The organism is Streptomyces sp. SM11 (assembly GCF_002910905.1).
Lineage (GTDB): Bacteria > Actinomycetota > Actinomycetes > Streptomycetales > Streptomycetaceae > Streptomyces.
This window is the reverse complement of the sequence record NZ_NEUE01000098.1, coordinates 1-86563: the sequence shown is the minus strand read 5'-3', so window position 1 is coordinate 86563 and position 86563 is coordinate 1. Positions and strand designations below refer to the sequence as shown.

At 71.2% G+C, this 86563-nt stretch carries 77 protein-coding genes and 2 pseudogenes; 23 read left to right on the top strand and 56 right to left on the bottom strand.

Translation table 11 applies throughout. The features are described 5' to 3' along the window. Window positions 1-30: 30 nt before the first annotated feature. Both dapC and fdxA read right to left on the bottom strand, forming a co-directional pair. Window positions 31-1125: a succinyldiaminopimelate transaminase gene (dapC, locus tag B9S58_RS06565; RefSeq protein ID WP_103531175.1), complete on the bottom strand. Its 1095-nt coding sequence runs from the start codon at window positions 1123-1125 to the stop codon at window positions 31-33. A 140-nt stretch (window positions 1126-1265) separates the two neighbouring features. Continuing rightward, the gene (gene fdxA / locus B9S58_RS06560) at window positions 1266-1586 is read right to left on the bottom strand and encodes a ferredoxin (RefSeq protein WP_018956287.1); all 321 of its coding nucleotides are present in this window, start codon (window positions 1584-1586) and stop codon (window positions 1266-1268) included. A 117-nt stretch (window positions 1587-1703) separates the two neighbouring features. On the opposite strand from fdxA, the gene B9S58_RS06555 reads away from it, so the two are divergent. The 3 genes from B9S58_RS06555 (at window position 1704) to B9S58_RS06545 (ending at window position 4558) form a co-directional block, all read left to right on the top strand. Beyond that, window positions 1704-2699: a GNAT family N-acetyltransferase gene (locus tag B9S58_RS06555; RefSeq protein WP_103531174.1), complete on the top strand. Its 996-nt coding sequence runs from the start codon at window positions 1704-1706 to the stop codon at window positions 2697-2699. A 103-nt stretch (window positions 2700-2802) separates the two neighbouring features. Further along, window positions 2803-3684 carry a transglutaminase-like domain-containing protein gene (locus B9S58_RS06550; protein WP_103531173.1) on the top strand — a complete coding sequence of 294 codons (882 nt, stop codon included), beginning with the start codon at window positions 2803-2805 and terminating at the stop codon, window positions 3682-3684. Window positions 3685-3952: 268 nt separating this feature from the next. Continuing rightward, window positions 3953-4558 (top strand): response regulator transcription factor, encoded by a 606-nt coding sequence (locus B9S58_RS06545; protein WP_103531172.1) that lies wholly within the window; start codon window positions 3953-3955, stop codon window positions 4556-4558. Here the strand turns inward: B9S58_RS06545 and B9S58_RS06540 are convergent. The 5 genes from B9S58_RS06540 to B9S58_RS06520 all read right to left on the bottom strand — a co-directional run bounded on the left by B9S58_RS06540 (window position 4527) and on the right by B9S58_RS06520 (window position 12314). After that, entirely contained in the window at window positions 4527-6419 is a 1893-nt protein-coding gene (locus B9S58_RS06540) for an ABC transporter ATP-binding protein (RefSeq protein ID WP_258044204.1), read from the bottom strand. The two genes, B9S58_RS06545 and B9S58_RS06540, sit on opposite strands and share 32 nt — an antisense overlap. After that, the gene (locus B9S58_RS06535) at window positions 6416-8230 is read right to left on the bottom strand and encodes an ABC transporter ATP-binding protein (protein WP_103531183.1); all 1815 of its coding nucleotides are present in this window, start codon (window positions 8228-8230) and stop codon (window positions 6416-6418) included. The genes B9S58_RS06540 and B9S58_RS06535 overlap by 4 nt, the downstream gene beginning before the upstream one ends. A gap of 86 nt (window positions 8231-8316) precedes the next feature. Beyond that, the gene (locus B9S58_RS06530) at window positions 8317-8448 is read right to left on the bottom strand and encodes a SapB/AmfS family lanthipeptide (RefSeq protein ID WP_018956281.1); all 132 of its coding nucleotides are present in this window, start codon (window positions 8446-8448) and stop codon (window positions 8317-8319) included. 46 nt (window positions 8449-8494) lie between these two features. Further along, complete coding sequence (lanKC, locus tag B9S58_RS06525; protein ID WP_103531171.1) at window positions 8495-11137, bottom strand: class III lanthionine synthetase LanKC; 2643 nt, start codon at window positions 11135-11137, stop codon at window positions 8495-8497. 199 nt (window positions 11138-11336) lie between these two features. After that, window positions 11337-12314 carry a helix-turn-helix transcriptional regulator gene (locus B9S58_RS06520; protein WP_103531170.1) on the bottom strand — a complete coding sequence of 326 codons (978 nt, stop codon included), beginning with the start codon at window positions 12312-12314 and terminating at the stop codon, window positions 11337-11339. A 164-nt stretch (window positions 12315-12478) separates the two neighbouring features. Here B9S58_RS06520 and B9S58_RS06515 point away from each other — a divergent pair, with 164 nt between their 5' ends. Both B9S58_RS06515 and B9S58_RS06510 read left to right on the top strand, forming a co-directional pair. Further along, window positions 12479-13729: an MFS transporter gene (locus tag B9S58_RS06515; protein WP_103531169.1), complete on the top strand. Its 1251-nt coding sequence runs from the start codon at window positions 12479-12481 to the stop codon at window positions 13727-13729. Beyond that, on the top strand, window positions 13726-14313 hold the full coding sequence (locus tag B9S58_RS06510; RefSeq protein ID WP_103531168.1) for a sugar O-acetyltransferase: 588 nt from the start codon (window positions 13726-13728) through the stop codon (window positions 14311-14313). Before B9S58_RS06515 ends, B9S58_RS06510 begins: the two co-directional genes overlap by 4 nt. A gap of 75 nt (window positions 14314-14388) precedes the next feature. On the opposite strand, the gene B9S58_RS06505 is transcribed toward B9S58_RS06510, so the two are convergent. The 4 genes from B9S58_RS06505 to B9S58_RS06490 all read right to left on the bottom strand — a co-directional run bounded on the left by B9S58_RS06505 (window position 14389) and on the right by B9S58_RS06490 (window position 18489). Continuing rightward, window positions 14389-14892: a DUF4265 domain-containing protein gene (locus B9S58_RS06505; protein WP_103531167.1), complete on the bottom strand. Its 504-nt coding sequence runs from the start codon at window positions 14890-14892 to the stop codon at window positions 14389-14391. 260 nt (window positions 14893-15152) lie between these two features. After that, the gene (locus tag B9S58_RS06500) at window positions 15153-15974 is read right to left on the bottom strand and encodes an alpha/beta fold hydrolase (RefSeq protein WP_103531166.1); all 822 of its coding nucleotides are present in this window, start codon (window positions 15972-15974) and stop codon (window positions 15153-15155) included. Further along, the gene (locus B9S58_RS06495; RefSeq protein ID WP_103531165.1) at window positions 15971-17131 is read right to left on the bottom strand and encodes an NAD(P)/FAD-dependent oxidoreductase; all 1161 of its coding nucleotides are present in this window, start codon (window positions 17129-17131) and stop codon (window positions 15971-15973) included. The genes B9S58_RS06500 and B9S58_RS06495 overlap by 4 nt, the downstream gene beginning before the upstream one ends. Before the next feature lie 23 nt (window positions 17132-17154). Further along, complete coding sequence (locus B9S58_RS06490; protein WP_103531164.1) at window positions 17155-18489, bottom strand: carboxylesterase family protein; 1335 nt, start codon at window positions 18487-18489, stop codon at window positions 17155-17157. Window positions 18490-18586: 97 nt separating this feature from the next. On the opposite strand from B9S58_RS06490, the gene B9S58_RS06485 reads away from it, so the two are divergent. Then, complete coding sequence (locus tag B9S58_RS06485) at window positions 18587-19186, top strand: TetR-like C-terminal domain-containing protein (protein WP_103531163.1); 600 nt, start codon at window positions 18587-18589, stop codon at window positions 19184-19186. 157 nt (window positions 19187-19343) lie between these two features. Here B9S58_RS06485 and B9S58_RS06480 read toward each other — a convergent pair whose 3' ends face one another. The 4 genes from B9S58_RS06480 to B9S58_RS06460 all read right to left on the bottom strand — a co-directional run bounded on the left by B9S58_RS06480 (window position 19344) and on the right by B9S58_RS06460 (window position 23429). After that, on the bottom strand, window positions 19344-21566 hold the full coding sequence (locus B9S58_RS06480; RefSeq protein WP_181009206.1) for a hypothetical protein: 2223 nt from the start codon (window positions 21564-21566) through the stop codon (window positions 19344-19346). Window positions 21567-21740: 174 nt separating this feature from the next. Beyond that, complete coding sequence (locus tag B9S58_RS06470) at window positions 21741-22241, bottom strand: DUF6113 family protein (RefSeq protein ID WP_103531161.1); 501 nt, start codon at window positions 22239-22241, stop codon at window positions 21741-21743. Continuing rightward, window positions 22238-23140: an N-acetyl-1-D-myo-inositol-2-amino-2-deoxy-alpha-D-glucopyranoside deacetylase gene (gene mshB, locus B9S58_RS06465; protein WP_103531160.1), complete on the bottom strand. Its 903-nt coding sequence runs from the start codon at window positions 23138-23140 to the stop codon at window positions 22238-22240. Before mshB ends, B9S58_RS06470 begins: the two co-directional genes overlap by 4 nt. Window positions 23141-23234: 94 nt before the next feature. Beyond that, window positions 23235-23429, bottom strand: a complete 195-nt coding sequence (locus B9S58_RS06460; protein ID WP_010063247.1) for a hypothetical protein — start codon at window positions 23427-23429, stop codon at window positions 23235-23237. 176 nt (window positions 23430-23605) lie between these two features. Here B9S58_RS06460 and B9S58_RS06455 point away from each other — a divergent pair, with 176 nt between their 5' ends. Next, window positions 23606-25732 carry a S9 family peptidase gene (locus B9S58_RS06455; RefSeq protein ID WP_103531159.1) on the top strand — a complete coding sequence of 709 codons (2127 nt, stop codon included), beginning with the start codon at window positions 23606-23608 and terminating at the stop codon, window positions 25730-25732. A 55-nt stretch (window positions 25733-25787) separates the two neighbouring features. Here B9S58_RS06455 and B9S58_RS06450 read toward each other — a convergent pair whose 3' ends face one another. The 14 genes from B9S58_RS06450 to B9S58_RS06385 all read right to left on the bottom strand — a co-directional run bounded on the left by B9S58_RS06450 (window position 25788) and on the right by B9S58_RS06385 (window position 44513). Further along, on the bottom strand, window positions 25788-26846 hold the full coding sequence (locus B9S58_RS06450) for a hypothetical protein (RefSeq protein WP_258044203.1): 1059 nt from the start codon (window positions 26844-26846) through the stop codon (window positions 25788-25790). Between the two features lie 204 nt (window positions 26847-27050). Then, a complete protein-coding gene (locus B9S58_RS06445; RefSeq protein ID WP_103531157.1) occupies window positions 27051-28256 on the bottom strand; it encodes an ABC transporter ATP-binding protein in 1206 nt (401 codons plus the stop codon). Further along, window positions 28246-29223, bottom strand: a complete 978-nt coding sequence (locus tag B9S58_RS06440) for an ABC transporter ATP-binding protein (protein ID WP_103531156.1) — start codon at window positions 29221-29223, stop codon at window positions 28246-28248. Before B9S58_RS06440 ends, B9S58_RS06445 begins: the two co-directional genes overlap by 11 nt. Window positions 29224-29236: 13 nt before the next feature. Beyond that, window positions 29237-30214: an ABC transporter permease gene (locus B9S58_RS06435; RefSeq protein WP_103531155.1), complete on the bottom strand. Its 978-nt coding sequence runs from the start codon at window positions 30212-30214 to the stop codon at window positions 29237-29239. Continuing rightward, window positions 30207-31130, bottom strand: a complete 924-nt coding sequence (locus tag B9S58_RS06430) for an ABC transporter permease (RefSeq protein ID WP_103531154.1) — start codon at window positions 31128-31130, stop codon at window positions 30207-30209. The genes B9S58_RS06435 and B9S58_RS06430 overlap by 8 nt, the downstream gene beginning before the upstream one ends. Window positions 31131-31286: 156 nt before the next feature. After that, the gene (locus tag B9S58_RS06425) at window positions 31287-32918 is read right to left on the bottom strand and encodes an ABC transporter substrate-binding protein (RefSeq protein WP_103531153.1); all 1632 of its coding nucleotides are present in this window, start codon (window positions 32916-32918) and stop codon (window positions 31287-31289) included. Between the two features lie 183 nt (window positions 32919-33101). Then, a complete protein-coding gene (locus B9S58_RS06420) occupies window positions 33102-34235 on the bottom strand; it encodes an ABC transporter ATP-binding protein (protein ID WP_103531152.1) in 1134 nt (377 codons plus the stop codon). Beyond that, complete coding sequence (locus tag B9S58_RS06415) at window positions 34228-35286, bottom strand: ABC transporter ATP-binding protein (protein ID WP_103531151.1); 1059 nt, start codon at window positions 35284-35286, stop codon at window positions 34228-34230. The genes B9S58_RS06420 and B9S58_RS06415 overlap by 8 nt, the downstream gene beginning before the upstream one ends. A gap of 11 nt (window positions 35287-35297) precedes the next feature. Further along, complete coding sequence (locus B9S58_RS06410; RefSeq protein WP_103531150.1) at window positions 35298-36242, bottom strand: ABC transporter permease; 945 nt, start codon at window positions 36240-36242, stop codon at window positions 35298-35300. Further along, window positions 36235-37161, bottom strand: coding sequence for an ABC transporter permease (locus B9S58_RS06405; protein ID WP_103531149.1), 927 nt, complete (start codon window positions 37159-37161; stop codon window positions 36235-36237). Before B9S58_RS06405 ends, B9S58_RS06410 begins: the two co-directional genes overlap by 8 nt. Window positions 37162-37252: 91 nt before the next feature. After that, window positions 37253-38881, bottom strand: a complete 1629-nt coding sequence (locus tag B9S58_RS06400; RefSeq protein ID WP_103531148.1) for an ABC transporter substrate-binding protein — start codon at window positions 38879-38881, stop codon at window positions 37253-37255. Window positions 38882-39386: 505 nt separating this feature from the next. Continuing rightward, complete coding sequence (locus B9S58_RS06395; RefSeq protein WP_103531147.1) at window positions 39387-39581, bottom strand: hypothetical protein; 195 nt, start codon at window positions 39579-39581, stop codon at window positions 39387-39389. 200 nt (window positions 39582-39781) lie between these two features. After that, complete coding sequence (typA, locus tag B9S58_RS06390; protein WP_103531146.1) at window positions 39782-41653, bottom strand: translational GTPase TypA; 1872 nt, start codon at window positions 41651-41653, stop codon at window positions 39782-39784. Between the two features lie 400 nt (window positions 41654-42053). Continuing rightward, window positions 42054-44513: an ABC transporter family substrate-binding protein gene (locus B9S58_RS06385; RefSeq protein WP_103531145.1), complete on the bottom strand. Its 2460-nt coding sequence runs from the start codon at window positions 44511-44513 to the stop codon at window positions 42054-42056. A 360-nt stretch (window positions 44514-44873) separates the two neighbouring features. Here B9S58_RS06385 and B9S58_RS06380 point away from each other — a divergent pair, with 360 nt between their 5' ends. After that, window positions 44874-45944 carry a LacI family DNA-binding transcriptional regulator gene (locus B9S58_RS06380; protein ID WP_103531144.1) on the top strand — a complete coding sequence of 357 codons (1071 nt, stop codon included), beginning with the start codon at window positions 44874-44876 and terminating at the stop codon, window positions 45942-45944. Window positions 45945-46083: 139 nt separating this feature from the next. Here B9S58_RS06380 and B9S58_RS06375 read toward each other — a convergent pair whose 3' ends face one another. Then, window positions 46084-47094 carry an acetylxylan esterase gene (locus tag B9S58_RS06375; RefSeq protein ID WP_103531181.1) on the bottom strand — a complete coding sequence of 337 codons (1011 nt, stop codon included), beginning with the start codon at window positions 47092-47094 and terminating at the stop codon, window positions 46084-46086. Between the two features lie 255 nt (window positions 47095-47349). On the opposite strand from B9S58_RS06375, the gene B9S58_RS06370 reads away from it, so the two are divergent. The 5 genes from B9S58_RS06370 (at window position 47350) to B9S58_RS06350 (ending at window position 53440) form a co-directional block, all read left to right on the top strand. Continuing rightward, window positions 47350-48594: a sugar ABC transporter substrate-binding protein gene (locus tag B9S58_RS06370; RefSeq protein ID WP_103531143.1), complete on the top strand. Its 1245-nt coding sequence runs from the start codon at window positions 47350-47352 to the stop codon at window positions 48592-48594. Between the two features lie 2 nt (window positions 48595-48596). After that, window positions 48597-49568: a carbohydrate ABC transporter permease gene (locus tag B9S58_RS06365; protein WP_103531142.1), complete on the top strand. Its 972-nt coding sequence runs from the start codon at window positions 48597-48599 to the stop codon at window positions 49566-49568. Next, window positions 49565-50446, top strand: coding sequence for a carbohydrate ABC transporter permease (locus B9S58_RS06360; RefSeq protein ID WP_103531141.1), 882 nt, complete (start codon window positions 49565-49567; stop codon window positions 50444-50446). Before B9S58_RS06365 ends, B9S58_RS06360 begins: the two co-directional genes overlap by 4 nt. Window positions 50447-50543: 97 nt before the next feature. Next, window positions 50544-51764, top strand: coding sequence for a glycoside hydrolase family 1 protein (locus B9S58_RS06355; protein WP_103531140.1), 1221 nt, complete (start codon window positions 50544-50546; stop codon window positions 51762-51764). Window positions 51765-51979: 215 nt separating this feature from the next. Next, complete coding sequence (locus B9S58_RS06350) at window positions 51980-53440, top strand: glucoamylase family protein (RefSeq protein WP_103531139.1); 1461 nt, start codon at window positions 51980-51982, stop codon at window positions 53438-53440. A gap of 61 nt (window positions 53441-53501) precedes the next feature. On the opposite strand, the gene B9S58_RS38770 is transcribed toward B9S58_RS06350, so the two are convergent. The 6 genes from B9S58_RS38770 to B9S58_RS06325 all read right to left on the bottom strand — a co-directional run bounded on the left by B9S58_RS38770 (window position 53502) and on the right by B9S58_RS06325 (window position 55955). After that, window positions 53502-53864, bottom strand: a complete 363-nt coding sequence (locus B9S58_RS38770; RefSeq protein ID WP_258044202.1) for a low temperature requirement protein A — start codon at window positions 53862-53864, stop codon at window positions 53502-53504. Window positions 53865-53881: 17 nt separating this feature from the next. Then, window positions 53882-54040 (bottom strand): low temperature requirement protein A, encoded by a 159-nt coding sequence (locus tag B9S58_RS38765; protein ID WP_258044201.1) that lies wholly within the window; start codon window positions 54038-54040, stop codon window positions 53882-53884. Between the two features lie 278 nt (window positions 54041-54318). Continuing rightward, a complete protein-coding gene (locus B9S58_RS06340; RefSeq protein WP_103531138.1) occupies window positions 54319-54693 on the bottom strand; it encodes a hypothetical protein in 375 nt (124 codons plus the stop codon). Between the two features lie 23 nt (window positions 54694-54716). After that, complete coding sequence (locus B9S58_RS06335; protein ID WP_103531180.1) at window positions 54717-55223, bottom strand: hypothetical protein; 507 nt, start codon at window positions 55221-55223, stop codon at window positions 54717-54719. A gap of 2 nt (window positions 55224-55225) precedes the next feature. Further along, entirely contained in the window at window positions 55226-55621 is a 396-nt protein-coding gene (locus B9S58_RS06330; protein ID WP_258044205.1) for a hypothetical protein, read from the bottom strand. A 73-nt stretch (window positions 55622-55694) separates the two neighbouring features. Beyond that, window positions 55695-55955, bottom strand: coding sequence for a hypothetical protein (locus tag B9S58_RS06325; protein ID WP_103531136.1), 261 nt, complete (start codon window positions 55953-55955; stop codon window positions 55695-55697). A 93-nt stretch (window positions 55956-56048) separates the two neighbouring features. Between B9S58_RS06325 and B9S58_RS06320 the strand changes: the two genes are divergently transcribed. Genes B9S58_RS06320 through B9S58_RS06310 form a run of 3 tightly spaced genes read left to right on the top strand, consistent with a single transcriptional unit; the run spans window position 56049 to window position 57357 of the window. After that, window positions 56049-56888 carry a DUF5753 domain-containing protein gene (locus B9S58_RS06320; protein ID WP_103531135.1) on the top strand — a complete coding sequence of 280 codons (840 nt, stop codon included), beginning with the start codon at window positions 56049-56051 and terminating at the stop codon, window positions 56886-56888. Beyond that, window positions 56885-57091 carry a DUF397 domain-containing protein gene (locus tag B9S58_RS06315; RefSeq protein ID WP_103531134.1) on the top strand — a complete coding sequence of 69 codons (207 nt, stop codon included), beginning with the start codon at window positions 56885-56887 and terminating at the stop codon, window positions 57089-57091. Before B9S58_RS06320 ends, B9S58_RS06315 begins: the two co-directional genes overlap by 4 nt. 47 nt (window positions 57092-57138) lie before the next feature. Further along, window positions 57139-57357, top strand: a complete 219-nt coding sequence (locus B9S58_RS06310; protein WP_103531133.1) for a DUF397 domain-containing protein — start codon at window positions 57139-57141, stop codon at window positions 57355-57357. A gap of 372 nt (window positions 57358-57729) precedes the next feature. Here B9S58_RS06310 and B9S58_RS40145 read toward each other — a convergent pair. From B9S58_RS40145 to B9S58_RS06285, 4 genes and pseudogenes are all read right to left on the bottom strand, one after another. Continuing rightward, a pseudogene (locus B9S58_RS40145) lies at window positions 57730-57930 on the bottom strand (MerR family transcriptional regulator); the annotation flags it as partial. 164 nt (window positions 57931-58094) lie between these two features. Further along, window positions 58095-58625 (bottom strand): MepB family protein, encoded by a 531-nt coding sequence (locus B9S58_RS06300; protein ID WP_103531131.1) that lies wholly within the window; start codon window positions 58623-58625, stop codon window positions 58095-58097. 54 nt (window positions 58626-58679) lie between these two features. Continuing rightward, window positions 58680-59480 (bottom strand): alpha/beta fold hydrolase, encoded by an 801-nt coding sequence (locus B9S58_RS06295; RefSeq protein ID WP_103531130.1) that lies wholly within the window; start codon window positions 59478-59480, stop codon window positions 58680-58682. A gap of 421 nt (window positions 59481-59901) precedes the next feature. Beyond that, window positions 59902-60345 (bottom strand): PaaI family thioesterase, encoded by a 444-nt coding sequence (locus B9S58_RS06285; RefSeq protein WP_103531129.1) that lies wholly within the window; start codon window positions 60343-60345, stop codon window positions 59902-59904. 105 nt (window positions 60346-60450) lie between these two features. Between B9S58_RS06285 and B9S58_RS06280 the strand changes: the two genes are divergently transcribed. Then, on the top strand, window positions 60451-61473 hold the full coding sequence (locus B9S58_RS06280) for a hypothetical protein (RefSeq protein WP_103531128.1): 1023 nt from the start codon (window positions 60451-60453) through the stop codon (window positions 61471-61473). 126 nt (window positions 61474-61599) lie between these two features. Here the strand turns inward: B9S58_RS06280 and B9S58_RS06275 are convergent, their stop codons facing one another. From B9S58_RS06275 to B9S58_RS06260, 4 genes are all read right to left on the bottom strand, one after another. Then, window positions 61600-62226 carry an SMI1/KNR4 family protein gene (locus B9S58_RS06275; protein WP_181009205.1) on the bottom strand — a complete coding sequence of 209 codons (627 nt, stop codon included), beginning with the start codon at window positions 62224-62226 and terminating at the stop codon, window positions 61600-61602. Window positions 62227-62497: 271 nt separating this feature from the next. After that, window positions 62498-63034, bottom strand: a complete 537-nt coding sequence (locus tag B9S58_RS37820; protein ID WP_181009204.1) for an SMI1/KNR4 family protein — start codon at window positions 63032-63034, stop codon at window positions 62498-62500. A gap of 273 nt (window positions 63035-63307) precedes the next feature. After that, window positions 63308-64861: a DUF6056 family protein gene (locus B9S58_RS06265; protein WP_103531177.1), complete on the bottom strand. Its 1554-nt coding sequence runs from the start codon at window positions 64859-64861 to the stop codon at window positions 63308-63310. Between the two features lie 8 nt (window positions 64862-64869). Continuing rightward, a complete protein-coding gene (locus B9S58_RS06260) occupies window positions 64870-66411 on the bottom strand; it encodes a glycosyltransferase (RefSeq protein ID WP_103531127.1) in 1542 nt (513 codons plus the stop codon). Window positions 66412-66667: 256 nt separating this feature from the next. Between B9S58_RS06260 and B9S58_RS06255 the strand changes: the two genes are divergently transcribed. Continuing rightward, complete coding sequence (locus tag B9S58_RS06255) at window positions 66668-68815, top strand: TPM domain-containing protein (protein WP_181009207.1); 2148 nt, start codon at window positions 66668-66670, stop codon at window positions 68813-68815. Window positions 68816-68871: 56 nt separating this feature from the next. Next, window positions 68872-69585 (top strand): PspA/IM30 family protein, encoded by a 714-nt coding sequence (locus B9S58_RS06250; protein ID WP_103531126.1) that lies wholly within the window; start codon window positions 68872-68874, stop codon window positions 69583-69585. A 22-nt stretch (window positions 69586-69607) separates the two neighbouring features. Here the strand turns inward: B9S58_RS06250 and B9S58_RS06245 are convergent, their stop codons facing one another. From B9S58_RS06245 to B9S58_RS06225, 5 genes are all read right to left on the bottom strand, one after another. Continuing rightward, complete coding sequence (locus tag B9S58_RS06245) at window positions 69608-72175, bottom strand: SpoIIE family protein phosphatase (RefSeq protein ID WP_103531125.1); 2568 nt, start codon at window positions 72173-72175, stop codon at window positions 69608-69610. A 214-nt stretch (window positions 72176-72389) separates the two neighbouring features. Further along, window positions 72390-72914: an ATP-binding protein gene (locus B9S58_RS06240; protein WP_103531124.1), complete on the bottom strand. Its 525-nt coding sequence runs from the start codon at window positions 72912-72914 to the stop codon at window positions 72390-72392. A gap of 116 nt (window positions 72915-73030) precedes the next feature. Further along, window positions 73031-73435, bottom strand: a complete 405-nt coding sequence (locus B9S58_RS06235) for an NUDIX domain-containing protein (protein ID WP_103531123.1) — start codon at window positions 73433-73435, stop codon at window positions 73031-73033. A 330-nt stretch (window positions 73436-73765) separates the two neighbouring features. After that, window positions 73766-73966, bottom strand: coding sequence for a hypothetical protein (locus B9S58_RS06230; RefSeq protein ID WP_103531122.1), 201 nt, complete (start codon window positions 73964-73966; stop codon window positions 73766-73768). A 238-nt stretch (window positions 73967-74204) separates the two neighbouring features. Further along, window positions 74205-74957: a GntR family transcriptional regulator gene (locus B9S58_RS06225; protein WP_103531121.1), complete on the bottom strand. Its 753-nt coding sequence runs from the start codon at window positions 74955-74957 to the stop codon at window positions 74205-74207. 348 nt (window positions 74958-75305) lie between these two features. Here B9S58_RS06225 and B9S58_RS06220 point away from each other — a divergent pair, with 348 nt between their 5' ends. Further along, window positions 75306-76721: a glycoside hydrolase family 18 protein gene (locus tag B9S58_RS06220; RefSeq protein ID WP_103531120.1), complete on the top strand. Its 1416-nt coding sequence runs from the start codon at window positions 75306-75308 to the stop codon at window positions 76719-76721. 92 nt (window positions 76722-76813) lie between these two features. Here the strand turns inward: B9S58_RS06220 and B9S58_RS06215 are convergent, their stop codons facing one another. After that, complete coding sequence (locus tag B9S58_RS06215) at window positions 76814-78400, bottom strand: S8 family peptidase (RefSeq protein ID WP_103531119.1); 1587 nt, start codon at window positions 78398-78400, stop codon at window positions 76814-76816. 696 nt (window positions 78401-79096) lie between these two features. Here B9S58_RS06215 and B9S58_RS06210 point away from each other — a divergent pair. Together B9S58_RS06210 and B9S58_RS06205 are read left to right on the top strand one after the other, a co-directional pair. After that, window positions 79097-81811 (top strand): glycosyl hydrolase family 65 protein, encoded by a 2715-nt coding sequence (locus B9S58_RS06210; RefSeq protein ID WP_103531118.1) that lies wholly within the window; start codon window positions 79097-79099, stop codon window positions 81809-81811. Window positions 81812-81883: 72 nt separating this feature from the next. Then, complete coding sequence (locus tag B9S58_RS06205) at window positions 81884-82132, top strand: SCO4226 family nickel-binding protein (RefSeq protein WP_103531117.1); 249 nt, start codon at window positions 81884-81886, stop codon at window positions 82130-82132. A 153-nt stretch (window positions 82133-82285) separates the two neighbouring features. Here the strand turns inward: B9S58_RS06205 and B9S58_RS06200 are convergent, their stop codons facing one another. The 4 genes from B9S58_RS06200 to B9S58_RS06185 form a co-directional block, all read right to left on the bottom strand. Beyond that, window positions 82286-82867: a hypothetical protein gene (locus B9S58_RS06200; protein WP_103531116.1), complete on the bottom strand. Its 582-nt coding sequence runs from the start codon at window positions 82865-82867 to the stop codon at window positions 82286-82288. A 52-nt stretch (window positions 82868-82919) separates the two neighbouring features. Continuing rightward, a complete protein-coding gene (locus B9S58_RS06195) occupies window positions 82920-84035 on the bottom strand; it encodes an SPFH domain-containing protein (RefSeq protein ID WP_103531115.1) in 1116 nt (371 codons plus the stop codon). 29 nt (window positions 84036-84064) lie between these two features. Continuing rightward, on the bottom strand, window positions 84065-84502 hold the full coding sequence (locus B9S58_RS06190) for an NfeD family protein (protein ID WP_103531114.1): 438 nt from the start codon (window positions 84500-84502) through the stop codon (window positions 84065-84067). A 205-nt stretch (window positions 84503-84707) separates the two neighbouring features. Then, window positions 84708-85058, bottom strand: coding sequence for a 5-carboxymethyl-2-hydroxymuconate Delta-isomerase (locus B9S58_RS06185; protein ID WP_103531113.1), 351 nt, complete (start codon window positions 85056-85058; stop codon window positions 84708-84710). A gap of 124 nt (window positions 85059-85182) precedes the next feature. Here B9S58_RS06185 and B9S58_RS38760 point away from each other — a divergent pair. Next, window positions 85183-85356, top strand: a pseudogene (locus tag B9S58_RS38760) (alpha/beta hydrolase); the annotation flags it as partial. A 159-nt stretch (window positions 85357-85515) separates the two neighbouring features. On the opposite strand, the gene B9S58_RS06175 reads toward B9S58_RS38760, so the two are convergent. Then, complete coding sequence (locus B9S58_RS06175; RefSeq protein WP_181009203.1) at window positions 85516-85845, bottom strand: hypothetical protein; 330 nt, start codon at window positions 85843-85845, stop codon at window positions 85516-85518. Between the two features lie 61 nt (window positions 85846-85906). Next, window positions 85907-86563 (bottom strand): transposase family protein (locus B9S58_RS06170; RefSeq protein ID WP_181009202.1); only part of this gene is annotated, 657 nt, incomplete at its 5' end.

The window sequence follows — 86563 nt, the reverse complement described above, 5'->3', positions numbered from 1 at the left end:
CGCGGTCGCGTCGCCGCGGCGACGACCCGGTCAGGACAGGCGCTTGACCGCCGCCGCCACCCGCTCGTCGGTCGCGGTGAACGCCACCCGGACGAAGCTCGCGCCCGCCGGGCCGTAGAAGTCGCCGGGCGCCACCAGGATGCCCAGCTCCGCGAGGTACGCCACGGTCTCCCAGCACGGCTCGTCGCGTGTCGCCCACAGGTAGAGGCTCGCCTCGCTGTGCTCGATCCGGAAGCCGTGCGCCTCCAGGGCCGCACGCAGGGCGAGGCGCCGGTCCGCGTAGCGGGCGCGCTGCTCGGACACGTGCACGTCGTCGCCGAGGGCGGCGACGGCGGCGGCCTGGACGGGGGCGGGCATCATCATTCCGCCGTGCTTGCGGATCAGCAGCAGCTCGCCGAGGACGGTCGCGTCACCCGCGATGAAGGCGGCCCGGTAGCCGGCCAGGTTGGAGCGCTTGGAGAGCGAGTGGACGGCAACGATGCCGTCGTAGTGACCGCCGCAGACGTCCGGGTGGAGCACCGAGACCGGCTCGGCGTCCCAGCCAAGCTCCAGGTAGCACTCGTCACTGAAGACCAGAATCCCGTGCTCGCGCGCCCAGGCGACGATCCGGGTCAGCTCGTCCTTGGGCAGCACCCTCCCGGTCGGGTTGGACGGCGAGTTGAGCCAGAGCAGCTTCAGCCCCGCCGGGTCCAGCTCGGTCGGGTCGTCGTAGCCGACGGGCTCCGCGCCGCAGAGCCGGGCGCCGACCTCGTACGTCGGGTACGCGAGCCGGGGGTAGGCGACCTTGTCGCCCGCCCCGAGCCCGAGCTGCGTCGGCAGCCAGGCCACCAGCTCCTTGGAACCGACGACGGGCAGCACGTTGGCGTGGGTCACGCCGACCGCGCCGAGGCGGCGCTCCACCCAGCCCGTGAGCGCGTCCCGCAGGGCCTCGGTGCCCCACACCGTCGGATAGCCGGGGCTGTCCGCGGCGGCGACCAGCGCCCGCCGGATCACCTCCGGAACCGGGTCGACCGGGGTGCCGACGGACAGGTCGACGACGCCGTCCGGGTGGGCCCGGGCCGTCGTCTTGTAGGGCGTGAGCCTGTCCCAGGGGAAGACCGGCAGACGGGAGGAGAGTGCGGACACGGCGCTCTGCTTTCTCGGATGTTCTCGTACGGGCGGCGGCGGAACGGGCGCACGGAGAGACCCCGGCGGTACGGGGAAACACCTCGGTCCCGCACGGTGACAAGCCGTACGGGACCGGTGCTGCGCGTGGTGCCGCCGTACTACTGGTTCTGCGGCGGCAGTGCGGCGATGAACGCGTGGTCGCGCTCGATGAGACCGAGCTTGGAAGCACCGCCCGGCGAGCCGAGATCGTCGAAGAACTCGACGTTCGCCTTGTAGTAGTCCTTCCACTCCTCCGGAGTGTCGTCCTCGTAGAAGATGGCCTCGACCGGGCAGACCGGCTCACAGGCTCCGCAGTCGACGCATTCGTCCGGGTGGATGTACAAGGACCGCTGGCCCTCGTAGATGCAGTCGACGGGGCACTCTTCGATGCAGGCCTTGTCCTTCACGTCGACACAAGGCTGCGCGATGACGTAGGTCACGCTGTCGTTCCTCCTCGGTAGGGCGTTGGCTCTCGCGCGGGAGCGCGGCGTCGTCGATGCCCGCCCCTAGTATCTCCGTTCTCGGGCACGATCCGAACAGGAGGGGCGAACAGAGCTGTGGAATTCACCATCAGCGGACGGCTGGAAGTCCGCATCACACCCGCTGACGTGGGCAAACGCGTCTCCGTGCGGCGCCGGACGGACGGCGGGGGCGCGGGCGCGGAGTTCACCGACGCGCTCGGTGTGCTCACATCATGGAACAACGGTGTGCTCTCGATCACACGAAAGAGCGGGGAAACCGTCCACATCGTGGAATCGTCCCTGGTCGCGGGCAAGGTCGTGCCCGCCGCCCCGGCCCGCCGGCGGGGACCCGCCGCCTCCTTCGAGGAGCTGGCCGCCGTCACCGCGCGCGCCTGGCAGCCCGTGGAGAGCGAGACGCTGGGCGACTGGCGGCTGCGCGCCGCCGGGGGCTTCACCCGGCGCGCCAACTCCGCGCTGCCGCTCGGCGATCCGGGCCTGCCGCTCGACGAGGCCCTCGGGCGGGTCCGCGGCTGGTACGAGGAGCGGGGCCTGCCCGCGTACGTCCAGACGGCGACCGGGGCCGAGGGCACGCAGGAGATCCTGTGCGCGGAGCTGGAGCGGCACGGCTGGCGGCGCGAGGTCTCGGCGGAGGTGCGGATCGCCGCTCTGGCACCGGTCGGTGACCGGGACGCGGAGGTGTCGGCGGTCCGCCTGTCCCGTGCGCCGGACGCGGCCTGGCTCGCCCGCTACCAGCGCTTCTCCACCCCCGGCCCCCATGTGCTGCGGGTGCTGGGCAGCGGCCCTTCGGTCTGGTTCGCCACGGTGCCGGGGGACACCGACGCGCCGACCGCGATCGGGCGGTGTGTCGTGGACGGGCGGTGGGCCGGCTTCATGGCCGTCGAGGTCGCTCCGGAGCAGCGGAGGCGCGGGCTGGCCACCACCGTGATGACCGCACTGGCGCGCCGGGCCCTGGAGGAGGGCGCCTCGGCGGCCTGGCTCCAGGTCGAGGAGGACAATGAAGGGGCCCGGGGGTTGTACGACGGCATGGGCTTCGCGGCCCATCACCGCTACCACCACTACCGCTCGGCGTGAGGGACCACGCGGTGGGACACAGGGACGTGGGACACAGGGACGTGGGGCACGGGGACGTGGGACACAGGGACGTGAGGCACGGGGACAGGGACATGGGTCGCATATGAGCGCGCTGGATTCCGGGACGGCCGAGCGGCGACGGCAGTTCGCCGAGGAAGCCCGGTCCGAACGGCCGGACCTCGCCCTCCTCTGCCTGCTACTGGGTGCGGAGGCCGGACCGGTGGGCCCGGCCGAAGTCCGCCCGGTGGTCCCGGGGGAGGCCGACCCCGACCCGTACGGCATCGACGCCGCGCAGATCGAGCTGGACCGGCTGGCGGGGCTGCTGCCGCACGGCTCCCGCTCCTCCGCCGCCTGGGCGTCGGCGCTGGCCGAACTGCTGGGGGACCGCTGCGGGTTCGGCGGCTCTTCGGTCGACTACCAGCGACTGGACTCCTCGCTCCTCCAGCAGGTGCTGCGCCGCCGCCGGGGCCTGCCGATCCTGCTGTCGGTCGTCTGGATCGAGGTCGCCAGGAGGGCGGGCGCCCCGGTGTACGGCGTGGCGCTGCCCGGCCACTTCGTGGTCGGCTTCGGCGATCGGGAGCATCCGGTGCTGGCCGATCCGTTCGCCGGGGGCGCGCCGCTGACCGGCCAGGACGCGGAGCTGCTGGTCGCGGGGGTGACCGGGGCGGCGCTGAAACCGTCGATGATGACGCCCGCGCGCCCGCTAGAGGTCGTGCTGCGGATCCTGAACAACGTCCGGGCGTGGGCGGCGGCCCGGCCCGAGCGCACGGATGTGGCCCTGTGGGCGGTGGAGCTCTCACTGCTGCTGCCCTCGCATCCGGCCAGGCTCCGCTTCGAGCGCGCCCAGCTCCTCGTCCAGCGTGGTGAGTTCCAGCGCGGGGCGGTGGAGATGGAGGAATATGCGGAGATCCTCGACGAAATCGAGCCGACGACGGCCGAGAACATCCGGCGCAAGGCCCACGCCGCACGCGCCATGCTGAACTGAACCGGCCCTCCGGCGGGAGATCCGCGGAACCCGTCCTGCGCCTGCCCTCCGTACGCCCCTGCGGTGGTGGGGCGGATGGGGCCATGGGCGATGTGCGCTCCCGTTTTACATCCGAACGCCCCCATCCGCGCCCAACGGGCGCGTTATTCGGCCCGTTCGTCAGCGTACGCGAATGCCCATGCGCTCAACTGGAAACCCGTCACCGGATGCGTACAGCCCGTCGCGTTCCGCTTCGGGCGGGCCGGAAGAGAAAGCTGAGGGCAGATCGATGACAACCGTGCTGTTGGTCCACACCGTGCCGTTGTGGCGCGCATCGCTGGCCTCGCTCCTGAGCACGGGGCGGGGAATGGAGGTCCGCACCGCCGAACACGGTGCGATACGCGCCGCACTGAGCGGGCCGGGCCCCGACGTGATCCTCACCGACCTCGACTGTCCGGGCACGCTGGACGTCCTGGACGAGGTGAGGACGATGACCACACCGGACGGCGGGCCGTGTCCGCTCGCCGTGCTCACCCGGAGCGACCGGCCGCGCGGACTGCGGCGGGCGTACGAGGCGGGAGCGCTCGGCTACATCGACAAGTACCGCCCGGTGGACGACCTGTCCGAGGTGATGCACAAACTGGCGGACGGCGGACGGCATATCGACGAGTCGCTGGCCTTCAGCCTCTTGCAGGTGGCCGACATGCCGTTATCGCCGCGGGAATTGAGTGTGCTCTCGATGGCCGAAGGGGGTGACACCGTGGCCGGGATAGCCGCTCGACTCCACCTCACGCCGGGGACGGTACGCAACTACCTGGCCGCCGCCATACGGAAGTCCGGGGCGCGCAATCGGCTGGACGCGATCAGACGGGCGAAGGAGGCGGGGTGGATCTGATGCCGCGTTCCTTGCCGCGCTCCGCCTCCGATGCCTCCGCCCCCTCCGCCCCCTCCGGCCCCACCGGCCCCACCGGCTCTTCCGTTTCTTCCGGTTCCCAGAGGCCGGCCAGGTCCCGGTAGAGGGCACAGGAGCGCAGGAGTTCGTCGGGGGTGCCGCACTGGGTGCGCGGGCCGTCCATCACCAGGGTCCGCCCGGCGCGGCGGGCCGAGCCGAGCCGGTGGGCGACGACGACCAGCGCTCCCGGCAGGGCGGCGAACGCCAGCTCGGCGCGGGTCTCCGCGGCCGGGTCGAGCCGGCTGGTGGCCTCGTCGAGGATCAGCAGTGGCGGGGCGGCGAGGTAGGCCCGGCCCAGGGCGACGAGTTGTCGTTCGCCCTGGGAGAGCCGGTCCGGTTCGAGCGCCGCGTCCAGGGAGCCGAGCCGGGAGAGCAGGGCGTCCAGGCCGAGCGCTTCCACCATGGCGGCGATCTCCCGGTCGCGGGCGTCGGGGCGGAGGTAGCGGAGGTTGTCGCGCAGTGAGCCGCTGAACACGTAGGCGTGCTGAGGCAGCAGGACGCGTACGGAAGTGGCGTCGGCCGGGCGGACCGGACGCCCGCGCCACCGCACCGCTCCCCCGGTGGGCCGCTCGGTCCCGGCGAGGACGGCGGCCAGGGTCGACTTGCCGCTGCCGCTCGGGCCGACGACCGCGAGGTGCTCGCCCGCCCCGATCGTCAGGGAGAGCCGGTCCAGGACGGGGTGGGCGCCGGGCCCGTACGCGAAGGTGACCTCGTGGAGTTCGGCGACCGGGGTTCCGCGCGGTGGCGGGGCGGCGTCCCGGACGGACGGCGGCAGGTCCTCGACGGGCGGGGGCGGCGCGTCCGTGAACCGGTCCAGGACCACGACGAGCCGGCCCCCGGCGGTGCCCAGCATGGTCATCAGCGCCTGGACGGCGGGGGCGAGCGCCTGGGTGAGATAGGTCAGCGCGCCGACCAGCGCGCCCGGCGTGAGCCCGTTCCGCAGCAGCCAGGGCGCTGCCAGGAGCAGCAGGAGCGGTGGGAACCGGCCGCAGACGGCAAGCGCCAGCACCCGTACGGCCGACCAGCGGGCCAGCGAACGGGAGGCGGCGAGCTGCGCCCCGGCGAGGGTCCGGGACTCGGCCACCGTCCGCCCGGCGGCTCCGGCGGCGGCGATGTCGCGTACGGAGGCGGCGAGCCGGCCCGCGTGGGCGGCGTACGCCTCGTCGGCGGCGAGGTAGTCGCGCTGGCGGGCGGCCATCGGCGGCAGGGTGCCGATGAACAGGGCGGCCCCCAGGAGCAGCGGGGGCAGCACGATCAGGAGGAGGGCGGGCGAAAGGGCCAGCAGGCCGGTGACGGCCCCGGCTGCCGTGAACACGAACGAGCGCAGCGTCAGGACGAGTCCGGCCCAGCCGTCGCGGGCGATCTCACTCTGGTGGGTGACCTGTGACAGGGACCGGGTGCTGACGTCCCCGGAGCGGCCGAGCGCGCCGGACAGCGCACGGGACACGGCGCGCCGGACCAGCCCGTCGCGCAGCGGCTCCACCAGGTCCGCGAGCCGGCCGAACACGCCGCGTGCGGCGAGCACGGCGGGCAGCACGGCGACCGCGGCGAGGGCCAGCCAGAGGAGGCCGGTCAGCGGCCGTCCGGCGAGGAAGCCGTCGTCGAGCGCGCGGGCGACCCCGAACCCGCCGAGGAAGGTCTGCGCGAACTCCAGCAGGGACCAGCCGGCCAGCCGCAGGACCACACCGGTGCGGGCCCGCAGGAAGGGCAGGGCCTCGCGGCCGACCCGGCGCAGCGAGCCGTCGCGCCGGGGGCGGGCCTCGTACGGCGCGGCGGGCCGGGGGCGGGCCTCGTCTCCCTTCACCGGGCCTCCGCTCCTGGGACCTGCGTTCCCGCGCCCGGCGCTACGGGGGTACGGCTCGCGGGAACAGCGCCCTCGGCGGGTGCGTCCGTGCGGAAGACCGCCCGGTAGTCCGGGTCCGCCCACAGCTCGTCGTGACGGCCCGTCGCGCGGATCCGGCCGTCCTCCAGCCAGGCGACCCGGTCCGCCCGCGCGGCCGAGGACAGCCGGTGGGCGACGATGATCCGGGTGCAGCGGCCGGCCCGGGCGTCCAGCGCGCGCCGGACGTGGTGCTCGGTCACGGTGTCGAGGCTGGACAGCGCGTCGTCGAGGATCATCAGGCGGCCCGGGTGGGCGAACGCGCGGGCCAGTCCCAGGCGTTGGCGTTCGCCGCCGGAGAGCGGGGCGTCGGCGACCGGGGTCGCGTAGCCGTACGGGAGCAGCGCGAGGAACCCGTCGGCGCGGGCCGCACGGGCGGCGTCGCGTACGGCTTCGGGGGAGGCGGTCCAGGGTCCGTAGGCGATCGTGTCCTCGACGGTGGCGCCGGGGAGGGCGGGGCGGGCGAAGGCGTACGCCACCTCGCGGCGCAGCCGGGCCGGTTCCATGCCGTCCATCGGGACACCGTCCAGCAGCACACTGCCGGTGTCCGGGTCGAGCAGCCGCCCGGCGACCGCGGCGAGCACCGACTTGCCGGAGCCGGAGCGCCCGACGACGGCCAGGGAGGAGCCGCCGGGGACGGTCAGGTGGACGCCGGTCAGCAGCGGGCCGCTGTCCTGTTCGACGCCGACGTCCCGGAGTTCGAGGCGCCCGGGGGCGTCGGGCACCGGGCGAAGGCCGCGGTGCGGCAGCGGTGCGAGGGTGAGGAGGGGCTCCAGGCTCCGGGCGGCCGCGCGGCTGCGGGCGAGGGCGCCCAGGGCGCCGGTCAGGGCGCCGATGCCGACGGCGAGGCTCGCGTAGCGGGAGGCGGCGACCAGGTCGCCGACGCCGATCGCGCCCGCGTGGAGCCGGAGTCCGGCGACCGCGAGGACCAGCAGGAGGAGCAGCGGCAGCAGGAGGCCGCTGCGGCCGACGGCCCGCCCGTACACCGCCCAGGTGCGCCTGCCGTGTTCGGCGAGGGCGGACAGGGGTTCCAGGACGCGGCGGTGCTCGCGTGCGCCGGTGTGGGCGGCGCGGATGGTGTCGGCGCCCTCCAGGGCCTCGGTGAGCCGGTGGGCGATGAGCGACTGGGCGCGCTGGTAGTCGGCCCCGGCGTCGGCGGTCCGGCGGGTGAAGGTGCGCAGCAGCGCGACGAGGAGGGGTGCGCCGAGGAGGAGGGCGGCGGCCGTCCAGACGTCGATGAGGAGGAGTCCGGCGATCGCGCCGAGCGGGAGCAGGACGCCCGCGACGGCTCCGGCGGCGGTGACAGGCGCGGACGCTGCGTCGGCGGTGCGGGCGGTGAGCCGGGCGGCGAGGTCGCCGGTGGGCAGGGCGAGGGCGCGGCGGGGTTCGGCGGCCAGGATCCGGGCGGCGGTGCGGGTGCGCAGGGACGCGGTGAGCCGGGCGGTGGTGGTCGTGCCGGTCACGGCGGCCACCGCGTCGAACCCGGTCTCGGCGAGGGTCAGGGCGGCGCAGAGCAGCAGCCCGGACCAGGGCACGGGGCCGCCGGAGACGAGCCGGTCGACGGTGTGGCCCAGGGCGGCGGGCAGGGCGAGTGCGGCGAGCGCACCGCCGGTGGAGCAGAGGAGGAGCCCGAGGAGGGCTGCCGGGTGCTGCCGGGCGAGCCGCCGGATGCCGGACGCCGTGCCCGTGCCCGGGCCCGGACTCGGGCTGGGGCTGGGGCTGGGGCTGGGGCGCAGCCGCACGGGGTCGCCTTTCCTGTTCCTGCGGGCACGTGGCCGGCCGGCCCGCCGGTGAGGATCACCCGCGGGCCGGCCGGTGCGGGTCACGGGGTGCAGAGGACCACGCTGAGCGAGCTGTACTCACAGACCAGCAGCGAGACCTGGCTGCCCGTGGCGAGCTCGCCGAAGGAGTCCTCGGCCGGGGTCTCCATCGCCTGAAGGTCGAGAAGTGCCATGATGATGTCCTTTCGGGGACGGTTGTGGTGCTTGACGGTGGTGCGGTCACGACCCCTGGTGGGGCCGGTTCGTGGGGCCACTCGCGTGGCCGGGGTGCGCCGCCGGAGCGGCGGTCAGGAAGGGAAGTCCGGTGGGCCTGCCGGAGGCGGCGCCCAGGGCGAGGAGAGCGCCGGCGGTCCCGGTGGCCAGGTCCATCGACAGGCGCATCAACTGCTCGCCCGGGAAGGCGAGTCCGTCGCCGTACGGCACCGCGTGGCTGCCCAGCAGGTCGGTGTGGCGGGCGATGGCGCGCTGCCGGTCGGCCGCGTCGCAGAGCGGGGTGGCCGCGAGGTGCGTCAGGAGTCCGGCCGAGCCGCGGAGCAGTCCGGGCTGGACGTAGAAGGCGGAGAGCGCGGCCGGCAGGAGGGCGCGGCCCGCCGCTTCGAACGCCGGGTCCGGGCGGTGGGCCAGGTAGGCGTCGATGACGGCCGCGATGCCGGCGCTGCCCGAACCGAGGTACGGCATCAGCCGTCTGCCCTCGACGACGAGGAGTTCGCCGTCGTCCCCGGCCCGGCACCGCTCCAAGTCCCGGCGCAGGGCGGTGGCCGCCAGGCCGAGCAGGGCGGCGTCCCCGGTGGTCGCGTACCGGCGCACCAGCAGCAGGGCGATGCCGCTCGCGCCGTGCAGCAGTCCGGTGCGGGGCGACGGCGGCCCGTCGACGAGCGCGCGGACGGCGAGGGCGGTGCAGCGGGCCGCGGCGGCGGACAGCGCCGGGGCGTCGGCGGCTCCGGCGGTGCGGGCCAGGTCGTCGAGGGCGAGGCCGATGCCCGCGTACCCGTTGTGGAGGCCGGGCGACAGGCCCTCCAGGGGCTGGTCGAGGATGATCCGGAGGAGGTCGGCGGCCTCGGCGGTGCGGCCGATCCGGTGCAGGGTCCAGGCGATGCCGGTGAGTCCGTCGTAGAAGCCGAGGGGGCTGCCGGACGCCGGGTCCTTGGCGTGCCGCAGGAGCCAGTCCTCGGCCGGTTCGCACGGCGGGGCACCCGTCTCGTGGAGGGCGTAGAGCACTCCGGCCGCCCCGTACGCGAAGGACTGGCCGCCGGTGGCCGTGGCGAACTGGGCGATGTCCCCGGGGAAGCAGCGGTCCTCGCGCTCCGGCGTGCAGGAGGCGGTGATGGCCCGGACCATCGCGTCACGGCTGCGCGGCCAGTCGCCGGGGGCCGGGACGGAAGCGGGAGCGGAAGCGGAAGCGGGAACGGCCTGGAGGTCGGGCTCCCCCGTGTCGCGCAGGATCTCCGCGACCGCGGGCCGCAGTGTCTCCTCGGTGACCGGGAAGACGCGTGCGATGTCCCGCGCCAGGCCGACTGCCTTCGTGCGGTCGATGCCGAACAGCGTGGTGAGCGGCAGGTACAGGGCGAGCCGCAGACAGGCCAGCGCGTAGCGGTCGATGTCGGCGCCGCGCCGGTCGGGCGGGGCGACGAAGGCCGGGTTGGCGACGATCTGGCGGCGGCGCTCGGCGGCCGGGGAGGCTGCCTCGAAGTCGAGGAGGACGATCCGTGAGGCCTCCTCGTCGACCATGACGTTGCTCATGTGCAGGTCGCTGATGACGATGCCCCGGGCGTGCACCGCGTCGACCGCGCGCTCGACCTGCCCGTACAACTCCTCGGCCCAGGAGGCGTGTGCGGCGAGCAGGTCGGGTGACGGGTGCTGCCGGGCAAGTGGGAAGCGGCGTGCGAAGACGGTGTTGAGGGTGGTGCCGGGGATGTACTGGAGGACCAGGAAGTGGTGGTCGCCGACCTCGAACGCGTCCCGGACTGCCGGTACGCAGTCCAGCCCGGCCAGCTGCTCCAGCGCGGTCCTCTCGCGCTCCAGCCGGGCCACGGCGTCCGCCCCGTCGGCGGCCAGACCGGCGTACGGGCGGGCTTCCTTGAGGACGACCTGCTCGCCGGTACGGGTGTCGCGGGCGAGGTAGACCCCGCCGCCGTTGGAGAAGTGCAGCGCCTTCTCCACGGTGTACGGCAGGTCCGCGAGGCCCACGGCGGTGCGGGCTTCGAGATGCGGCATGAGGAAGCCGGGCGGGGTCACCCATGAGGGGACGCGGAAGGACGGGCCCCGGTCGTCGGGGACGAGCCGGCCCTGCGGATCGGCGACGGCGGGCACGGGCCGCCCGTCCGGGCCGGCGCAGAAGCGGGCGGCGAACGCCCCGTACCGGGTGTGCACGGGCCCGTTCCCGCACCGCAGATCGCTCAGGATGTACGGGCCGTGCTCGCCCTCCAGCAGCTGCGTCAGGGCGGTGCACACCTCGGGGAACGCCTCGTCGGACGGCGGGTAGACGGTGATGAACTTCCCGCTGCCCGCCCGGTCCGCGTACTTGGCGTTGCGCAGGGCCAGCAGCCCCGGATTCGGTACGCACTTGAAGGCCAGCCGGTGTTCCAGGCAGTGGGCGAGGACCCGGTCCAGCACGGAGGCCGCGTTGTCGAGGGCGGCGGAGACGTGGATCTTCCAGCCCTGGGGCGGCAGCCGCAGCCCGTCGGGGCTGTACGAGAGCCAGTCGCCGCGCCGGGAGCGCGTCCAGCCCCGGGGTGCGGCGCCACGGAGCGGCGCGTAGTACGAGCGTTCCTCGTCGGCGGCTCCGCCCGGTCCGGCGGAACGGTGGGGTGCGTCGTAGAAGCGGCGGTCCGCCTGGCAGTACGCGGCGTACTCCGGATTCACGCACGTTCCCCTCGCTCGGTTCTTTCGCGGCGAGAGAGAAACTGTCACAACGATGGGTGGTACCCATAGTCACTGTTGTCACGACTCGTACATGCGCACCAGTCATGCGGAGCGCACCGCGCGCCGATGCACTTCCGCCGGTCGCCCAGCTGCGGACGGGTGCGAGCAGGGGGCGTGCGCGGGGCGCTCCCGGCTCTCCTCAGCCCGCACCGTGCACCAGTACGTCCCCCGGCTCCGTACGGAAGTAGAGCACGGAGCGGCCCGCCCGGCGGCGGCGGACCAGCCCGGCGTCCAGCAGGATCCGCAGATGGCGGCCCACCGAGCCCAGCCCCTGGCCGGTCAGCGCGACCAGCTGCGTCGTGGAGAGCGGGGAGGCCAGCAGCACCAGGACGGCCGCCCGCGCCGGGCCGATCAGCGCACCCAGGGCCGCGGGCACGGGAACGTGTCCGGCCTCGGCGAGCGCGCCGGAACACGGGTACACCAGCCCGTACCGGTACGGAACGTCCCAGCAGACCCAGCACCGATGCGGGGTGACGGGGATGAACAGCAGTTGCGCGCGGCCCAGTTCGCGGGGCGGATTGTCGTAGGTGTTGATCTGGAGCCGGCTGTCGCCCAGCCAACGGACCCCCGGGCGCATACCGTTCAGCGCCTCGGCCCAGCCGCCCCGCCCCAGCTGCGCGGCGCGGGCGATCACATCGGCCTCCAGGATCCGCTGCCGCCTCGGCCAGTCGGGCAGCACGGTGTGCGTCCAGACCCACTCCACGGCGTCGGCGGCACGCTCGGCCAGGTCGTCCCGGTCCAGTGCGGCGGGCAGCGGACCGCGCAGCGCCTCGGCCAGTTCGGCGCGGGCCCGGTCGGGCGGGGTGGCCCGGATCCGCGCGACCTCCTCGGCGAAGGCGGGCGGGGCCTGGCCGGGCGGGGCGGGGACGGGTGCGGGGGTGAGGAAGTCGGCGGTCCAGCACGGCGCGAGGGCGGAGCGGATCACCAGCGCGGAGACCGGGTCGTCGGCCGCCCGCCGCCGGTACGTGGGCAGATGGGTCTCCAGCCAGGCACGCTCCCCCGGGTGCGCGGCGGTGGCCTGCTCCAGGACCATCAGGCTCGCGAGGGCCTCCGCGAGCGGCGAGACGACGAACCGGCTGTCCGCGAGCGTGTCGGCACTGACCTGCCACCAGCCCACGCGCCGCACCTCCCCGTCCCCTGTCCACCCTCCGGCCCGTCCGGTCAGGGAACCCCCGCCGACCCCGCCGGCCAGGAGAACCCCGGCCGGCCGTCCCGCCCCGGGCTTTCGCCTCCGCGCGAAACAGTAACGGTCCCGGCGGCGGCGTCCGGAGACTCCGCGTCATGCACACCTACCGCGAGCTGTTCCGGATCCCGGAGTTCACCCCCTTCTTCGCGGCCGTCTCCGTGCAGACGGCCGCCCAGACCGCGACCGGCCTGGCACTGGGCACCCTCGTGTACGCGCGGACGGGCTCGCCCCTGCTGTCGGCGCTGGCGATGTTCGGCCCGTCGCTGGCCCAGGTCGCCGGGGCGCTCACCCTGCTGTCGGCGGCGGATCGGCTGCCGCCGCGCGCCGCGCTGACCGCCCTGGCCCTGCTGTCCGCGGGAGCCGCCTGCGTCCAGGCCGCTCCCGGACTGCCGCTGTGGGCCGCGTTCGCCGTCCTGCTGGCGGTGGGCGTGGTCGCGTCACCCGGCGGGGGCGTACGGTACGGGCTGCTCAACGAGATCGTTCCGCGCGAGGGATTCCTGCTCGGCCGCTCCGTGCTCAACATGACGGGCGGCGCGATGCAGATCTGCGGGTTCGCGGTGGGCGGGCTGCTGGTGACGGTGTTCTCGGCGCGCGGCACCCTGCTGATCGGGGCGGCCCTGTACGCGGTCGCGGCGGCCATGACCCGGTTCGGGCTGACCGCCCGGCCGCCCCGGGCGTCCGGCCGCCCCTCGGTCCGGGAGACCTGGCGGACGAACGCGTTGCTCTGGTCGTCCACGCCGCGCCGGTACGTGTTCCTGGCGCTGTGGGTGCCCAACGGGCTCGTCGTGGGCTGCGAGTCCTTGTACGTCGCGTACGCGCCCGGGCACGCCGGGCTCCTCTTCGCCTGCGGGGCCCTGGGTATGCTGGCCGGGGAAACGCTGGTCGGACGGTTCGTCACGGCACGGTGGCGGGTCCGGCTGGGGGCGCCGCTCCGGCTGCTGCTGGCCGCGCCCTATCTCCTCTTCGCCCTGCGGCCGGGGCTGCCCCTCGCGCTGGTGGTGGTCGTCCTGGCGAGCGTGGGCTTCGCCGCGAGTCTGCTGCTCCAGGAACGGCTGATGGCCCTCACCCCGCGGGAGCTGAGCGGCCAGGCGCTCGGGCTGAGCTCCTCGGGCATGCTCGCGATGCAGGGGGTGGGGGCGGCCGTGGCGGGCGGCATCGCCCAGCTGACCTCCCCCGCGACGGGCATGGCGGCGGTCGCGGGGCTCTCGGTGGCGGTGACGCTGGCGCTGGCCCCGGGGCTCCGTGACCGGTCCGGGAGCGGTGCGGGCAGACTGCTGGGACAGGCCGCGGAAGCCGATGGACCACCGCGAGCGCCCCGTACACCCCGCACGAAGGAGACGACTTGAGCGACCACGCCCGGCCCAGCCAGAAGGAAGCCATGCTCTCCGGTGAGCCGTACATCGCCGACGACCCCGAACTGGCGGCGGAGGCGCTGCACGCGGCCGTGCTGAGCGAACGCTACAACGCCACCTCGGCCGCCGACCCGGAGGCCCGGCGCGCCGTTCTGGCCGAACTCCTCGGTGAACTGGGCGAGGGCGTGGAGGTACGGCCGCCGCTGCGGGTCGACTACGGCTACCGGACCACCATCGGCCCCCGGACGTTCATCAACTTCGGCGCGGTCCTCCTGGACGCCGCCCGCATCACCATCGGCGCGGACGTCCAGATGGGCCCGAACGTCCTGCTGCTCACCCCGGCCCACCCCGTCGACCCGGAGCCGCGCCGCGCCAAGTGGGAGGCCGCGCAGCCGATCACCATCGGCGACAACGTGTGGCTGGGCGGCGGGGTGATCGTCTGCCCCGGGGTGACCATCGGCGAGAACACGGTGGTCGGCGCGGGGGCGGTCGTCACGAAGGACCTGCCCGGACACGTGGTGGCGGTCGGCAACCCGGCCCGGGTGATCCGGAAGACCGGCGAGGAGGAAGAGGCGTGACGCCCTGGGCCACCGCAGCCCGCCGGGCGCGGCACTCCGGTCTCCTGCGGCCCGCCACGTGTGGCACCTCGGGTGCTAAGCGGCCCGCCAGGCATCCGTGACGCACGAGACCTCGAAGTGCCACCAGCCCTCGTCCCGGCCCCGGGCGAGCAGCGCCTTGACCCCGCGCAGGTCCGCGCCGCTCGGCACGGTCAGGGCGACCAGCGGGAACTCGGCGCTGAAGACCTCACCCGTGAGCCCGAAGGAGGCGAGCCGCTCGTGCACGGCCTGTGCGTCGCGCCCGAGCGGGCCGTCCGGCACGGGCAGCACCCGTACGGTGCAGTTGCCCGAGTCCGCCACCCGGCCGGTGGCCCAGTGCACGCCGTCGTCGTCCGTCCGGAACCATACGGTCTCGCCCTCGGCGACCCCGTCCTGGAGGAAGGGCACGTTGTCCACCCGTGCGGTGTCCGCGCCGAGCCGCGTCGCCCACAACCCCTCGGTGTCGTACGGCAGCCAGTCCTCGCGCGGGACGAAGCGGAACCAGACCTTGATCTGATCGGTTTCACGGGGCGGGCGCTCCGGACGCGCGGGGGAACTCATGGCCCCATGGTCCCCCGCGCGCGGCACGCCCGCCCGTCCAGGACGACGATCACCACGACGACCAGGCACGACATCAGCTTCTGATCCGTCGGCGGCTGGACCAACGGCGTCTGGAGCACGACGTTCTCGGGCGTCGAGGGCGCACCGGTCTACAGCTCCCCCGAGCCGCCGCACACCACACTAGAGCTGAGCGGCCAGGCCCTCGGGCTCAACTCCTCGGGGATGCTCGTGATGCAGGAGGTGGGGGCGTGGAGGTGTACTCACACGGGAGGGTCGGTCGCCGTGCCGAGGAAGCCGTTGAGTTCGGCTGCCACCTGCTCCGGGAGTTCGAGAGCCGGGAAGTGGGTCTCACCCGGGAGCCTGGTGTAGCTGAACCAGGGGTTGCGGTCGCTGAACTCCCGGTGGAGGGTGTCGTACTCGGCGGCCTTGGGGTGGGAGAAGACGTGGCGCACCGGACGGGAGTGGGTGAGTTGTTCCATGCGGGCCATCGGTGAACCCCAGGTGTCGTAGGCGCTCTGGATGACACGGCTGGAACGTGACCACATGTCGAAGCCGAAGCCGCCCGCCTCGTGGAGGATGTGATGATTCACCTGTGCGCTGTCGCTGCCCGCGAGCCATGCCTGACCGAGTTCTTCGCGAGCGAGGGACCAGGTCTCCGGCCGGGTCATCGCCTGGAGTCCGAGGGCGAAATCGGGGGGCAGTTCCGTCATGATCAGGTCGGCGATCATGACCTGGGGGACGCGTTGGGGGCCCAGTAGCTCGGCCATCTCCAGAGCGACCCATCCTCCGTGGGCATGGGCGAGCGGGACGCAGTGCGTGACGTCGAGGTGGTCGAGCAGCGCGATCGTGTCGGCGGCCTGCTCGGTGAGGCCGAACTCCGCGACAGGAGTGCGGTCGGGTCCGTGTCCGCGCCAGTCGACCCGGATGACACGGTGCCGGGGCGCAAGGTGCTGGACGAGCCGGTCGTAGTACCGGTGGTCGTGGCACCAGCCGGGCAGCAGCACGATCGCTGGTCCCGAACCGGGAAGGCCGTGCTCGTCGAAGGAGATCCGGGTGCCGCTGAGGTCGATCGTGTTGATCACTTTGCGTCCTCGTCGTCGGTGGTGAGATTCGGCCTGATGCGTGTGGCCGCGAGTTGGGAGTTGGCGGTGCTGGGGAGGAGACCCGCCAGGCGTATCAGCGGGTCACGCACCACATCGGGAACACGGTTGAGCAAGCGCATGCGGTAGGACGTGTTCTGGGTGCGCTCGATACCGGGCCGGGTCCGGCACTCCCATCCCGCCAGGGCATCGAACAGGCTTGCTGTCGGTCGGCTGACGGCCGTGGCCAGCGCGATGGCGTTGGTCATGGCCGTCCCCCCGCCCTGCCCGAGGTAGGGCGGCTGGGCGTGGGCCGCATCGCCGATGAAGGCGACCCTGCCGCGTGACCACGAGCAGAGCCTGACGTGTTCGTAGGTGTCCCAACGGATCATCGGGACGCCCTCGGTGGCGGCCAGGACCTTGGCGAAGGCGGGGAAGCTCCGGGTCCACTCCGCGACGTCGATGTGGCTGCCGTCGATCCCCGGGTCGTCGGAGTCGCAGGTGAAGGCCAAGTAGAGGTCGCGGGGCGTGCACGGCGTGCAGAGCAGTCGGCGGCTTCCGTGGAAGGACTCCAGATGCTTGTGGCCGTCCGCGGCTGACAGATAGTGCGCGGATCGGGGGATCATGATCCGGGCGCCGCCCTGACTCATGCGGGTCCTGGTGTAGGCGAGGTCGACGCTGTCGCGCAGCCGTGAGTGGACGCCGTCAGCCACGACCACCAGGTCCGCCGACTCGATCTGGCCGTGGTCGAGGTGGACGTCCCCGTCGGGCCGGACCGCGTGGACGGGGGAGTCGGTGACGATCTCCACGCCCGCCGCAGTCGCGGCGTTGACCAGTGCCTTCATCAGCTGGGTGCGCGGCGGGGTGACACAGCGCGGCTGTCCCGCACCGTTGATCTTCACGCGTACGAGGGTCCGGCCCGAGCGCGTCCTCATCTCCATCTCGGGTGCCTTGTGCGCGCCCTCGACGGCTTCGGCGAGAGCACCGATGGATTCGAGGGCGAACAAGCCGTTGTCCCAGAGGTAGATGCCGGCCCCCACGGCACGGATCTCCGGCTGGCGCTCGCGCAGGCGGACCTGCCAGCCCTGGCGGGCCAGGGCGCCGGCGGCGGTCAGACCGCCGATACCTCCTCCGACGACGACTGCCGTGCGAGGGGTCATGGTGAATCTCTCCGATCGTCGGGTCAAGGAAGGGGGTGTCGGTGCTGGGACGATGGCCAGTGCGCGGGCCAGACAGGGTCACTGATGCGGCCGGTGTGGACGAAGTGGCCCCAGTGGGCGCGCGTGCGGGCCCCGATCGCGCTGATCTCCCGTGGTGACAGCGGCCGCAGCATCGGCGCGTCGGACCATGCGTCCTCGTCGCCGAACAGGAGGGGCAGATCGATGCAGTGACATGCCCCGAAGGGACTGCCGGAGTGCGGGGACCTGACCTCGTAGCACCACACCGGGGCACCGGCACCTGCCAGAAGGCCGGCCAGAGCACGCACCGGTTGGTCGAAGACCCTGTCCTGCGCCAGCCGCCGAAAGGCCTTGGCCGCGGCGGGTCCGGCGACGGGGATGCGACGGATCCTCGCGAGCGTCGGGTGGGGTCCGTGGAATGCCGTCATCTCGTCCACGGTGTTCCCGATCAGGAACTGTCGGCCGGCCGCGTCCCGCAGGACGTTCTGCCTCCACCGCCCCGCTTCCGGCATCGGTTCCGCTCCGAAGGAGGGCAGGAACGGCGGCCTCGATCTCAGCCCTCCGGGGCCCGCGAGCCGCCGCGTGACCCGGGCTTGCGCGGCAAGGACGTCAGCGACCGGTGCCCGGCGCGGGTCTCCGCCCAGTTCCTTCAGGAAGAGGCCGGCCACGCGTCGGGCCTGCTGCGGGGTGTGGAAACCCAGCCCCAGCGGAGCGCTCTGAACGATCGCCCGAGCGAACAGGGGAGCGGCCCGGTCGATGCCGAGCATCGCCGTGATGGAGTGGGCTCCGGCCGACTGTCCGGCAGCCGTCACACGACCGGGGTCGCCGCCGAACGCCTCGACGTTGTCCCTCACCCATTCGAGGGCGGCGATCTGGTCCAGCAGCCCCAGATTCCCCGGCGAGACCTCGGGAGCGAAGAGATAGCCCAGTGCACCGAGGCGGTAGCTGACCGACACCACGACGATCCCGGTTTCTCGCACCAGCCGCTCGGCGCCGTACTGCGCCCACTCTCCGCTGCCAGACACATAGGCACCGCCGTGCAACCAGACCAGCACGGGCGAGCCTCCCGCCCTCGCATCCTGCCGAACAGTGATCGTCAAGGTTTGACAGTCCTCGGACTGCTCCAACCTACTCGGCGGGCCGATGACCCCCTCCAGCCGCGAAGGCAGCTGCGGTGCCACCGGACCCGGCCTGGTGGCATCGGCGACCTCATTCCGCGCCTTCGGTCGGCCGGGACGACCGAAACGTCCCGCGTTCCCGTACGGAATCCCGTGGAAGGTCGTGACGCCCTCGGACGCACGACCCCGCCACCGCCCGGACGGTGCTGACACATCGGGCATGTCACCTCCAGACACATATCGCGAAAAATCTTGCGATGCAGTCGGAGCATAGGCATCCATGCGTCGTCATCGCAAGTTTCTTTGCAATAATGGGCCGATGTCTGCCACACACTCCGAAGAACGAAAGGTCCAGGCGCGCGGCGCGAAGCTCCGCGCGCTTGTCCTCGACGCGACCATCACCCGCATCACCGAGAGCGGCATCGACGACGTCCGCTTCGCCGACGTGGCAGCGAAGGCCGGGGTGCACGAGGCATCGCTCTACCGCCGGTGGAAGACGGTGCCCCGGCTACTCGTTGACGCACTGCTCACCCGCACGCACGCCGAGGTCCCCATCCCGGACACCGGCTCGACCAGACGCGACTTGGAGATCTTCACAGCCGAACTGGCCCGCTTCGCCCAGACCCCGGTCGGAACCGCTCTGATCCGCTTCACCGTGGTCTCGGACGACGCTCCGGAGATCGAGTCCGGGCGGCGGGAGTTCTGGCTCCAGCGCTTGTCAGCGGCGGAAGAGATCATCGAACGCGGAAAGGGCCGGGGTGAGATCGCCCCTGGCGCCGACGCCCAGCTGGCCGTCATGGCCCTGGGAGGGCTGATCCACCTCCACATCACCCACCTGGGGACGCGCGTGCCCGACCATCTGCCCGAGCAGGCGGTGGCTCTTGTCTATCCGGGGATCGCCTTGCCCGCCCCGCACTGAACGAACCAGGCAGGCCCGCGAGGCCGAGCCCGTCGGCGTGCTGGAGGTCGCCCGGGACAGCCGACAGGTCGGGGCACGCCCGGCGACGACGCCGCCCCCGGCCGGAGACGTTCCCGGGCGGGGGCGGAGTCGTGGAGCGGGTGTCCGTGCCGGGGCCTCAGCCCTGGCCGGTCAGGTCGATGGTGACCGTGCGCTCGGCGGCGGTCCTCCCGGCCAGGGCGGTCTTCATCACCTGGGCCACGTCGTCCGCGCCGACCTGGTGCTTCTTGCCGTCGCCCTTGACCGCCATGATGCCGTCGAAGACGCCGTCCAGGAGCCTGTCGATCGCCTTCTTGTCGTAGACCTCGACCAGCCGGCCGTCCACGGCCTTCATGGAGAGGATCTGCGGCAGCGACCGGGCGGGGCCGAACTGGATCTGCTTGGGGCCGGCCTTGATGGTGATCAGGCCGGACATCGCGGGCTCGGCGAACTCCTTCATCGCCCGGTCCAGTTCGGTCTTGGTGATGGTGGGTTCGGTGGTGGTGACGGGGAGTTCGACCAGCCGTGCCTGCCCGGTCTGCACCTGGGCGCGGTAGGCGTCCCGGACCGAGATCAGGGACTGGCCGGCGTCCAGCGCCTTGCCCGGCTTGCCCGGCACCGCCACGGCCTTGTTCGGCTCGAAGCGGATCGTGCCGTCGTCGGCCGAGCCGGAAGCGCCCGCCAGGTCGGACAGCGCCACTCCGAGCTTCTCCTCGTCGACCGGGATCACCGGGTCGGCGGGACGCTCCCCGCCGAACAGCGAACCGATCACCGAGACGGGGTGATAGTCGCTGCCCGCCGCGCCGCGCACGGTCTCCTGGCTGTCCAGGGTGAGACCGGCCTTCGCGGGGTCGAGCGTCTCCTCCTTGCCGTCCACCGACAGCTGGAGGGGCGTCTTGGCCCGCTCACCGAGGGCGGCCTCCAGCTTGGTGACCGCCTCCTCCTTCGTGCCGCCACCGATGTCGACGCCGAGCACGGTGGTGCCCTTGGGGACCTCGGAGTGGTTCAGCAGGAGACCCGCCCCGTACGCGATGCCGAGCAGCACGATCGCGGCCACCCCGAGCAGGACCAGCTTGGAGCGGCCCTTCTTCGCGGGGGCCGGGACGGCGGAGGCCTTCTTCTCAGGACGCGGGGCGGCGGGACCGGGCGCGGGACCGTCGGGTCCGCCCGGGCCACCGGGTCCGCCCGCCACCGGGCCGCCGGGGGTGCCCGGCCCGCCCGGGAACGTGGCGCGGGGCTCGCTGGGCACCACGGGGATGCCGCTGCTCAGTGTGTCGCCCGAGACATGGCCGCCGGGGCCGGCTCCGGGCGCCGGGACCTGTGGCGTGAGGATCGCGGTGTCGTCGGACATCCGGGGCGGTACGCCGCCGGGGATGCCCGGGACCATCGGGCCGGGGCCGCCGAGACCGGGGACGCCGTCGAGGTTCGGGGTCAGCGCGGAGGTGCCGGTGACCGGTCCCGTGGTGGGGCCGGACGGACCGGGCGTACGCGCCCCGGGGCCGGGGGTGGAACGCGTGCCTCCGCCGGGGTGCTCGGCGCCGTAGCCGTCGAGCGCACTGCGGCCGGGACCGGGCGCGCCCGGAGCGCCACCGGGGCCGCCCGCACCGGGCACCGGGGCGTCCGAGAAGTACGGCAGGTCGGGACGCGAGCGGCCCGCCTCGCCGTCGGACGCGCCACCGGGGCCGGTGGGACTGCCGGGGCCGGGGCCGCCGAGGCCGCCCGTGCCTGACGCGCCGGGGCCGCCCGCACTCAGACCGCCAGGACCGCTCGGACCGCCGGGGCCCGAAGCGCCGCCGGGGCCGGTAGGAGCGACTCCGGGGGCGCCGGGCCCACCGGTGCCCTGGGCGGCTGCTCCCGGCCCGGTGGCCGGGGCCTTGCGCGGGGCGAACCAGTCGCTGCCGCCCTTCTCCCGGGCCGGCTTCTCCGCGGACGCCGGGTCGACGGCAGGGCCGCCGTCCCGGGACCGGTCCGCGGGCACTCCGCCGTCCGGGCCCGCCGAACGGTCCGCAGGTCCGGCGCCGGGTGCCGGAGGCGGCGTACCGGGGCGCGGGGTGGCGCCGGTGCGCTCCGCCTCGGAACGGCCGCCGGCGATGTCGCTCTCCGCCATCGGCGTACGCATCACGACCGGCGGGATAGGACGCGACCCGGGAATGTTGATCCGGATGCGCGTCGTCAGCGTCGTCTCGGTCTTCGGTTCCTCGGGCCGGGGCGGATCCACGGATTCCGGGTTCTCGTCAGAGCCGTCCGGTGACGGGTGCAGCGACGGATACTGGCGGGATCCGTACGGCGGCGTACCCGACGGGTACGCGGCTCCGCCGCGGCCCCGGGGGCCGGAGGACGAACTGTCAGTTTCACGACTCAAAGCAGGTTCTCCCGATTGGCTCCGCCGCCCGTACTTCCCCCATGCCGCAGGCCAGGGGACGGCTCGGCGCGCGCACCACCATACTGGCCGCCGCCGCCGGACACTCCGCGACCGGGGGAAACCTCCCCCGTGCATCACACCTGTGGGGGTCGTTCCGGACCCGGACTTGGCACTTCACGTACCGGACCGGCCGCTGTGGATGGCTGATTGCGGCACTTTGGAGGTGGTGGCGCACATCACAGCGGCGGCCGTCCCGCCGAGGACGAAGAGCACCAGGCCGAGTTCGTCGCCGAAGACGTAGTCGCCCTCCGGCCGGCCGCTCAGCAGAAGGAAGACCGTGATGAACCAGCCCGCCGCCGGGGCGAGCGCGCCGATCTGCGTACGGGTCAGGATCCGGCCGCCGTAGAAGAGGCCCGCGGAGCCCGCCAGCGCGATGATCAAGCCGCCCGGGAACCAGGCGGCCTGGACGAGGGTTCCGGCGATCGCGACGAACGCGCCGAGCACGGCGAAGCCCAAGTAGGCCGCGATCCGGACCGGGTTCGGACGGACGGCGAGGCCGGTGGGCTCGGGCGGTCCGGGCCGCGCGCTCCGCCGCGGCGCGTCGGAGGCGCGGGAGGCGCGGGAGGCGCGGGAGGACTGCGCGCGGCCGCGCCCCTTGCCGGGGGTCCCGCTCATGCCGCACCTCCCGCGGCGTCCGGCAGGCCCGCGAAGAGGTCGCTCTCACGCGCCCCTTCGGGGACGCCCGGTGCGCCCCGTACCAGTTGGTAGCACTCGGCCGTCAGCAGGGGCTGGCCGAGGCCGTTGGAGAGGGCGAAGAAGGGGCCGTCGACCGTGATCTGGGTGGCGTGGGCGCGCATCGCCGCCGACTTCGCCCCGGCGTACGCCGATCCGTCGATCTCCGCGGTGATCTGCTCCGCGCCGGTCACGCCCGGGACGTCGTCCACGGCGGCGACGCCGGAGAAGGCCCCGGGGGCGGTGGTGCGCAGCCGGTCGAAGGCGGCCTCGGTCACGGTCCGCTCCACCCGGTTCCAGTAGATCTTGGCGACGGTGTGCGGGGCGTCGGTGCCGTACGCCGGGTCGGCGGCGAGGCCGGTGGCGCGCATCGCGACGCGGTGGGCCTGGATGTGGTCGGGGTGGCCGTAGCCGCCGTCCGGGTCGTAGGTGACCAGGACCTGGGGGCGGACCTCGCGGATCACCTCGACGAGGTGGGCCGCCGCCTCGTCCACCGGGGTGGACCAGAAGGAGCCGGGGCGGTGGTTCTGTTCGGTGCCCATCATTCCGGAGTCCCGGTAGCGGCCCGCTCCGCCGAGGAAACGGTGGTCGGTGACGCCGAGCTCCTTCATCGCCGCGGCCAGCTCGCCCACGCGGTGGGGTCCCAGCGCGTCGTCCCGGTCGGCGGTGAGGCGGGCGAGCGGGGGCGGGATGACCTCGCCCTCCTCGCCGCGCGTGCACGTCACCAGGGTGACGTGGGCGCCCTCGGCCGCATACCTGGCCATGGTGGCGCCGTTGTTGATCGACTCGTCGTCGGGATGCGCGTGCACCAGCAGCAGACGGCGGGCGGGGAGGTCCTTCATGGGACCACCCTACGAGCCCGGAGGCCCCCCGTGCCCCCGCGCCCCCGCGCCCGCGCCTCCTCGGCCCCCGGGTGGGCGGCCCCCGGAGGGGCGGTCAGAACTTGATGCTGCTGATCATCCCCGCCACGTTGGTCGTCAGATCGGAGATGGTCGGCGCGATGGACGAGCTCGCGATGTAGAAGCCGAGCAGCATGCAGACCACCGCGTGTCCTCCCTTCAACCCGGACTTCCGGATCAGCAGGAAGACGATGATCGCCAGCAGCACTACCGCCGAAATCGAGAGCGCCACGGCGGTTCACCTCCATCAGTACGGTCGGGACAGGAGCACACGCGGAGCCAGCAGGTTCCTACCCACCGAGCGCTACGGATCATAACTATCCGTGCCAACGCATTGATCGGGGCACAGCAGCACGAGGGGCGCACGAACCGCGCCGCGCGGCCGAGTTCGGAGCTAAGTTCGGAGCCATGACCTCGCAGAAGCTGTCCTTTCCCCGCCAGCAAGCACGAACCCAGCGCTTCACACTCGGCGCACCTCGCGCCTTCACCGTCTCATCAGATGAGACACGCGTGATCTTCCTCCGGTCCACATCCGGAACGGACCGGACCCACCGGCTCTGGGTACTCGATCCGGCGACCGGCGAGGAGCGCGTCGCCGCCGATCCCGAAGTCCTGCTGGGCGGTTCGGCGGAGAAGCTGTCGGCGCAGGAACGGGCCCGGCGGGAGAGGACCCGGGAGGGTTCGTCGGGCATCGTCTCCTACGCGGTGGACGCGGCGGCGGAGTTGGCGGCGTTCGCCCTGTCCGGAAAGGTGTACGTGGCCGAGCTGCGGGCCGGGACCGCGCGGGCGCTGCCGGTGCCGGGCCCGGTGATCGACCCGCGCCCGTCCCCGGACGGCCGGCACATCGCGTACGTGGCCAAGGGCGCGCTGCGGGTCGTGGGGGCGGGGGGCGAGGGCGACCGGGCGCTGGCCGAGCCGGAGGACTCCCATGTCACCTACGGTCTGGCCGAGTTCATCGCGGCCGAGGAGATGCACCGCTTCCGGGGTTTCTGGTGGTCGCCGGAGTCGGACCGGCTGCTGGTCGCGCGGGCCGACGACAGCCCCGTGCAGCGCTGGTTCATCGCCGATCCGGCGAACCCGGAGCGCCGGCCGGCCGAGGTCGCCTACCCGGCCGCGGGCACGCCCAACGCCGAGGTGCGGCTGTACGTCATGGACCTGGAGGGGACCCGTACGGAGGTGGTCTGGGACCGGGCGGCGTTCCCGTACCTGGCCCAGGCGCACTGGTCCTCCGCGGGCGCCCCGCTGCTGCTGGTGCAGGCCCGTGACCAGCGCAGTCAGCAGTATCTGGCGGTGGACCCGGAGACCGGGGCGACCCGGATCGTGCATGTCGACGAGGACCTGGTGTGGCTGGATCTTTTCCCCGGGGTGCCCGCGTGGGCGCCGGACGGACGGCTGGTGCGGATCGTCGACGAGGGCGGTGCGCGGGTGCTGGCGGTCGGGGACCGGCTGCTCACCGGATCGCAGCTGCACGTCCAGTCGGTACTGGACATCGGGGAGTCCGACATCCTGGTCTCGGCGGTGGCCGGTGAGGACGCGGTCGAGCCGGAGATCGGGCAGATCCACGTGTACCGGGTGAACGAGCTGGGAATCGAGCGGATTTCCGAAGGGGTGGGCGTGCACTCCGCGGTCCGCTCGGGCGGTCTCTCGGTCGTGGTCTCGGCCGTCCCCGAGAAGCCCGGAGCCGCCGCGTGGGCGGTGCGGGACGGCAAGCGGCTGACCCGGATCGCGAGCTTCGCGCAGGAGCCGGTGCTCTCCGCCCGCGTGACCCTCACCGAGGGGGGCGCGCGGCGGATTCCGTGCGCCGTGCTGCTCCCCTCGGACTACCAGGAGGCGGATGGTCCGCTTCCGGTCCTGATGGATCCGTACGGTGGTCCGCACGGCCGCCGGGTGGTCGCCGCCCACAACGCGCACCTGACCTCGCAGTGGTTCGCGGACCAGGGCTTCGCGGTGGTCGTGGCGGACGGGCGGGGCGCGCCGGGACGCTCGCCGGGCTGGGAGAAGGCGGTACGGGACAACCTCGTGCTGACCATGGAGGACCAGGTCGAGGCGTTGCACGGGCTCGCGGACCGGTTCCCGCTGGACCTGTCCCGGGTGGCGATCCGCGGCTGGTCCTTCGGCGGCTATCTGGCCGGGCTCGCGGTGCTGCGGCGGCCCGACGTCTTCCACGCGGCGGTCGTGGGCGCTCCGGTGACGGACCAGCGGCTGTACGACACCCACTACACCGAGCGCTACCTCGGCGATCCGGCCGAACAGCCCGAGGTGTACGCGTACAACTCGCTGCTCACCGACGACGGTCTCTCCGAGCCCGCCGCCGAGGTCCGGCCCATGATGATCGTGCACGGCCTGGCCGACGACAACGTGGTGGTCGCCCACGCCCTGCGGCTGTCCTCGGCGCTGCTGGCGGCCGGGCGTCCGCACGAGGTGCTGCCGCTGAGCGGGGTGACGCACATGACGCCGCAGGAGCAGGTCGCGGAGAACCTGCTCCTGCTCCAGGTGGACTTCCTCAAGCGGTCACTGGGACCGACCGGAGCCTGAACCACGCGTCACCGGGCGGCCCGGCCCGGCACGCCCCGCGCTCCCCGTCACCGGCTCACCGGCCGGGCGGCGGGGGCGGGGGCCCGAATCCGCCGCCCGGCGGGGGCCCGAAGCCGGGGGCTGGGGCGGGCGGCTGACCGGGGGCCCCGTACGGCGGGTGGCCGGGAGGCTGGGCACCCCAGGGGCCGGCGCCACCGCCCCACGGGCCCGGGAGGCCGCCAGAGGCCCTGGGAGCGGCCTTGCGGGCGAGGATGAGGATCACGACGGACCCGACGAGGAGCGAGAAGACGAGGCTCAGCATGTTCAGCTGCGCCTCGATGTCCAGGTCGATGAACCGCTCGTACATCTCGTAATGGATGATGCGCGCCATGCCCAGCACGCCGTAGGAGAGCACGAACCCGCCCGCGATCAGGCCGAGCGGTCGCGCGTGGGCCGCACCGGCGACCGCGCCGACGGCCGCCACCAGGAGCATCAGGATGATGGTCCCGGTGACCCAGCCGGGCGGTCCCTCGGTCAACGAGATGGTCAGGGGCTTCCCGCCGATGAACCACTCGGGGTAGAGCTCGGACAGATAAGAGACGAACGGCTGCCGGATCTCCCAGGCGGCGAGGACCAACGCCTGGAATCCGAGGAGCAGGAAGGCGGCCACCCCCGCGCCGCGTCCGGGGCCGACGGGGCGCTCCCCGCCCTGCGGCACGGGGCGGCGGCCCGCCACCCCGGCGACGATCAGGGCGGCCGAGGCGACGAGCACGACGTACGTGGTGATCAGGGCCCGGTCGCGGAGCTCCTCCGGGGCCGGGGCGTCGGCGATGATCCAGGTACTGGGCAGCCGCAGGCCGAAGGTGACGACGCCGGTGACGATCAGGACCGAGGCGGCGGAGGCGGACCGGAGTGCCGCCACGGCGGCGGCGTAGGCCACCAGCAGGACGAGGCTGGTGGCCGAGGTGGTGGGCCGTGGCGCGTCCTGGAGGTCCGCGGTGCCCGCCCAGTAGTGCCAGACCGGCCCCGGGCCGCCGGCGGCCCGGATGTCCCGCACGAGCCAGGCGGTGATGAGTAGTGCCAGCACCGCGCACAGAACGGCGCCGGTGATTCTTGCTCCCCGTGTAAGTGTCACCCGGTGATACTCCGTTACCCCGAACGGATGAACAAGTGCGCTCGGGGACGGGGCCGGAAGCGGCGGGCGACCGGCCGGAGCGACAAGACGACGCCCCGGCCGGTCCACGGCACCCGCACGGCCGTACGCTGTTCAGCATGGAGCGTCCGCATATCGGTGCGACGACGGTGAAGTTGCCTGCTTGTTAACGAATCTGACGCCACCTCAAGGCGTTTCGTCCTCCGTGCGACCCGGCTCCTCCGTGCGACCGAGGACCTCCGTCGGCCCCGGGGCCTCCAGCTCGCCCTCCGGCGGCACCACCCGCTTCTCCTCCGCGAAGTGGCACGCGGAGTCGTGGCGGGCCGGGGTGTCGACGAGCCGGAACTCCGCGGGGACCGCGAGCAGCGGGACCTCCAGTTCGCACCGCTCCTGCGCCTTCCAGCACCGAGTGCGGAACCGGCAGCCCGAGGGGATGTTGGCGGGCGAGGGGACGTCGCCATGCAGGATGATCCGTTCCCGGTGGGCGCGGGCCGTCGGGTCCGGCACGGGGACGGCGGACAGCAGCGCCTGGGTGTACGGGTGGGTGGGGTGGTCGTAGATCTCCGCGTCGGAGCCGATCTCCACGATCCGGCCGAGGTACATCACGCCGACCCGGTCGGAGATGTGCCGGACGATCGAGAGGTCGTGGGCGATGAAGACGAAGCTGAGGCTGAACTCCGCCTGGAGCCGGTCCAGCAGGTTGACGACCTGGGCCTGTACGGACACGTCGAGCGCGGAGACCGGTTCGTCGGCGACGATGACCTCCGGGTTGAGGGCGAGGCCGCGGGCGATGCCGATGCGCTGGCGCTGGCCTCCGGAGAACTGGTGCGGATACCGGTTGATGTACTCCGGGTTGAGGCCGACGACGTCCAGCAGGTCCTGCACCTTCTGGCGGCGGCTGCCCTTGGGGGCGACCTCGGGGTGGATCTCGTACGGCTCCCCGATGATGTCGCCGACCGTCATCCGCGGGTTCAACGAGGTGTACGGGTCCTGGAACACCATCTGGATGTTGCGGCGCACGGCCTTCAGCGCCCGGCCGGACAGCTGGGAGATGTCCTCGCCCTTGTAGCGGATCGCGCCTGCGGTGGGGCGTTCCAGGTGGACGAGCATCCTGGCGACGGTCGACTTGCCGCACCCCGACTCCCCCACGATGCCCAGCGTCTCGCCCGCGTACAGGTCGAAGTCGACGCCGTCGACGGCCCTGACCGCGCCGATCTGCCGCTTGAAGAGGATGCCCTGGGTCAGCGGGTAGTGCTTGGCGAGGTCGCGGACCTGAAGGATCGGGTCGCCTTCCGTGTACGGAGTGACGGCGTCCTCGCGCGCCTTGGACAGCAGAGTGGAGCCGGCCGCGCCACCGCCTGCCCCCGCACTCTCGTCGCGGTCAGCGTGCATCGAGCGTCTCCTTCCAGAAGTGGCAGGCGCTCCGGCGCTGCTCGTCCACCTCGTAGAGCGGCGGCACGTCGCTGCGGCACACGTCCTGGGCCATCGGGCAGCGGGGGTTGAAGGCGCAGCCCGGCGGGATGCGTGTGAGGTTGGGCGGCAGGCCCCTGATCGCGTAGAGCTCCTGGCCCTTCTGGTCCAGGCGCGGGATCGACCGGAGGAGACCCTTGGTGTACGGGTGGGCGGGGGCCTGGTAGATCGCGTGGACGGGGGCGGTCTCGACGATGCGGCCCGCGTACATCACGGCGATCTTGTCGGCGACGTCGGCGACCACGCCGAGGTCGTGGGTGATCAGGATGAGGCCCATGTTCAGCTCGCGCTGGAGCTCGGCGAGGAGTTCCATGACCTGGGCCTGGACGGTGACGTCGAGGGCGGTGGTCGGCTCGTCGGCGATGATCAGGGACGGTTCCAGGGCCATCGCCATGGCGATCATGATGCGCTGGCGCATACCGCCGGAGAACTGGTGCGGGTAGTTGCCGACCCGCTCCTTGGCGGCCGGGATGCGGACGCGGTCCATCAGCTCGACCGACCTGGCCTTCGCGTCCTTGCGGGACATGCCGCGGTGCACGACGAACATCTCGCCGAGCTGCTCGCCGACGGTGAGGACCGGGTTCAGCGAGGACAGGGCGTCCTGGAAGATCATGGCCATCTCCTGGCCGCGGATCTTGCGCCGCTCCTCCGGCTTGAGCTTCAGCAGGTCCTGGTCCTTGAAGAGGATCTCCCCGCCGGTGATCTTCCCGGGCGGCATGTCGAGGATGCCCATGATCGCCTGGGCGGTGACGGACTTGCCGGAGCCGGACTCGCCGAGGACGGCGAGCGTCTCGCCCTCGGCCACCGAGTAGTTGACCCCGTTGACGGCCTTGGCGACGCCTTCGCGAGTGTGGAACTCCACGTGCAGATCGCGCACTTCGAGCAACATGGCAACCGGCTCCTCAGCGCAGCTTGGGGTCGAGGGCGTCGCGCACCGCGTCGCCGAGCATGATGAACGCGAGCACGGTGACCGCCAGCGCTCCGGCGGGCCAGAGCAGCATGTGCGGGGCGTTGCGGATGTAGTTGGCGGCCGCGGAGATGTCGATGCCCCAGGAGACGGCCGGGTCCTTCAGGCCGACGCCGAGGAAGGACAGGGTCGCCTCCAGTGAGATGTACGTGCCGAGCGCGATGGTCGCCACGACGATGACGGGGGCGATGGCGTTCGGGGTGATGTGGCGCAGCATCATGCGGGAGTTGGAGGCGCCCAGCGCGCGGGCCGCCTGGACGTAGTCGTTCTGTTTGGCGGTGATGACCGAGCCGCGGGCGATACGGGCGATCTGGGGCCAGCCGAGCAGGACGATGAAGCCGACGACGGGCCAGACGGTGGAGCTGGTGACGACGGACAGGAAGACCAGGCCGCCGAGGATGACGGGGATGCCGAAGAAGACGTCGGTGAGGCGGGAGAGGATCGAGTCCCACCAGCCGCCGAAGAAGCCCGCGAGCCCGCCGAACACACTGCCGAGGATCGCGACACCGAGGGTGGCGCAGACGCCGACGGTGACCGAGGTGCGGGTGCCGTACACGACCCGGGTGTAGACGTCGCGGCCCTGCGGGTCGAAGCCGAAGGGGTGGCCGGGCTCGGAGCCCTTCTGGGCGTCGTCCAGGTCGGCCTGGAGGGGGTCGCCGCTCGCGATGAGCGAGGGCCAGATCGAGATGATCACCAGGAAGGTGATGACCAGCGCGGAGATGATGAAGACCGGGTTGCGCCGCAGGTCCCGCCAGGCGTCCGACCAGAGGCTGCGCGGCTTTCCGGCCGGTCCTGTGCCGTCGGGGCCGCTCGGGTTCTTCTCCAGGCTGGTGCCCTCCTCCATGGCGAGGTCCGTCGCGCCGCCGGCGCCCGCCTGGGAGATCGCTTCGTCCGGGGTCTGCGGCTCAGGCATAGCGGATCCTCGGGTCGAGTACGGCGTACAGGAGGTCGACGATCAGGTTGGCGGCCAGGAAGACGAGGACGAGGATGGTGACGAACCCGACGACGGTCTGGGAGTTCTGGCGCAGGATCCCCTGGTAGAGCTGGTAGCCGACGCCGTGGATGTTGAAGATCCGTTCGGTGACGATGGCCCCGCCCATCAGGGCTCCCACGTCGGTGCCGATGAAGGTGACGACGGGGATCAGCGAGTTGCGCAGCAGGTGCCGTACGACGACCCGGCGGCGGGGCAGGCCCTTGGCGACGGCGGTGCGTACGTAGTCGGCGCGGGCGTTCTCGGCGATCGAGGTCCGGGTGAGCCGGGTGACGTAGGCGAGCGAGACCGAGGCGAGGACCAGTCCGGGGACGAGCAGTTCGTCGAAGGTGGGGTCCGCGGAGACCGAGGGCTTGATGATGCCCCATTTGACGCCCAGGAGGAGCTGGAGCAGCAGACCGGTGACGAAGGTCGGGACGGCGATGACGACCAGCGTCAGGATGAGGACGGTGGTGTCGACGGGGCGGCCGCGCCGCAGGCCGGTGACGACGCCGAGGCTGATGCCGATGACGACCTCGAAGACGATCGCGACGATGGTGAGCCGGATCGTGATGGGGAAGGCCGTGCCCATCAGCTCGGTGACCTTCTGCCCGTTGAACGCGGTGCCGAAGTCGCCGGTGAACACGTTGCCCATGTACGTGAGGTATTGCTGCCAGACCGGCTTGTCGAGGCCGAACTCGGAGCGCAGCTGGGCGGCGGTGGCCGGGTCGCACTGGCGGTCGCCGCAGAGGCCCGCGATGGGGTCGCCCATCACGTTCACCATGAGGAAGATCAACAGCGTGGTGCCGAAGAAGACGGGGATCATCTGCAGCAGCCGCCGGATCACATAACGTCCCATGAAGGGCTCCGGGGGTCGGGGCGGGCGGACGGACGACGTGGCGGGACCTCGGAGGTCCGGGCGGCCGGCCGGGCGGGGCGAGCGCGGCAACGGCGGTGCGGGTGCGCGGACGGCCGGGCGCGTGTCGGGCGTCCCGGCCGTCCGCGCCTCGGCGTGTCAGTTGACGGTGATCTCTTCGTAGACCGGGACGCTGAACGGGTTCAGCGCGACGTTGTCGACCCGGTCCGAGTAGCCGGCGCTGCCGTTCTGGTACCAGAGCGGGATGACCGGCATCTCCTCGACGAGGATCTTCTCCGCGTCCTGGAAGGTGGTGACGGCTTTCGCCTTGTCGCTCTCGGCGTTGGCCTCGTCGATCAGGTCGTCGAACTCCTGGTTGCTCCACTTGCCGTCGTTGGACGGGGCGTTGGTGTAGTAGAGCGGCTGGAGGAAGTTCTGGATCAGCGGGTAGTCCATCTGCCAGCCCGCACGCCAGGCACTGGTCAGCTTCTGGGTGGAGACCTGGGCGCGGAAGTCGGCGAAGGTGCCGACGGGGCCGCCGACGCAGGCCCTGTTGTCGCCCATGACGTTGTTGATGCTGTTGCAGACGGCGTCGACCCATTCCTTGTGGGAGCCGGTGTCCGCGTTGTACGAGATCTTCAGCTGGCCGCCGGGGATGCCGCCGCCCTCGTCGATCAGCTTCTTGGCCGCGGCCTTGTCGTACGTGCACTCCGTGCCGCAGAGCCCTTCGCTGAAGCCGCCCTCCTCGCCGAGGACCGGGGAGGTCCAGTCGGAGGCGGGGGTGCGGGTCTTCTGGAAGATCTGGTCGGTGATCTGCGGCCGGTTGATCGCCATCGACAGGCCCTGGCGGACCTTGCGCGCGTCGTCGGTGTCCCACTCCTCGTCGTAGAAGGGGAAGGCCAGGGTCTGGATGATGCCGGCGGGGGTGTTGATGTACCGGTCGCCGAGGTCCGTCTCGACGTTGCGGAGCTGGGAGGCGGGCACGTCGTCGACGAGGTCGAGGTTGCCCGAGGTCAGGTCGGTGTAGGCGGTGTTGTTGTCGGTGAAGACCTTGAGGTCGACGCCGCCGTTCTTCGCCTTGTCGTCACCCGGGTAGTCGTCCCACGTCCGCAGGCTCATCGAGGAGCCCTTGGCGTACGACTCGATGGTGTACGGACCGTTCCCCACGGGCTTGGAGAGCCAGGCGTCGTGGTCGTCGTAGAACGCCTTGGGCAGGGGGACGAAGGCGGAGTAGCCGAGGGTGTCGGGCCACAGGGAGAACTTCTGGGTGAGCTTGGCGGTGAAGGTCAGGTCGTCCACGACCTTCAGGCCGGACAGGGTCTCGGCGGAGGCGGATCCGGACTCCGGGTGGACCTGGTCGTAGCCCTCGATGTACTGGAAGAAGTAGGCGTTCTTCTGGTTGTTCTTCAGCGCGGCGCCGTAGTTCCAGGCGTCGACGAAGGACTCGGCGGTGACCTTCTCCCCGTTGGAGAACGTCCAGCCTTCCTTGAGCTTGATCGTGAAGTTCTGGGAGTCCGTCGTGTCGATGGACTCGGCGACCATGTTCTTGGCCTCGCCGGTCTTCGGGTCGTAGCGGATCAGTCCGCGGAAGACCATGTCGAGGACCTTGCCGCCCTGGACCTCGTTGGTGTTGGCGGGTTCCAGCGGGTTCTGCGGGTCTCCCCAGGAGGAGCTGACGATGCCGTCGGCGCCGCTGCCGCCGCTGCCGTCACCGCCGCCGCCACAGGCCGTCGCTGCAAGGGCGACGGCCACCGCACATGCGGCCCACCTGACCTGTGTGGCTCCGCGCATGAAGTGCCTCCTAGAGTCATCGAGTAGCTCAATGCCTCATATCACCCCATAACGTGACGTACCGCATGCCGGCTTACCCCGTACGGGCGGCGGTGCGGGCGGACGCGACGATGCCCGGCCCCCCTCGGGGAACCGGGCATCTGCCGTTGAGGAACCGGAAACGGTCACGCCGCGTGCGCTTCCTCAGCTGACAAGAACGGACCTCTCCTCCGCGAAGTGGCACGCCGACTCGTGCGTGGCGGGCGTGGTCCCCTCGACGAAGCGCTCGGGGATCGCCAGCAGGGGCTCCTCCGTCGCGCAGCGCTCCTCCGCCTTCCAGCACCGGGTGCGGAAGCGGCAGCCCGAGGGCGGGTTCGCCGGTGACGGGACGTCACCGGTCAGGATGATCCGGTCGCGTCCCTCACGGGCCGACGGGTCGGGGACCGGGACCGCCGACAGCAGCGCCTGGGTGTAGGGGTGCGTCGGGTGGTCGTAGATCTGCGTGTCCGTGCCGATCTCGGCCATCTTGCCGAGGTACATGACGCCGACCCGGTCGGAGATGTGCCGGACGATGGACAGGTCGTGCGCGATGAACAGGTAGGACAGCTTGAACTCGTCCTGGAGCTGCGCCATCAGGTTGATGACCTGCGCCTGCACCGACACGTCGAGCGCGGAGACCGGCTCGTCGCAGATGATGATCTCCGGGTTGAGCGCGAGGCCGCGGGCGATGCCGATGCGCTGGCGCTGACCGCCGGAGAACTGGTGCGGATACCGGTTGATGTACTCCGGGTTCAGCCCGACGACGTCCAGCAGGTCCTGCACCTTCCGGCGCCTGCTCTCCTTCGGGGCGACCTCGGGGTGGATCTCGTACGGCTCCCCGATGATGTCGCCGACCGTCATCCGCGGGTTCAACGAGGTGTACGGGTCCTGGAACACCATCTGGATGTTGCGGCGCACGGCCTTCAACGCCCGGCCGGACAGCTTGGTGATGTCCTGGCCCTTGTAGAAGACCTCACCGGCGGTGGCCCGCTCCAGCGTCATCAGGAGCCGCGCGACCGTGGACTTGCCACAGCCGGACTCCCCCACGATGCCCAGGGTCTCACCGGCGTACAGGTCGAAGGAGACCCCGTCGACGGCCTTGACCGCGCCGATCTGCTTCTTGAAGAGGATGCCCTGGGTCAGCGGGAAGTGCTTGACCAGGTTGCGCACCTGGAGGATCGGCTCGCCCCTGCCCATCGACTTGTCGAGGGCGGCTACGGCCTCCGCCCCGGCCGCCGGGGCCTTCACGTCGGAGACGTTCGGGGTGGCGTCCACGGGCTCCTTCTTGAGCTCAGCCATGGATCGTCTCCTTCCAGAAGTGGCACGCGCTGCCGCGGCCGACCAGCTCAAGGCCGTCCTGCTCGGTCACCGGAGCGAGCGGCGGAACGTCCGTGCGGCAGATGTCCTGCGCCTTGGGGCAGCGCGGGCTGAAGGCGCAGCCTTCGGGGATGCGGGTGAGGTTGGGCGGCAGGCCCTTGATCGCGTAGAGCTCCTCGCCCTTCTGGTCCAGGCGCGGGATCGAGTCCAGCAGCCCCCGCGTGTACGGGTGCGCCGGGCGGCTGTACAGCTCGCCGACCGGGGCCGTCTCCACGATCCGGCCCGCGTACATCACGGCGATCTTGTCCGCGACGTCGGCGACCACGCCGAGATCGTGGGTGATCAGGATCAGGCCCATGTTGTACTCGCGCTGGAGCTCGGCCAGCAGGTCCATGACCTGGGCCTGGACCGTCACGTCGAGCGCGGTGGTCGGCTCGTCCGCGATGATCAGGTCCGGCTCCAGGGCCAGCGCCATGGCGATCATGATGCGCTGGCGCATACCGCCGGAGAACTGGTGCGGGTAGTCCGTGACACGGGCCGCCGCCGCCGGGATCTTGACCTGGTCCATCAACTCGATGGCCTTGGCCCTGGCCGCCTTGCGGGAGAGGCCCTGGTGCACCTGGAACATCTCGCCGAGCTGGTAGCCGACGGTCAGGACCGGGTTCAGCGCGGAGAGCGCGTCCTGGAAGATCATCGCGATCTTCCGGCCGCGGATCTTCCGCCACTCCTCGTTGGACATCTTCAGCATGTCCTGGCCGCGGAAGAGGATCTCCCCCTGGGTGATCTTCCCGGGCGGCATGTCGAGGATGCCCATGATCGCCTGGGCGGTGACGGACTTGCCGGAGCCGGACTCGCCGAGCACCGCGAGGGTCTCGCCGGCGCTGACGGTGTAGTTCGCACCGTTGACGGCCTTGGCGACACCCTCGCGGGTGTGGAACTCGACGTGCAGGTCACGGACTTCGAGCAGCGGACCCTGATGGTCCTCGTCGCTGCGGGGAGCGGGGACGTTCGCAGTATTTTCCATGGTGGTCACGTACGCCTCCCTCAGCGCAGCTTGGGATCGAGGGCGTCGCGGACCGCGTCGCCGAGCATGATGAACGCCAGCACGGTGACGCTGACGAAGCCGGCCGGGAAGAGCAGCGGGTGCAGCGACTCGCGGATCCGCCCCAGGGACTGGTTGATCATGACGCCCCAGGAGATGGTCGGCTCCTGAATACCGACACCGAGGAAGCTGAGCGTCGCCTCGGCCGAGATGATCACGCCGAGCGAGATGGTCGCCAGCACGATCAGCGGGGTCAGCGCGTTCGGCAGCACGTGCCGGAACATCAGGCGGCCGGTGGAGGCGCCGAGCGAGCGAGCGGCGGTGACGTAGTCGGCCTGCTTGGTCTGCATGGCGGTGGACCTCATGATGCGGGCCATGCTCATCCAGCCGAGCACGGTGAGCGCGGTGAGCACACCCCAGATGCCGCCGATACGGAAACCGTCGTCGTCGCGGAAGCTGTTGAGGATCACGATGGCGCCGACCAGGAACGGAATGCCCATCACGATGTCGATGCCGCGGGAGATGATCGCGTCGATCCACCTGCCGTAGAACCCGGAGACGAGGCCGAGGACCAGGGCTATGAGTGCCGAGCCCAGGGTGGCGAGGACGCCGACCGTGATGGACGTCCGGGCTCCGTGGATGGTGCGGGCGTAGACGTCGCAGCCACGGGCGTCGTATCCGAACCAGGCGTCGGCGCTCGGCTTCTGCAACGACCGGCCCAGCTCGCACAGTTGCGGGTCGGCGCTGGCGAACAGGGTCGGGAACGCGGCCATGGCGACCAGCACCAGGATGATGCCGGAGGAGAACAGGAAGAGCGGCCGGCGCACGAGGTCGCGCACGGCGTCCTGGAGCAGGCTGCGCGGCTTGGCCAGTTCCTTTGCCGGGGCCTTCGGGGCCGGGGCCTCGCCGGACGCCGGAGCGACGGAAGTCTTGGTTGCGTCAGGCATAGCGAATCCTCGGGTCAAGCACGGCATAGAGCAGGTCCACGACGAGCGCCATCACCACGTAGACGACGACGAGCAGGGTGACGAAGCCGACCAGTGCGGGTCCGTCCTCGATCTGGATCGCCTTGAAGAGGTTGTAGCCGACACCGGGGATGTTGAAGATCCGCTCGGTGACGATGGCTCCGCCCATGAGGGTTCCCAGGTCCGCGCCGAGGTAGGTGACCACGGGGATCAGCGAGTTCCTCAGGACATGGATCCCGGTGATCCGGGACGGGGAAAGGCCCTTCGCCTTGGCCGTACGCACGTAGTCCATCCGCAGGTTCTCCGCGACGGAGGCCCGTGCCAGGCGTGCGATGTAGGCGAGCGAGACGGAACCGAGCACCAGGCCGGGCAGGAGGTAGCTGTAGAAGCCCTCGTTGGTCCCCGAGACGGGGAAGATGCCGGCCTTGACGCCCAGGAAGATCTGGCTGACCTGACCGAGGACGAAGATCGGGATAGCGATGACGGTCAGCGTGGAGAGCAGGACGAGGTTGTCCAGGAACTTCCCGCGCCGCATGCCCGCCATCACACCGGCGGCGACACCGATGATCATTTCGAAGACGAAGGCGATACCGGCGATGCGGAGGGTCTCCGGCCACGCGTCGGCGATCATTTCGCTGATGGGACGGGAGCCGCTGAGGCTCGTCCCGAAATCTCCCTGGACCAGACCCGCGAGGTAGTAGCCATAGCGGATGGGCAGGGGGTCGTCCAGGTGGTACTGCGCGGTCAGCGCAGCTCTGGTGCCCTCCGGGACAGGTCGCTCTCCGTACAGGTTCTGTACCGGATCGCCGCCCATGGCGGTGACGAGAGCGAAGACCAGAAAGGTGGTCCCGATAATGACCGGGAGCATCTGGAGCAGCCGTCTTGCGACGTAGCGGCCCATGGTTCCTCCTCGTGGGAACGACGGGGGGCGGATTGGGTCCGCCCCCCGTCGTCAGGCCCTATGTTCTTGACTGCGTCAGGTAAGACGCAGGTCAGGACTTCTCAACCTTGGTGAGCTCAACCTGGTTGAACAGGTTCATCTCCACGTTCTTCACGTTGGTCGAGTGACCGAAGACGTTCTTGCCGAAGCGCAGCGGGATGACCGGCATTTCCTTGGCGAGGATGTCCTCAGCGGCCTGCCACTTGGTGATGGCCTCAGCCTCGGTCTTCGCCTCGCGGCCCTCCTGGACCAGGCGGTCGAAGTCCTTGTTGCTGTAGCCGTAGTAGTTCGAGGAACCGTTGCTGCTGAACAGCGGGCCCAGGTAGTTCTCCATGGACGGGTAGTCCATGATCCAGCCCAGGCGGAACATGCCGGAGAACTTCTTGTTCTCGACCTGCGTCAGCAGCTCGGCGAACTTCGGCACGGCCTGGCTCACGCAATCCAGGTTCAGGTTCTTCTTGAGCTGGTCACACGTGGCGTTGATCCACTGCTCGTGACCGCCATCGGCGTTGTGCCCGATGTTGATCTTGTTGCCGTCGATGCCACCGGCCTCGTCGAGCAGCTTCTTCGCGGCGGCCGGGTCGAACTTGCAGGCCTCGCCACAGGTGTCCTCGCGGTAGCCGCCCACGACCGGGGAGACGAAGGAACGCGCGGAGGACTGCGAGTCCTGGAAGACGACCTTGATGATCTCGTCGCGGTCGATGGCCATCGAGATGGCCTTGCGGACGCGCGCGTCGCTGTACTTCTTGTCGTACGTCGGGAAGGCGACGAACTGGAAGGTGGAGGCCGTCGACGTCTTGAAGCGGTCGCCGAGCTCACCCGGAGCGGTGCCCATGACCTCGGTCGGGATCTGGTCCACGATGTCGAGGTTGTTGGCGAGCAGGTCGTTGTACGCGGTGTTCTGGTCCTGGAAGATCCGGAACTCGACCTTGTCGACCTTCGGCTTGTCGCCGAGCTTGTAGTCCTTGAAGGCCTTGACCTTCACGAACTTGTCGTGGCTCCACTTGCCGTCCATCTGGAACGGACCCTGGCCGATCGGGGCTTCCTCGTACGCCTTGATGTCGGCGAGCGCGGACTCCGGCATCGGGTAGAAGACCGTGTAGCCCAGGACGGACTTGTAGCCGGCGAACGGCGCCTTGAGCGTGACCTCGATGGTCTTCTCGTCGAGCGCCTTGAGGCCCGAGAGCTCCTTGGCAGACGGCTCGGGGGCCTTCTTCGGGCCCTCCTCGCCGTCCGGGTCGACGGGGTTCATCTCGTCGTAGCCCTGGATGGTGTCGAAGAAGTAGTTGCCGTCGGCCACGTTCGGGCCGTAGGCGCCCCAGTTCCAGGCACCGACGTAGTCCTTGGCGGTGACGGGCTTGCCGTCGTGCCAGGTGGCGTCCTTGAGCTTGATCGTCCAGACCTTGTTGTCCGGGCTCTCGATGGACTCCGCGGCGGCCAGCACCGGCTCGTTCTTCGCGTCGAACTCGACCAGCGGGGTGAACAGGCCCGAAAGGACCTGCGAGCCACCGGACTCGGTGGCCGCCTGCGGGATGAGTCGCTTGGGCTCGGCGATGTTCATGCTGAACCCGCCGCCGGACTTGCCGTCGCTCTCACTGTCGCCATCGCTACCGCTACCGCTGCAAGCGGTTGCGGCCAGGGCGACGACTATCGCGCACCCGACCATCTTGGAACCACGCATGGGTTCTCCTCCTCATGAGTCCACTTTTGATCACGGCAAGAGGGGTACTGGTACGTCGCCGACACCCCTGACGGCGATGAACAGTGACCCCGAAGTGTGCTCGTGAGCCGGCGCTCCCCACAGCGCGTGACCCATTGACCCGAGCTCAATGGAGCCAACTATTGAGTACGGCCGGGCCGTAAACCACACTTAAAGGGTCTCGGTTTGACAACATCACCGACCCGCACATGCCCGAAATCCGGACAAAGTGATCCTAGACAGACGCCCGCGAAACGGACTGTTGGCGCAACTTCCGGAGCACGGTGGTCGCTATCCGGACATCGGCGCAGCAGCCGGACGACCAAAAGGAGTTGCCCCGAGACCATGCTCATGCCGGTGACACTTCTCACGAAGCAGGGACGATAAGCGACGAACGGCCCGGCCGTCGCGGTGAATCTACGACGGCCGGGCCGCATACGCACTGACGGACCGCCAACTCGCGGCTGTACGTTCCGGCGCGGGTTTGTCAGCTGTTCAGGCAGGTCACTCGGGTGGCCCGAGGGGTGTACCGCGTCGTCACGTACCGCACGGACCCCACCTGGCGCCGGCCGTTGCCGCTCGCGGCCCAGCCCCGGAACCGCTGGTCGCAGGCGTACGCGGCGACGGTCGCGCATTCGGTTCGCGGGGCGTTGCGGATGGTGATGCCGACCGTGGTGGTCACCGTGTACGTGCACCACTCCAGCCGCGGGGGCCTCGATGGCCGCGACGGTACGGAATCCGATGATCATGGCGCGGTTGCAGGGCTTGACGATCAGGGGTGCACGGTCACAGCTTCGCCCGGAACGCCCTGTCCGGAAGGGGGGAGCAGCCCCCGTCCCGGCCCGGGCGCTGTGTGCTGTCACAGCGCCCGGCACGGGTACGTCAGCGCTTGGCGCGGGAGGCGGTGCGGCCGCGCTCCTTCTGGTCCAGGACGACCTTGCGGATACGCACGGTCTCCGGGGTCACCTCGATGCACTCGTCCTCGCGGCAGAACTCCAGGGACTGCTCCAGCGACAGCTTGCGGGCCGGGACCACGTTCTCCGTGGTGTCCGCGGAGGCCGCACGCATGTTGGTGAGCTTCTTCTCCTTGGTGATGTTCACGTCCATGTCGTCGGCGCGGGAGTTCTCGCCGACGATCATGCCCTCGTAGACCTCGGTGCCGGCCTCGGTGAAGATGACACCGCGCTCCTGGAGGTTGACCATCGCGAACGGCGTGACGGAGCCCGAACGGTCGGCCACCAGCGAGCCGTTGTGGCGGGTGCGCAGGTCGCCGAACCACGGCTCGTGCCCCTCGAAGATCGAGTGCGCGATGCCGGTGCCGCGGGTCTGGGTCAGGAACTCCGTACGGAAGCCGATGAGGCCGCGGGACGGCACGATCCACTCCATGCGGACCCAGCCCGAACCGTGGTTCGTCATCGTCTCCATACGGCCCTTGCGGGTCGCCATGAGCTGCGTGATGGCACCGAGGTGCTCCTCGGGCGAGTCGATCGTCATGCGCTCGATCGGCTCGTGCGTCTTGCCGTCGACCTGCTTGGTGACGACCTCGGGCTTGCCGACGGTCAGCTCGAAGCCCTCGCGGCGCATCTGCTCGACCAGGATGGCGAGCGCGAGCTCACCACGGCCCTGGACCTCCCAGGCGTCGGGACGCTCGGTGTCCAGGACGCGGAGCGAGACGTTACCGATCAGCTCGCGGTCCAGGCGGTCCTTCACCTGGCGGGCGGTGACCTTGTGGCCCTTGCCCCCCTTGCCGACGAGCGGCGAGGTGTTGGTGCCGATGGTCATCGAGATGGCCGGCTCGTCGACCGTGATCAGCGGGAGCGCGACCGGGTTCTCGGGGTCGGCCAGGGTCTCGCCGATCATGATGTCCGGGAATCCGGCGACGGCGCAGATGTCGCCCGGGCCCGCCACCTCGGCCGGCTTGCGGGTGAGCGCCTCGGTCATCATCAGCTCGGTGATGCGGACGTTGGACATGGTGCCGTCACGCTTGATCCAGGTGACGGTCTGGCCCTTGCGCAGCTCGCCCTGCTCGACGCGGCAGAGCGCGATACGGCCGAGGAAGTTGTCGGCGTCCAGGTTGGTGACGTGTGCCTGGAGCGGCGCGTCCGCGTCGAACTCCGGGGCGGGGACGTGCGACAGGATCGTGGTGAAGAACGGCTCCAGGTTGTCGCTGTCCGCCGGGACGGTGCCGTCCTCGGGCTTGGTCAGCGAGGCGACGCCGTCACGCGCACAGGCGTAGACGATCGGGAACTCGATCTGCTCCTCGTCCGCGTCCAGGTCCAGGAACAGGTCGTACGTCTCGTCGACGACCTCGGCGATCCGGGAGTCGGGGCGGTCCGTCTTGTTGATGCACAGGATGACCGGCATCTTCGCGGCCAGCGCCTTGCGCAGCACGAAGCGGGTCTGGGGCAGCGGGCCCTCGGAGGCGTCGACGAGCAGCACGACCGCGTCCACCATCGACAGACCACGCTCGACCTCGCCGCCGAAGTCGGCGTGGCCGGGGGTGTCGATGATGTTGATCGTGATCGGGTCCCCGCCGTCCTTGGGGTGATACTTCACCGCCGTGTTCTTGGCGAGGATCGTGATGCCCTTCTCACGCTCCAGGTCGTTCGAGTCCATCATGCGGTCGTCGAGGTGCTCGGCGGCGTGGGCGGCGAACGCCCCGGCCTGCTTGAGCATGGCGTCGACCAGCGTGGTCTTGCCGTGGTCGACGTGGGCGACGATGGCTACGTTACGGATGTCGTGGCGCGTGGGCATGGGTGGCTTGCGCTTCTCTCGGATCGTGGGATCAGGCGTCTCAGTCGGTCTTCGAGTCCTCGTACGCCCGCCGGGCGGCACGCCACGGCTCGTACCATCGTACGGGCCTTGGGCCCGCCGGGCTTCCCGGGCCGATCCACAGAGGCGGTCTTCCCGTGTGATTCAGGCGATATTCAGCCGGTGTCAACGTACTGCCAAGCCCGTCGAAGGGCCGGAACACGGGCGGAACTGCGGGGGAACCCGCGGAGTGACCCGCGGGCGGAACTGTGAGGGTGAGGAGTGGTGAAACGATGAACGGCCCGGGTCAGGGCAGACACCACACTGCCCGCCGGGCGAACCGGCGGGCAAGGGTTTTGAGGTGCATCAGAGCTTGGCGGCGGGAGTAGGTGGTGCTTGGCCGCTACTTCTTGCGGTCTGCGGGGGAACCTGCCGCTTGCCGGTTCTTGAACCCGATGTCCTGATACCGGGGGGCCGCGAAACCGAACGCCCCGACGTTCGCGAGCTTCTTGTCGACCGCGACGAGCTGCGGGCGCTGGAAGAGCGGAATCGATCCGGCGGCGGCCCAGATCCGGGCGTCCGCCTGCTTCATCAGCTCCCGTGCGGCCTTCTCGTCCAGCTCGGCGGCGGCCTGGTCGAAGAGCTGGTCGATGTGGTCGGTGCCGACCCGGGTGTAGTTCTGCTCCACGAGGAGCGATCCGTCGGTGGCGGGCTCCGGCTTGGCGTAGATCGGGCGCCCGTCGGTGGCCGGGTAGGCGGTGGCGGGCCACGAGTAGAGCGCCAGGTCGTACTCGCCGGAGGCGATGTGGTCCTTGAAGTAGCTCTCGTCGGGGACCTTGGTGATCTCCGTGCCGATGCCGATCTTCTCCAGCATCACCGCGATCCTGTCGCCGACGCTGCGCAGCGACTGGGAGCCGGGCCCGGCGGGGAGCACGAAGCGCAGGGTCAGCGTCTTGCCGTCCTTGCCGAGCTGCCCCTTGGCCGCGGCGGGCGCCGGGGCGGCGGTGCCGACGGGGGCGTACGCTCCGGCGGCTCCCCCGGGCTGCTTCTCCTGGGCGGCGACGGCGCCGTCCTCACCGAGGGTACCGGCCTGGCGGAGGAGGGTGGCGCCCTGGGCGGCTGCCGTCCGGGCGGGGGCGAGGACGTGGACGGCGGAGGCACCACCGGTGGCGGCAGGGGCGTGGGCGCCGGGCTTGTTGTCCTCGCCGACGATGTAGAGGCCCTCGGCGCGGGAGGCGGCGCTGTCCTCGGAGGCCTGGTCGGCCTTCTTGCGCTCTGCTGCGGAGTCCTCGCTGTTCCCGTCGTCCTTCTTCCCCGCCTTCTCCTCCTCGGCTTCCTTGGTCTCCTTCTCGGCCTTCTCGCTCTTCGCGTCCTTGTCTTCCTTCGCGTCCTCGGCGGTCTTCTTCTCCGCTTCGGCGTCTCCCTTGTCGCCCTTGCCTTCCTTGTCGCCCTTCTTCTCCGCCTCGCTGCCCGCCTTGGTGTCCTTGGGCGGCTGGGCCGCGCCGCCCCGGGTCCAGCCGGCGTCCGCCAGCAGGGCCTGGGCCTCCTTGGTGTCCTGGTCGCCGAGCGCCCCGCTGCCGTCCTTGTACCCGGGCTGCCCCGCGAGGGCCAGGTGGCTGCCGAGCGGCTTCGCCGGAAGGCCCAGCGGCCCCAGCACCGTCTGGGCCAGCTCCTGGCGGTCCAGGGCGCGGGCCACCGCCCGGCGGACCCGGTCGTCGGCGAGCGGGCCGGACTCACCGTTCAGCGCGAGCTGGGTGTAGGCGGGCTCCAGGGACTTGCGGACGGCGAAGTCGCGCAGGGCCTTCTGTTCCGCGGTGTACGCGATGACGGCCTTGCGGTTCTTCTCCCGGGCGGCCTGCGCGATCTCCGCGGCCTCCTCGTCGGAGCCGTGTGCCAGGGCCCAGGAGCGCAGGGCCTCGGCGGGCGTGGTCCCGGAGCCCGGGCCGTGGGCGAGCGGCTGGCCGTTGCCGCCCCGGTCACGGCGGGCCAGGGCGATGCGGCCGGCGGTGGCCGCGTCGATGTCGGCGACGTCCACCGTGCCGTCGGCGAGCGCCTGGGTGCGGTCCTTGGGGGCGACCGCCCGGAAGACGAGGGTGTCCAGCTTGGCCTTGTCGCCCCACCAGCGCGGGTTGCGGGCCAGTGTGACGGCGCCCTTGGACTTGCTGACGCCACGCAGGACGAAGGGCCCGGCGGTGTTCTTCAGGGTGGTGCGCGCGCCGTCGTTGAAGGCGTCCGGCGAGCCGGTGATCTCCTTCGGGTAGAGCGGCGAGAACAGCGAGCGCCAGTCCGCGTACGGCTTGGAGAACGTGACCCTCACCTGTAGGTCGTCCGCGCCGCGCTCGATCTTCTCGATCCGCTCGTAACCGGAGTTGCGGGCGGTCCAGAACGCGGAGTCCTTGCCGCTGAGCGCCCGCCACTGGGCGACGAAGTCGGGGGCCCCGATCTCCCGCCCGTCGCTCCACACCGCCTGCTGGTTGAGCTTGTAGAGCACGACCTGCTTCGGCTCGCGCTCGATGACCTTCGCGGACTCCAGGTAGTCCGGATTGAGCTTCGGCTGCCCGGACCTGTCCATCGGGAAGAGGGACGGGAGCAGGGCTCCGGTGATCCGGGTGGTGGCGCTGTCCGCGTCCGCCTGGAAGGCGTTGAAGGTGGCGGGCAGCGCGTCCACCGCCCAGTTCACCGTCGAGCCGTCGGCGACCGCCTCGCGGGCGGCGGGCGCGATGTCCTGGGGCACGCCCCGGGAGGTCTCCTCGCTGCCGGAGCTGCAGCCCGCCAGCACCGGGATCGTGAGCACCCCCGTCGTGAGGAGCGCGACCGATCGGCGCTTTCGGACCGTCCCGCGCGGGACGCCGACGTGGGACATGGCTGATACCTCCGGGGCCGGCCCGGACCACCCCGTACCGGAATGGACCGGATAGTGCGTATGTGGTGGCATTTGCAGTTGATCACACTGATTCCTTCCGCCCACTGAAAACGCCCCCTCGCGCGAGGGGGCGCAGACACGACGGGCGGGAGCCGCAAGCTCACCCGACCGGAGGAACGTTTCGCTCGACACGACCCGCGCGACGCCGGGAGGCCTTGCTCGTCGCACGGCCCAGGATCTAGGGTGAATGCGCTTTCACGAGCCTCGTGATCGCATCGGCCGGCGAACACGCCGCCGGACCGGTGACGGCAACCGCGCCCGGCGCGGGCGCCGCGGAAGAAGAAGCGGACGGACGGTCGAGTGAGCGCCCCCACGGTGTACGACGTCGCCGAGCGGTCGGGCGTCTCCATTGCCACGGTCTCCCGGGTCTACCGGAACCCTGATTCCGTACGCGTGCAGACCCGCGAGAAGGTCATGGAGGCGGCCCGCGAGCTGGGATACGTGCCGAGCGGCAGCGCCCGGGGCCTGGCCAGCCGGACCACGGGCGTGCTCGGGCTGTGCTTCCCCGACTACGCGGACCCGGACGCCGAGACCGCCGCGGCGGCGAGCGACGCGGACGACGACCAGGCCGTGATGCTCTACTCCGACCAGATCATCCGCGGCATGGAACGGGCGGCCCGGCGGCACGGCTACGCCCTGCTGATCGCCGCCTCGCTGGAGGGCGGGCCCGAGAGCCTGGTGGCGAAGGTCGCGGGGCGGGTCGACGGGTTCGCGGTACTGGCGCGGACCGTGCCGACCGAGGACCTGGAGGTCATATCGCGCCGGCTGCCCGTGGTGATGCTCGCCGGACCGCGCGAGATCGACCACCTGGACCACATCGTGGTGGCCAACGCCGAGGGCGAGCGCGAACTGACCCGCCACCTGATCGAGGACCACGGGCTGCGCCGGCTGGCGTTCATCGGCGGCGAGGAGAACTCACCGGACGCCCAGGCCCGGTTCCGGGGCTTCCGGGAGGCGTGCCGGGACGCGGGCCTTCCGGTGCCCTCCCGGCCGGAGCTGCGCGCCGGGATGATGACGCAGGCCGAGGGCGCGCTGGCGGCGGGCGCCCTGCTGGACCGGTCGGAGAGCGCGGGGGTGGAGCGGCCGGAGGCGATGCTGTTCGCCAACGACCAGATGGCGGTCGGCGCACTCCAGGCGCTGGAGCGGCGCGGGGTGCGGGTGCCGGAGGACATCGCCGTGACCGGGTTCGACGGGATCCCGCTGAGCCGGATCGTCCGCCCGCCCCTGACGACCGTCCGGCAGCCGATCCGGCGGCTGGGCGAGCAGGCGGTGGAGTTGCTGGTGCAGCGCTTGGCGGACCCGGGCCGCGCGCCGGTCTCGCTGGAGCTGCCGGTCTCGGTGACGCGGCGGGCCAGCTGCGGCTGCGGGTGAACCGGGGCGCGCCGCCCGCCCCGGACCTCCTGCCCGTCGTGCCGTCGTCGCCACCCAGGGCGCGTCCGGCGGATCAGGACCGGGGTGGGACCGGGGCGACACCGGGTGATCACGGCACGAGCCGTGGCCCGCGGCCGCGTCAGGCGGGGCTCAGCCGCTCCCCGAAGAACCGCGTCCGGTTCGCGTCCAGTTCCGCCGCCTCGGCCGCCATCCCCCGGTACGCGAAGTGCCCCGCCGTCAGCACCTGGAGCTCGCGCTCGCCGGCCAGCGCGTTGTGCACGGCGAACTGCCCCGGCGGCGGCACGGACGGGTCGAACAGCGCGGCCGCGACCAGCGTGGGCAGCGTCAGCCGGGTCGCCGCCGTCGCCGCGTCGAAGTAGCCGAGGACATCCGTGACCTCGGGGTGTTCGCGGTGGTGCGCCCGGACCGCCTCACCGCTGCCCGCGCAGGGCAGGGTCAGTCGCAGCGGGTGGCTGCCGAAGGTGGGGACCGTGAGCTGGGCCGCACCGAAGCGGTCGTCCCAGGGCAGCGCGAGGGCCCCGAGCCCGCCGCCGAAGCTCTCGCCCAGGTAGCCGAGGCGGGGCCCGCCCGGGAGGCCGGCTCCCACCAGTTCCGGGACGAGGGCCGTGAGTGCGGAGGCGGCGCACCACAGGTCGGCCGCGCAGTCGCCGATGACGTAGGTGTCGCGGGAGCCGATGCCGTGCAGGACATGCTCGTCGGCCAGGTCGGGGATGGAGTCGACCCGGCCCCGCACCCCCATGCCCCGTACGCACGGCAGGATCGCGGCGGCCCCGGGCAGCGGCGCCGGAAGGTCGCGGCCGGGCTCCTGGCGGCCGCCGTAGCCGTGCCCGACGACGAATCCGTACCGCACAGGCCCCTCGGCGGGCAGGGCGAGCCAGCCGCCGAGCCGGACGCCGCCCACGGAAGCGTAGGTCACGCCGTGGATCCGTACGCCGTCGCGCTCCTCCTCCGCCAGGCCGAGGACCGGCCGCGGGTCGACCGCGCGGGCACGCGCGTACCGCCCCCGCCAGAAGGCGTCGAAGCCGTCGGGAGCGGGCGGGGCGGGGATGTTCAGCAGGGCGTCCGGCGCGTCGTACCCGTAGCCCGGGTCGAACGGGAAGCCGTGGGAGAACGCGACGGATGAGGCCATGCCGCGAGGGTAGAGGCCGACCACGCCCGCGCCGGGCACGGGCTCCCGGAGCGACGAATCGGTCACATCGCCTGTTGCTCCACAAACAGCGCGTTTACGGTTCACCAACAAGGCGTCAGGCTGTCGAGCACGTTGCACGAGTGTGACCCAGCACCCTCTTGCGGATTCCCAAGCGCCTGGCACAGAGTGATGTATGCGCTTACAGGGAGCGCATACATCGCGCAGTATCCGGATTGCTCAAGGAGGAGCCCTCCCATGTCCCGCATCGCCAGAACCGCTCCCGCCGGCCTAGCGCTCGCGCTCGCCGTCACCCTTTCCGCCTGCGGCTCCTCCGGCGGCGACGTCGCGGCGGACGAGAAGCAGACGCTCACCGTGTGGGCCATGGGAGCCGAGGGCGAGAAGCTCGCGGACGTGGCCGAGGTCTACGAGAAGGCCAACCCGAACATCACGGTGAAGGTGACCCCGATCGGCTGGGACGTCGCGCACCAGAAGCTCGTCTCGGCAGCGGCGGCGGGCAATCTGCCCGACGTGGCGCAGATGGGCGGCAGCTACCTGGGCGAGTTCTCCGAACTGGGCGTGCTGGAGCCGGTGGACACCGAGGTCTTCGACAAGAAGGACTTCTTCCCGGCGGGCTGGGAGCAGGGCGAGGTGGACGGAACCGCCTACGGCGTGCCGTGGTACGTCGACACCCGGGTCCTCTACTACCGCACGGACCTGGCCGAGAAGGCGGGCGTGAGCGAGGCTCCGGCGAGCTGGAAGGAGCTCCAGGACCTCGCCACCGCGTACCAGGAGAAAGCCGGTACGAAGTGGGGTCTTTCCATCCAGCCCAGCGGCCTGGACACCGTGCAGAACTTCTACTCCTTCCTGTACTCGGCGGGCGGTGAGATCGTCGACGACAAGGGCGAGGCGGTCATCGACAGCCCGGCGGCCGTCAAGGCGCTGAAGGAGTACGGCTCCTACTTCGACAAGGGCCTCGCCAACAAGTCCGTACAGCCCGGCTACGACGTGGTGAAGGACTTCGGCAACGGCCGGGTCCCGATGTTCTTCGGCGGCCCCTGGCACGTGACGCTCCTCGACGAGGGTCAGCCGCAGATCAAGGGCAAGTGGGCCATCGGATCCGTTCCGGCGGACGCCTCCTCCACCTCCATGGCCGGCGGCTCCTCGCTCGTCATCTCCAAGGACAGCGAGCACAAGGCCGCCGCCACCGAGTTCATCACGTACCTGACCGACACGAAGGGCCAGTCCGACTGGTACGAGCGGACGAAGGACCTGCCCGCCAACATCTCCGCGTGGGAGTCCGGGGCGCTCGCCGACAACGCCGACCTGCAGACCTTCAAGAAGCAGATGGACACCGCCAAGTCCTCGCCTTCCCTGGCCAACTGGACCGAGATCACCGACAAGGTGGACCAGGCCATCGCCAAGGTGACGCAGGGCAAGGCTTCCGCCGAGGACGCGCTGAAGGCGGCGCAGTCCGAGATCGAAGGCCTCGTGAAGCAGTAGCCATGAGCACCACGACCGAGAAGGCCGCACGGCCCGGGGAGGCCGGGGACGCACCGTCCCCCGCCCCCACGGGCAGCCGAGGCCGCAAGCCGTCGATGGGCGTGCAGAACGCGGCGGGCTGGCTGTTCTCCACCCCGTTCCTCGTCCTGTTCACCGTCTTCATGGCGTTCCCGATCCTCGCCACGCTGGTGATGAGCTTCACGGACTTCGGGCTGCGGAACGTAACGCGCCCATGGGAAGCGAACTTCATCGGGTTCGAGAACTACGTCAACCTCTTCGGCGACGAGAAGTTCCTCAAGTCCCTCTTCAACACCGGGTACTTCGTGGTCGTCGGCGTGCCGCTGACCATCGGGACCGGGCTGGTCGTGGCCGTCCTGCTCACCAACGGCATCGACCGGGCACGGACCTTCTTCCGGGTCGGCTTCTACGCCCCGGTGGTCACCACCATCGTCGCGGTCGCCGTCGTCTGGCGGTTCGTTCTCGATCCGAGCGACGGGCTGATCGCCGGCCTCTTCTCCGAAGCGGGCTGGACGGCACCGGACTTCCTCGGCTCCGAGACGCTGGCGATGCCGTCGCTGATCGTGATGGCGGTCTGGCGGAACGTCGGCACGGTGATGGTGCTGTTCATCGCGGGCCTCCAGGCGATCCCCACCGAGGTGCGCGAGGCGGCGAAGCTCGACGGCGCGAGCGTCTGGCAGGAGTTCCGGTCCATCACGGTCCCGCTCCTGCGGCCGACCCTCCTCTACGCCTCGGTGATCACGACGATCGGCTACCTCAACGTGTTCGAGGAGCCGTTCGTGATGACCCAGGGCGGCCCGTCCGACTCAACCCTCACGGTCTCGCTGAACATGTACCGCGAAGGGTTCAACTTCTTCCACATGGGCTACGCGAGCGCCATGGCGTACGTCCTCTTCGTGGTGATCATGGGCATCACGGTGCTCCAGCTCCGACTGCTGAAGGACAACACGAAATGAGCGCCACCAGCAGCAACGCCCCGGTCAAGGCCCTGGACAAGCGGCCTCCCGGAAAGCGGAGCACCGCACGCCCGCTGGTCTACGTCCTGCTCTCGCTCGGCCTGCTGGTCATGTCGGCGCCCTTCCTCTGGATGGGGCTCTCCGCCTTCAAGACGCAGAGCGAGCTGTCGGCCAGCCCGCCCGTGTGGATCCCCACCGAGTGGACCCTGGAGAACTTCCGGCAGCTGCTCGACAAGCTGGACCTGCCGCTGTACTTCATGAACTCGGTGATCGTGGCGGTACTGGTGACCGTCTCGAACCTGGTCTTCTGCTCGATGCTCGGCTACGCCCTGGCCAAGCTGAACTTCGTCGGCCGCAACAAGATCTTCGGCCTGGTGCTCGGTGCGCTGATGGTGCCCGGCAACCTGATGCTGCTGCCGCTGTTCGTGCTGATGAGCAAGCTCCAGCTGATCGACAGTTACGCGGGTCTGGTGCTGCCGTTCGCCGCCGGGGCCTTCGGGGTCTTCCTGATGCGGCAGTTCATGCAGTCGATCCCGGACGAGCTCCTGGAAGCGGCCCGGATGGACGGCGCGAGCGAGTGGTACATCTTCTGGCGGATTGTGATGCCGCTGGTGAAGCCCGCCCTCGCGACCTTGTCGATCTTCACGTTCCTGGGCTCCTGGAACAACTTCGTCTGGCCGCTGATCGCGACCAACGACCCCGACAAGTACACCCTTCCGGTCGCCCTGGCGACCTTCGCCACCGACCCCAACAAGGCCGGCGGCTCCAACGGCATGCTGATGGCCGGGGCCTTCCTGATCGTGCTGCCGGTGCTGGTCGTCTTCATCGCCCTGCAACGGCACTTCACCCAGGGCATCGCCACGGCGGGCATGAAGTAGCCGCAGGGCCGCCCGACTTCACACAACGAGGCCGCCGACCCCACCCCGTAGCAGACGGCGGCCACACCCCTCACCACCACCAGAAGGACAAGTCGCGATGACGCACCCCCCTGCCCCGAACCAGCCGAACTCCGTTCCGTTCCCCGAGGGCTTCCTCTGGGGCGCCTCCACGGCCGCCCATCAGATCGAGGGCAACAACTCCAACAGCGACTGGTGGGTCAAGGAGCACACCGTCGGCACCCACATCGCGGAGCCGAGCCTGGACGCCTGCGACAGCTACCACCGCTGGCCCGAGGACATGGACCTGCTGGCCTCGCTCGGCTTCACCGACTACCGCTTCTCCATCGAGTGGGCCCGCATCGAGCCGGTCGAGGGCCACTTCTCCCGCGCCGAACTCGCCCACTACCGGAGGATGGTGGAGGGCGCGATCGAGCGCGGCCTGCGCCCGATGGTGACCCTGCACCACTTCACCGTCCCGCAGTGGTTCGAGGCGCGCGGCGGCTGGACGGCCGAGGGCGCGGTGGAGCTGTTCGCGCGGTACGTGGCGGCCTGCGCCCCGGTGATCTCCGAGGGCGTGAGCCACGTCTGCACGATCAACGAGCCGAACATGATCGCCGTGATGGCGGGCCAGGCCAAGCGCGGCGACAACAGCTTCCCGCCCGCCGGCCTGCCCACCCCCGACGACGAGACGACCGCGGCCGTCATCGCCGCCCACCACGCGGCGGTGAAGGAGGTCCGGGCCCTGGACGCGGGCATCCAGGTCGGCTGGACCATCGCCAACCAGGTCTACCAGGCCCTCCCCGGAGCGGAGGACGTCACCGCCGCCTACCGCCACCCGCGCGAGGACGTGTTCATCGAGGCGGCGCGCGGCGACGACTGGATCGGCGTGCAGTCCTACACCCGTACGCGGATCGGTCCGGACGGTCCGATCCCGGCGGTGGACGACGTCGAGCGGACGCTGACGACGTGGGAGTACTACCCGGGCGCGGTCGGTGAGGCGGTGCGCCACACGGCCGAGGTGGTCGGAGACGTGCCGCTGATCGTCACGGAGAACGGCATCGCGACCGCCGACGACAGCCGCCGGGTCGACTACTACACGGGCGCTTTGAGCGAGGTCGCCTCGGCGCTGGAGGACGGCCTCGACATCCGGGGCTACCTGGCGTGGAGCGCGCTGGACAACTACGAGTGGGGCACGTACAAGGCCACGTTCGGCCTGATCGCGATCGACTGGGAGACCTTCGAGCGCACCCCGCGCGACTCGGCGAAGTGGCTGGGCTCGCTGGGCCTCACTCGCGAATTCCCGCGCACGGCAGCGTAGTTCATGCGTCTCCCCATACCCGGGGGACACCCCTGATACGGGGAGCCACCTGACGGCTCCCTCCGGCTCGGGAGCCGGCGAAACCTGACGACCGCCGGCTCCCGGGCCGCCCGGACAGCACCAGCACCACTCCCCACGCCGCACCACCTCGCTTCACCTCGCACGACCGAGATCACGACTCATCCCCCTCCCCCTTCTGCCCCAGGAGCCGGACCATGGACCGTCGCACGTTTCTCACCGCCGCAGGGACCGGGGCCGCGGCCCTGTCGCTGGGAGCCGTAACCACCCCCGCAACAGCAGCACCCCCGGCCGCCCCCCGCCTTCTGAAGCACTGGTTCGCCGACACGTACCGCTCGATCGAGGCGATGACGACCGACTTCGGTCTGGTCACCGACAAGATCGACCTCAGCGGCCCCGGAGCCCCCGCCCAATCGGCCCAGACCTCCCCGACCAACATCGGCTGCGGCCTGTGGTCGACGGTGGCGGCGGCAGGTCTGGGCGTGATCGGCGAGGGTGCGATGCTCCGGTCCCTGACCCGTACGGTCACGGCGGTCGAGAAGCTGGAGCGCCATCACGGCTTCTGGCTCAACTGGTATGACGCGCATGATGGTTCGGTGCTCACACAGTGGCCGGGCACGGGCGACCCGGTGCGTCCGTTCCTGTCCTCGGTGGACAACGCCTGGCTGGTGACGGGCCTGCGCATCGCCGCCGACACGGCCCCGGTACTGCGCCCCCGCATCCACCGCATCCTGGCCACGGCCGACTGGTCGTACTTCTACACGCCGTACGACCCGGCCGACCCGGTGGCGGGCCCCGGCCAGCTGCGCGGCGGCGTCTGGACGGACACGGAGGAGCCGACCCCGCACCACTACGGCGCGCTCAACACCGAGCCGCGCATGGCGAGTTACCTGGGCATCGCGGACGGTTCACTGCCCGGCGACCACTACTGGCACCTACTGCGCACGATGCTGCCGGAGCACGAGCAGGAGCAGAAGCCGGGTGGCACGTACGTCACGGTCGACGGCGTACGCGTATGGAACGGCCACTATACGCACCGCGGCCGGAAGGTGGTCCCCACCTGGGGCGGCTCGATGTTCGAGGCGCTGATGGTGCCGCTGTTCGTGCCGGAGCCGGAGTGGTCGCCGCGCGCGTGGGGTGTGACGCATCAGCGTTACGTACGGGGCCAGATCGACCACGGCCTGCGGGAGGCGGAGTACGGCTACTGGGGCTTCTCCCCCGCCAACGTCCCCGAGGACGGCTACCAGGAGTACGGCGTCGACGCGCTCGGCATGGCGGTCGACGGCTACGCCTCCAACACCGACCGCACCCACACCACGGACGGCGAACCCCTGCCCCCGCCCTCGGCGTTCACCAACGGCGTGGTCACCCCGCACGCCTCCTTCCTGGCCCTGCCGTACGCCCGCCGGGAGGCGGTGGCCAACCTTCGTTCGCTGGAGCGGGACTTCGGCGCGTACGAGGACGGGCTCGGCTTCCGGGACTCGGTGAACGTGTCCACGGGCCGGGTCAGCGACTTCATGCTCGCCCTGGACCAGGGCATGATCGCCGCCGCCCTCGCCCAGGAACTGCGCCCTGGTCTGCTGCAACGCCCCTTCCGCACGGGGGGTTTCCGGACCCGGGTGCGGCCGCTGCTGAAGCGGGAACGGTTCTCGGTCTGAGGTCAGGGCGACTGTCGCCGGGGCCGGTCTCGTCCTCAGACCCTGACGGCGTGATCGGGCTCTACCCCGCCCCGATCCCCTCCAGCATGCGCCGCTGATGCTCGCGCCCGAGCGTCTCGTAACCGATCACGGTCACGAAGGGCGCGAGCATCACGACGATCAGGCATACCGCCAGCGGCGCTGCCGCCACGGCCAGCAGGAACCCGGCCAGCAGGACCGCCGGGGTCAGAGCGGTCAGGAGCAGGTGGAAGCGATCGGCGGCCGAGAGCAGCAGGGTGTGCAGCAGGTAGACCACCAGGAGATAGAGGGCCACCGGGAGGGCCAGGGCGAGGACGACCGTCGCCTTGGGGATCTCCGTGTGGTGTTCCAGGTAGAGGCCCGCCACATGCAGTCCGGCCCCGGCTCCGGCCACGCCGATGAACAACGGGGTGTGGCCGTAGCCTAAGAGGCAGCCGCGGCCGCCGGGAGGCCGAGCGAGAAGACGACGGCCCCGATCATCTGGAACATCGTCAGGACCCGGTAGAGCCAGTCGTCGGTGGCGAAGGCCGAGGCGAACCAGCTGAAGCTGATCCAGGCGACGTTGATCGCGAACATCGCCATGACGAACGCGGTGACCGCTTGCCCCAAGTGCCCCCGGCAGGCGCTCGGCGAACTGTGACGACGCCGTACCGACCGCGACGACGAAGGTCAGGTCGAACAGGAGCTCCAGCAGTGAGAAGGCCCGGCCGTCCTCCTCGGGGTCTCGTCCGGTCATCGGGAGGAGCCGCCACCGCGACCGGCCGGATGCGTCGGACCTGCCGCTCCTGTCGCTCGTATCGCTTTGGGGGTGTTCTGGCATGCGCGCCATCCTTCCGACACAGAGCCGCCGCGACGGGGAATCACACGCCGTCACGTGGTGCGAGATGGGGGTGCTCCCGTGCCAGTTCGGCGTCCACCGCCGCGAGCGTCGGATCGACGATGTCCCAGGCGTGGGCGGAGGGGTGCCCGGCGAACAGCCCGCACGCGTCCTCGCCCCGGGCGTCGAGCGTTCCGCACCAGGGCAGCTCCGCCAGCGTCGCCCGGCCCTCGCTCCACCGGGCCCAGACGGCCACGCGGTTCGCGTCGTCCTCCCACAGCACCATCGCGTGGTCGTTCTCGTGGCCGTCGGCGAGCTCGCAGAGGACGTGCCCCGCCTCGGGAAGGCTGCCGGGGGCCGCCAGGCGGATCAGGATCTCCGGGGGCGGCAACAGGGCCACGGCAGTGCACTCGTTCATGGGGCGGGGGCCTCCGGTCGCCATCAGGTCGCGTCGGTGTCGGGAGCATCGGAAGGGTCGGGAGCGTCGGAAGTGTCAGGAGCGTCAGGGGCGCCTTTGCCTGGGGCTTCCCCTTCAGCCACGAACCGCCGGACCTCGCTGTGGACGTGTTCGGCGATGAGGTCGCCCAGCGGGTCGGTCACGGAGAAGGAGTGCGGCCCGGGGTGGCGGTCGAAGTACGCGCACGTGGTGACCGTGCGGGTCGCCAGCTCACGGAGCACGGCGGGGCACAGCCGGAACGTGTCGAGCCGGTGGACACGGTGCGCGCCGGTCCCCGCCCAGAGGAACCACAGGTCCCGGTCGTCCGGCACGTCGGCCGTCCACAGGTGCGCGGCGTGCTCGGCCGACTCGTCGTGGTCGGCCAGCTCGCACAGGACGAAGTCCTCCGTCTCCACGACGTCGGGCGGGTGCTCGGGGCCGCCCTCCATGGTGGCGAGCGCCAGTAGCGTTTCGGCGTACGGGACTTGAGTCACGGCGGTGCATTGCAGCACGGTCAGGCCCCATCCGTACGGGGCGGGTACGAGCAGTTGGCCGAGGCTGCCGTCGCCCACCCCCACAGATCAACGGGCCACCCGCCGAGGGTGACGCGCAGCCCCACGAAGGGGTCGACCACGGTGAGCAGGGCGGGGAGCCCGGACTCCAGTGCGCTCATGGCGTGGTCCTGGCTGCCGTGACCACCCGCCCACGCCCGAAGCGCCTCGGGAGCGTCGGAACCGTGGAAGGTGACCGGCCGGACGTCTCTCACACCGAGCCACGGAGCGGCGGGGGCCGGATGGAGCCCGTGCCCGTCCGCCAGCCGCAGGGCTTGCCGCCGGAGCCAGCGCAGAACGAGCCGGCGGTTCGGCAGGGCGACCGCGCCGAGCGGGAGAGCCCGGCCGCCTGCCGTCATCGTGACGGCCGCGACGTAGACCAGGTTCCTCACGCGGCACGCTCCCGGCCGCCGTCGCCCGGAGGAGCCGCCCTCACAGCACTTCTCCCCGGCTGCGGGCGTTGAGCCGCGCGGTGCGGGCCCGAAGCTGCTCCATGAGCAACGCGGGCCGTACGTAGTGCGGTTCGACTTCCCACTCGCGCCCGCCACCGACCGGCCGGAGGGACCAGTAGGGGCCGGCCACGCCCTGGAACTCCCCCACGCGGTCACCGCGACTGGTGTCCGCGAGGAGGGCCCCGAGGGCCGGGGCGCGTGGGGATCGCTCCGTATTCGAGCTGACGTTCTCGCCGTACACCGTTCGCTCCTCTCCGTAGCCGAACGACTACCGGGAAGAGCCAGCGTGGCCTAGCGTGGAGAGGTCTTCAACGTTTCGAAACTGGGGGATACGTTGGTCAATCGCAAGGAAGTGAACCCTGACGGGGGCCCGGAGGCGGCCTATGGAGCACGGCTGCGTAGGGAGCGCGAAGCGCGCGGCTGGAAACAGGACGACCTCGGCGCGCGCATCGGCTACACGGGGCGACATGTTTCCGGCGTGGAATTGTGCCACAAGTCCCCAACCCGCAAGTTTGCGATCGCCGTTGACGTGGCGATGAGCTTTACGGGAACCGCTGATTCGTTCGAGCGCGAGTGGCGCAAGATCAAGCACGGTGTGCTGTTGCAGGGCTTCCCGGAGTACGTGGCGTTGGAGGGCCGGGCGGCGGAGATCAGGCTGTTCGAGGTGGGCGTCATCCCAGGGCTGCTCCAGACCCGGGAGTACGCGCAGGCGCTGGCGAACGGGGCAGTCGGCCGAGGAGTCATCACCCCCGAACAAGCTGACCAGCGCGTCTCGTTGCTCATGGAGCGCCAGGGCGCACTGTTACGCACCGCGCCGCCGATGCTGATCGCAGTGCTGGACGAAAGCTGCATCCGTCGGCCTATCGGCAGCCCTGCCGTAATGGACGCTCAGTTGCAGTATCTGGTCGACTTCGCCACCCAGTCCCACACCATGCTGCAGATCGCCCCGTTCAGCATCGGCGAGCATCGGCCCTTCAACCGAGCGGTGAATCTGCTGACGCTCCAGGACCGGTCCGTCGTCTCCTACGTCGAGTCCGAGACGCAGGGCCATCTCGACCGCGAACTCAGCTCCGTCATCCCAGTGGTGAGGGCCTACCATCAGTTGCAGGCCGTGTCTCTGTCGCAGGCAGAGACTGTGGACATGATCCACCAGCATCGAAAGGGCACCCCGTGACGAGCGAATCCACGACCCAGCAGTGGGTCAAGTCCTCCTACAGCGACAACGGCGGCACCTGCGTCGAGTGGGCCCCGACCACCGCGTCCACCACCGGCACCGTCCCCGTACGCGACTCCAAGAACCCGGGCGGCCCCGCCCTCGGCTTCCCCGCCACCGCCTTCAGCACCTTCATCGCGGGTATCAAGTCGGGCGAGCTGTAGCACCGACCGCAGCCAGGACCGGACAACGACGAAAGGGCGGCCCGCAGATGGCTACCGGCACCGCGACCCAGCAGTGGATCAAGTCCTCCTACAGCAACAACGGCGGCACCTGCGTCGAATGGGCCCCGACCACCGCGTCCACCACCGGCACCGTCCCCGTACGCGACTCCAAGAACCCGGGCGGCCCCGCCCTCGGCTTCCCCGCCACCGCCTTCGCCGCCTTCGTGGCGGGTGTCAAGGCCGGTGGCTTCGGCCCCACCGTCTGACCGGCGCCGCGTCATCGCTCCGGCTACGCCCCACCGTGCCCGCATGCCCGCACGGTGGGGCGTCCCGCTGTCCGGGCAGGAACCGGGTCCCGCCCCGGCATCGGCCGGAAACAGAAGCGGGCCGAGGGCCGAGGGCCGAGGCGCGTCGCAGAACAGTGGCACCGTGTCACGCGAGGCGACCGTCGTCGGCCGCCGCTCGGGCGGCCGGGCCGTGTTCTACGTACCGGGTACGTCGTGGGCGGCGAGTTCTTCGGCCAGTTCCATACAGCGCAGGCGCGCCGGGGAGAAGTCGTAGGGCATCTTGCCGATGGCGTCCAACGCGCTCATGGAGTCAGCCTCCCGCCTTCCGGAACCGGGATCGGCCTCGTCCTCACCGTCGTCGGCCGTCCTGCGGATCCACAGCAGGCGGATCAGGTCCTCGTACCCGTAGCGGCGGCGGTCGTCGCCGCCCCGCTCGGGCTCGGGGAGCAGGCCGATCTCGTGGTAGTGGCGAATCGCCCGCGGTGTGCTGCCCGCGAAGGCCGCCACGTCACCGATCTTGATCCGGCGGGGCGGCAGGAAGGACGAATGCATGAGCAGGGACCTTTTCTCCAGGGACCGGGGCGTGGGTCCACCGGACCACATGCCGCTACGGCAGGTGCAACCCGTACACACCGCCCTGTGCCGGTGGAGAAAGTCCCCTCGCCCCACATTCCGCGCCATGACCGCCGACGGAAGGCTTCCGGACCGATGGCGCGCTACGGGTGGTAGAGAGACGTGGCGCGCGCCAGGTCGACGGGCCCCTGCCCGCCCTCCCCGATGTCCAGGTAGTACTTCACCTGCCACGCCTGGGTGCCGTGCGCCTGGCGGCTGGTGGTGACCGTACCCGGCGGATAGACGCGGAAGCCGCGCTTTCCGCCCACGCCGTTACGGGACACGACGCCGCGCTCGCACAGCACGTCGAGCGGGAACACGAACTGCCCGGCGCGGCCTTCGTCGCGGCAGCCGATGACGAAGAGGCCGACGCCGTCATCGGCGTCGAAGGGGCGGATCGGGCCTTCGACGGAGCGCTGCCACACGGTGACGAACTGACCGGCCTTGGTCGGGGTCGTCCTCGCCGCACGAAACGCGGCCAACCGCCCGTCGAGCGTGAACCTGTGCGCCGCGTAGTCGGCGCTCTCCGGTTCGGGCACCGGCCGCGAGCAGACGAAGCCACCGGGGTCGTAGACCGACGCCTTCGCCGTCAGCAGGTCATGGTGCAGCCCCGACCAGGGCGTGTTCGTCGCCATCCTCGTATCCTGCCACCGTCTCAAGGTCCGCTGCGGAAACGCGGCATCGAGGGATCACGAGTGCCGTTGCAGGAACTGCACGATAGCGAGGTTCACGCTGTCCGGTTCCTGCTCCGCGGGGTAGTGGCCGGATCGTTCGAGGACGAGCGGGGTGACACTGCTGGCGAGGGTGGCCAGTCCGGCCGCGACAGCCGTCCCCATCGCGTGTCCGCCTCCGACTGCCAGGACTGGCGTGGAGATCGGCTGGGCGGCAAGCGCTCGGATGTCGTCGACATCTGCTGACCTGGTGCGGTAGTACGCCAGCCCGGCGTCCAGTACGCCTGGAGTGCTGTACGCCTTGATGTAGGCATGAAGAGTGTCCGGGCTGAGTCCGCTCGGTCCGGCGCTCTGTTCCAGGAACGTGCCGTAGTACGCCGCTTCCCGGCCGGGCACGAGCTTCTCCGCGAGGCCGGGCGTCCGGTTGAAAGGGCCGTGCCACGATGGATAGTGGCCCCGGCCAGCTGCGGGAATCTCGACGTCGACACCGGGAAGGATCTCTTCCTCGACCACGAGCCCGCTGACCGATTCCGGCGCCTGGGCCGCGATGCAGTATCCGACCGTCGCACCCCAGTCGTGGCCGATGGCGGCGAAGCGGGTGACGCCCTCCCGCGCCAGCCGTGCCCGGACCTCTTCGGCGAGTGCCGCCTTGCGGAAGTCGGTCACGCCGGATTCGGGAGCGGCGCCCAGCCCGGGAAGCGTGACCGGGACCGCGGTGATACCGGCGGCCTCAAGGACCGGAACCAAGTACCGCCAGTGGTCGGACGTGACCGGCCAGCCGTGCAGCAACACTGCCGTCGGGGTTCGATTCTCGCTCATCGCCCTATGATGCCCTGGCTCCGGAACGTGCGTTCGTCCGCCTGGCGCTGGTGCCGAGGACGCGTCACAGCCACTCGTTGATGGCTGCGACCAGCACGGTCGCCTCGTGGCGCACGGCCGACTCGTCGCATCTCGTGGCTACCGCGCGGTGTCGTTTCAGCCGGCCGACCCCGCACTCCACCGCGTGGCGTTCCTTGCGGCCCTCCTTGTCGAAGGCCGGTGGCCGACCGTCTCGTGACCGACGGGCTGCCGCCCGCTGTGCGGATCATTGGGCGCGCGTTCCGGGAGACCTCTGCCTGACCTCCGCCCAGGAGGTCGCAGACCGCCTCGGTGTGCTCACTCCGATCGACCCATGCCCGGAAGTCCCGTCCGCCGCGGGGCAGTCGGCGGCGGACCAGCCCCCGGTGGCGCGGACATCAGCTCAGCTTCCCGCGGCTCCGGGGGCGGTTCCGGAAACGGCGATCGTGCCCTGGGCCACCGCGCAGAGGGTTTCCTCCCCCGCGGCGTCCACCATCAGCAGATCGCAGCGGCAGACGACCCGGGTACGGCCGGGGCGGACCACCTGCGCCCGTGCGCGCAGCAGCTCACCCCGGGCCGGGCGCAGATAGTCGATGGTGAAGCCGGCGGTCAGGACGGCCGGACCGACGGCCGCCCCCGCCGCGAAGGTGAGGGCGTTGTCGGCCGCGTAGCTCAGGACGCCGCCGTGGACGAAGCCGTTCTGCTGGCGCAGTTCGTCGCGTACGTCCAGCTCCAGGACCGCCGCTCCGGCGCCGAAGGCCGTCAGCCGTGCGCCCAGCAGGACACTGAAGGGCTGGGCCTCCAGGACCTTCTGCCCGAACGCGAGTTCCGAGGCGTCCGCCTCCATGCTCCACCTCATCCCTCCGGAGGGACAAGCCTCTCCTCCCGGGAACGTTCCGTCAACATCGGCCCTCCGGGCCCCCGTCAGCACCGGACCGCCACCCTCTGCCGGATGGAGAACACGATCCCCCGGGGCAATTGGCTCGACGCCGACATCTTCCGCGAGCTGGTGCGAGAGGCCGCCCCGCTCCACTTCGGCTCGTGGAGCCTGTCGGAGTTCGAGCACGCCACCTCGGCGCTGGGCTGGGAGCTCCGGGAGCCCAAGGAGATCGTGGGCCAACTCTGGCGCGGGTTCGCCCCCCGGAAGGGGCCCTGGGGCGGCTACGGCACGGTGATCTCCGACGCCTCGGAACCCGATCGGGTGCGCAAACTGAACGTTCGCGTCGTCGACCTGCCCGCCGAGGACACAGGCACCGCCGCCGGCCTGGTGCGCGCCGCCTGGTGGGTCATGGAGGAGGAGCTGGGCCCGCCCACGATGTGGGGAGGCAGCTCCGGACCGTGGATGCTGTGGCGGCGCCCCGGCGCCTGCTTTCTCGCGCACACGCACGACGAGGGCGAGGTGAGCCTCGAACTCCTGCCTCCCGACGCGGAGACGGACGCCGTCGGACGCGGCTACTCCCGTGGCCGCTGGCGTGCCGCCGCGTCGGCCGGTCTGCCGGTCGTGTCCGCCGCGCCGCACACGACCGGCACCACGTGGGAAGACGTGGAGAAGCGCCTGTCCGAAACGCTGCGTTCCCTCGATTACGACACCCCGTTCTTCCCCGGCAGGTTCATCCTGCACCTGGGATCCGCCGGTGATCCCCGGCGCTTCGTCCAGTGCTGGAGCCAGGGTCTGAGTCTCGTCATCGAGGCCACCGGCCATGTGCACCATCCGGATGCGGCCGACCCCGCCCGACTGGCGCGCAGCGGCTGGGAGTCCTCCTCCTCGGTCTGGCAACGCCGTTTCCCCGAAGCCATGGACGAGCCCGCGCACGCCGCGACGGCCGCCCGCATGCTCGTCGAGGAGTTGCGGCACCTGGGCGTCGGTCTGGACGAACTCTCCTACGACGGCACCATGAGCGGTCGCGGGCAGGGCTTCCACCTCGACCTGCCGGATCTGGGCATCCCGCGCGTCCACCAGCCCGCCGTTGACTGAACACGGGAGGGCGGGACCGAGCGGCGCCTCCAACGCGGCCAGCGCCCCGGAATCGGCGGGCGGACGGATTACCGGCCGTGGGCTCACGCCCACAGACGACTCCGCGAAACGCTCCTCCGGGTGCGCTCAATCGAAGCCGATCCCTGCCAGCGGATCGGGCCCCCCGGTCCACGGGTCAACTCCCGATTCCAGCAAACGCCGCTCCTCCTTCCCGTGCACGAACCTCTGCGCACCTGTACCCCAGAGAGTCGCATCGCTGAACGGACAGGCCTCCAGCTCTCCGGAAAAGACACGGCGCAAGAACTCCGCCATGCCGCATTCGTGCGATGCCCACCGCGAGAATCCATCCCGACCCACCACGACAACGGGCCACCGATCAGGGCTCTCGTCCCTCGTCAGCCAACAGACCACGTCCGCTCCAGCGGTCACCCCCCAGGCGATGACCGGACTCTTCAGGGATGAGAAACCCTCCACCGGCCGGTATTCGGATGGCCACACCGCACGCGCGTTCGCGGTTTCGCCCGCCATGCCGTCCGAATCCCCGGCAGAGAACTCATCAGGACGGAGAACCTCGAACGCGTCGCTGATCCCGCCGGCTCCGTAGGCCGACATGAAGGCAACGTAATCCGAGGGGAATCCTGTCCCCCACGAGCGGGTCAGGTTCGACCAGTCGACCTGCTCGCCAACCGCGTAGTCGCTGCGGAGAAGCGGGCTGAGCGCTTGCACCGCCGCAGAGCCGACCGGGCTGTCCAAGGAGGCTCCCGTCATGGCGTTCCCGCCATCGGCGCTGCTGCCCCTTGATGAGCCACGATGCCGATGTTCCGCCACTGAGTGAACCTTTCGCCGTACAGAGAGTTCGAAACGGTCCTGTCCGCACACGGGGGAATCCGCCTGGGCGCGTCCGGCGGTCCGCTCCCGGCTACGGCCCATCTGCAACGTACCCCCGGCAGCTCCCCTCCGGCCTCGTCCCCGCAGCCCACGGCGGCCACAGTTCGTACCGACCGGGCACAGGGTGGTGCCGGTCCTACACGCCTCGCCAGCTCACGAACCCATGCCCTCCGCTCGCCGAGAGCCGTTCGCTGAACGGGGACACCTCGCCGGTCAGAGTCGCCACGCACAACGCCGCGACTCCGCCGTCGAACACGGTCCAGCGGCTCGTCCCGTGCGGCGTCTGCCTCCGGAAGACAGCCGCCCGCCAGTCGTCGGGAGCGCCGTCGCGCAGCCAGAACGCGACATCGCTGCTCGCCGAGTCCGCGAAGGGCAGCAGCGGCGGCAGTGCGCCTGCCGGCAGGAGGGCGCCCAACTCCTCGCGGTCCCGGTCCGAGAGAGCGGGTTCGCCTCTGTCCAGGAGATCCCCGTACGGCGAACCGGGGACCGGCGGGGTGCTCATGGACAGGTACTCGTCGATCTCGCCGCCGCCGTACAACTCCACGAGCTCACGGTAGTCGGCCGGGAACGCCAGGCCCGTCGTCCGCTCGATCTGCTCCCAGTCCACCGCGTCGCCGCCGGAGCCGGGCGGTGGGAGCAGCTCGCGCAGGCGGACGACAGCGGGGTGAGGCATACGGGGTTCCCTTCACCTACAGGGTGGACGGCCAGGCTCACGGCTGCCCTGGGAGCGGAACGTCGAGCCCCATTCCTGGTCAGGGGCTTCCCCCGTGGGGACGCGCACAGCATCCGTGCGGTGGAACGCGACCGCGGCGTGTTCCGTTCCCACCAGCCTTGTCAGCACCAGGGCAACAGCGAGAACGACCGGGCGCGACGCACGCACGGAGAACTCCCCCGTAGATCACCAGAACATGAGGTTCCATGAGAGGGGGTTCCGCTTGAACAAGATCTACGAGTCTTCTGTGATGGTCATGTGATCATCGGACATTTTCTGGAAGTTGTGTCCTGCGACCCCGTCCGTGACCCGGTCGAGCCCGTACAGGTCGGCAACACACCCGCCTGGCCAGTACGAACGCCCGCCCTGGCTGAACGGCTCCAGCATGTTGCTGATCACCAGCCGTTCGTACGGAAGGACCCGCCTCCCGGCCGCCTCGCCCTCGCGCAGCCGGCGGTCCTGGGCGTCCCACTTCTCGGCCCGGTCCCGCATCGCGGAGTCCAGGTTGCTCAGGGCCACGGCCGGGCCGACGCAGACCAGGACGCAGAGCGCGGCGCAGACGGCCTTCGCCGGGGCGGTGCGGCGGGTGTGCCGGCGGAGGGCCAGGCCCAGCAGGGCTCCCGCGCCGACGAGCAGGATCACGTACAGCAGGAGGTAGTCGTTCCACAGCCGGTTGGCGCTCGGGTCGCTCACCCGGTCGCCGAACACCGGGTAGGCGATGACCGTGCAGAGGTAGCCGGAGACGAGGAGCACCAGCGCCCCGGCGGCGGTCAGCAGGGGCCGGTGCGCGGGCGGGCGGGGTGTCGTCCCGTCCGCCCGCCGGCACAGCAGCCCCAGCAGTACGCCCGCCGCGACCGCGCCGACGTACTGCCAGGTGGTGACCACGGTGACGGTGATCTCGGCGAACGCTCGCAGCGACGCGGCGAGGGAGTCGGGGGCGAGCAGGGACGTGGTCTCCGCGCCGAACCGCTCCCTGCGGCGCATGGAGCCCGGCGAGGTGATGAGGACGACGGCCCCGGCCGCCGTCCCGGCGGTTCCCGCCGCGCACCACCGGCGGACGAACCCCCGGCCGGGGGCGGGGACGACCCGGCCGGACAGCAGGAGCACGGTCAGGAGCACCATCACGACGACGATCGCCGTCTCCTCCGACAGCGTGGCGAGGAAGGCCCCCATGAGCGCCGCGACGGCGAGCGCGAGGGCCCGCCCCCGGCGGGTGCGGGCGAGCAGGAGCGGGATCAGGGCGGCGCAGGCCAGGACGGGCGGCAGCGTGTGCGAGACGGACGCGGCGGGCCAGAAGAACGTCTTGTACGTGTTCGGCGTGACGAACAGGAAGAGCGCGGTGGTCATGGCCGCGAGCAGGAGCGGCAGGCCGTGCGGGGTGCGCAGGCCGGCCCGGCGCAGCGCCAGGACGGCCACCGCCCAGAGGACCGCGAGCACCAGGGCACCGCTGACCAGGGGGAACCACTGGTGTCCCGCGACCTGGAACTTCGCGTACGCGCCGACCATGAGCGCGTTGGCGACCCGCCCGTTGTCGTCGAAGTAGAACTTCCCGACGAGGCCGGTGACGCCGTCGTCCCGTACGACGGGCAGGAAGCACCAGTCGTCCGCCCCGGGCCTCACCCACCGCCCGGACCAGGACGCGGCGGCGAGCAGGGCGAGGGGCGGGAGCGCGAGGGCACTCACCCACAGGGCGGTCCAGGGGCGGTCCGAGGGACGGCCGGCCCGGTCCGGGGTGTCCTCGCTCCGCAGATCCCCGGGGGCGGCGGTTACGGGAACGTCGTCGGACATCGCGGCCTTCACCGGTCCTGGGGCGAGCGGGTGGGCAGCGGTGCGGGCGCCGGACGGCCGTCGTCCAGACCCTCCGTACCGGCCGGGCCTCCCACAGTCCCCGGTACGACGTCGTCGGCCTTGGTCCGGCCCGAGGTGATCGCCCAACGCGCCAGCAGGAACGAGACGGGCGTGACGAGGACACCGGCCGCCAGCGCCGCGAGGTTCTTGTCCATCCCCAGGCCGCTGACCGCGCCGTAGAGCAGCGCTCCGGACGCCACCAGGTTGACCAGGCTGGAGAGGGGATAGCGGACGAACGCGTGCCAGGTCGGCCTCGTCCGGCAGGTGACGTAGGAGTTGAGCAGGAACGAGCACACGACGCTGACCGCGTAGCCGATGACATGGGCGGTCAGGTAGGGGATCCAGCGGTTCAGCGAGGCGTAGATCCCGAGGTAGACAGCGGTGTTCACGCAGCCGATGAGGATGAAGCTGCCGAACTGGCGGACGGTACGGGACAGGCCGGGGGCAGGTGCGAGCTCGGGGGCGGCGGTCGTGGGGGCGGCACGTTCGGCCGGGTCCCTGGTGACCACCGGGCCTCCGGTGAGCTGCGGGCGCGACGGCGGGCCGTCCGGCAGCGTCCGGCAGGTCGCGTCGGTCTCCCGCACCACGTAGGGCGGGCGGTGTTTCGCCTCGTGGTAGATGCGGCCCACGTACTCCCCGATGACCCCGAGCGTCACCAGCTGGATGCCGCTGAGCGCGACGACGACGGTGAGCAGGGTGGCGTAGCCGGGGGTGTCCGCCCCGTGCAGGACGACGCCCACGACCGTCCACAGGGCGTAGGCCAGGGCCGAGACGAAGACCCAGAAGCCGGTGTAGATCGCGAGGCGGAGCGGCCGGTTGTTGAAGGACAGCAGCCCGTCGATGCCGTAGTTCAGCAGCCGCTTGCTGCCCCACTTGGACCGGCCCGCCACCCGCTCGCTGTTGCGGTAGCGGAAGGTGACCGTGTCGAAGCCGATCCAGGAGAAGATCCCCTTGGAGAAGCGGTTGCTCTCGGGGAGGGACAGGACGCTCTCCACGGCCCGCTTCGACAGCAGCCGGAAGTCCCCCGACCCGTCGATGAGCTCCACGTCCATGCAGCGGCGGACGAGCGCGTAGTAGGTGTGGCTGAGGGTGCTGCGGAGCATGCCCTCGCCCGTGCGGTCGCGGCGCGGGATGACCTGGTCGTAGCCGTGCCGGTGCAGTTCCAGCATGCGGGGGATCAGCTCGGGCGGGTGCTGGAGGTCGGCGTCCATGATCACCACGGCCGCGCCGCGCGACATGCGGAGGCCGGCGAGCATGGCGGCCTCCTTGCCGAAGTTGCGGCTGAAGGCGGTGTAGTGGACCCGCGGGTCGCGGGCGGCGAGGGCGCTCAGCAGGAGGCGGGTGCGGTCCCGGCTGCCGTCGTCCACGTAACAGACCTCGAAGCTGTCCCCGAGGGGGTCCAGGACGCCGACCAGGGCGGCGTGGAAGGCCTCGATCACCTCGGCCTCGTCGAAACACGGCACGACGACCGACAGCTGAAGGCCAGTCACACGCCACCTCCGGACTTCGGGTCTCTCCTGGGTGCCGGGCCTCCCGGCGCGGCACCGTCGGCCTCCGGCACCGGACCCCGGGACGCGCCACGTCCGCCCCATCTGACGACGGGCGGCGGCCCCCGCCGCCCCGCACACGCGCAGGAGGACTCCTTTCGCGCGCCCTTTCATGCGAACAGCCGACGCGGGACGGCAGAACGCCGGGTCGCGAGGGAAGAAAAGCGCACATAGCCTCGCAGAGGTGACATCTCCCCGACTGCCACGGCCCCGGAACACCGCGCCGGGCAGAACCTGGCTGCCCGGACTTCTCGCCGGCCTGCTCGCCGCGCTGTCCGCCGTGTGCTGGCTGGTGCTCCCCGCCGCCGTGAGCGCCCGCGCCGACGACCCCGTCGAGCTGTCCCGGGACGGGCAGATCACCGACCGGGTGGGGGCACTGGGCGACCGGGCGGGGCAGGTGGAGGACGCCCTCGACCGGTTGTACGAGAACGAGCGCATCCAGCTCTTCGTGGTGTACGTACGCGATTTCTCCGGCCGGTCCGGACAGACCTGGAGCGACGGGACCGCGGACCGCAACGGCCTGGGCCAGGACGACGTGCTGCTCTCCGTCGCCACCCACGACCGGCAGTACGCCTACTCCGTCGACGCCGGCTCCCCGCTCACCGACGAGCAGCTGCGGGACGTGGCGGGCACCGCGATCGAACCCGCGCTGCGGGAGAACGACTGGGCGGGGGCCGCGATCGGCGCGGCCGACGGCTACGGCTCCGTACTGGCCGGACGCCCGGTGACCGCCCCCGCCATCACCCCGGGCCCCGCCGACCCCGGGGCGGGGGACTCCGGCTCCACCGGTGCCCGCGACTTCATCCTGCCGGTGGCCGTCGTCGCGGGCGCGGTCGTGGTCGCCGCCTACGCGTACGCCCGGCGCAGACGGCGTACGGCGACCCGCACCACCCCGGCGGCGACCGGCTGGGGCCGGGGCGCGGGGGCGGGCGGTGCGCCGGAGCCGCCGACACCGCTGCCGGAGCTGGACGGGCAGGCCAAGGAGGTGCTGGTGGACACCGACGACGCGGTACGCACCAGCGAGGAGGAACTCGGCTTCGCCACCGCCCAGTTCGGCGAGGCGGCGGCGAAGCCCTTCACCGAGGCGGTCGCACGGGCCAAGGACGAGCTGACGCGGTCGTTCCGGTTGCGCCAGCAGCTCGACGACGCCTTCCCCGAGGACGACGCCACCCGCCGCCGGATGCTGGAGGAGATCCTGCGGCGGTGCGCGGCGGCGAACGAGGGGCTCGACACCGTCTCCGAGGACTTCGACCGGCTGCGCGCCCTGGAACGTACCGCTCCGCAGGCCCTGGCCGGCGTGGACGCCACTCACCGCGACCTCGCCGGACGGCTCACCGCGGCCGGGTCGGGCGTCGCCGGGCTGCGGAGACGGTACGGGGAGGGCGCCGCCGCGCCCGTGGCTGCCGACGTCGAACAGGCGAAGGACCGGCTCGTCTTCGCGGCCTCGGCCGTGGAACAGGCCCGTACGGCGGTCGAGGGCGACGAGAACTCCCGGGCCGCGGTGTACATCCGGGCCGCCGAGGGCGCGGTGGGCCAGGCGGGCACGCTGCTGGACTCGGTGGACCGGCGGGCGGCGGAGCTGAGCGAGGCCGCGCGGAAGCTGCCCGCCGCGCTGACCGGGACGGAGGCCGACCTCGCGGACGCGGGCGGGCTGCTCGAAGGGACCGCCGAGGGCGCGTCGACCGCGGACCTGCGCGGCCGGACCGCCCGCGCCGAGACCGTACTCACCGATGTCCGGGGCGTGATGGCCGCGGGACCGTACGACCCGATCGACGCGCTGCGCCGGGTGGAGGAGGCGGACGCGGCCCTGGACGAGGCGCTGGCCGGGGCCCGGAACCAGGAGCGGGGCGAGGCCAAGGCCCGGTCCCTCCTCGATCAGGCGATGCTCACCGCCCGGTCCGCGATCGGGGCGGCGGCCGACTACATCACGACCAGCCGGGGTGCGGTCGGCAGCCAGGCCCGTACCCGGCTCGCGGAGGCGCAGCGGCGGTGGGAGCGGGCCCGGGAGCTGTCGGGCACGGACGCGCGGGGGGCGCTGGCCGAGGCGCGGCAGGCGGACGCGCTGGCCGGACAGGCGATGAGCCTGGCGGAGCAGGACGTCCGCGGCTTCGGCGGAACGCAGGGTCCCGGCTCCCTGCGGGGCGGGGGCGGCGGCATGGGCGGGGCGGTGCTCGGCGGCATCATCCTCGGCGGGCTGTTCGGGGGCGGCGGCCGGGGCGGGGGCATGGGCGGCGGCTTCGGCGGAGGGTTCGGCGGAGGCGGCCGGTCCGGTGGCTTCGGCGGCGGGCCGGGCAGTTTCGGCGGGGGCGGAACACGGGGCCGCCGGGGCGGTGGCGGCCGCTTCTGAACGACCTGGGGGCAGGACCACAGCGTGACCCATCTCGACATCCAAGGAGCCGTGCCATGTCCAAGCAGACCGTCCTCGGCCGCGTCACCCAGCTCGCGAAGGCCAACGTCAACGCCCTCCTCGACCAGGCCGAGGACCCGCAGAAGATGCTCGACCAGCTGATCCGGGACTACACGAACAACATCGCGGAGGCCGAGCAGGCGGTCGCGTCCACCATCGGCAACCTCCGGCTGATGGAGCAGGACCACAAGGAGGACGTCGAGGCGGCGGCCGAGTGGGGCGGCAAGGCGCTGGCGGCCAGCCGGAAGGCGGACGAGCTGCGCGGGGCCGGGTCGGTGGCGGAGGCCGACACGTTCGACAACCTGGCCAAGGTGGCGCTGGGCCGTCAGCTCCGGTCGGAGCAGGAGGCGAGGACCGCCGAACCGACGATCGCCTCGCAGACCGAGGTGGTCGACAAGCTGAGGACGGGGCTCGACCAGATGAAGGCCAAGCTCTCCGAGCTGAAGGCCAAGCGGGACGAACTGGTGGCGCGCGCCGAGTCCGCCCAGGCGCAGAACCGGATGATGGACGCCGTGAAAAACATCGACGTCCTCGACCCGACGAGCGAGCTGAGCCGCTTCGAGGACAAGGTGCGGCGCGAGGAGGCGAAGGCGCTGGGCAAGCAGGAGCTGGCCGCCTCCTCGCTGGACGCCCAGTTCGAGCAGTTGGACAGCCTGGGCGACAGCGCGGAGGTCGAGGCCCGGCTGGCGGCCCTAAAGGCCGGCGCGTGACGCCTGGTGTGCCGGGCGGGGTTCAGTACATGCTCAGGAGCTGCTCCACGGACAGTTCGGCGGCCGGGGCCCCGTCCGGCAGGGCCAGTTCGAACCACACGGTCTTGCCGCGCGGGGTGCGGCGCGAGCCCCAGGCGGTGCTGAGCAGCCCGACCAGCTGGAGGCCGCGTCCGCCCTCGTCGGTGTCGCGGGCGCGACGGCGGCGCGGCTGGACGAGACCGGCGTCCCACACCTCGCAGACCAGGGTGCGGTCGCGCAGCAGCCGGAGCCGGATCTCGCCCTCGCCGTAGCGCAGGGCGTTGGTGACCAGTTCGCTGACGAGGAGTTCGGTGGTGTCGACCAGTTCGTCGAGGTCCCAGGCGACCAGCTGGGAACGGGCCAGTTCACGGGCGCGCCCCACCGAGCGGGGTTCGCGCGGCAGCGTCCAGTCCCCCACCGCCTCGGCGGGCAGCCCTTGGATACGGGCCATCAGCAGGGCGATGTCGTCCTCGCCGTGCCGGGTGTCGAGGGTGCTCAGAACGTGGTCGCAGGCGTCCTCCAGCTCCATCTGCGGACCGGTGAGCACGGTCCGCAGCGCGTCCAGGCCCTCGTCCAGCGGCTGGTCCCGGGACTCGACCAGGCCGTCGGTGTAGAGGGTGAGCAGGGCGTTCTCGGCGAGCTCGACCTCGACCTCCTCGAACGGCTCGCCGCCGACGCCCAGCGGCATGCCCGGGGGTACGTCGACGAGCCGGGCGGGCCGGCCGGGCTCGACGACGGCCGGGGGGAGGTGCCCGGCGTTGGCGAACGTGCAGCGCCGGGTGACCGGGTCGTAGACGGCGTACACGCAGGTCGCGAGATACACCTCGGAGAGGTCCGCCTCGCGGGACTTCTGCGCGGCGCGTGAGGGCCACTGCGCGCCCCCGCTGCCGCCGAGGCCCTCGCTGCGCTCGCCGACGCCCGGGGAGCCGAGGCCGCGGGCGACCTCGTCGAGGGCGGAGAGCACTTCGGCCGGCTCCAGGTCGAGGAGGGCCAGGGTCCTTACGGCGGTGCGCAGTTCGCCCATGGCGACGGCGGCGCGCAGGCCGCGTCCCATGACGTCGCCGACGACGAGGGCGGTGCGGTGGCCGGGCAGCTCGATCACGTCGAACCAGTCGCCGCCGACCTCGGTGGCGGTGTTGCCCGGCAGATAGCGGCAGGCGATGTCGAGACCGGCGGCCTCGGGGTCGCCGGGGGGCAGCAGGCTGCGCTGGAGGATCAGGGCGCGTTCGTGCTCGCGGCGGTAGAGGCGGGCGTTGTCGATGCAGACGGCGGCGCGGGCGGCAAGTTCGGTGGCCAGCGCCCGGTCGCGCTCCCCGAACGGCTCGCTGCCCTTCGTACGGGAGAACTGGACGAGGCCGACGACGGTGTCGTGCGCGACCATCGGCACGGCGAGCGTCGACTGCACGAAGCCCATCTCGTCGCCGGGGACGTCCTCGACGTGGCCCGAGCGCAGCGCGACGGCGCAGGGCGAGCCGAAGGGGTAGCGGTGGACGGAGCCGAGCGCGGGCGGGAGATCGTCCGGGCCCGGGGGTCCGCTGCCCGCCACGGCGGTGGGCAGGGCGTCGGCGACCGCGCTGGCGTGGGCCACCCGGCGCAGCTCCGCCGAGCCTCCGGCGGACTCGCGGTGCGCGGGCGCCCAACTGCCGGGAGCGGCCTCCTCGCCGGTGAGCAGCCCCTGGTAGAGGTCGACGGTGGCGAGGTCACAGAAGCCGGGGACGGCCACGTCGAGGAGCTCGCGGGCGGTGGTCTCCAGGTCCAGGGAATTTCCGATGCGGGCGCTGGCCTCGTTGAGAAGGGCGAGGTTGCGGCGGGCACTGGCCGCCTCGCGGGCGGCGATGTGCCGGCGGGTGACGTCGGTGGCGAGGCCGGCGACGCCGACGGGACGGCCGGCTCCGCTGTGCACCCGGTAGAGGTTCATGGACCAGTGGCGGCGCTCGGTACCGCCGGGGGCGGTGCCGACGAGCTGGAGGTCGGTGACGGACTCCCCGGTCTCCAGGACCCGCTTCAGGGTGGCGGACAGCCGGTCGGCCTCGGCCCGCGGCAGATAGTCCTCCACCGTGCGGCCCTGGTGGTCCTCGGCAGCTCCTCCGAAGACCGTGGCGAAGCGCTGGTTGGCCCGGACGACGGCGAAGTCCATACCGAACAGCACGAAGCCGAACGGAGATTGGCCGAATATGGCTTGTGATGCGGCGAGGTCCGTCTCAATGCGCCGCAGGGCCCGGACGTCCACGACGATGCAGAGCGCGGCCCGCTCCCCCTGCCCCGTCAGACTCGGCATCACATAGACCTCGGCGACGCCGTGCGCCCCGCCCTCGCCCGGCATCCGGAACGGGACGAGGCCCGTCCACTCCTTGCCGTCGAGGATCTCGCCGACCCGCCGGTGGCCGTCCGAACGCAGCTCGGCGGGCATGAAGGCCTCCACCGGGTCGCGGCCGATCGCCTCGGTCGAGGCCATGCCGAAGAGACCGGCGGCCCGGCTGCTCCACTGCTCGATCAGACCGTCGGGGCCGATCGAGAAGGAGGCGACCCTGATGTAGTCATAGATGGAGCCGGGCGGGCTGCTCTGCCACACGACATCGCCCGTGGTCCCGACGACATCACCCGTTGTCCCAGGTATTTCGCTCACGCGACCGTCCCCTCCAGCTCACACACCGGACCGGTCCTGCCCGCAGTATTCAGCACTACGGCCCCGACCGACACGGCGTTCACGATCACAGCAAGGTCTCAGTCCCTTTCAGCCAGGTTCTGCCCGACCTCTGGTGATCGCTGTGCTTCCCTCCACTCTCCTAACCAGGGAGAGCCAGCTCGAACCACACGGTCTTGCCACTCTTTCCGCGACGGGTCCCCCAGCGACGTGCGGAACAGGCCACGAGCTGGAGCCCCCGGCCGCCTTCGTCGTCGGGTCCCGCACTGCGTTCGGTGGGTGGATCCGGAAGCGGATCGGAGACTTCCACCAGCAGTCCCGGGGCGATGGGAAGGCAGTCGGCGAGTGGACGGCCCCCGGTGAAGCCCCCGGTCAGATCCCTGACGAGCCCGCCGACCGCCGGACCGCTGCCGTTGCTGCCGTTGCTGCCGTTCGAACCGTCGGGGTGCGAACGGACCAGACGTACACCGATGGGTCCGGAGGCGTACCGCAAGGAGTTGGTCACCAGCTCGCTGACGAGCAGGACCGCCAGGTCACCCACCGCCGCGTCGAGGCCCCACGAGCCCAGGGCACCTCGGACGGCATGCCGGGCACCGCGCACGGAACCCGGTTCCGCAGGGAAGGTCCACTCGGCGCAATCGCCTTCGGTATCGATCACACCGATCACTTCCCAGGGACGACCACGGGCGCACCCATTGACAAATGGGGACTAAACAGCCCATACCCGCCATCTATTGCTTACTACCGCGCGACCTTGCGTTTGGTGCATACGGGCGCACCGGGTCAGGTCAGGGCGCCCGTCGCCTTGAGGTCATCGAAGAGCAACTGGTCCACGGGCGGCACCAGGGCCCGGTCGGCGAAGGAGAACCATGCCATCTCCTCGATCTCGCTGCTCGCGGCGAGCGTGCCGCGGTAGTCGCCGTAATAGCAGCTCATCCGTACGACGGCGGCGCCGGGCCGGTCGTCCACGGGGGCCTCGTACGTCCCGGCGTGGACGACGGACTCCCGGATCAGGCCGACCGTCAGCTCCTCCTCGATCTCCCGCAGAAGAGTCTGCAGATCGGTCTCCGCACCCTCGCGCTTGCCGCCCGGGATGTAGAAGACCTCCTTGCCGCGGGGCCGTGCGCAGAGGATCCTGCCACCCTCGATCCGCACCCACGCCACCGTGTCGATCAGCACCGCCACCACTCCGCCCCGCTCGCCGCACCTCCGGCGGCTTCCGCACCCCCGGTCCGGGCGGGACTCTACCGCCCGGACCGCCGACGTACGGAACGCGGGGGCAGCGGCAGGGGCAAGAACGGGGACGGGGACGGGGGCGAGCGAAGAGTGGCTGTAGAAGGCTGAGGCCGGGGCGGAGGCGGGCGCAGGGATGCACACGGCGCACGCGGGCACGGAGGCGCTTCGGGAGAGCCCGTGGGATCCAGGACCCCCCGGGGGGGCGGAACGGAACAGAACGGGCCCCGGAGGTCCCGGGAGGACGGAACGGGCCCCCGGGACCCCACCGGGCCGTCCGTCGCGTCAGGGCCCGCCGCCCTGCCCCACACGCTCCACCCGGTAGACCTGGTGGCGATGGTGGCCGTCGAGGCCGTCGGCGACCTTCTGCGCCTCGGCCTGCGTGGCGTATCTGCCCACGCGGTAGCGGTTGCCGCCGTCGTCCTGCCGTATCACCTGCCAGGGGAGCACGGCACCGCTGTCGCTCATCGTGTCACTCCCCCGCATATCGCCACTCTTCCCACCGGCGTGCACGTCTCTAAGGATCCCCAGGAAACCGCAGTACGCATATGCCCGAGCGTACGCCTGACCTTCACTCAGTGCAGGCGGGTTTGCACAAAGAGATACACATCCGGCCATCACGAAAGGGGCGCATCAGCAGGATGCGCCCCCTCGTGACTCAGCGGCATGCCCCATCAGCCCCGGGCGGCGCCTCCCACCGGGCCCGACGGGGCGTCACCTCACCTCATCTCACCGGCAGGTGGTAGGCGATCCGGTACCGGTCGGCCGGCACCACCACGTCGGCCGTCTCCACGGCCCGGCCCGAGGCGTAGTACGTACGCCCGATGACGATGACCACATGCCCGGGCACGCCGCCGAGCGCCAGGAGCTCCTCCGCCAGCCCCGGGCGCGCACCGACCTCCTCGGCGACGTTGTCCACGACCACGTCGATCGCGGCCATCCGGTCAACCACCCCGCAGCCGCCCAGCGGACCCTCCTCCGGCAGCATCACGGGCGTCCGGCCGGTGACGGCGAGCGGCTCCCAGGAGGTGGAGAGCATGATCGGCTCGCCCGCCTCCCGGAAGACGTAGCGCGTGCGCATCACACGGTCACCCGGCTCGATTCCCAGCCGCCCGGCGACCTCGGGGCTCACCTCCTCCTGCTCACTGCGGGACTCCCAGGTCCCGCGCGCCCCCTCGGCCGTCTGCTCCTGCCGGAACGGACTGGCCCCCTTGCCCGGCCGGTAGCCGGAGCGGGCGATCATGCGGGGCACGGGACGCTCGCGCACATACGTGCCGGAGCCGGAGCGCCCCTCGACGAGCCCCTCCGCCATCAGGACCTTCCGCGCTTCCAGGGCGACGGTGTCCGAGACCCCGTAGTCCTGCCGGATGCGGGCCTGCGACGGCAGGCGGGTATGGGGCGGCAGCGCGCCGTTGACGATCTTCTCCCTGAGATCGCTCGCCACGCGCAGATAGGCGGGCTGCTCACCGAAAGTCACAGGCCACTCCCAACAGGTTGACAGTCTGCGACAGCCTGACAACCGTGGGTTGTACACCGCAAGCATAGGCCAGGGTTTCACTCAATGTGATGACCTTGTGGCGTTCCGCGCATACTCGAACGCCGACACCAGGCCGACACCGGGCCGGCCCCGACCGTCTCCGCCCCGACCGTCTCCGCCCCGCCTCACCCCCGCCCCGATCCATGCCCACCCGAGCGGCCGCGAAGTCCGACAACTCCCGGACCCTTGACCACTTTTGGTCCAGACCAATACCTTCCTGTGCACAGCACGCCCCCGCTTTTCCTTCCGCTTTCCCTCCGCACCGGATCACGCACAGGAACGAGCCCCATGCGTCGAAGAAGCCTGTCCCGAATGACCATCGCCGGCGCTTCCCTGGCCCTGCTGGCAGGTGTCGCGCCCGCGGCCACGGCCAGCGCCGGCCACGACCGGAACAACGGCGGCGACCGCGGCAAGGACCACCACCGCCCCGCGTACAAGAGCATCGGCTACTTCACCCAATGGGGCGTCTACGGACGCGACTTCCAGGTCAAGGACCTGGACACCAGCGGGACCGCGGCCAAGCTGACCCACATCAACTACGCCTTCGGCAACGTCAGCGCCGAGGGCAAGTGCTTCACCGGCAACATCCCCGGCCAGGCCGACGCCTGGGCCGACTACGCCCGTCCGCTCGACGCGGCGGGATCGGTGGACGGTGTCGCCGACACCGACACCCAGCCGCTCGCGGGCAACTTCAACCAGCTGCGCGAGCTGAAGGCCAAGCACCCCGGCCTCAAGGTCATGATCTCGCTCGGCGGCTGGAGCTGGTCCACCCACTTCTCCGACGCGGTCCGCACCAAGGCCTCCCGCAAGGCGCTCGTCGCCTCCTGCGTCGACCTGTACATCAAGGGCAACCTCCCGGTGGACGGGGCGCGCGGCGGCAAGGGCGCCGCGGCCGGCCTCTTCGACGGCATCGACGTCGACTGGGAGTGGCCCGGCTCGGCGGCGAACGAGGGGACCGTCTTCCGCCCGGAGGACAAGAAGAACTTCACCGCGCTGATCCACGAGTTCCGCACCCAGCTCGACGCCCACGCGAAGAGCCAGGCGAAGGCCGAGGCGGAGAAGGGCAAACACAAGGGGAACGGGCACGGGCACGGGAAGCCGAAGCCCAAGCACTACGACCTGTCGGCGTACGTACCGGCCAACCCGGCCGCGATCGACGCGGGCTTCGACGTGAAGCGCCTCATGAAGGACTTCGACTTCGTCAACATCCAGGGCTACGACTACCACGTCTCCGGCGAGAAGAAGACGGCCCAGCAGTCGGCCCTGTACGCGAAGAACGACTTCAGCGTCGACCGGACCATACGCGACTGGGTCCGCCGCGGCGCACCCCGGCACAAACTCGTGATGGGTATGCCGACCTACGGCCAGGGCTGGACCGGAGTGAGCGGCGGCGGCACGGGCATGGGGCAGCCGGCCACGGCCCCGGCTCCGGCCACCTGGGGGGCGGGCTACGAGGACTACGAGGTCCTGAAGCAACTGGCCGCGTCGGGGACGTACAAGGTCCACCGTGATGTGAGGAACGGCCACGCCTGGCTGTTCGACGGCACCACGCTGTGGACGTACGACGACCCGCAGGTGCTGCGCACCAAGGCCGCGTACATCCGGGACAAGGGTCTCGGCGGGGCGATGTTCTGGTCGCTGGACGGGGACACGGAGAACGGCGAGCTGATCACCGCGGTCGACCGCGGGCTCAACCGCCGGTAGGAACCGGCGGGCACAAGGGGGCTGGGGCGGTCGGTTGTCACCCGACCGCCCCAGCCCTGTCGTGTCAGTGGTTCACCGGTGCCGCCGTCCGCTCAGAACTGCAGCGCCCAGCCGTTGATCCGCCCGGTGTCGTACGTCCAGTTGTCACTGACCCGGAGCTTCCAGGTGCCGTTGGCGGTCTCGGAGGAGGCGTTGACGTTGTACGTGGTGACCACGTTGTCGCTGCTGCCGCCGGAGCCGTACGCCTTCAGGTTGTAGACCGAACCGTCGGGCGCGACCAGGTCGATCTTCAGGTCACCGATGTAGGTGTGGGAGATGTCGACCGGGACGCTCAGCGTGGCCGGGGCGTTGCCGGAGATCCCGGTTACGGTGATCGGCGACTCGACGGTGGAGTGGTCGTTGATCGGGTAGTCGGTGTTGTTCTCGAACCTGTCACCGGGCGGCGGGGTGGTGCCGCCGTCGCCCACGTTGAGAAGGCGGTTGGGCGAGCCGCTGCCCGGGTTGCCCACGACGCCGGTGCTGGCGGCCGCGACGATGGCGGAGGAGACCTCCGCCGGGCTCGAACCCGGGTTCTCGGCGAGGTAGAGGGCTGCCGCGCCGGCGACGTGCGGGCTGGCCATCGACGTACCGGAGATGGTGTTCGTCGCGCTGTTGCTGGAGTTCCACGCCGAGGTGATCGAGGAACCGGGCGCGAAGATGTCCACGACCGAACCGTAGTTGGAGAAGCTGGAGCGGGCGTCGCTGCTGGTCGTCGAACCGACCGTGAGGGCCTCGCCGACGCGCGCCGGGGACTTGGTGGAGGCGTTGGTCGACTCGTTGCCCGCCGCGACGGCGTAGGTCACGCCGGAGGCTATGGACCGGCGCACGGCGGCGTCGAGCACCGAGTCCGCGCCGCCGCCGAGGCTCATGTTGGCGACCGCGGGCTTGACGGCGTTGGCCGTCACCCAGTCGATTCCGGCGACGACCCCTGCCGTGGTGCCGGAACCGTTGTTGTCCAGCACCCGGACGCCGACGATCTTCGCCTTCTTGGCGACACCGTAGGCGGTGCCCCCGACGGTGCCCGCCACATGCGTGCCGTGGCCGTGGCCGTCCTGCGCGACGTTGTCGTCGTCCACGGCGTCGTAGCCGTTGAAGGCCCGCCCGCCGAAGTCGTTGTGGCTGATCCGGACGCCGGTGTCGATGACGTAGGCGGTGACGCCCTCGCCGGCGGAGTCCGGGTAGGTGTAGCGCTGGTCCAGCGGGAGGTTCTTCTGGTCGATCCGGTCCAGACCCCAGGAGGGCGGGTTGTTCTGGGTGGCGGAGACCGTGAAGGTGCGGTTCTGGGAGACGGACGCCACGGCCGGGTCGGCGGCGAACTTCCGGGCCTGCGCGGCGGAGACCTCGACCGCGTAGCCGTTGAGGGCCGACCGGTAGGTCCGTTCGATGCTCGCGCCGTACTTCTTCGCGAGGGCCTTGCCCTTGGCGGTGTGGGACTTGGCGGCGTCATCCTTGAGGGTCACGATGTAGCTGCCGCTGATGGCGTCCACGGCACCTTCGTTGGCGATCACACCTTCGGGCGCCCGCTCGCTCGCGGTCGCCGGGAGCGCGGCCGCGGTGGAGAGCGCGAGGGCTGCCGCTGCGATGACGCTCGCCGTGGCGAGTCTTCGCCGTGCATGGGGGGTGTGGCGCGTCACTGACATGTGAGGGGTCCTCCTCATAGGCGGTGCTCTGGGGGGTACCGGAGCTTCATGCCGACGACAGCTCCGGACAGGGGCATGACAAATCAGCCGTCCGGCGCCCCGTTTTCTGCGCCGTACGCGAGCCGCATGCCCTGCTGCCAGCGAAAGATTGACCGATGCATGGCAAACCCACAAGGGTGCCTGTACGTGCTCCATTCACCTTCTCTACGCCTGACCGTCCGGCTTTCACGGCGGCCCACCGCTGTTCCATGGACCGGGCCCGATCCGCAAGCACCGCCCTGACCTGCCGCTTTCCGCTCAGCCGGGCCCTGGGACCGCAACGGCACCCCCGCCGGGGCCATCGGACCGAACGCGCTTTCCCAGCGGGCCGATTCCTTGTGGCGTCAGAAGGATTTCCTGCCGTTCGCCGCCCTCGCGATCTCCCCGGGCGAGGTCCGCACCCCGCTCGCCCGCCCACGGACACCGTCCCGACGAAGCCCGACCGCCTCGTGCCGATCTCTCCGTGAGGGCATGGCGACCCTTCCTCCACGGACCGCGGCGCGGCGGGCGTGGCCGGATACCGGCCCTGCCTCTCTCCCCCGACGGACGCGGGATCTGCTCCATCCGGCGGCCCGGCGGACGCCCGAAGCGGGATGGGCGCGCGGGCCCTGCGCGGCGGGAGGGCCGACGGCACCACAGCGTCCCTACCTTCGTACCGTGAGCCTCTCGCGTATCTCCGTCCTCGTGCCCCTGGCCGCGGCCGCCCTGATCGCACCGCTGCCGCCCCTCGCCGACGCGGCCGAGTCCCCCGGCCCGGTACCGCTGCCGGGCCCCGCCCACCCCTCCGCCTCCCCCGTGCCGGGCCCGACGGCGTCCCCGTCCACGGCCGTGCCCGCCTGCGGCCGGGCGGACGGTCAGGGCGCCCCGGGGACCTCCTGGTCTCCGACATCCACCCGTGTCGGGGAGGCGGAGGGCTACGCCCCGTACGTCGGCAACGGCTATCTCGGCCACCGGGTCCCCGCCACCGGCGCCGGATACGCGGCCACCGGCGGGAAGACCGGCTGGCCGCTCTACACGCCGCGCTACGACGGCGCGTTCGTCTCCGGGCTCTACGCCCGGGACAAGGCCGTCACCGAGGGCCGCGAGGTGATCGCCGCGCTGCCGAGCTGGACCAATATCGACGTGGCCGTCGGCAAGGAGACCCTCGGCACGGACACCCCGGCCGGCCGGATCTCGCACTACCGCCAGACGGCCTTCCACGTCTGCGGCCTCGTCCGCACCTCACTGCGCTGGACGACCGCGGACGGCCGGGCGACCGACCTCACCTACGACGTCCTGGCCGACCGCTCCGACGTCCACACCGGAGCCGTACGCCTGCGGATGACCCCGCGCTGGAGCGGCACCGCGACGGTCACCGGCCGGCTGGACGACCGGGGCGCGCGCCGGATCACGTTGCGCGAGGACGGCACGTTCCGCACGCTCGGCACCGGGACCGAGGGGGCCGTGGCGCAGGCGATGCGGCGCGGCTCGGGCGTGGTCGAGACCCTGCGGCCGAAGGCCCGTACGCCCCCGAGGGCGACCCCGGTCCGCGCGGGCCGGACGTACACCTTCGAGAAGTACGTCGGCGTCGACACCGCCCTGACCTCCCGCACCCCGGCCGAGGACGCCCGCGAGGCGGCGCACCGGGCGGCGCGGCGCGGCTGGGACCGGGTCTTCGCGGCGAACGAGGCCGCCTGGCGCGAGGCCTGGTCCGCCGATGTGCTGGTCCCGGGCGACCGTGAGCTCCAGGGCCGGCTGCGGTCGGCCCAGTACGGACTGCTCGCGAGCACCCGGCGCGGCTCCTCCGACAGCATCGCCCCCGCCGGCCTGACCAGCGACAACTACGCGGGCATGGTGTTCTGGGACGCCGAGACGTGGATGTTCCCGGGGCTGCTCGCCACCCGCCCCGAGCTGGCGCGCTCGGTCGTCGAGTACCGCTACCGCACCCGGGGCGCGGCCCGCGCGAACGCCGAGAAGTACGGCCACCAGGGCCTGTTCTACCCGTGGACCAGCGCGAGCCGGGGCCGGCTGGACTCCGAGTGCCAGAGCTGGGACCCGCCGCACTGCCTGACCCAGAACCATCTCCAGGGCGAGGTCTCGCTCGCCGTCTGGCAGTACTACCTCGCCACCGGCGACCGCGACTGGCTGGCGGCGAGAGGCTGGCCGCTCCTGCGCGGCATCGCCGACTTCTGGCAGTCGCGCGCCACGGCGAACACCGACGGCAGCTACTCCATCAACGACGTGGCGGGCCCCGACGAGTACAGCAACGGCGTCGACGACGGCGTCTTCACCAACGCGGTCGCCGCCACCGCGCTGCGCAACGCGACCCGCGCGGCCCACCTTCTCGGCCACCGCCCGCCGGCCGGCTGGAACGAGGTGGCGGACGGCCTGCGCATCCCGTACGACGCGGGGAAGAAGGTCTTCCTCCAGTACGCGGGCTACAACGGCTCCACGATCAAGCAGGCGGACGCGGTCCTGCTGACGTACCCGCTGGAGTGGCCGATGGAACCGGGCGCCGCGGCGGCCACCCTGGACTACTACGCGGCCCGCACCGACCCGGACGGCCCGGCGATGACGGATTCGGTGCATGCGATCGACGCGGCGGAGACCGGGGAGCCGGGCTGCTCGGCGTACACGTATCTCCAGCGTGCGGTGCGGCCGTATCTGCGGGGCCCGTACGACCTGTTCTCCGAGGCACGCGGTGAGAAGTCCGGAGCCCAGGACCCGCTGTCGGGCTTCCCGGCCGATGACTTCCTGACCGGGAAGGGCGGCTTCCTCCAAGTGTTCACGCACGGCCTGACAGGCCTGCGCCTCCGCGAGGACGGCGTACGCCTGGACCCGACGCTGCCGCCCCAACTCCACGAGGGCGTCACGTTGAAGGGCCTGCGTCACCGGGACGCCGCGTACGAGGTCGAGATCGGCCCCCGGACGACCACGGTCCGCCTGACCTCGGGCACCCCGTTCACGGTCCACACGGCTAAGGGCCCGTACCGCCTGGACTCCACGCTGACCCTCCCCACCCGCCGCCCCGACCTGACGCCGACGGCCGACGCGGCACGCTGCCGCCCGGTGACCGCGACCTCCGAGGCCCCGGGCCGGTACGCGGAGGCGGCGGTGGACGGGGCCCCGGCGACGTCCTGGTCCCCGGACGGCGCGGAGGGATCCCTGACGGTGAACCTGGGTGCCAGGCCCCTCCGGCTCACCTCGGTCACCCCCGTCCGGAGCGACATCGCCCGCGTCCCGCACACCGTGGAGACCTCCCTCGACGGCCGCTTCTGGCGCCCCTACCTGGCGGGTGACACGGCCCGCCAGGTTCGTGTGACGGTCCGCTCGGAGGACCCGGAGAAGCCGGCGGGGATCGCGGAGCTGCGGGTGGAGACGGGCGGACGGTAGAACGCGCCCGCGCTCGGCATCAGGTGCAGCATGGAAGAGGGGCCGCATCCCACATCCGGAGGTGTACGGGTCATGGGCATGTACATGGATGTCCACCGGGGCATGAAGGGCATCACGTCCGATCAACTGAAGGAGGCCCACGCGGCCGACGTGGCGATCGAGAAGGAGGAGGGCGTCCACTTCGAACACGCCTGGGCGGACCCGCAGTCCGGCACGGTCTACTGCCTGTCCACGGCCCCCTCCGCTGAAGCGGTCCAGCGCGTCCACGAACGCGCGGGCCACTCGGCGGACGAGATCCACGCGGTGCCGCTGGCGGTCTGACCGGGCACGCGGTGCCCGTCGGCAGGGTGACCGGACCGAAACCCGAGCCGCCGACGACGGGCACCGCCGGAGAGTCGTACCCGGCAGGCCGTCTGCCCGTCTGGGTCGTCTGCCCGCCTGCCTGTCGGTCCGGGAGACGGGCTCTTGTCTGCCCTACCCGGCCGGAGGTGTCACCTCCAGGATCGTCGCCGTGCCGCCGGGCACGGCGGTCTCGTACAGCGTGATCCGGTCCCCCGGGACGAGGTGCGTCCACCGGGCAGGGTTCAACGGCAGCAGACGCACGGGAGCCCGAGCGCCTGGCTCGATCGCCCGCGCGAACTCCACCCACACCCGGGCGATGTCCAGCGCGGGCACACCACCGTCCCCCCGGTCACCGGTGTCCCACATCGGCCGCAGCACCACGCCACCGGGAATCGGGGTGCGCCGGGGCCCTTCGCCGGCGGGGCGGAGGGTGAGATCGGCCCGAATGACGCCGGAACGCGTCTCCGTCTCCCGCCACCAGCACCACTGCCGGCTCCGCTCGAACCCCAGCATCCCGGCCGCGCGCGCCAAGTCGTCCCAGAAGCCCTCCGGCGCGGTCCACGCGTCGCCCAGTTCCTGGAGCAGGTCGAGCGCCACCTCCCACTCGTCGTGCGCGAGGTAGTCCCAGACATCGGAGACGGTGATGTCACTGTCGGTGGCGACGCTCTCCGGTACCAGCAGCGACGCGGCCTCCAGTATGCCGACGACGTCCATGCGCCGATTGTCGCTCGATCGCCGGACGTCTGCCCCGACCCGCTCGATCGCCTCAATCGCCGGACGTCTGCCCCCGACCCGGCAGCCGCGTCTCTCCCGCGGCCTCGGCCTCGGCCTTGGCGTCGCTCACCGCGGCGGCGGCCTCCTTCGCGGCCTCGTCGGCGGCGGCGACGGCATCCAGCGCGAGCGTCGAGTTCGGCTCGATCTCCGGAACCCCGACATTGTCCTTGTCGCTGTCCGCGACGTCGGCGGCGGCCGCGCCCTCGCGCCGCACGGAGGGGGGCGGTCCCGTGTCCGACGACTGGTCGCCGAACGCGGTGGAGACGGTGCGGATCGCCTCGGTCAGCTCGCCCGGGATGACCCAGAACGTGTTGTTGTCGCTCTGTGCCAGATGCGGCAGCGTCTCCAGGTACTTGTAGGCCAGGACCTTCGCGTCGGCGTTGTTGCGATGGACGGCCTGGAAGACGAGCTCCACCGCCTTCGACTCACCGTCCGCCCGCAGGATCATGGCCTGCTGGGTGCCCTGTGCCTCCAGGATGTCCTTCTGCTTCGTGCCCTCCGCGGTGAGGATCTTGGCCTGCCGCTCACCCTCTGCGTGCAGGATGGCCGCGCGCTTGTCACGCTCGGCCCGCATCTGCTTCTCCATCGCCTCTTTGATGGTGTTCGGCGGATCGATGGCCTTGATCTCGACCCGGTTGACCCGGATGCCCCACTTCCCGGTGGCTTCGTCGAGCACGGCACGGAGCCGGGCGTTGATCTCCTCGCGCGAGGTGAGCGTCCCCTCCAGGTCCATGCTGCCGATGACGTTCCGCAGAGTGGTCACGGTGAGCTGATCGATGGCGTGCAGATAGTCGGCGACCTCGTAGGCCGCCGCGCGCGGGTCGGTGATCTGGTAGTAGAGCACGGTGTCGATGTTGACCACGAGGTTGTCCTCGGTGATCACCGGCTTGGGGTCGGACGAATACACCTGCTCGCGCACGTCGAGCTTGGTGTTGACGCGGTCCGCGACCGGCAGGACGAAGTTCAGGCCGGGCTGCAGCGTCCGGCGGTACCGGCCGAACCGCTCGATGTTGAAGCGGCGCGCCTGCGGAACGATCCGCACGGTGGCGGCCACGAGAAAGACCACGACGATCGCCGCCAGAAGAATCGTGATGCCGACCGGATCCATGCTTCCTCCTTCGCTGCGTGTTCAGGCGTTCACGGAAGGAGCTCGCGGGGGTACACGACTGCTGTGGCGCCTTCGATCTCCATGACGTCCACCAGCGCTCCCACCGGGATCACCTGGCTTTCGTCGAGGGTGCGAGCGGTCCACTCCTCACCGGAGACCTTGATCAGCCCGTGGGTCGCGGTGACCTCCTGCATGACCTCGGCCCGCTTCCCGATCAGCGCATCGCTGCCCTCGTGTGTCAAGGGCGCCTGCGCCATGTGGCGCAGCGCGACAGGACGTACGAGAGCGAGACCCGCCACCGCCGCCAGTCCGAGCGCCACGAGCTGGCCGAGCAGGCCGACGCCCACTCCGGCCACGACGGCAGCGACCAGTGCCGCTCCGGCCAGCAACCCGAAGACCAGCGTCAGAGTGAAGAACTCCGCGGCGCCGAGCGCCGCTGCGGCGAGCAGCCATGCGAACCACGGCATCGAATCAGCCTCCCCAAGGGGACCTATTCAGCTATGTACCCTTCAGACGCCGGACGGAACCGTCTGCCCTGCCAGATCTACGATCGGGACGCGTCGATCACGCCGGAACACGCCCGGAACTTCGAGGGAAGGGCCCGGACACAGGAATGCAGGGGACAGGGGATGCGGGGGCAGCGCACATCGACTGTTTCGGAAAGCGAGTGTGTCAGCGCTTCCGGTAGGACGCGTCCAGGGTGGGGATCTCGACGGAGGAGTGCAGGGTGACGCCGTCGACCGGCTTGACCTGGGTGGCGATCAGAGCGAGTACGGAGTCCGCGAGACGGATCTTGGTCGCGTCGGTGCGGCCGTGGAGCAGGGCGATCTCGATGTGCAGGACGGCTCGGCCTTCGGTCTCGGCGCCCACGACGAAGTCCTCGACCCGGCGGGAACGGGTCTTGCAGGCCTCCAGGCGAGCGTCGACGGTGGCGACGACGAGCGGGTGCAGGGCCAGCGCGGGGGCCTGCCGGTCGAAGGCCGCGTCGAGCGTGCCGGAGTAGTCGACGGTGATCTGCGGCATGGCGGGCAACTCCTCGGAGGGCGGCGCGGGTCGGAGACATCCGCTGGTACGGATGGAACGGTAGCCGACCGCGCGGCGAGTAGCCTCGCCCTCCGACGAGCTTCGAGTACGGGAGATCAGGACGGTGCGCAGCGCCAGGGTGACATCCAACGGTGACCGGATGCGGTGGGTCGAGCTGCCGGGTGCGGACCCCACCCGCGTCTACGTCCACGGGCTGGGCGCCACCTCACCCGCCCACTTCACGGAAGGCGCGGTCCACCCCCTGCTGGCGGGGCGCCGTTCACTGCTGATCGACATGCCGAGCGGCCGAGGGCGAGTCGAAATCCCAGTCCGGGAAACAGCGAGGGGCCGACTCCGGAACGAGCCGACCTCGATTGACCTGCGTGTTCGTCAGGCCACCGTCGCGGTGTCGCTGTATCCGCTCACACGTGGAAGCCGAATGGCCGGAACCGCTCAGTCACCGGTCCGGCGAAACGCCTTGGGTGAGCTCTTGGTACGCATCCATGACGTCACCGACGTGGAGCGTGGTGACCTCGTCGGGCGGCGGGACTCCGGAACTGCCGTGCAGGTCGTAGATCCGCAGATCCCGCACCGCGGCGGCCTTCCGGCCGAACTCCCGCGCGAAGCGACCGTTGCCGAGTCGGTCGATGAACCCACTGGCGACGGCGAGGTCACAAGACGTGCGCAGCGCGACCGCTGCCTCGTCGGTGAGGACATCCCCTTGGGCCCGCAGGAACGACTCCGCGATCAGCACAAGTTCTTCGGCCGCATAGGTGGGGAAGTCCACCCGCGTGATGAACCGGGAAGTGAAGTTGACCCAAGGCCGGGTAGTTAGGGCCTGCCGATTATCAACTCGCTGTCTTGATCTTTGGTGTTGGGGTGATGCCGAGGTGTGCGGCGAGGTCTGCGAGGTCGTCCAGGGTGGCGAGGCGGTGCTCGGCCGGGGCGATGACGTGCCCGATCTCGTCGAGGAGTTGGTGGGTTTTGCGGATGCGCCGGTTGATGGTCTGGGGTGCGACCGCGAAGAGGCGGGCGATGACGACCTGCGGGAGCCCGAGCCGCTCGTAGAGGAGGGTGGCCAGGAGCCGGTCGACGAGGGTGAGGCCGGGGCGTCGGCCGGTGTAGAGGCCGACGGCCGGAGTCTTCTGCCGGTCACCGCCGCGCCGCTGGTGGAGATCTTCTTCTCTCTGGGCCATGCGGGCTGCCGCCAGCTCGCCGACGAGCTGGTCCCACTGGTGCTGGTCCATGCCGGTCAGAGCCGGGTGGACCAGCCAGGCGCGGCCGGGGCCGGGCTGGAGCTGGGGCAGGATCGGAGGGATTCCGTCCCGACTGTGCTCCTCGGGGCGGAGGGTGTAGTTCCAGTCGCCGTGCCAGTCGTGGCGGTTCAGCGGCAGGGCGGTCATCTGCCCGTCACTGACCCTCACTCCTGTCTCATAGGCGGTGGTGTCGAGTTCGGCCCGGACCGTGAGGCCGGTGCGGGTAGTGGTCGCCGCGATGCTGTCGAC

Coding starts and splice junctions, on each gene's coding strand:
- B9S58_RS06550 (WP_103531173.1), top strand. CDS start 2,803: ATGAGCGCGCTGGATTCCGGGACGGCCGAGCGGCGACGGCAGTTCGCC.
- B9S58_RS06545 (WP_103531172.1), top strand. CDS start 3,953: ATGACAACCGTGCTGTTGGTCCACACCGTGCCGTTGTGGCGCGCATCG.
- B9S58_RS06530 (WP_018956281.1), bottom strand. CDS start 8,448: ATGGCACTTCTCGACCTTCAGGCGATGGAGACCCCGGCCGAGGACTCC.
- B9S58_RS06515 (WP_103531169.1), top strand. CDS start 12,479: ATGCACACCTACCGCGAGCTGTTCCGGATCCCGGAGTTCACCCCCTTC.
- B9S58_RS06505 (WP_103531167.1), bottom strand. CDS start 14,892: ATGAGTTCCCCCGCGCGTCCGGAGCGCCCGCCCCGTGAAACCGATCAG.
- B9S58_RS06495 (WP_103531165.1), bottom strand. CDS start 17,131: ATGACCCCTCGCACGGCAGTCGTCGTCGGAGGAGGTATCGGCGGTCTG.
- B9S58_RS06490 (WP_103531164.1), bottom strand. CDS start 18,489: ATGCCCGATGTGTCAGCACCGTCCGGGCGGTGGCGGGGTCGTGCGTCC.
- B9S58_RS06485 (WP_103531163.1), top strand. CDS start 18,587: ATGTCTGCCACACACTCCGAAGAACGAAAGGTCCAGGCGCGCGGCGCG.
- B9S58_RS06470 (WP_103531161.1), bottom strand. CDS start 22,241: ATGAGCGGGACCCCCGGCAAGGGGCGCGGCCGCGCGCAGTCCTCCCGC.
- mshB (WP_103531160.1), bottom strand. CDS start 23,140: ATGAAGGACCTCCCCGCCCGCCGTCTGCTGCTGGTGCACGCGCATCCC.
- B9S58_RS06455 (WP_103531159.1), top strand. CDS start 23,606: ATGACCTCGCAGAAGCTGTCCTTTCCCCGCCAGCAAGCACGAACCCAG.
- B9S58_RS06445 (WP_103531157.1), bottom strand. CDS start 28,256: ATGCACGCTGACCGCGACGAGAGTGCGGGGGCAGGCGGTGGCGCGGCC.
- B9S58_RS06440 (WP_103531156.1), bottom strand. CDS start 29,223: ATGTTGCTCGAAGTGCGCGATCTGCACGTGGAGTTCCACACTCGCGAA.
- B9S58_RS06435 (WP_103531155.1), bottom strand. CDS start 30,214: ATGCCTGAGCCGCAGACCCCGGACGAAGCGATCTCCCAGGCGGGCGCC.
- B9S58_RS06430 (WP_103531154.1), bottom strand. CDS start 31,130: ATGGGACGTTATGTGATCCGGCGGCTGCTGCAGATGATCCCCGTCTTC.
- B9S58_RS06425 (WP_103531153.1), bottom strand. CDS start 32,918: ATGCGCGGAGCCACACAGGTCAGGTGGGCCGCATGTGCGGTGGCCGTC.
- B9S58_RS06420 (WP_103531152.1), bottom strand. CDS start 34,235: ATGGCTGAGCTCAAGAAGGAGCCCGTGGACGCCACCCCGAACGTCTCC.
- B9S58_RS06410 (WP_103531150.1), bottom strand. CDS start 36,242: ATGCCTGACGCAACCAAGACTTCCGTCGCTCCGGCGTCCGGCGAGGCC.
- B9S58_RS06405 (WP_103531149.1), bottom strand. CDS start 37,161: ATGGGCCGCTACGTCGCAAGACGGCTGCTCCAGATGCTCCCGGTCATT.
- B9S58_RS06400 (WP_103531148.1), bottom strand. CDS start 38,881: ATGCGTGGTTCCAAGATGGTCGGGTGCGCGATAGTCGTCGCCCTGGCC.
- typA (WP_103531146.1), bottom strand. CDS start 41,653: ATGCCCACGCGCCACGACATCCGTAACGTAGCCATCGTCGCCCACGTC.
- B9S58_RS06385 (WP_103531145.1), bottom strand. CDS start 44,513: ATGTCCCACGTCGGCGTCCCGCGCGGGACGGTCCGAAAGCGCCGATCG.
- B9S58_RS06375 (WP_103531181.1), bottom strand. CDS start 47,094: ATGGCCTCATCCGTCGCGTTCTCCCACGGCTTCCCGTTCGACCCGGGC.
- B9S58_RS06370 (WP_103531143.1), top strand. CDS start 47,350: ATGTCCCGCATCGCCAGAACCGCTCCCGCCGGCCTAGCGCTCGCGCTC.
- B9S58_RS06365 (WP_103531142.1), top strand. CDS start 48,597: ATGAGCACCACGACCGAGAAGGCCGCACGGCCCGGGGAGGCCGGGGAC.
- B9S58_RS06360 (WP_103531141.1), top strand. CDS start 49,565: ATGAGCGCCACCAGCAGCAACGCCCCGGTCAAGGCCCTGGACAAGCGG.
- B9S58_RS06355 (WP_103531140.1), top strand. CDS start 50,544: ATGACGCACCCCCCTGCCCCGAACCAGCCGAACTCCGTTCCGTTCCCC.
- B9S58_RS06350 (WP_103531139.1), top strand. CDS start 51,980: ATGGACCGTCGCACGTTTCTCACCGCCGCAGGGACCGGGGCCGCGGCC.
- B9S58_RS38765 (WP_258044201.1), bottom strand. CDS start 54,040: ATGGCGATGTTCGCGATCAACGTCGCCTGGATCAGCTTCAGCTGGTTC.
- B9S58_RS06340 (WP_103531138.1), bottom strand. CDS start 54,693: ATGAACGAGTGCACTGCCGTGGCCCTGTTGCCGCCCCCGGAGATCCTG.
- B9S58_RS06330 (WP_258044205.1), bottom strand. CDS start 55,621: ATGACGGCAGGCGGCCGGGCTCTCCCGCTCGGCGCGGTCGCCCTGCCG.
- B9S58_RS06310 (WP_103531133.1), top strand. CDS start 57,139: ATGGCTACCGGCACCGCGACCCAGCAGTGGATCAAGTCCTCCTACAGC.
- B9S58_RS06300 (WP_103531131.1), bottom strand. CDS start 58,625: ATGGCGACGAACACGCCCTGGTCGGGGCTGCACCATGACCTGCTGACG.
- B9S58_RS06295 (WP_103531130.1), bottom strand. CDS start 59,480: ATGAGCGAGAATCGAACCCCGACGGCAGTGTTGCTGCACGGCTGGCCG.
- B9S58_RS06285 (WP_103531129.1), bottom strand. CDS start 60,345: ATGGAGGCGGACGCCTCGGAACTCGCGTTCGGGCAGAAGGTCCTGGAG.
- B9S58_RS06280 (WP_103531128.1), top strand. CDS start 60,451: ATGGAGAACACGATCCCCCGGGGCAATTGGCTCGACGCCGACATCTTC.
- B9S58_RS37820 (WP_181009204.1), bottom strand. CDS start 63,034: ATGCCTCACCCCGCTGTCGTCCGCCTGCGCGAGCTGCTCCCACCGCCC.
- B9S58_RS06265 (WP_103531177.1), bottom strand. CDS start 64,861: ATGTCCGACGACGTTCCCGTAACCGCCGCCCCCGGGGATCTGCGGAGC.
- B9S58_RS06250 (WP_103531126.1), top strand. CDS start 68,872: ATGTCCAAGCAGACCGTCCTCGGCCGCGTCACCCAGCTCGCGAAGGCC.
- B9S58_RS06230 (WP_103531122.1), bottom strand. CDS start 73,966: ATGCGGGGGAGTGACACGATGAGCGACAGCGGTGCCGTGCTCCCCTGG.
- B9S58_RS06220 (WP_103531120.1), top strand. CDS start 75,306: ATGCGTCGAAGAAGCCTGTCCCGAATGACCATCGCCGGCGCTTCCCTG.
- B9S58_RS06215 (WP_103531119.1), bottom strand. CDS start 78,400: ATGTCAGTGACGCGCCACACCCCCCATGCACGGCGAAGACTCGCCACG.
- B9S58_RS06205 (WP_103531117.1), top strand. CDS start 81,884: ATGGGCATGTACATGGATGTCCACCGGGGCATGAAGGGCATCACGTCC.
- B9S58_RS06200 (WP_103531116.1), bottom strand. CDS start 82,867: ATGGACGTCGTCGGCATACTGGAGGCCGCGTCGCTGCTGGTACCGGAG.
- B9S58_RS06195 (WP_103531115.1), bottom strand. CDS start 84,035: ATGGATCCGGTCGGCATCACGATTCTTCTGGCGGCGATCGTCGTGGTC.
- B9S58_RS06190 (WP_103531114.1), bottom strand. CDS start 84,502: ATGCCGTGGTTCGCATGGCTGCTCGCCGCAGCGGCGCTCGGCGCCGCG.
- B9S58_RS06185 (WP_103531113.1), bottom strand. CDS start 85,058: ATGCCGCAGATCACCGTCGACTACTCCGGCACGCTCGACGCGGCCTTC.